At 73.8% G+C, this 102,039-nt stretch carries 113 protein-coding genes, 1 tRNA gene and 2 riboswitches (1 of these 116 running past the window's edge); of the genes, 50 read left to right on the forward strand and 64 right to left on the reverse strand.

Going from position 1 to position 102,039, the window contains the following annotated elements:
* The 7 genes from ACLQ2W_RS21700 to ACLQ2W_RS21730 form a co-directional block, all read left to right on the forward strand.
* Window positions 1-444 carry the 3' portion of a TetR/AcrR family transcriptional regulator gene (locus ACLQ2W_RS21700; RefSeq protein ID WP_425788086.1) on the forward strand. 207 nt of this gene lie to the left of the window's left edge, so 444 of the gene's 651 nt are visible here — the last part of the coding sequence; its start codon lies beyond the left edge, outside the window; its stop codon occupies window positions 442-444.
* 55 nt (window positions 445-499) lie between these two features.
* Entirely contained in the window at window positions 500-1,807 is a 1,308-nt protein-coding gene (locus ACLQ2W_RS21705) for a flavin-containing monooxygenase (protein ID WP_425788087.1), read from the forward strand.
* Window positions 1,804-2,628 (forward strand): SDR family NAD(P)-dependent oxidoreductase, encoded by an 825-nt coding sequence (locus ACLQ2W_RS21710; RefSeq protein ID WP_425788089.1) that lies wholly within the window; start codon window positions 1,804-1,806, stop codon window positions 2,626-2,628. The genes ACLQ2W_RS21705 and ACLQ2W_RS21710 overlap by 4 nt, the downstream gene beginning before the upstream one ends.
* 10 nt (window positions 2,629-2,638) lie before the next feature.
* On the forward strand, window positions 2,639-3,148 hold the full coding sequence (locus ACLQ2W_RS21715) for an NUDIX hydrolase (protein WP_425788091.1): 510 nt from the start codon (window positions 2,639-2,641) through the stop codon (window positions 3,146-3,148).
* A 103-nt stretch (window positions 3,149-3,251) separates the two neighbouring features.
* The gene (locus ACLQ2W_RS21720) at window positions 3,252-4,493 is read left to right on the forward strand and encodes a histidine kinase (protein ID WP_425788093.1); all 1,242 of its coding nucleotides are present in this window, start codon (window positions 3,252-3,254) and stop codon (window positions 4,491-4,493) included.
* Between the two features lie 41 nt (window positions 4,494-4,534).
* On the forward strand, window positions 4,535-5,131 hold the full coding sequence (locus ACLQ2W_RS21725; RefSeq protein WP_425788488.1) for a LuxR C-terminal-related transcriptional regulator: 597 nt from the start codon (window positions 4,535-4,537) through the stop codon (window positions 5,129-5,131).
* A gap of 9 nt (window positions 5,132-5,140) precedes the next feature.
* On the forward strand, window positions 5,141-5,830 hold the full coding sequence (locus ACLQ2W_RS21730) for a hypothetical protein (protein WP_425788095.1): 690 nt from the start codon (window positions 5,141-5,143) through the stop codon (window positions 5,828-5,830).
* Window positions 5,831-5,841: 11 nt separating this feature from the next.
* Here the strand turns inward: ACLQ2W_RS21730 and ACLQ2W_RS21735 are convergent, their stop codons facing one another.
* The 4 genes from ACLQ2W_RS21735 to ACLQ2W_RS21750 all read right to left on the reverse strand — a co-directional run bounded on the left by ACLQ2W_RS21735 (window position 5,842) and on the right by ACLQ2W_RS21750 (window position 13,173).
* A complete protein-coding gene (locus ACLQ2W_RS21735; protein WP_281941190.1) occupies window positions 5,842-6,855 on the reverse strand; it encodes a LacI family DNA-binding transcriptional regulator in 1,014 nt (337 codons plus the stop codon).
* Window positions 6,852-9,272 (reverse strand): beta-glucosidase, encoded by a 2,421-nt coding sequence (locus ACLQ2W_RS21740; RefSeq protein WP_425788097.1) that lies wholly within the window; start codon window positions 9,270-9,272, stop codon window positions 6,852-6,854. The genes ACLQ2W_RS21735 and ACLQ2W_RS21740 overlap by 4 nt, the downstream gene beginning before the upstream one ends.
* Before the next feature lie 239 nt (window positions 9,273-9,511).
* Window positions 9,512-10,759 carry an ROK family transcriptional regulator gene (locus ACLQ2W_RS21745; protein ID WP_425788099.1) on the reverse strand — a complete coding sequence of 416 codons (1,248 nt, stop codon included), beginning with the start codon at window positions 10,757-10,759 and terminating at the stop codon, window positions 9,512-9,514.
* Between the two features lie 80 nt (window positions 10,760-10,839).
* On the reverse strand, window positions 10,840-13,173 hold the full coding sequence (locus tag ACLQ2W_RS21750; protein WP_425788101.1) for a TIM-barrel domain-containing protein: 2,334 nt from the start codon (window positions 13,171-13,173) through the stop codon (window positions 10,840-10,842).
* 114 nt (window positions 13,174-13,287) lie between these two features.
* On the opposite strand from ACLQ2W_RS21750, the gene ACLQ2W_RS21755 reads away from it, so the two are divergent.
* Both ACLQ2W_RS21755 and ACLQ2W_RS21760 read left to right on the forward strand, forming a co-directional pair.
* The gene (locus ACLQ2W_RS21755; protein ID WP_425788103.1) at window positions 13,288-15,294 is read left to right on the forward strand and encodes a beta-galactosidase; all 2,007 of its coding nucleotides are present in this window, start codon (window positions 13,288-13,290) and stop codon (window positions 15,292-15,294) included.
* Between the two features lie 49 nt (window positions 15,295-15,343).
* Window positions 15,344-15,892: a GNAT family N-acetyltransferase gene (locus tag ACLQ2W_RS21760; RefSeq protein ID WP_405089428.1), complete on the forward strand. Its 549-nt coding sequence runs from the start codon at window positions 15,344-15,346 to the stop codon at window positions 15,890-15,892.
* 4 nt (window positions 15,893-15,896) lie between these two features.
* On the opposite strand, the gene ACLQ2W_RS21765 is transcribed toward ACLQ2W_RS21760, so the two are convergent.
* Window positions 15,897-16,292, reverse strand: a complete 396-nt coding sequence (locus ACLQ2W_RS21765; RefSeq protein ID WP_405089429.1) for a YkvA family protein — start codon at window positions 16,290-16,292, stop codon at window positions 15,897-15,899.
* A gap of 113 nt (window positions 16,293-16,405) precedes the next feature.
* On the opposite strand from ACLQ2W_RS21765, the gene ACLQ2W_RS21770 reads away from it, so the two are divergent.
* From ACLQ2W_RS21770 to ACLQ2W_RS21785, 4 genes are read left to right on the forward strand one after another with little or no spacing between them, the layout of a single operon-like run.
* Window positions 16,406-16,882, forward strand: coding sequence for a DUF1992 domain-containing protein (locus ACLQ2W_RS21770; protein ID WP_425788106.1), 477 nt, complete (start codon window positions 16,406-16,408; stop codon window positions 16,880-16,882).
* Window positions 16,883-16,918: 36 nt separating this feature from the next.
* Complete coding sequence (locus ACLQ2W_RS21775; protein ID WP_425788108.1) at window positions 16,919-17,275, forward strand: hypothetical protein; 357 nt, start codon at window positions 16,919-16,921, stop codon at window positions 17,273-17,275.
* Complete coding sequence (locus tag ACLQ2W_RS21780; RefSeq protein WP_425788110.1) at window positions 17,275-17,757, forward strand: nucleotidyl transferase AbiEii/AbiGii toxin family protein; 483 nt, start codon at window positions 17,275-17,277, stop codon at window positions 17,755-17,757. The genes ACLQ2W_RS21775 and ACLQ2W_RS21780 overlap by 1 nt, the downstream gene beginning before the upstream one ends.
* Entirely contained in the window at window positions 17,696-17,935 is a 240-nt protein-coding gene (locus ACLQ2W_RS21785) for a hypothetical protein (RefSeq protein WP_425788112.1), read from the forward strand. The genes ACLQ2W_RS21780 and ACLQ2W_RS21785 overlap by 62 nt, the downstream gene beginning before the upstream one ends.
* A 114-nt stretch (window positions 17,936-18,049) precedes the next feature.
* Here ACLQ2W_RS21785 and ACLQ2W_RS21790 read toward each other — a convergent pair whose 3' ends face one another.
* Window positions 18,050-18,667, reverse strand: coding sequence for a TetR/AcrR family transcriptional regulator (locus ACLQ2W_RS21790; protein ID WP_425788114.1), 618 nt, complete (start codon window positions 18,665-18,667; stop codon window positions 18,050-18,052).
* Window positions 18,668-18,730: 63 nt separating this feature from the next.
* On the opposite strand from ACLQ2W_RS21790, the gene ACLQ2W_RS21795 reads away from it, so the two are divergent.
* Complete coding sequence (locus tag ACLQ2W_RS21795) at window positions 18,731-19,612, forward strand: NAD(P)H-binding protein (RefSeq protein WP_425788116.1); 882 nt, start codon at window positions 18,731-18,733, stop codon at window positions 19,610-19,612.
* A 13-nt stretch (window positions 19,613-19,625) separates the two neighbouring features.
* Here ACLQ2W_RS21795 and ACLQ2W_RS21800 read toward each other — a convergent pair whose 3' ends face one another.
* Genes ACLQ2W_RS21800 through ACLQ2W_RS21810 form a run of 3 tightly spaced genes read right to left on the reverse strand, consistent with a single transcriptional unit; the run spans window position 19,626 to window position 21,547 of the window.
* Window positions 19,626-20,192: a hypothetical protein gene (locus tag ACLQ2W_RS21800; RefSeq protein WP_425788118.1), complete on the reverse strand. Its 567-nt coding sequence runs from the start codon at window positions 20,190-20,192 to the stop codon at window positions 19,626-19,628.
* Window positions 20,193-20,224: 32 nt separating this feature from the next.
* Window positions 20,225-21,004, reverse strand: coding sequence for a class I SAM-dependent methyltransferase (locus ACLQ2W_RS21805; protein WP_425788120.1), 780 nt, complete (start codon window positions 21,002-21,004; stop codon window positions 20,225-20,227).
* Between the two features lie 21 nt (window positions 21,005-21,025).
* Entirely contained in the window at window positions 21,026-21,547 is a 522-nt protein-coding gene (locus ACLQ2W_RS21810) for a nuclear transport factor 2 family protein (protein WP_425788122.1), read from the reverse strand.
* Between the two features lie 169 nt (window positions 21,548-21,716).
* Between ACLQ2W_RS21810 and ACLQ2W_RS21815 the strand changes: the two genes are divergently transcribed.
* Together ACLQ2W_RS21815 and ACLQ2W_RS21820 are read left to right on the forward strand one after the other, a co-directional pair.
* Window positions 21,717-22,823 carry a trypsin-like serine peptidase gene (locus ACLQ2W_RS21815; RefSeq protein WP_425788124.1) on the forward strand — a complete coding sequence of 369 codons (1,107 nt, stop codon included), beginning with the start codon at window positions 21,717-21,719 and terminating at the stop codon, window positions 22,821-22,823.
* A 264-nt stretch (window positions 22,824-23,087) separates the two neighbouring features.
* Complete coding sequence (locus ACLQ2W_RS21820; RefSeq protein WP_425788126.1) at window positions 23,088-23,486, forward strand: NUDIX hydrolase; 399 nt, start codon at window positions 23,088-23,090, stop codon at window positions 23,484-23,486.
* Between the two features lie 15 nt (window positions 23,487-23,501).
* Here the strand turns inward: ACLQ2W_RS21820 and ACLQ2W_RS21825 are convergent, their stop codons facing one another.
* The 4 genes from ACLQ2W_RS21825 to ACLQ2W_RS21840 all read right to left on the reverse strand — a co-directional run bounded on the left by ACLQ2W_RS21825 (window position 23,502) and on the right by ACLQ2W_RS21840 (window position 26,737).
* Window positions 23,502-23,960 carry an HNH endonuclease gene (locus tag ACLQ2W_RS21825; protein ID WP_425788128.1) on the reverse strand — a complete coding sequence of 153 codons (459 nt, stop codon included), beginning with the start codon at window positions 23,958-23,960 and terminating at the stop codon, window positions 23,502-23,504.
* Between the two features lie 75 nt (window positions 23,961-24,035).
* Window positions 24,036-24,344, reverse strand: coding sequence for a hypothetical protein (locus tag ACLQ2W_RS21830; RefSeq protein ID WP_405089440.1), 309 nt, complete (start codon window positions 24,342-24,344; stop codon window positions 24,036-24,038).
* Between the two features lie 40 nt (window positions 24,345-24,384).
* On the reverse strand, window positions 24,385-25,845 hold the full coding sequence (locus tag ACLQ2W_RS21835; RefSeq protein ID WP_425788130.1) for a hypothetical protein: 1,461 nt from the start codon (window positions 25,843-25,845) through the stop codon (window positions 24,385-24,387).
* A 73-nt stretch (window positions 25,846-25,918) separates the two neighbouring features.
* Window positions 25,919-26,737: a TIGR04222 domain-containing membrane protein gene (locus tag ACLQ2W_RS21840; protein WP_357301876.1), complete on the reverse strand. Its 819-nt coding sequence runs from the start codon at window positions 26,735-26,737 to the stop codon at window positions 25,919-25,921.
* 88 nt (window positions 26,738-26,825) lie between these two features.
* Between ACLQ2W_RS21840 and ACLQ2W_RS21845 the strand changes: the two genes are divergently transcribed.
* The 4 genes from ACLQ2W_RS21845 (at window position 26,826) to ACLQ2W_RS21860 (ending at window position 29,172) form a co-directional block, all read left to right on the forward strand.
* Entirely contained in the window at window positions 26,826-27,314 is a 489-nt protein-coding gene (locus tag ACLQ2W_RS21845) for a GNAT family N-acetyltransferase (RefSeq protein WP_425788132.1), read from the forward strand.
* Window positions 27,315-27,392: 78 nt separating this feature from the next.
* On the forward strand, window positions 27,393-27,959 hold the full coding sequence (locus ACLQ2W_RS21850; RefSeq protein WP_425788134.1) for a cysteine hydrolase family protein: 567 nt from the start codon (window positions 27,393-27,395) through the stop codon (window positions 27,957-27,959).
* 116 nt (window positions 27,960-28,075) lie between these two features.
* Window positions 28,076-28,600 carry a DUF2087 domain-containing protein gene (locus tag ACLQ2W_RS21855; protein ID WP_425788136.1) on the forward strand — a complete coding sequence of 175 codons (525 nt, stop codon included), beginning with the start codon at window positions 28,076-28,078 and terminating at the stop codon, window positions 28,598-28,600.
* A 137-nt stretch (window positions 28,601-28,737) separates the two neighbouring features.
* Window positions 28,738-29,172 carry an Hsp20/alpha crystallin family protein gene (locus tag ACLQ2W_RS21860; RefSeq protein WP_405089445.1) on the forward strand — a complete coding sequence of 145 codons (435 nt, stop codon included), beginning with the start codon at window positions 28,738-28,740 and terminating at the stop codon, window positions 29,170-29,172.
* A gap of 7 nt (window positions 29,173-29,179) precedes the next feature.
* Here the strand turns inward: ACLQ2W_RS21860 and ACLQ2W_RS21865 are convergent, their stop codons facing one another.
* Window positions 29,180-30,202: a helix-turn-helix transcriptional regulator gene (locus ACLQ2W_RS21865; RefSeq protein WP_425788139.1), complete on the reverse strand. Its 1,023-nt coding sequence runs from the start codon at window positions 30,200-30,202 to the stop codon at window positions 29,180-29,182.
* Window positions 30,203-30,284: 82 nt separating this feature from the next.
* Here ACLQ2W_RS21865 and ACLQ2W_RS21870 point away from each other — a divergent pair, with 82 nt between their 5' ends.
* Window positions 30,285-31,271: a tyrosine-type recombinase/integrase gene (locus ACLQ2W_RS21870; protein WP_405089447.1), complete on the forward strand. Its 987-nt coding sequence runs from the start codon at window positions 30,285-30,287 to the stop codon at window positions 31,269-31,271.
* Between the two features lie 29 nt (window positions 31,272-31,300).
* Complete coding sequence (locus tag ACLQ2W_RS21875) at window positions 31,301-31,549, forward strand: LLM class flavin-dependent oxidoreductase (RefSeq protein WP_425788141.1); 249 nt, start codon at window positions 31,301-31,303, stop codon at window positions 31,547-31,549.
* Between the two features lie 7 nt (window positions 31,550-31,556).
* On the opposite strand, the gene ACLQ2W_RS21880 is transcribed toward ACLQ2W_RS21875, so the two are convergent.
* Complete coding sequence (locus ACLQ2W_RS21880) at window positions 31,557-31,931, reverse strand: VOC family protein (RefSeq protein ID WP_425788143.1); 375 nt, start codon at window positions 31,929-31,931, stop codon at window positions 31,557-31,559.
* 166 nt (window positions 31,932-32,097) lie between these two features.
* Between ACLQ2W_RS21880 and ACLQ2W_RS21885 the strand changes: the two genes are divergently transcribed.
* Window positions 32,098-32,556 carry a hypothetical protein gene (locus ACLQ2W_RS21885; protein WP_425788145.1) on the forward strand — a complete coding sequence of 153 codons (459 nt, stop codon included), beginning with the start codon at window positions 32,098-32,100 and terminating at the stop codon, window positions 32,554-32,556.
* A 3-nt stretch (window positions 32,557-32,559) separates the two neighbouring features.
* Here ACLQ2W_RS21885 and ACLQ2W_RS21890 read toward each other — a convergent pair whose 3' ends face one another.
* From ACLQ2W_RS21890 to ACLQ2W_RS21900, 3 genes are all read right to left on the reverse strand, one after another.
* Complete coding sequence (locus tag ACLQ2W_RS21890) at window positions 32,560-33,279, reverse strand: thymidine kinase (protein WP_374709241.1); 720 nt, start codon at window positions 33,277-33,279, stop codon at window positions 32,560-32,562.
* Window positions 33,280-33,341: 62 nt separating this feature from the next.
* Entirely contained in the window at window positions 33,342-34,733 is a 1,392-nt protein-coding gene (locus ACLQ2W_RS21895) for an MFS transporter (RefSeq protein ID WP_405089451.1), read from the reverse strand.
* Between the two features lie 19 nt (window positions 34,734-34,752).
* The gene (locus ACLQ2W_RS21900) at window positions 34,753-35,520 is read right to left on the reverse strand and encodes a glycerophosphodiester phosphodiesterase (RefSeq protein WP_425788147.1); all 768 of its coding nucleotides are present in this window, start codon (window positions 35,518-35,520) and stop codon (window positions 34,753-34,755) included.
* A gap of 88 nt (window positions 35,521-35,608) precedes the next feature.
* On the opposite strand from ACLQ2W_RS21900, the gene ACLQ2W_RS21905 reads away from it, so the two are divergent.
* Both ACLQ2W_RS21905 and ACLQ2W_RS21910 read left to right on the forward strand, forming a co-directional pair.
* Window positions 35,609-36,058, forward strand: coding sequence for a helix-turn-helix domain-containing protein (locus tag ACLQ2W_RS21905; protein ID WP_281941244.1), 450 nt, complete (start codon window positions 35,609-35,611; stop codon window positions 36,056-36,058).
* Window positions 36,051-36,419: a DUF4180 domain-containing protein gene (locus ACLQ2W_RS21910; RefSeq protein WP_425788150.1), complete on the forward strand. Its 369-nt coding sequence runs from the start codon at window positions 36,051-36,053 to the stop codon at window positions 36,417-36,419. Before ACLQ2W_RS21905 ends, ACLQ2W_RS21910 begins: the two co-directional genes overlap by 8 nt.
* A gap of 115 nt (window positions 36,420-36,534) precedes the next feature.
* On the opposite strand, the gene ACLQ2W_RS21915 is transcribed toward ACLQ2W_RS21910, so the two are convergent.
* Both ACLQ2W_RS21915 and ACLQ2W_RS21920 read right to left on the reverse strand, forming a co-directional pair.
* On the reverse strand, window positions 36,535-37,386 hold the full coding sequence (locus ACLQ2W_RS21915; protein ID WP_425788152.1) for an SDR family NAD(P)-dependent oxidoreductase: 852 nt from the start codon (window positions 37,384-37,386) through the stop codon (window positions 36,535-36,537).
* A gap of 33 nt (window positions 37,387-37,419) precedes the next feature.
* Complete coding sequence (locus tag ACLQ2W_RS21920) at window positions 37,420-38,190, reverse strand: lysophospholipid acyltransferase family protein (protein WP_425788154.1); 771 nt, start codon at window positions 38,188-38,190, stop codon at window positions 37,420-37,422.
* A 148-nt stretch (window positions 38,191-38,338) separates the two neighbouring features.
* Between ACLQ2W_RS21920 and ACLQ2W_RS21925 the strand changes: the two genes are divergently transcribed.
* A complete protein-coding gene (locus tag ACLQ2W_RS21925) occupies window positions 38,339-39,751 on the forward strand; it encodes a cytochrome ubiquinol oxidase subunit I (RefSeq protein WP_425788156.1) in 1,413 nt (470 codons plus the stop codon).
* 15 nt (window positions 39,752-39,766) lie between these two features.
* Window positions 39,767-40,765 (forward strand): cytochrome d ubiquinol oxidase subunit II, encoded by a 999-nt coding sequence (gene cydB, locus ACLQ2W_RS21930; RefSeq protein WP_425788158.1) that lies wholly within the window; start codon window positions 39,767-39,769, stop codon window positions 40,763-40,765.
* A 78-nt stretch (window positions 40,766-40,843) separates the two neighbouring features.
* Here cydB and ACLQ2W_RS21935 read toward each other — a convergent pair whose 3' ends face one another.
* The 3 genes from ACLQ2W_RS21935 to ACLQ2W_RS21945 form a co-directional block, all read right to left on the reverse strand.
* Window positions 40,844-41,530 (reverse strand): hypothetical protein, encoded by a 687-nt coding sequence (locus ACLQ2W_RS21935; RefSeq protein WP_425788490.1) that lies wholly within the window; start codon window positions 41,528-41,530, stop codon window positions 40,844-40,846.
* Between the two features lie 67 nt (window positions 41,531-41,597).
* Window positions 41,598-42,056 carry a peroxiredoxin gene (locus ACLQ2W_RS21940; RefSeq protein ID WP_425788160.1) on the reverse strand — a complete coding sequence of 153 codons (459 nt, stop codon included), beginning with the start codon at window positions 42,054-42,056 and terminating at the stop codon, window positions 41,598-41,600.
* Window positions 42,057-42,093: 37 nt separating this feature from the next.
* A complete protein-coding gene (locus ACLQ2W_RS21945) occupies window positions 42,094-42,930 on the reverse strand; it encodes a patatin-like phospholipase family protein (RefSeq protein ID WP_425788162.1) in 837 nt (278 codons plus the stop codon).
* A 75-nt stretch (window positions 42,931-43,005) separates the two neighbouring features.
* Here ACLQ2W_RS21945 and ACLQ2W_RS21950 point away from each other — a divergent pair, with 75 nt between their 5' ends.
* The gene (locus ACLQ2W_RS21950) at window positions 43,006-43,734 is read left to right on the forward strand and encodes an SDR family oxidoreductase (protein ID WP_425788164.1); all 729 of its coding nucleotides are present in this window, start codon (window positions 43,006-43,008) and stop codon (window positions 43,732-43,734) included.
* A gap of 43 nt (window positions 43,735-43,777) precedes the next feature.
* Here ACLQ2W_RS21950 and ACLQ2W_RS21955 read toward each other — a convergent pair whose 3' ends face one another.
* Together ACLQ2W_RS21955 and ACLQ2W_RS21960 are read right to left on the reverse strand one after the other, a co-directional pair.
* Window positions 43,778-43,903: an MFS transporter small subunit gene (locus ACLQ2W_RS21955; RefSeq protein ID WP_425788166.1), complete on the reverse strand. Its 126-nt coding sequence runs from the start codon at window positions 43,901-43,903 to the stop codon at window positions 43,778-43,780.
* Window positions 43,900-45,318, reverse strand: coding sequence for an OFA family MFS transporter (locus ACLQ2W_RS21960; protein ID WP_425788168.1), 1,419 nt, complete (start codon window positions 45,316-45,318; stop codon window positions 43,900-43,902). The genes ACLQ2W_RS21955 and ACLQ2W_RS21960 overlap by 4 nt, the downstream gene beginning before the upstream one ends.
* A 139-nt stretch (window positions 45,319-45,457) precedes the next feature.
* Between ACLQ2W_RS21960 and pdxY the strand changes: the two genes are divergently transcribed.
* From pdxY to ACLQ2W_RS21980, 4 genes are all read left to right on the forward strand, one after another.
* Complete coding sequence (pdxY, locus tag ACLQ2W_RS21965) at window positions 45,458-46,309, forward strand: pyridoxal kinase PdxY (protein WP_405089463.1); 852 nt, start codon at window positions 45,458-45,460, stop codon at window positions 46,307-46,309.
* Window positions 46,310-46,350: 41 nt separating this feature from the next.
* A complete protein-coding gene (locus ACLQ2W_RS21970) occupies window positions 46,351-46,803 on the forward strand; it encodes a helix-turn-helix transcriptional regulator (RefSeq protein ID WP_425788171.1) in 453 nt (150 codons plus the stop codon).
* 19 nt (window positions 46,804-46,822) lie between these two features.
* Entirely contained in the window at window positions 46,823-47,236 is a 414-nt protein-coding gene (locus ACLQ2W_RS21975; RefSeq protein WP_405089465.1) for a VOC family protein, read from the forward strand.
* A gap of 83 nt (window positions 47,237-47,319) precedes the next feature.
* Window positions 47,320-49,680, forward strand: coding sequence for an excinuclease ABC subunit UvrA (locus ACLQ2W_RS21980; protein WP_425788173.1), 2,361 nt, complete (start codon window positions 47,320-47,322; stop codon window positions 49,678-49,680).
* Window positions 49,681-49,782: 102 nt separating this feature from the next.
* Here ACLQ2W_RS21980 and ACLQ2W_RS21985 read toward each other — a convergent pair whose 3' ends face one another.
* Window positions 49,783-50,643 (reverse strand): aminoglycoside phosphotransferase family protein, encoded by an 861-nt coding sequence (locus ACLQ2W_RS21985; RefSeq protein WP_425788175.1) that lies wholly within the window; start codon window positions 50,641-50,643, stop codon window positions 49,783-49,785.
* Between the two features lie 98 nt (window positions 50,644-50,741).
* Here ACLQ2W_RS21985 and ACLQ2W_RS21990 point away from each other — a divergent pair, with 98 nt between their 5' ends.
* Window positions 50,742-51,734, forward strand: a complete 993-nt coding sequence (locus tag ACLQ2W_RS21990; protein WP_425788177.1) for a tyrosine-type recombinase/integrase — start codon at window positions 50,742-50,744, stop codon at window positions 51,732-51,734.
* Here ACLQ2W_RS21990 and ACLQ2W_RS21995 read toward each other — a convergent pair.
* Window positions 51,731-52,756: a beta family protein gene (locus ACLQ2W_RS21995; RefSeq protein WP_425788179.1), complete on the reverse strand. Its 1,026-nt coding sequence runs from the start codon at window positions 52,754-52,756 to the stop codon at window positions 51,731-51,733. The genes ACLQ2W_RS21990 and ACLQ2W_RS21995 overlap by 4 nt on opposite strands.
* Before the next feature lie 118 nt (window positions 52,757-52,874).
* Here ACLQ2W_RS21995 and ACLQ2W_RS22000 point away from each other — a divergent pair, with 118 nt between their 5' ends.
* The gene (locus ACLQ2W_RS22000; RefSeq protein ID WP_425788181.1) at window positions 52,875-53,900 is read left to right on the forward strand and encodes a hypothetical protein; all 1,026 of its coding nucleotides are present in this window, start codon (window positions 52,875-52,877) and stop codon (window positions 53,898-53,900) included.
* A riboswitch (ZMP/ZTP riboswitch) is annotated at window positions 53,898-53,979 on the forward strand. Its footprint overlaps the gene before it by 3 nt.
* Before the next feature lie 13 nt (window positions 53,980-53,992).
* Window positions 53,993-54,883, forward strand: a complete 891-nt coding sequence (locus ACLQ2W_RS22005) for a bifunctional 5,10-methylenetetrahydrofolate dehydrogenase/5,10-methenyltetrahydrofolate cyclohydrolase (protein ID WP_425788183.1) — start codon at window positions 53,993-53,995, stop codon at window positions 54,881-54,883.
* A gap of 3 nt (window positions 54,884-54,886) precedes the next feature.
* Here ACLQ2W_RS22005 and ACLQ2W_RS22010 read toward each other — a convergent pair whose 3' ends face one another.
* Window positions 54,887-55,666 (reverse strand): endonuclease/exonuclease/phosphatase family protein, encoded by a 780-nt coding sequence (locus ACLQ2W_RS22010; protein WP_425788185.1) that lies wholly within the window; start codon window positions 55,664-55,666, stop codon window positions 54,887-54,889.
* A 174-nt stretch (window positions 55,667-55,840) separates the two neighbouring features.
* On the opposite strand from ACLQ2W_RS22010, the gene ACLQ2W_RS22015 reads away from it, so the two are divergent.
* A complete protein-coding gene (locus ACLQ2W_RS22015) occupies window positions 55,841-56,617 on the forward strand; it encodes a sulfite exporter TauE/SafE family protein (RefSeq protein ID WP_425788187.1) in 777 nt (258 codons plus the stop codon).
* The gene (locus ACLQ2W_RS22020) at window positions 56,617-57,393 is read left to right on the forward strand and encodes a GNAT family N-acetyltransferase (RefSeq protein WP_425788189.1); all 777 of its coding nucleotides are present in this window, start codon (window positions 56,617-56,619) and stop codon (window positions 57,391-57,393) included. Before ACLQ2W_RS22015 ends, ACLQ2W_RS22020 begins: the two co-directional genes overlap by 1 nt.
* Window positions 57,394-57,412: 19 nt before the next feature.
* Here the strand turns inward: ACLQ2W_RS22020 and def are convergent, their stop codons facing one another.
* Window positions 57,413-57,922, reverse strand: coding sequence for a peptide deformylase (gene def, locus ACLQ2W_RS22025; RefSeq protein ID WP_425788191.1), 510 nt, complete (start codon window positions 57,920-57,922; stop codon window positions 57,413-57,415).
* 10 nt (window positions 57,923-57,932) lie between these two features.
* Window positions 57,933-58,442: a MarR family winged helix-turn-helix transcriptional regulator gene (locus ACLQ2W_RS22030; protein WP_405089478.1), complete on the reverse strand. Its 510-nt coding sequence runs from the start codon at window positions 58,440-58,442 to the stop codon at window positions 57,933-57,935.
* Between the two features lie 51 nt (window positions 58,443-58,493).
* Here ACLQ2W_RS22030 and pip point away from each other — a divergent pair, with 51 nt between their 5' ends.
* On the forward strand, window positions 58,494-59,441 hold the full coding sequence (gene pip, locus ACLQ2W_RS22035) for a prolyl aminopeptidase (RefSeq protein WP_425788193.1): 948 nt from the start codon (window positions 58,494-58,496) through the stop codon (window positions 59,439-59,441).
* 12 nt (window positions 59,442-59,453) lie between these two features.
* Here pip and ACLQ2W_RS22040 read toward each other — a convergent pair whose 3' ends face one another.
* Complete coding sequence (locus ACLQ2W_RS22040) at window positions 59,454-60,641, reverse strand: chorismate-binding protein (protein ID WP_425788195.1); 1,188 nt, start codon at window positions 60,639-60,641, stop codon at window positions 59,454-59,456.
* Between the two features lie 123 nt (window positions 60,642-60,764).
* On the opposite strand from ACLQ2W_RS22040, the gene ACLQ2W_RS22045 reads away from it, so the two are divergent.
* Window positions 60,765-60,965, forward strand: a complete 201-nt coding sequence (locus ACLQ2W_RS22045) for a DUF5999 family protein (protein ID WP_107157847.1) — start codon at window positions 60,765-60,767, stop codon at window positions 60,963-60,965.
* Window positions 60,966-61,059: 94 nt separating this feature from the next.
* Here ACLQ2W_RS22045 and gcvP read toward each other — a convergent pair whose 3' ends face one another.
* Both gcvP and ACLQ2W_RS22055 read right to left on the reverse strand, forming a co-directional pair.
* A complete protein-coding gene (gene gcvP, locus ACLQ2W_RS22050) occupies window positions 61,060-63,882 on the reverse strand; it encodes an aminomethyl-transferring glycine dehydrogenase (protein ID WP_425788198.1) in 2,823 nt (940 codons plus the stop codon).
* A 73-nt stretch (window positions 63,883-63,955) separates the two neighbouring features.
* Window positions 63,956-64,046, reverse strand: a riboswitch (glycine riboswitch).
* A gap of 57 nt (window positions 64,047-64,103) precedes the next feature.
* On the reverse strand, window positions 64,104-64,943 hold the full coding sequence (locus ACLQ2W_RS22055) for an NAD-dependent protein deacetylase (protein ID WP_425788200.1): 840 nt from the start codon (window positions 64,941-64,943) through the stop codon (window positions 64,104-64,106).
* Window positions 64,944-65,109: 166 nt separating this feature from the next.
* Between ACLQ2W_RS22055 and ACLQ2W_RS22060 the strand changes: the two genes are divergently transcribed.
* Window positions 65,110-65,766 (forward strand): NAD(P)H-binding protein, encoded by a 657-nt coding sequence (locus tag ACLQ2W_RS22060; protein ID WP_425788202.1) that lies wholly within the window; start codon window positions 65,110-65,112, stop codon window positions 65,764-65,766.
* Window positions 65,767-65,834: 68 nt separating this feature from the next.
* Here the strand turns inward: ACLQ2W_RS22060 and ACLQ2W_RS22065 are convergent, their stop codons facing one another.
* The 15 genes from ACLQ2W_RS22065 to ACLQ2W_RS22135 all read right to left on the reverse strand — a co-directional run bounded on the left by ACLQ2W_RS22065 (window position 65,835) and on the right by ACLQ2W_RS22135 (window position 77,536).
* Window positions 65,835-66,494: a DivIVA domain-containing protein gene (locus ACLQ2W_RS22065; protein WP_425788204.1), complete on the reverse strand. Its 660-nt coding sequence runs from the start codon at window positions 66,492-66,494 to the stop codon at window positions 65,835-65,837.
* A 55-nt stretch (window positions 66,495-66,549) separates the two neighbouring features.
* Window positions 66,550-67,719, reverse strand: coding sequence for a globin domain-containing protein (locus ACLQ2W_RS22070; protein WP_425788206.1), 1,170 nt, complete (start codon window positions 67,717-67,719; stop codon window positions 66,550-66,552).
* Window positions 67,720-67,721: 2 nt separating this feature from the next.
* Entirely contained in the window at window positions 67,722-68,111 is a 390-nt protein-coding gene (locus ACLQ2W_RS22075) for a group I truncated hemoglobin (protein WP_425788208.1), read from the reverse strand.
* A gap of 378 nt (window positions 68,112-68,489) precedes the next feature.
* Complete coding sequence (locus ACLQ2W_RS22080; RefSeq protein WP_425788210.1) at window positions 68,490-69,080, reverse strand: MerR family transcriptional regulator; 591 nt, start codon at window positions 69,078-69,080, stop codon at window positions 68,490-68,492.
* 210 nt (window positions 69,081-69,290) lie between these two features.
* Window positions 69,291-69,755 carry a bifunctional nuclease family protein gene (locus ACLQ2W_RS22085; RefSeq protein WP_088647333.1) on the reverse strand — a complete coding sequence of 155 codons (465 nt, stop codon included), beginning with the start codon at window positions 69,753-69,755 and terminating at the stop codon, window positions 69,291-69,293.
* Window positions 69,756-69,970: 215 nt separating this feature from the next.
* Window positions 69,971-70,675 (reverse strand): MerR family transcriptional regulator, encoded by a 705-nt coding sequence (locus tag ACLQ2W_RS22090; protein ID WP_425788212.1) that lies wholly within the window; start codon window positions 70,673-70,675, stop codon window positions 69,971-69,973.
* Between the two features lie 50 nt (window positions 70,676-70,725).
* Window positions 70,726-71,178, reverse strand: coding sequence for an oxoglutarate dehydrogenase inhibitor Odhl (gene odhI, locus ACLQ2W_RS22095; RefSeq protein WP_007071101.1), 453 nt, complete (start codon window positions 71,176-71,178; stop codon window positions 70,726-70,728).
* Between the two features lie 218 nt (window positions 71,179-71,396).
* Window positions 71,397-71,777: a glycine cleavage system protein GcvH gene (gene gcvH, locus ACLQ2W_RS22100; RefSeq protein WP_107157839.1), complete on the reverse strand. Its 381-nt coding sequence runs from the start codon at window positions 71,775-71,777 to the stop codon at window positions 71,397-71,399.
* 55 nt (window positions 71,778-71,832) lie between these two features.
* Complete coding sequence (locus tag ACLQ2W_RS22105) at window positions 71,833-72,771, reverse strand: DUF881 domain-containing protein (RefSeq protein ID WP_425788215.1); 939 nt, start codon at window positions 72,769-72,771, stop codon at window positions 71,833-71,835.
* Window positions 72,772-72,781: 10 nt separating this feature from the next.
* Entirely contained in the window at window positions 72,782-73,114 is a 333-nt protein-coding gene (locus ACLQ2W_RS22110; protein ID WP_007071104.1) for a small basic family protein, read from the reverse strand.
* Window positions 73,111-74,064 carry a DUF881 domain-containing protein gene (locus ACLQ2W_RS22115; RefSeq protein ID WP_425788217.1) on the reverse strand — a complete coding sequence of 318 codons (954 nt, stop codon included), beginning with the start codon at window positions 74,062-74,064 and terminating at the stop codon, window positions 73,111-73,113. The genes ACLQ2W_RS22110 and ACLQ2W_RS22115 overlap by 4 nt, the downstream gene beginning before the upstream one ends.
* A complete protein-coding gene (locus ACLQ2W_RS22120) occupies window positions 74,061-74,696 on the reverse strand; it encodes a CDP-alcohol phosphatidyltransferase family protein (RefSeq protein ID WP_425788219.1) in 636 nt (211 codons plus the stop codon). Before ACLQ2W_RS22120 ends, ACLQ2W_RS22115 begins: the two co-directional genes overlap by 4 nt.
* A 299-nt stretch (window positions 74,697-74,995) precedes the next feature.
* A complete protein-coding gene (locus ACLQ2W_RS22125) occupies window positions 74,996-75,466 on the reverse strand; it encodes a MarR family transcriptional regulator (RefSeq protein ID WP_425788221.1) in 471 nt (156 codons plus the stop codon).
* Window positions 75,467-75,514: 48 nt separating this feature from the next.
* Window positions 75,515-76,702 carry a PP2C family protein-serine/threonine phosphatase gene (locus ACLQ2W_RS22130; protein ID WP_281941329.1) on the reverse strand — a complete coding sequence of 396 codons (1,188 nt, stop codon included), beginning with the start codon at window positions 76,700-76,702 and terminating at the stop codon, window positions 75,515-75,517.
* Between the two features lie 87 nt (window positions 76,703-76,789).
* Complete coding sequence (locus ACLQ2W_RS22135; protein WP_425788223.1) at window positions 76,790-77,536, reverse strand: SAM-dependent methyltransferase; 747 nt, start codon at window positions 77,534-77,536, stop codon at window positions 76,790-76,792.
* A gap of 137 nt (window positions 77,537-77,673) precedes the next feature.
* Between ACLQ2W_RS22135 and ACLQ2W_RS22140 the strand changes: the two genes are divergently transcribed.
* The 3 genes from ACLQ2W_RS22140 (at window position 77,674) to ACLQ2W_RS22150 (ending at window position 79,328) form a co-directional block, all read left to right on the forward strand.
* Window positions 77,674-78,555 (forward strand): universal stress protein, encoded by an 882-nt coding sequence (locus tag ACLQ2W_RS22140; protein ID WP_425788225.1) that lies wholly within the window; start codon window positions 77,674-77,676, stop codon window positions 78,553-78,555.
* 93 nt (window positions 78,556-78,648) lie between these two features.
* Window positions 78,649-78,858: a phosphatidylethanolamine-binding protein gene (locus ACLQ2W_RS22145; protein ID WP_091056824.1), complete on the forward strand. Its 210-nt coding sequence runs from the start codon at window positions 78,649-78,651 to the stop codon at window positions 78,856-78,858.
* Entirely contained in the window at window positions 78,855-79,328 is a 474-nt protein-coding gene (locus tag ACLQ2W_RS22150; RefSeq protein WP_425788228.1) for a hypothetical protein, read from the forward strand. Before ACLQ2W_RS22145 ends, ACLQ2W_RS22150 begins: the two co-directional genes overlap by 4 nt.
* Here the strand turns inward: ACLQ2W_RS22150 and ACLQ2W_RS22155 are convergent.
* A complete protein-coding gene (locus ACLQ2W_RS22155) occupies window positions 79,325-79,531 on the reverse strand; it encodes a hypothetical protein (protein ID WP_107157832.1) in 207 nt (68 codons plus the stop codon). The two genes, ACLQ2W_RS22150 and ACLQ2W_RS22155, sit on opposite strands and share 4 nt — an antisense overlap.
* A 129-nt stretch (window positions 79,532-79,660) precedes the next feature.
* Between ACLQ2W_RS22155 and ACLQ2W_RS22160 the strand changes: the two genes are divergently transcribed.
* On the forward strand, window positions 79,661-80,317 hold the full coding sequence (locus tag ACLQ2W_RS22160; RefSeq protein ID WP_405089496.1) for a hypothetical protein: 657 nt from the start codon (window positions 79,661-79,663) through the stop codon (window positions 80,315-80,317).
* A gap of 9 nt (window positions 80,318-80,326) precedes the next feature.
* Here ACLQ2W_RS22160 and ACLQ2W_RS22165 read toward each other — a convergent pair whose 3' ends face one another.
* The 9 genes from ACLQ2W_RS22165 to fdh form a co-directional block, all read right to left on the reverse strand.
* Complete coding sequence (locus ACLQ2W_RS22165) at window positions 80,327-80,512, reverse strand: hypothetical protein (protein WP_107157906.1); 186 nt, start codon at window positions 80,510-80,512, stop codon at window positions 80,327-80,329.
* A gap of 66 nt (window positions 80,513-80,578) precedes the next feature.
* Complete coding sequence (locus ACLQ2W_RS22170) at window positions 80,579-80,776, reverse strand: hypothetical protein (RefSeq protein ID WP_107157830.1); 198 nt, start codon at window positions 80,774-80,776, stop codon at window positions 80,579-80,581.
* A gap of 45 nt (window positions 80,777-80,821) precedes the next feature.
* The gene (locus tag ACLQ2W_RS22175; RefSeq protein ID WP_425788231.1) at window positions 80,822-81,631 is read right to left on the reverse strand and encodes a hypothetical protein; all 810 of its coding nucleotides are present in this window, start codon (window positions 81,629-81,631) and stop codon (window positions 80,822-80,824) included.
* A gap of 29 nt (window positions 81,632-81,660) precedes the next feature.
* The gene (gene selB, locus ACLQ2W_RS22180) at window positions 81,661-83,424 is read right to left on the reverse strand and encodes a selenocysteine-specific translation elongation factor (protein ID WP_425788233.1); all 1,764 of its coding nucleotides are present in this window, start codon (window positions 83,422-83,424) and stop codon (window positions 81,661-81,663) included.
* Window positions 83,425-83,428: 4 nt separating this feature from the next.
* Window positions 83,429-84,721: an L-seryl-tRNA(Sec) selenium transferase gene (selA, locus tag ACLQ2W_RS22185; protein ID WP_425788235.1), complete on the reverse strand. Its 1,293-nt coding sequence runs from the start codon at window positions 84,719-84,721 to the stop codon at window positions 83,429-83,431.
* 23 nt (window positions 84,722-84,744) lie between these two features.
* Window positions 84,745-84,840: transfer RNA gene (locus ACLQ2W_RS22190), tRNA-Sec, on the reverse strand.
* Window positions 84,841-84,885: 45 nt separating this feature from the next.
* Window positions 84,886-86,007 carry an NrfD/PsrC family molybdoenzyme membrane anchor subunit gene (gene nrfD, locus ACLQ2W_RS22195; RefSeq protein WP_425788237.1) on the reverse strand — a complete coding sequence of 374 codons (1,122 nt, stop codon included), beginning with the start codon at window positions 86,005-86,007 and terminating at the stop codon, window positions 84,886-84,888.
* Entirely contained in the window at window positions 86,004-87,050 is a 1,047-nt protein-coding gene (locus ACLQ2W_RS22200) for a 4Fe-4S dicluster domain-containing protein (protein WP_405089502.1), read from the reverse strand. The genes nrfD and ACLQ2W_RS22200 overlap by 4 nt, the downstream gene beginning before the upstream one ends.
* Complete coding sequence (gene fdh, locus ACLQ2W_RS22205; protein ID WP_425788239.1) at window positions 87,043-90,369, reverse strand: formate dehydrogenase; 3,327 nt, start codon at window positions 90,367-90,369, stop codon at window positions 87,043-87,045. Before fdh ends, ACLQ2W_RS22200 begins: the two co-directional genes overlap by 8 nt.
* A 333-nt stretch (window positions 90,370-90,702) precedes the next feature.
* Here fdh and ACLQ2W_RS22210 point away from each other — a divergent pair, with 333 nt between their 5' ends.
* From ACLQ2W_RS22210 to ACLQ2W_RS22220, 3 genes are all read left to right on the forward strand, one after another.
* Window positions 90,703-91,029 (forward strand): hypothetical protein, encoded by a 327-nt coding sequence (locus ACLQ2W_RS22210; protein ID WP_425788241.1) that lies wholly within the window; start codon window positions 90,703-90,705, stop codon window positions 91,027-91,029.
* The gene (locus ACLQ2W_RS22215) at window positions 91,026-91,676 is read left to right on the forward strand and encodes a nucleotidyl transferase AbiEii/AbiGii toxin family protein (protein ID WP_425788243.1); all 651 of its coding nucleotides are present in this window, start codon (window positions 91,026-91,028) and stop codon (window positions 91,674-91,676) included. The genes ACLQ2W_RS22210 and ACLQ2W_RS22215 overlap by 4 nt, the downstream gene beginning before the upstream one ends.
* Window positions 91,677-91,811: 135 nt before the next feature.
* Window positions 91,812-93,602, forward strand: a complete 1,791-nt coding sequence (locus tag ACLQ2W_RS22220; protein WP_425788245.1) for a bifunctional metallophosphatase/5'-nucleotidase — start codon at window positions 91,812-91,814, stop codon at window positions 93,600-93,602.
* A gap of 26 nt (window positions 93,603-93,628) precedes the next feature.
* On the opposite strand, the gene ACLQ2W_RS22225 is transcribed toward ACLQ2W_RS22220, so the two are convergent.
* On the reverse strand, window positions 93,629-93,814 hold the full coding sequence (locus ACLQ2W_RS22225; protein ID WP_425788246.1) for a hypothetical protein: 186 nt from the start codon (window positions 93,812-93,814) through the stop codon (window positions 93,629-93,631).
* 97 nt (window positions 93,815-93,911) lie between these two features.
* On the opposite strand from ACLQ2W_RS22225, the gene ACLQ2W_RS22230 reads away from it, so the two are divergent.
* Window positions 93,912-94,946 carry an NAD(P)-dependent alcohol dehydrogenase gene (locus tag ACLQ2W_RS22230; RefSeq protein ID WP_425788248.1) on the forward strand — a complete coding sequence of 345 codons (1,035 nt, stop codon included), beginning with the start codon at window positions 93,912-93,914 and terminating at the stop codon, window positions 94,944-94,946.
* Here ACLQ2W_RS22230 and ACLQ2W_RS22235 read toward each other — a convergent pair.
* On the reverse strand, window positions 94,933-96,069 hold the full coding sequence (locus ACLQ2W_RS22235; RefSeq protein ID WP_425788250.1) for a geranylgeranyl reductase family protein: 1,137 nt from the start codon (window positions 96,067-96,069) through the stop codon (window positions 94,933-94,935). The two genes, ACLQ2W_RS22230 and ACLQ2W_RS22235, sit on opposite strands and share 14 nt — an antisense overlap.
* A gap of 137 nt (window positions 96,070-96,206) precedes the next feature.
* Between ACLQ2W_RS22235 and ACLQ2W_RS22240 the strand changes: the two genes are divergently transcribed.
* The gene (locus ACLQ2W_RS22240) at window positions 96,207-96,443 is read left to right on the forward strand and encodes a hypothetical protein (protein WP_425788252.1); all 237 of its coding nucleotides are present in this window, start codon (window positions 96,207-96,209) and stop codon (window positions 96,441-96,443) included.
* A gap of 71 nt (window positions 96,444-96,514) precedes the next feature.
* A complete protein-coding gene (locus ACLQ2W_RS22245; RefSeq protein ID WP_425788253.1) occupies window positions 96,515-97,966 on the forward strand; it encodes an MFS transporter in 1,452 nt (483 codons plus the stop codon).
* A 91-nt stretch (window positions 97,967-98,057) separates the two neighbouring features.
* Here ACLQ2W_RS22245 and ACLQ2W_RS22250 read toward each other — a convergent pair whose 3' ends face one another.
* The 4 genes from ACLQ2W_RS22250 to rho form a co-directional block, all read right to left on the reverse strand.
* Window positions 98,058-98,612: a hypothetical protein gene (locus ACLQ2W_RS22250; RefSeq protein ID WP_425788255.1), complete on the reverse strand. Its 555-nt coding sequence runs from the start codon at window positions 98,610-98,612 to the stop codon at window positions 98,058-98,060.
* A 389-nt stretch (window positions 98,613-99,001) separates the two neighbouring features.
* Window positions 99,002-99,727: a hypothetical protein gene (locus ACLQ2W_RS22255; RefSeq protein ID WP_425788257.1), complete on the reverse strand. Its 726-nt coding sequence runs from the start codon at window positions 99,725-99,727 to the stop codon at window positions 99,002-99,004.
* 184 nt (window positions 99,728-99,911) lie between these two features.
* Window positions 99,912-100,997 (reverse strand): DUF3626 domain-containing protein, encoded by a 1,086-nt coding sequence (locus ACLQ2W_RS22260; RefSeq protein ID WP_425788259.1) that lies wholly within the window; start codon window positions 100,995-100,997, stop codon window positions 99,912-99,914.
* A gap of 75 nt (window positions 100,998-101,072) precedes the next feature.
* Window positions 101,073-102,039: transcription termination factor Rho (gene rho, locus ACLQ2W_RS22265; protein ID WP_425788261.1), on the reverse strand; the 967-nt coding region annotated here is incomplete at its 5' end.

Raw genomic sequence — 102,039 nt, forward strand, 5'->3', positions numbered from 1 at the left:
TTCGCGCGGGTGTTCAGCGCCGAACGGGAGGCGGTGGAGGCGGCCGGGGACCGCGCCCGCGCCGCGCTGGCGGCCGGGCCCGCCGACGCGGTACGCGCGCTGCACGACCTGGTCGACGTGTTCGTCGATTTCCTGGAGGACCGGCCGGAGACCACCGCGCTGTGGTTGCGCCGCTGGCTGGAGCCGCGACGGCACACCGAGCTGGACCGGCGCTACGCCGCCCCGCTGTACGCGCAGGTCGAGCAGTTGCTCGCCGCCGCGTCGGCGGCCGGGGCGCTGGTCGAGCCGGCCCCGCACGTGACGGTGCGCAGCCTGGTCTGGGCGGTGCACGGGCACGTGGTGGCGCTGGCCGCGGGCGCCGGCTCCGAGGCGCGGGAGCGGCGGGAGTTCCGCGCGTTCGTGCACCGCCTCCTCGACGGGCTCTATCCGCCGGCGGCCCCTTGACCGGGGCACCACCGCCGGGGATTATCCAGCAGTCGTTGGATTAATGGAGGCGGGCATGGCAGCACCCAGGGTGGCGGTCGTCGGCGCCGGCGCGGCCGGACTGGCCACGCTCAAGGCACTGGCCGACGTCGGCGTGCCGGCGGTCGCGTTCGAGGCCGCCGACACCGTCGGCGGCCTCTGGGTCTACGGCGCGCCCGGCTCCCCGGCCTACCGGACGCTGCACCTCAACACCAGCAAGGCACGCACCGAGTTCGCCGACCACCCGATGCCGGCGCACTGGCCCGACTACCCCGACCACACCCGCATCGCCGGCTACCTCGGCGACTACGCCGACCGGTTCGGCCTGCGCGCGGCGGTGCGGCTGCGACACACCGTCGACCGGGTCACCCGCGCCGGCGACGGCTGGCGGGTGCACGCCACCGGCCCGGACGGCCCGGTGCAGGTCGACGTCGAGGCCGTGGTGGTGGCCAACGGGCACAACCGGGCGCCGCACCGACCCGACCCCTATCCCGGCGAGTGCGCCGCCGACCAACTGCACAGCCACGACTACCGCGGGCCGGAACAGCTCGCCGGCCGCCGGGTCCTCGTGGTCGGCGGCGGCAACTCGGCCATGGACATCGCCGTCGACGCCTCGTACGCCGCCACCCGCACGCTGCTGTCGCTGCGCCGCGGCGTCTGGGTGGTGCCCAAGTACCTGCTCGGCCGCCCCGCCGACACGCTCAACGGGGCGCTGGCCCGCCGGCTGCCCTGGCGGCTGCGGCAACGGATCAGCCAGCGCATGCTCACCACCGTCGTCGGCCCGCCCACCCGCTACGGACTGCCCGCCCCGACGCACGGTTTCCTCCAGGACCACCCGACGCTCTCCGACGCGCTGCTGTCCCGGCTCACCCACGGCGACATCCACGCCCGGCCCGGCATCGCCCGCTTCACCGGCGACCGCGTCGAGTTCACCGACGGGCGCGTCGACGCCGTCGACCTGGTGGTGTGGTGCACCGGCTACCGGGTGACGGTGCCGTTCCTCGACGCCGACCTGCTCGGCGACGGCGCCGACCGGCTGCCGCTGTATCGGCACGTGTTCCACCTCGACGCCCCCGGGCTGGCGTTCGTCGGGCTCATGCAGTCCACCGGCGCGGCGTTTCCGCTGCTGGAGGCGCAGGCCCGGCTGGTCGCCGCCCGCCTGGCCGGCACCTGGACACCACCGGCGCCGGCGCGGCAGGTCGCCGCCTGCCGCGCCGAACTGCACGCCGCCACCGCCCGCTGGGGACACCGCCGGCCGCACATGCGCGTCGACTTCGACGCCTACCTGGCCGAACTGCGCCGGGAACTGGCCGCCGGACGGCGCCGGGCCGGAGCGGCCCGGTGAACGCGCTGGCCGGCCGGCGGGTGCTGGTCACCGGCGCCCGCGGCACGTTCGGTCGACACCTCGGCGCCGCGCTGACCGCCGCCGGCGCGCACGTGGTCGGGCTGGACCTGCACGCCGACGTCGACGCCACGCCACCGGTGCTCGGCGTCGACCTGACCGACCCGGCGGCCACCCCCGGCGCGGTGGCCGCCGCCGTCACCCGGCTCGGCGGGCTCGACCTGCTGATCAACAACGCCGGCGTCGGCGGGCCCGCCCCCGCCGAACTGCCCCCCGACGAGGTGGTACGCCGGCAGATCGAGGTGAACCTGCTCGCCGCGTGGCGGACCACCGCCGCAGCGCTGCCCGCCCTGGAGGCCGCCCACGGTCGGGTGATCTTCGTGGCCAGCCGGATGGCCGTGCTGCCGTTGCCCCTCGCGGCCGCGTACGGGGTGAGCAAACGCGCGCTCGTCGCGTACGCCGACGCGTTGCGCCACGAGGTCGGCACCCACGTCGGGGTCACCGTCGTCTACCCCAGCATGGTCGACTCCCCGATCCACGACAGCACCGTCGCGGCCGGCCTGTCGCTGCGCGGCGTGTCCCGACCCGAGCCGGTCGAGGGCGTGGTCGCGGCGATCCTGCGCGCCGCCGCCGCCCGCCGCGCGCCCCGGGACGTGGCCACCACCCGACGCGGCCGGCTGGAACTGGCGGTGGCCCGGCACGCGCCGGGCCTGGCCGACCGGCTGGTGCGGCGTACCGTCGCCGGGCGCGTCGCCGCCGGTGACCTGGACGACGCGGCGTTGGCCGCCGGGATGGTCCGCCGGCACCGGCAGGGCGGCCGGTAGCCTGCCCACCATGCCCGTGTCGCCGTACGTCGCCCGGCTGCGCCAGCACGTCGGCCACGACCTGCTCATGCTCTACGGGATCAGCGCCGTGGTGACCGACGACGCGGGACGCGTGCTGCTGGCCCGACGTGGCGACAACGGCCGCTGGTCGGTGCCCGCCGGCACCGTCGACCCGGGTGAGCAGCCCGCCGACGCGCTGGTGCGCGAGGTCCGCGAGGAGACCGGCGTCGAGGTGACGATCGTGCGGCTGGCCGGCGTGGCCACCCACCCCGTGCGGTACCCCAACGGCGACGTCTGCGAGTACCTCAACGTCTGGTTCCGCTGCCGGGCCGTCGGCGGGACACCCACCGCCGACGGCGACGAGTCCCTCGCGGTGGCCTGGTTCGCCCCCGACGCGCTGCCCGACCTGGACGACTGGGCCCGGCTGCGGATCGGCACCGCGCTGACCGACGACGCCGCGCCCTGGTACGCGGCGCCGGGCGACCGGCACCCGGCGCTGTGCCGCCCGGACAACCTCTGACCGGCACGCCCCGGGCCTGGAACGCCGCCGGTAGTGCCAGGTCTACCCGGAGGGTCGCCCCAGCGCGCTGTCGGCGGCGATGACCGCCCCCTAGCCTGGTCACATGACAGACACGCTGCTCAGGGCGGTGACCAGGCGACGGTTCCTGGTCTCGGCCTGGCCGTGGCGTGGGTTCGCCTACTCGGCCACGACGGCGCTCGCCGCCGGCCTGCTGTGGCTCGTGCTGGCGGTGCCGCTGACACCGCTGGTCTCGGCCGCCGTGCTCCTGCACACCGGGCGGAGCAGCGGCTACCTGATCGTGGCGGCCTGCCTCGGGCTGATCGGGGTGGGCCTGCTCGCGCTGCTGGGGCCGCAGTTGGCGCTCTCCCTGGCCCGGGCCGAGCGGTGGCGGCTGCGGCTCGCCGGGGACACCCCGCCCCCGCCCGGGCGCCGCGGCGCGCTCTACACCGACCCGGCCACCTGGCGGGCCGTGGCCTACATGGTCCTGCTCGGCGTCGTCGGGCCGCTCTGGCTCGGCGTGCTCGGGATCGTCGGGCTGCTCGTCGTGTCGACGCCGGTGTCGGTGGAACACCGGATCTCGGTCGCCGACCCGCTGCTCGGCATCGTCGCGCGCGCCGGCGGCGGCCTGCTGCTGATCCCGGCCCTGCTCTACCTGATCGCGCTGTTCGGCGGCGCGCACGCCGCGCTGGCCCGGATGCTGCTGTATCCGGAGCGGTCCGAGGAACTGGTCGAGGTGGCCCGGTCCCGGACCCGGCTGGTGCACGCGTTCGACGCCGAACGGCTGCGCATCGAGCGAGACCTGCACGACATCGCCCAACAGCGCCTGGTCGCCCTGACCATGCAGATCGGGATGGCCCGGCTCGATCTGCCGCCGTCGTCGCCGGCCGCCGCCGCGATGGACGCCGCGCACGAGCAGGCCAAGACGCTGATGGCCGAGCTGCGCAACCTGATCCGCGGCATCAGCCCGCGTACCCTGCGGGAGTTGGGCCTGCGCGCCGCGGTGGAGGAACTGGCCGCGGCGAGTTGCCTGGAGGTACGCGTCGACGTCGCCTCGGCCCGCCTGCCGGCGGAGGTGGAGGCGGTCGCGTACGCGGCGATCTCCGAGGCCCTGGCCAACGCGGTGAAGCACGCCGCCGCCAGCGAGGTCACCGTCACCGTCCGGCGCGCGGCCGGGCGGCTGGTGGTCGAGGTCCGCGACGAGGGCGGCGGCGGCGCCGACCCCGGGCGCGGGTCCGGGCTGACCGGGCTCGCCGACCGGGCCGCCGCGGCCGGCGGCCGGCTGCTGATGTCGAGCCCGCCCGGCGGCCCGACGATCCTGCGGGTGGAGCTGCCGTGCGCGTCGTGATCGCGGAGGACTCGGTGCTGTTGCGGGAGGGGCTGACCGCGATGCTGCCCCGGTTCGGCATCGAGGTCGCCGCCGCGGTCGGGGACGCCCCCGCGCTGCTGGCCGCCGTCCACGAGCACCGCCCGGACCTCGTCGTCACCGACGTCCGGATGCCGCCGAACCACACCGACGAGGGGTTACGGGCCGCCGTCTCGCTGCGCGCCGAGGACCCCCGGCTCCCGGTGGTCGCCCTCAGCCAGTACGTGCAGCACAGCTACGCCGGGGAGCTGCTCGCCTCGGGTTCCGGCCGGTCCATCGGCTACCTGCTCAAGGACCGCATCGGCGACGTGGCCGAGTTCGCCGGGCACCTGCGCCGGGTGGCCGGCGGCGCCACCGTGATCGACCCCGAGGTCGTCCGGCAACTGATGCAACGCCGCCGCGACCCGCTCAGACAGCTCACGGCCCGCGAACGCGAGGTCCTCAGCCTGATCGCGCAGGGTCACTCGAACGCGGCCACCGCCCGGATCCTGTCCCTGACCGAGGCCGGTGTCGCCAAGCACATCGGCAACCTCCTCACCAAGCTGAACCTGCCGCTGAGCGACGACACCAACCGGCGGGTCCTCGCCGTGCTCGCCTACCTGCGCAGCCGATCCGACTAGGAGTTCCCCTTGACCACCCCCACCGCCCGGCGTCGCGACGTCGGGCTCCGCGCCATGGCCGTCGTCCTGGCCGCCGCGTTCTTCCTCGCCCCGCTCGCGCTGGGTCCCGACCGGCTCGACGACTTCCCGCGCGCCTTCCTCGCCTACTGGTCCGCGGGCGGCACGGACTTCCCGCCCGACCTCCAACACGCCGTCGACCACCAGTTCCGGTACCACCTGATCCGGGTGCTGATCGCGGTGCCGCTGCTCGCGGTGCTGGTGACGCTGACCTACCGGGCCCGACGGTTCCGGCTGCCGCTCGGGGCGCTCGCGCTCACCGCGGCGGTGCTGCTGATCGCCAACGTCCAGGGGGCCGTGTCGCCGTTCGGCACGCTCCTGCCGCATCTGACGGCCGGCCCCGCCGACACCCGACTGGTCGTGCTGACCCAGGTCCGCGACCAGCTCGACCACGGCCCGGTGTCGCCCGCGCTGGGCGTGATGCTCGACGAGTACGTGCGCTGGCACGTGGTGAAGGGCACGCTGGTCGGCCTCCTGGCCGCCGCCCTGACCGGCCTCGCGGTGCGGTCGTGGCGGCCACGCCGGTGGCTCGGCCTGCTGCTGGCCGTGCTGGCCGTGGCCGCGCTGGTGGTCGTGGCGGCCAACGTGAGCGTCATCGCGAACCCCCGTCCGGGGTTCCTGCTCCTGCTGCAAGGCGGCTGACCAGGGCCGGCTCACCGGCTGGTGTCGCGTACGGTCAGCGTCGGTTCCAGCAGCGTCACCTCCGGCACCGGCTCGTCACCCAGCCGCCGCATCAGCAACGTCACCGCCTGCCGGCCGACCTCCTCGGCCGGCACCGGCACACAGGTCAACCCGGACGGTTCGGCCAGCTCGTCGGGGCAGATCGCGACCACCGCGACGTCCTGCGGCACCCGCCGGCCCAGCGTCGGCAGCGCGGCCAGCACCGGCCCGACCGCCGACTCGTTCTGCACCACCAGGCCGGTGACGTCGGGGTGGTCGGCGAGCAACGCCGCCAGGTCCCGGCGTACCGCCGCCGGTCCCTCCTCGCAGGGCCGGGTCACCGCGTCGACGCCGAGCCGCTCGGCGGCGGCCGTCACGCCGGCCCGGGTCCGGTGGGCGAAGCCGGTGCCCCGGTCGTAGACGGCGGCCGGGGCGCCGAGCAGCGCGACGCGCCGGTGCCCGGCGGCGGCCAGGTGCTCCACGCACAGCTCCCCGGCCCGCCGGAAGTCCAGGTCCACGCAGGCCAGGCCGGTGCTGTCGGCCGGGTGCCCGATCAGCACGCCGGGCAACGCCAGCTCCCGCAGCAGCGGCACCCGGGAGTCCTCCAGCTCCACGTCCATCAGCAGCACGCCGTCGACGAGCGCGCTGCCGGCGATGCGGTGCAGCCCGGCCGGCCCCTCGTCGGCGGTGACCAGCAACACGTCGTGGTCGTGGCGGCGGGCGGTGGTGACCACGGCGGTGGCGAACCGCATCACCACCGGCACCTGCATGCCGGTACGCAGCGGCAGCACCAACGCGATCACGTTGGCCTTGCGGCTGGCCAGGGCACGCGCCCCGGCGTTCGGGTGGTAGCCCAGCGCGCGGACGCTGGCCAGCACCCGCCCCCGGGTGGCCGCCGAGATGGTCCGCTTGCCGCTGAGCACGTACGACACGGTGCTCGCCGCCACCCCGGCGTGGCGGGCCACGTCGGCGATGGTGACCTGCTCGCCGGCGGCGCGGCCGCTCACCGGGCCGTCCCGGAGCGCTCCGCCGCCGAGGTGGCCGCCCCGTCGCCGCCGCGCACGGCGAGCGCGCCCACCAGCCGGATGTCCCGGGCGGAGCGGCCCACCAGCAGCGAGTGGGTGGCGTCCTCCACCACCAGGGCCCCGCGGGTGGCGTCCCACCAGGCCAACTCGGCGGTACGCAGCCGCAGCGTCACCCGGGCCGTGCACCCCGGCTCCAGGGTGACCCGGGCGAAGTCGCGGAGCTGTCGCAGCGGCTGCTTGACCCGGGAGCGCCGCTGCCGGGTGTAGAGCTGCACCACCTCGGTGCCCGGGCGGCGGCCCGTGTTGGTGACCTCGACGCTCACCTCCACCTCCTCGTCGGTGTGCGCCGTGGCGGTGCTCAACCGGAGGTCAGCGTAGTCGAACTCGGCGTAGCTGAGCCCGTGGCCGAACGGGTACAGCGGTTCGCCCCGGTGGTAGAGGTAGGTGGCGTCGGCGCCGATCACGTCGTAGTCGAGCAGGTCGGGCAGCTCGGCGGTGTCGGCGTACCAGGTCTGGGTCAGCCGTCCGCCCGGATCGGCGTCGCCGAGCAGCACGTCGGCCAGCCCGTGGCCGTGCTCCTGGCCGCCGTGGGCGCTCCACAGCACCGCCGGCAGGTGCTCCCGGGCCCAGCCCACCGCGTACGGGTAGCTGCTGGTCAGCACCAGCACGGTGTGCGGGTTCGCGGCGTGCACGGCGCGCAGCAGGTCGAGCTGGCCGGTCGGCAGGTCCAGGTCGACCCGGTCCTCGGTCTCCCGGCCGTTGACCATCGGGTGGTTGCCGAGCACCACCACCGCCACGTCGGCGGCGGCGGCCAACGCGGCGGCCTCGGCCGCGCCGTCGACGCGCAGCTCCACCGTGAACGCGGCGGGTTCGCCGACCGCGACGCTCAGCCGGCCGGCCGGGTCGACGCCGACGTCCCGGCCGGTGGCGAGGTGGTGCAGCAGCACCGTGCCGTCGGGGCGGTGCCGCAGGCGGAACGTCTCCCGGACCACCCAGCCGCCGGGGCCGGGACGGTCGTCGACGAGCGCCCCGGTGTCGTCCGCGCCCACGTACCGGCCGTGGTGGGCCGCGCGCAGCGCCACCACGCCCTGTCCCCAGTCGACCACGTCGAACTCGGTGGGCGCCGCGTCGGCGAGCGTCAGCGGCCCGCCGTCGACGCACCGGACGGCCCGGTCGCCGACCCGCAGCGTGATCCGGTCGACGCCCGGGTGGGTGGTGACCTCCGGCAGCCGTCCGAGCAGCCCCTCGAACGCGCTGACCGCGTACGGCAGGGTGCCGCTGTACCAGTCGGTGAGTACCGTGTCGGCGAGCGGGCCGAGCACCGCGACCCGCCGGTCGGGCGCGAGCGGGAGCAGCCCGTCGTTGGACAGCAGCACGACCGACTGGCGGGCCGACTCGCGGGCCAGTTCCCGGTGGGCCGGGCAGTTCACCACGTCGGCCGGCACGTCGCCGTACGGGTCGTGGCCGGGCGGGTCCAGGTCGCCCAGGCGCAGCCGGACCGACAGGATCCGCCGGACCGCGCGGTCCACGTCGGACTCGGCGACCAGCCCGCGCGCCAGCGCCTCGGTGAGCCGGTCCACGGTGGGGCGGGGGTCGTCGTCGTCCTCGGTGAAGCTGTCCACGCCGGCGCGCAGCGCGGCGGCGAAGCCGGTCACGTGGTCGGGCAGGTACTCCTGCATGCCGGCGATGTTGCCGACCGCGCCGGCGTCACCGACCACCATCACCTCGTCGTCGGCCCAGCCGCGCAGCTCGCCGTCGATGAGCGGGCTCAGGTGCGCCGGCACGCCGTCGACCAGGTTGTACGACGCCATCACGGCGACCGCCGCGCCGGCGGCCAGCGGCGCGCGGAAGGCCGGCAGCTCGTACTCGTGCAGCACGCGTGGCGGCAGGTCGGTGGAGGTGAGCGCCCGGTCGGTCTCGTTGTTGTAGCCGAGGAAGTGCTTGAGCGTCGGCGCGGTCCGCAGCCGGGTGGGGTGCGCGCCGCGCAGCCCGGACGCATAGGCGGTGGCGAGCCGGCCGGTGAGCCAGGGGTCCTCGGACCAGCCTTCCTCGTTGCGTCCCCACCGTGGGTCGCGCAGCGGGTTGACCACCGGCGCCCACACGTTGAGGCCGACCCGGTCGGGGTCGGCGCGGTGCTTGGCCCGGACCTCGTCGCCGACGGCGGCGCCGACGGCGGCGATCAGGTCCGGGTTCCAGCTCGCGGCCAGGCCGAGCGCCTGCGGGAAGACGGTGGCCTCGCCGAGCCAGGCGACGCCGTGCAGCGCCTCCGTGCCGGTGCGGAACCCCGGCAGGCCGAGCCGGGGAACGGGCGCCTGCCACTGGTGCAGCAGGCCGAGCTTCTCTCCGACGGTGAGGCGGGCGAGCAGGTCGTCGACGCGGTGGGGGATGGGGTCGGTCATGGCGGGCGCCTCCGGTGGGCGTGCGGGTCACACTCCCGGCCATCGAAGCGCTTCGATGGCCGGGCGGTGAGGACGGTGGCACGCACGCGAAAAAAAGGGGGTGGGGTGGTCGGCCGGCGGGTCGGCCCGGAGCTGCGGTGAAGCGCTTCGACAACCGCCGGAAAACAGGCCGCCCACGGATTGCCCGGTCCGGAAGCGGCGCTACCGAGGTTGGCATCCGGGGCCGGCGCGGTCAAGGGTCAGACGGCGGGTAGTTGCCCGGCCTCCACGGTGGCCAGGGCGGTGGTGGCGCCGCCCAACGCGCTGGCGGCGGAGCCGAGCGTGCTGGCCTCCAGCCGGACCCCGGCCGGCGGCGCGAGCGTGCGGGCGGCGAGTTCGGCGTGGGCGGCCGGCAGCAGCCACGGCGCGAGCGTCGCCAGGTGGCCGCCCACCACGACCACCTCCGGGTCGAGCAGGTCGACCAGGACGGACACCGCACGGCCGAGGTGCCGGCCGATCTCGGTGAGCCCGGTGCGCACCGGCTCGTCGCCGGCGCGGGCGAGCGCCTGGATCCGGTCGATCTCCGGGAGGTAGTCGGTGACCGGCGCGTCCGGTACGGCGTCGGGCAGCAGGCGGCGCACCACGGCGTCCACGCCGGCCAGCGACGCGAGGCAGCCACGGCGCCCGCACCGGCACGCCGGGTCGGTGCGCCCCGCGGTCGCGGCCGGGGAAGCACCGGCCAGGACCGGCAGGTGGCCGATCTCGCCGGCGAAGCCCCGGCCACCGCGTAGCAGCCGGCCGCCGCTGACCAGGCCGGCGCCGACCGCCAGCCCGCCGGTGAGGTGGATCAGGTCGGCGGTGCCGGCGTACGGGCCGTGCCGCAGCTCCGCCGAGGCGGCGAGGTTGGCGTCGGTGTCCACGCCGATCGGGAAACCCGGGTCGCGCAGCGCGCGGCGCAGCTCGGCGGCGAGCGGCACGCCGCGCCAGCCCAGCGCGGGGGCCAGCGGGACAGCGCCCTCGGCGTCCACCAGGCCGGGCACGCCCACGGTGAGGCCGAGCACCGTGCGCCCGGCGCCGGTGACCCGGGTGAGCGCCCGGCGGGTGAGCGCGGCGAGCGCGCGTACCGTCTCCTCGGGGTCGGCGAGCGCGGCGGCGAAGGCGCGTCGCCAGGTGAGCAGCCGCTCGCCGCTCAGGTCGGCGGCGACCACGACCAACTCGTCGGCGCCGATCTGCAGGCCGAGCCCGACGTGGCGGGCGCCGTCGAGCACGAGCATGGTGGCCGGGCGGCCCACCCGGTTCTCGGTCAGCCCGGTCTCGCGCAGCAGCCCGTGCTCGATCAGCTCGCTGACCAGGCTGGAGACGGTCGCCTTGTTGAGGCCGGTGCGGGCGGCGACGTCGGCGCGGGAGCAGGGCGCGTGCTGCCGCACGTGCCGCAGCACCACGGCCCGGTTGGCGACCCGCACGTCGCCGAGGTCGGCCGTCTGGACCGACCGGTCGATGCTGATCACGTGCTGTCCGCCTCCTGCGCCGCCGTCCGTCGGGTTCGGCCAAAGCTTAAACTAAATCGGCACGGTGCCTGCCGGGCGGCTCAGCCGCCGAACCACGGCGCGAACGGGGTCACCGGGATCGGCTCGCCGTCGAGCACGACCCGGCGCGTCGCGTCCGCGCCGACCACGCTGACGCGGCGCACGTCCAGCGGCCCGTCCACGCGTACCCGCAGTGTGTCGCCGTCGCGGACGGCGGTGACCGTGCTGTCGCCGTCGTCGTCGCGGACCACCGACACGCCGTCGGTCCCGCCCCACGACACCAGCGTGACGTCGCGGAACGGGCCCTCGGCCACGGTGGGCGCGGCCGGCACCGTCGGGATCAGCGCGCCGCGCCGCACGTACAGCGGCAGCCGGTCGAGCGGCGCCCGCACCCGCAGGTGCCGGCCGCCGGGGTGGCGCTGGCCGGTCGCCGCGTCCAGCCAGTCGTCGCCGGCGGGCAGGTAGACGGCGCGTTCCCCGCCCGGGTCGAGCACCGGCGCCACCAGCAGGTCGACGCCGAGGCGGTACTGCAGGTCGGTGGCCCAGGCGGTCGGGTCGTCCGGGGTGTCGACGAGCAACGCCCGCAGCATCGGGCTGCCGGTGCGGGCCGCGTCCAGCGCCGCCGACCACAGGTACGGCAGCAGCCGGTAGCGCAGCCGCAGCGCCGCCACCGCGTGCCGTTCCGCCTCCGGCGGGAAGTCCCACGGCAGCCGGCTGGTGGTGCCGTGCAGCCGGACCAGCGGCGACAGCGCGCCGAACTGCGTCCAGCGCACGTACAGGTCGGGCTCCGGCGTGCCGTGGAAGCCGCCGGTGTCGTGGCTCCAGAACGGCACCCCGGACAGCCCGTGGGACAGCCCGCCGCGCAGCGTGCTGGCCATGCCCGGCCAGGTCGCGTTGACGTCGCCGCTCCACTGCGCGCTGTGCCGCTGCCCGCCCAGGTACGACGAGCGCGCCCACACCGTGCGGTGCCCGGCGACCTCCTCGGTGACGTCGGCGACCACGTCGTTGAACAGCAGCGCGTACACGTTGTGCAGCTCGACGCCGGTCATGCCGTTGTGCGCCACCGCGTCGGCGGGCACCCCCTCGGCGAAGTCGGTCTTGAACACCGCGACGCCCTGGGCCAGCAGCGGTCGCAGCAGGCCCTGGAACCAGCGCACCGCCGCCGGGTTGGTCAGGTCCACGATGGCGCAGACCGGGTAGCTGCCGTGCCAGGTGTCCGCGACGTACGTGTCGCCGTCGGGGCGGCGCAGGAAGTAGCCGGCGGCCTCGGCCTCGGCGTACAGCGGGCTGTCGGTCATCAGGTAGGGGTTCATCCACAGGCACACCCGGAAGCCCGCCTCGGCGAGGTCCTTGAGCAGGCCGGCCGGGTCGGGGAACGCCTGCTCGTCCCAGCGCAGGTCGGACCAGCGGCCGGCGACCTGCCAGTAGCAGTCCAGGTGCAGCACGTCGCACGGGACGTCCCGCTCCCGGATGAGCCGGGCCCGCTCGCGCACCCGCTGCTCGCTGTCGGGGAAGAACCCGGAGGAGATCCAGGCCCCGAACGCCCAGCGCGGCGGCAGGTACGGCCGGCCGGTCAGCGCGTCGAGGCGGTCCAGGATCCGCGCCGGGGTCGGGCCGGCCAGCACGTAGTAGTCGAGCAGGTCGTCCGGGACGAGGAGCTGCACGCTGCTGTGGGTGCTGGCGCAGACGTCGAACTGCACCGGCAGGCCGCTGTCGACAAGCACGCCGTAGCCGCGGTCGGACAGGTAGAACGGCACGTTCTTGTGCGACCGGTCGGACTCGCCGCCGAACGCGTCGAAGTTCCACATCAACGGTCGCTGGCCGCGCTTGTCCAGCGGGGTGAACTTCTCGCCGAAGCCGACGAACCGTTCGTCGCCGGGGGCGACGAAGCTCTCGTGCCAGGCGACCGGGTCGCCGTCGAGGGTGGACCGACCCAGCGGCAGCGTGCGCCGCCGGCCGCTGATGTCCCGGGTGCCGCCGTCGGCGGCCACCAGCAGCCGACCGTCGGCGTCGAGGAAGCGCAGCCCCCACGGGTCGAGGCGGATCTCGGCGCGCACGCCGCCGGCGTCCACCCGGGCGTACGCGTCGTCGACGGTGACCTCGGCCGGGTGCGGTACGGGCCGGGTCAGCGTCAGCGCCCGGGCGGAGCGGCTGCGCACCGACAGGTCGTCGGTGAGCCGTACCCGGATGATCCCGGCCCCGGCGGCCTCGACGCGCGCGACGAGCGTGCGGCCGGAGGAGCAGGTGGCGGTGAGCGTGACCCCGTGCGGGTCGACCGCGGCCACCTCGGCCCGCAGCACGTCGTCGGCGCCCTCCTCGCCGGGCGCGCGCACCGGCAGGTCGGGTGGGTCGGCCACGAACGTCTCGTACGGGACCAGGGGCGGGCGGTACGGCATGGGCGTCTCCTCGCGGCGACACGGGCGGCCCCGCAAGTTTCTTGGGAACCACAACTAACTGTCAATGATCTGTCGCATTGACTTTCATCCTCACCTGTTCCTACTTTGACGGGGATGACAACTAAAGCGTTGTGGAGCGACGGTCGGCTGAGCTACGGCGGAGACTGGAACCCGGAGCAGTGGCCACCGGCGGTGTGGTCGGAGGACGTCGCCCTGATGCGCGCGGCCGGGGTCAACCTGGTCACCGTGGGCGTGTTCGCCTGGTCCCGCCTGGAACCCGCCCCCGGCCGGTACACCCTCGACTGGCTGGACGAGGTGCTGGACCTGCTGCACGCCGCCGGCATCCGGGCCGCCCTGGCCACCCCCACCGCCTCCCCGCCGCCCTGGTTCACGCGGCGCCACCCGGACGCCATGCCGGTCACCGCCGACGGCGTCCGCCTGCACCACGGCAGCCGGGACACCTACTGCGCCGCCGCGCCCGCCTACCGCACCGCGGCCCGGACCATCGCCGAGGTGCTGGCCACCCGGTACGCCCACCACCCGGCGCTGGCCCTGTGGCACGTGCACAACGAGTACGGCACCACCTGCCACTGCGACCACGCCGAGACGGCGTTCCGCCGCTGGCTCACCGGCCGGTACGCCGACCTCGACGCGCTCAACGACGCCTGGGTGACCAGCTTCTGGGGGCAGCACTACACCGACTGGGCGCAGGTCGGCGTGCCCCGCGCCACCCAGTACCTGGCCAACCCCGGCCAACTGCTCGACTTCCGCCGCTTCTGGTCGGACACGCTGCTGTCCGCGTACACCGAGCAGCGGGACGTGCTGCGGGCGGCGAACCCGGCGGTGCCGGTCACCACCAACTACGTGCTCGGCGACTGGGTGCCGGTCGACCACGCCCGCTGGGCGCGCGAGGTGGACCTGGTGGCCGTCGACCACTACCCGGACCGCATCGACGGCGGCGCGGAGGAGCAGACCGCGCTCGCCGCCGACCTGGCCCGCGGCTGGGCCCGCCACGGCGCCGGCCGTCCCGCGCCGTGGCTGCTGATGGAGAGCGCGCCCAACCAGATCCACGTCACCGGGCGGATGCACACCAAGGAACCGGGCCGGATGACCCGGCACAGCCTCGCGCACGTCGCCCGCGGCTCGGCCGGGGCGATGTTCTTCCAGTGGCGCGCCCCGGCCGGCGGCGCCGAACGGTTCCACTCCGCGGTGGTGTCGCACGCCGGCGCGGACACCCGGGTCTTCCGGGAGGCCACCGACCTCGGCGCCGCGCTCGGCCGGCTCGCCGGCACCGCGACGGGGCAGGTGGAGGCGCGCGTCGCGATCGCCCACGACGCCGCCAGCGGCTGGGCGCTGCGCCACCCGGGGATGCCCCGCGACGGCCTCGACCACCCGGGCGAGGTGGCCGCCGCGCACCGGGTGCTGTGGCACGCCGGCCTCACCGCCGACCTGGTGACGCCCGGCGACCCGCTCGACGGCCACCGGCTGCTCGTGCTGCCCGCGCTCTACCTGGCCTCCGACGCCACCGTCGACTGGGTACGCCGACACGTCCACGCCGGCGGGCACCTGCTGGTCACCTGGCTCAGCGGCGTCGCCGACGAACACGCCCGCGTCCGCCTCGGCGGCTATCCGGGCGCCTACCGCGACCTGCTCGGCGTGCGGGTGGAGGAGTTCCACCCGCTCGCCGACGACGAACGGGTGCCCCTGACCAGCGGCGGGTACGGCCGGATCTGGTCGGAGACCGTGCACCTGGCCGGGGCGGAGCAGGTCACCGCGTACATCGGTGGGGTCCTGGACGGCCGCCCGGCGGTCACCCGGCACCGGGTCGGCGCGGCCCGCACCTGGTACGTCTCCACCCGGCCCGACGACGACACGTACCGCCGGCTGCTCGTCGAGGCGGCCCGGCTCGCCGGCGTCACCCCGACCTGCCCGGCCCCGCCCGGCGTCGAGGCGGTCCGCCGCCGCGACGGCGACCAGAGCTGGCTGTTCCTGCTCAACCACACCGACCGCCCGCAGCGGGTGCCCGCGGCCGGGCACGAGCTGCTCACCGGCGAGCCGGTCGACGAGCACGTGACCGTCGGGCCCGGCGGCGTGGCGGTGCTGCGCGAGGCGCCGCGCTGACCGCGTGCCGGCCTCGCGTTCACCCCCGGTGACGCGCGACACTCGGACGATGTCCGTCGTGTTGTCCGCCGCCGCCACCCCGACCGCGCCCGGCCTGCTGCTGCGACCGTGGCGCGACGGCGACGCCGACGCGCTGCTGGAGGCCTACCGGGACCCGGTGCTGCGCGCCTGGACCCGCTTCCCGGTGACCACCCGCGCCGAGGCGCGCGCGTTCCTGCGCCGCGCCCGGCAGGGCTGGGCCGCCGGGCGCCGGTTCAGCTTCGCGGTGCTGGAGGACACCCCGTCGGGGGAGCGGCTGGTGGCCTGCGTGGTGCTCAAGGAGGTCCAGCCCGGGCGGCCGGCCGCCGAGGTCGGCTACTGGACCGCGGCCCCGGCCCGTGGCCGGGGCGTCGCGCCGCGGGCCGTCGACGCGGTCACCGGCTGGGCGTTCGCCCGCTTCGCCGCCGGCGGCCTGACCCGCCTGGAACTGCTGCACCAGGTCGACAACCCGGCCTCCTGCCGGGTCGCGCAGAAGAGCGGGTACGCCTTCGTCGAGGTGCTGCCGGCCCGCCCGCCGTTTCCCCGCGACGGCCACCGGCACGTACGCCGGCTGCCCTGAGCCGTCACCGCCCGGCCGGGCCGAGCAGGCGCAGCAACAGGCGCGGCTCGCCCGGCCACGCGTCGAGCAGCACCTGCCGGGGCACCTGCCGCCCGGCGTAACGCAACGCGAGCGCCACCACGACGATGTCGTCCAGCGGGCCGATCACCGGCAGGAACTCCGGGATCAGGTCGATCGGGCTGGCCAGCCACACCCCGGCGACGACGATCGCGATCCGGGCCCGGCGCGGCACGCGCGGGTCCCGGCGCAGCCGCCGCACCGTGGTCAGACAGTCGGGCACGAACGCGGCCAGGTCACGCAACAGGCCGGGTGGCAGCCGCCGGGCCGCCAGCACCAGCACCGCCCAGCTCGCGACCAGGCACCCGGTCGCCACGCCGAGGCCGATCAGCCAGTCACGCACGTCGCCGCTCCTTTCGTCGGCGGAACACTACGCGCCGGGAACACGCCCGCGCGCTGCGACGCTGACCATGGTCGGCAACCGACGGATACGGTGGGAGCGGGGAGGTGACGGCGGTGACGACAGGCTGGGAGGCCGCGGTCGAGGCGCAGATCCGCTCGGCGCAGGAACGCGGCGAGTTCGACAACCTGCCGGGCGCCGGCAAACCGATCCCGGGCCGCGACCAGCCCTACGACGAGGGCTGGTGGATCCGCAGCTTCATGGAGCGGGAGCAGATCCCGTCCGACCTGATGCTGCCCACCCCGCTGCAACTGCGCCGGCGCGTCGAACACCTTCCCGCCGAGCTGCGTGACCTGCCCACCGAGGACGCGGTCCGGTCGTACGTGGCGGCGCTCAACGCCGAGGTGGTGGCCTGGCTGCGTGCCCCGACCGGCCCTCGGGTGGTGGTCCGCCCGGTCAACGTCGACGAGGCGGTACGGCGGTGGCGGGCCGACCGGCAGCAGCGTGTCGTGACCGCGACGCCGGTCGAGCCGGCGCCGTCCGCCCCGCCCGCGGCCCGCGCCCGCCGCCGGTGGCGTTGGTGGCGTCGCTGAGCCCGACCGCACGTCAAAGCGACTATTCTGCATGGCATGGACCCGATCGGCTCCGTTCGCAGTTCGCGAAGACCCTATGAGGCCCGCCCGGGACGCCGGGCGATCGTGGCGGCTGATCTGAGTGAACTGAACGGACCGACCACCGGGATCGTTGAGCTTCCGCACCGCCTGTTCTGGCAGCCCGACCGGCACGTCGACCTCGACAAGCCCGGCTTGTTGGCTTGGATGTACGAGACGGTACTGGCGGAGGCCGTCCGTCCCGAGGAGCTGCGGAGCTGGCTGCACGGGCCGACCCTCACGCGCATCTGGCCCACGCTGCACCTGCCTCGCGGCGTCCGCCGCGCCTGGGAGGAACGCCATCATGTGCTTCGCGTCCGGGGCATCGCCGCCTGATGCCGCACGTCCCCGATCCCTTCCAGCACGAGGTCACCCGCATCGCGCTCGCCACGGCCGCTCGCCACGGCTTCGCTCTCGCCGGCGGTCAAGCCCTGATCGCCCACGGCCTGGCCACCCGGCCCACCGAGGACATCGACCTTTTCACTGATACCGAGGGCGGCGTCACCGCCGCCTCGGAACTGGTTCGTGCTGCTTTGTGCGATGCGGGTCTCCAGGTCGAGACCATGACTGATTCCAGCGAACTCGACGAGGTCTTCTACGGATTCGATCAGGACATGGTCGAGTTCGAGGTACACGGCAACACTCAAGCCGTCCGCGTGCAACTCGTCCGCTTCGCCCGGTTCAGCACCCCAGTGGTGCTCGACATCGGACCCGTCCTCCACCTCGACGATGTCGTCGGTACCAAAGATGGCTGCCATGATCACACGAGCGCAGCCACGCGATTACATCGACGTCGCGGCAGTTCTCGACCGTTATGACCGTCGTAATCTGATCGCGCTCGCCCGCAAAGCAGACCCTGACATCACGGACGACGAAATTCACGACGCTATACGGCGGCTCGACGGCCTACCCGATACCGTCTTCGCGCTCTACCGCCTCACGCCCGCGCAGATCAACGAGGTTCGCGCGGCCTTCACCGACTGGCCCCGAGGATAGCTGCGCTGCCAGCGATCGGCAGTGGGCCGACCCTGGCGCTCAGTCGCCGCGTCCGCACCGGGATGACGCTGGTGGCGTCGCTGAGCCCGGCCGCGGGTCGCGCCGCAGAGCGCGTCAGGAGTCGCCGCCCGTCGCCCGGCCCAGTCGGGCGAAGGCGCCGTCGGCGTCCACGACCGCCTCCGGGTGGACCTCGTGCGCGGTCCGCCCGTCGGCGATCTTCTGCCAGTTGTTGCGGGCCAGCACGCGGTGCACGGCGATCACCTGGGCGGCCAGCAGTCGGGGCCCGAGGCCCGGGCCGAGGGCCGCCGCCAACGCCTCCTCGTCGTCGAGCAGGTACTGCATGAGCCGTCCGGCCAGGCTCGGCGTGCTGAACACCAGTCGGTGGAACGCCACCACCTGGGGATGATCGTTGAGGCCGGTCACCGGCTCGAAGCGGTCGAGGCCGGCCCGGAAGTGCCGGTGCAGCGCCGTCATCGGCGCGACGTCGGGCCGGCGGTCGCGTACCACGCGGGCGGCCTCACCGTTGTGGTCGGCGAACCGGTGCAGGATCAGGTCCTCCTTGGTCGCGAAGTAGCGGAACAGGGTCGGTTTCGACACCTCGGCCGTCGCCGCGATGTCGGACACCGACACCTGCTCGAACCCGCGCGCCAGGAACAGCGCGATCGCGGCGTCGGCGATCGCGCCCCGGGTCTGCGCCTTCTTGCGGGCCCGCAGCCCGCCCGGCTCACTCACCGCGTCAGGGTAACAAGTGTTACCTGGTTGTGTTTTTAACCGGGTAACGGTTCGATGGTGGGCATGGAACGTACAGACGCGGTGCTCGTCACCGGGGCGACCGGCCGGATCGGGCGCGCCGTGATCGATCAACTGGTCGACGCGGGCGTGCCGGTCCGCGCCCTCGTCCGCCGCCCCGAGTCGGCGGCCACCCTGCCCACCGCCGTCGAGGTCGTCACCGGTGACCTCACCGTGCCCGCGTCGCTCGACGCGGCCCTGACCGCCGTCCGCGCCGTCTTCCTGGTCTGGACCGCCCCGCCGCACACCGCGCCGGCGGTCGTCGACCGGCTGGCCGCCCACCCGCGATGGGTCGTCTACCTGTCCGCGCCCCACCGCACCCCGCACCCGTTCTTCCAGCAGCCGAACCCGATGGCGACGCTGCACGCCCGCATCGAGCAGCTCATCGCGGCGACCGGTCTCGACGCGACGATCGTCCGGCCGGGGATGTTCGCCTCCAACGCGCTGCACTGGTGGGCCCCGGCGATCCGTCGCGACGCGGTGGTCCGGTGGCCGTACGGCGCGGCCGAGACCGCCCCCGTCGACGACCGGGACGTCGCCGCGGTCGTCGCGCGGGTCCTGTCCGGGAACGGGCACGGCGGCGGCGACCACGTCCTGACCGGCCCCGAGTCGCTCAGCCAGGCCGAACAGGTCAGCCTCATCGGCGCCGCCCTGGGCCGGCCGATCGCGTTCGAAGACCTGCCGCCCGACGAGTTCCGTCGCCAGGCCCCGGAGGCCGCGCGTCCCGCCGTGGACATGCTGCTGGCCGCGTGGCGCGCCACCCTGGGGCATCCGGCGCACGTCACCACCACGGTGTCGCACCTGCTCGGCAGGCCGGCGCGCACGTTCCGTCAGTGGTCCGCCGACCACGTCACGGCGTTCACCGCAGCGGCCGACCCGGCGACCTGAACCGGCGTGCTCCTCAGTCGAGCGCGGCCCGCCACGTCCACGACGTCCGGCGCGGCCGGTCGCCCAGCGGGGCCCGGCCGGTGAGCCAGAGCAGCGCCGGCGCCGGCGCACCGGCGGGCGCGTCGGGGAACAGCCGTCGCACCACCCCGGCGCACAGGCCGGCCGGCGGTGACCAGGGCAGTCCGAGACCGCGGGTCACGTCATGGGTGTGCAGCAGGATCTCGGCCACCCCCATCGCGGCGAAGCCGCCCGGGTCGCAGGGCCCCCAGTGCCAGCCCCGGTCGTCCGGGTCGGCGGTGTCCACCAGCGCGGCGAGCATCCCGGTGGCGGCGGTCGCCACGGTCAGCACCCGCGCCGGTGGCGCGTCGGGGTGGACCTGCAGGTCGAACGGCAGGTAGCCGTCGGTGGGGCGGCCGGCCACCTGACCGGCGTACCCGGCCAGGTCGTGCGCGACGTGCGCGGTCGTGGTCCAGCAGGACCAGTCCAGGTCGCCCGCGCGTACCGTCCAGTCCCGGCCGACGGCCGGCAGCAGCACGGCGGTCATCGCGGCGGCGGCGGCGCGGACGTCCGCGCCGGTCATCCCGGTCCCGTGGGAGGGTCCCTCGGGCGGCGTCACCGTCGCCGGACGCGCAGCACGCAGGTGCGCATCGGGAGCGTGAACTCGCCGTGCGCGGTTTCCGGCCGGCTGGCCAGGAACGCCCGGATGCGGTCGAGCGTGGCCTGCCGCTGCGGCGCCGGCATCACCAGCAGGCCCGCCCGGGTGGCGAGCGTCGCGGTCAGGGAGTCGGCGGTGCGCTGCTGCCCGTGCCGGAACGTGGCCTGCTCGGGCGCGTCGAAGCGGGCCGGCGCGCCGTTCCTCGGCAGGTGCGTCCGCGCCGTCTCGACCCGCCAGCTCGCGGGCGTGTCGCGGGGGCCGACGACGGCGCTGCCGCTGACCTCGGCCAGGCCGGCGACCCAGTCGACCTCGTCGTCCAGCACGTTCCACAGGCCGGCCAGGACACCACCGGGGGCGAGGACCCGGGCGATCTCCGGGCCCGCCACCGCCATGTCGAACCAGTGCATGGCGTTGCCGGCCAGCACGGCGTCGACGGACGCGTCAGGCAGCGGGATCACCTCGGCGCTTCCGGACAGCGCGCGGACATCCGGCAGCGCGCGGCGCAGCTCGGCCAGCATCGCCGGGTCCGGCTCGACGGCCGTGACGTCGGCGCCGACGGCCCGGAGCGTGGCGGTCAGCCTGCCGGTGCCGGCCCCGAGGTCGAGCACCCGGGGGCCGGGGGCGGCCTCCAGCGCCCACCGGACCGCGTCCTGCGCGTAGTCCGGACGGTGCTCGGCGTACGCGGCCGCCGCCGCGCCGAACGACGACGAGTGCCGGCGCTGTTCGTCCTGCTCCACGGGGTGCTCCTGTCGTCCGTGTCAGCGCCCGTCCGGGACGCCGGCCAGCGCCGCCATCAGGGGCAGCGGGTTGATGTAGTCGCGGTAGGACTCGATCCGGCCATCCCGCACCCGGAAGACCGCGATCACGGTCTGCGTGAACGGCGCGCCGGTCGCGACCACGGTGCCGTGGGCCTCGTACTCGACGACGACCACCTCGGGATCGGTGCTCTCGTGCAGCACCATGTCGCGGTGCTCGTCGAACGTGATCAGGGACCCGGCCGTCTCGGTCAGGTGCTGGCGGATCGCCGCACGCCCCTGCACCCGGCCGGGCACGCCCGGTGGCCGGAACGGCCATTCGAGGTATCCGTCCGGGGCCATCAGGCCCACGAACGTCTCGACGTCCTGCTCGCGGCCGGCGCGCAGGACCCGCTCGACGACCTCGCGTGACAACGGTGCCATGCCGACCTCCTGTGGAGAACCATCGGGATGGCACCACCGTAGGGAATCGGCGGCGTTCCCGTTGGCCCGCTGCGGCCGGGATCCCGTCCGCGCTCCGACCACGGGGTTGAGCAGGAGCGGCGTGGCGTTCAGCGCTGAGCGTTGCTGTCCAACCGTGTCCGATCCTGTCCAGCCGTGTCCACGATCGACCCTCCCGGACGTGCGCAGGGCTCAGGGTTTCGGTACGCAGGGCGCTGCGACAGGTGGCGTCCGCAACGGGAGGACCGCACAGATGAAGGTTTGGTCGACCGGATCACGACGGGCCCTTCGGGCCCTGGCGATCGCCGCAATCGTCGTGCCCGTGCTGGTCGTCGGGCCGGGGGCCGACGCGGCCGAACGCGACGCGGTGGTCAACGCGCCCGGTGCCGCCGCCGCCGGGATCACCGGCTTCACCCCGACGGTCACCGCGGACGCGACCCGGGCCGCCGAGGCGACGGCGGGACACCGGCTGTCGCGCGACGCGGTGCTGGCCGCGTACTGGACGCCGGCGCGGATGCGCGCCGCGCGGCCGGTCGAGGAATCCGAGCAGTACCGGCGGGCCCTGGCGGTGCCGCAGGCCGGCCTCAAGTCCGCGCCCGCGCCGCGCAACAGCGGCCAGGAGCTGATCGTCCCGCCCGCCCGCGGCGCCACCACCACCGGAGGGATGGGAACCCAGGCGACCGACCCCAACCTGCCGAGCAGCCACCCGACCGCGTTCACGGCCGGCAAGGTCTTCTTCACCATGGACGGCAAGAACTACGTCTGCTCGGGCACGATCGTGAACACGGCCGCCGGCAACGAGGTCTGGACCGCCGGTCACTGCATCCACGGCGGCCGGGGCGGCACCCTGGCCTCGAACTGGACCTTCGTCCCGGCGTACAACGGCGATGCGGCCAACCCGCGTCCGCTCGGCACCTGGACCGCAACGGGGCTGTGGACCATGACGGCGTGGATCAACGACTCGAACTTCGCCGAGGACATGGCCGTGGCCGTCATGGGCACGCAGGGCGGCCAGCACATCAACCGGTACGGCTCGCAGGGTCTGTGGGTCAACGCCGGCGTGAACCAGTTCATGAACGCGTTCGGCTACCCGGCGGAGGCGCCGTTCAACGGTCGCCGGCTCAAGCAGTGCGCCGCGAACTCCGTGCAGGAGAACCCGGCGGTGTGGACGCAGACCATCAAGATCACCCCGTGCAACTTCACCGGCGGGGCGAGCGGCGGCTCGTGGCTGATCAACTACGACGGGCAGTGGGGTCTGGTCAACGGCATCAACAGCCGGGCCGACCGGGCGACCTGGGTGGCGTCACCGTATTTCGACGACACCGCGCTGGTGCTCTACAACTTCACGACGAACTTCTGACCGACCGGCCGGAACGCGAGTCCGGCTGACCGGAGCACCGGGGCGGCGCACAGCCCCCCGGTGCTCCAGTCGTGCGGAGACGACCCTGAGCCACCTGCCGGCCATTTATTGGATTACCGGTTACGACATTACGAAAATCAGGCGACCCAAAAGGGGCATATCGCCGCTACATCATAATGACAGTTCTTGTGCGTAAGGCTTCAAGCTGGTGTCATCGCCCCGCGTACCGTCCCATGCGGACCGAGAACAGCGGGGGAGGCCACGGTGACCGTCATCGACAAGATCGCCTGGATCCGGGTCGCGCACGGCGCGATCCTCAGTTCGCGCTCACGCGGCAAGGACGTCCACTACCTGCCCGGCGGCAAGCGGGAGGCCGGCGAGAGCGACCTCGACACGCTCGTCCGGGAGATCCGCGAGGAGCTCAGCGTGACCATCGACCCGGACAGCGCCGCGTTCGTCGGCGCGTTCGAGGCCCAGGCGCACGGGCATCCGGACGGCACCGTCGTACGGATGCGCTGCTACACCGCCGACTACCGGGGCGTCCTGCGGCCGGCCCACGAGATCGAGGAGATCACCTGGCTGGCCTACGCCGACCGGCACCGCGTCTCCCCGGTCGACCAGATCATCTTCGATCACCTGCACCGCGCCGACCAGCTTCGCTGACGACCGGATCGTGGCTCAGGGTCGGTAACCGGCCCGGGCGGCGGCCACCTCGGCGGCGCGGCGCTCGCGCCACCGCCGCTGGGCGTCGCTGTTGCAGTGCCGGCACACCTTCCGGAGCCGACCGGTGCCGGGGTCGACCTCCCGCTCGTGCCCGTTGCGGCAGGTCGGCTGCTGCCGCCGCGCGCGGCGGTTGTCGCTGCGGCTGAGCTGACGCAGGTGCGTCGGCTCGATGCAGTCGAGCACGCCGCAGTCGTGCCGCACCTCCAGACCCGGCCGGTAGCCACCGACGAAGACCGCGTACGCGGCGACGTGCGCCCACGCCCGGCCGGCCACCTTCTGGTGCACCCCGCGTCGGCTGCCGTAACCGCGCACGACCAGGCAGCCGCCGGGCGTGCGGGTCGACCGGGCCAGCAGGTGGGCCCGCAGGGACTCCTCGGTGAAGTGTCGGGACAGTCCGGTCACCTCAGACAGCATCCGGCGAGCATAGGCCGGCGGGACGTGACGTGCGGGCCGCCGCCGCTCCGGCGGCGGCCCGCCAGCGGTACGTGGTCAGCGCTGCGTTCGGTCGTCGATCTCGGTGCCGGACTCACCGGGTCGGGCGCCGATCGCCTCCTCGGCGGCCCGGCCGCCGGTGCTCTCGTCGCCCTGCCGCAGCGAGCTGCGGGGCAGGCCGGCCAGGTGTGCCGGGTCCTCGATCGGCTGGTCCGGCCAGTCGTCCGAGGTGCCGTCGGCCAGGCCGGCCCGGCGCAACACCTCGACCAGGTCGTCGTGCGACAGGCGCTCGGCCTCCGGGATCCCGGCCCCGCGCGCCATGGACCGCAGCGTCTTCAGGTCTTCGCTCGCGAATGTCTCGGCCATGCACGGAGCCTTCCCGCCGCTGCGGACAAGGAAACCCGCCTCAGGCCCGGGCCCCGCCGAGACCGAGGAGCACGGCCAGGCCGAGCGCGCTGCGCGGCGCGTACGGGATCCGCCACAGCCCGCCGTGTGCCGCCGCGTACGCTTCGTCCCGCCACGGGTGCTCCTGCGTCGGACCGCCGCCGGTGCGTAGATCGTGCACGAGCAGCGCCGCCATCAGCGTGTTGCTGGTGGCCGGCTCGAACACCTCGACGCCGAAGCGGTGCGCGCCGGCGTACGCGGCGGCGAGCGCGCGGTTGCGCAGCACGGACCGGGTGCGGGTGGGCGGCGCGACCGTGAACGACACTGTGGTGCCGGCGTCGCGGGCCACCGCCGCGCGCCAGCGTTGCAGCCGTTTGGCCAGCGCGTAGTTCGGCCCCTGCTGGGGGACCAGGCTGTCGTTGACGCCGGGGTCGGCGCCGGGCGGGTAGTTGCGGCGCAGCAGCCGGCCGCCGGAGATCAGCCGCAGGGACCGGCGGGCCGGGCCGCGGGCGGCGTACCCGCGGTCGGCGTGGTCGACCGCGTCGCCGGGCACCGCGTACACGTCGGTGGGGGTGGCCAGGAACGCCAGCGCCGCGTCCGGGCGGTGCCGGGTCAGCTCGACGGTGAGCGCGTCGACGGCGGTGGCCACCCGCACGTTGGTGGCGCCGTCGGCGTAGACGTAGTTGCCGAGCACCAGCCGGCCGTCGATGCCGGCCAGCCAGCGGGTTGCCTGCGGCAGCCGGTGCAGCAGGTCCGCGCCGGCGGCGGCGGCCAGCGCGGCGTCGTCGCCGCCGGTGCCGGCCGGCACCGGCAGGTGCAGGCGGCCGCCGTGACGGCGTGCGGTGCGCAGCACCCGGCGCCAGATCTCCGGGCGGGGCAGGTCGAGCGCGACCACGTCGCCGCCCCAGCGCAGCACCGACGGCAGCGGGCCCATCTCGGCGCCCGCGCCGAGCACCACGACCCGCTGGTCGCGCAGGTCCAGCCAGTCGGGGTTGGCGAGCACCGCGCCGACCGCCTCGGCGCAGCTCGGTTCGATCACGCCCGCGTCCACCCAGGCGTCGAGGCGGCGGCGCAGGTCGTCGCCGCGCAGGCGTTGCCCCCGGTACGGCACGGACAGTTCCCGTTCCACCGGCCCGGCGCCGGTGACCGTGGCGGTGTGCAGCGGCGGTTCCGGGCCGGTCGAGGTGAGCGCCGCGTCGAGTGCGACGTCGGGGCCGCCGCCGGGCGGCGCGTACCGCATGCGGGTGTGCAGCGCGGTGAGGCCGTCGCGGGCGACGGTGAGCGCGGCGGCGCGGGAGAGCAGGCCGGCCTCGACCAGGCGGCGGAAATGGGTGAGGTAGCCGCGCCGCCAGTCGGTCTCGTGCTCGGCAGAGCGGGCGCCGACCGGGTCGACGGCGCGTAGCGCGTCGGCGACCACGGCGCGGCCCAGCGCGGTCGTGCTGCGCCGGCCGTCGCCGGTCGCGGGGAACACCACTCCGTCCACGGCTCACCTCCCTGCCCTGCGGTCGTGGGGTCACTCTGCCGCATCGGTGACGACGCCGCCCGTCGAGGGCCGCTCAGCGGCGGGCGGGGCGGCGTTCCGGTCGGGGGCGGCCCCGCTCCGGGTCGACGCCGACCTGGACGGCGAAGGCCGGGTCGACGGCGAGCAGCGGTCGCGGGCCGAACAGCGCCATGGCGGTGAGCAACGCGTCGGTGTCCCGGCCCTGCCAGGTGGGACGGCGTTCGGGGTCGAGGTCGGCGTGCTCGCGGCGCAGCCGGCGCAGGAGACGCCGTGCGGCGGCGCCGGTCTCCGGCACCTCGGTCAGCCACCAGCCGCCCAGCGCGGTGGCCAGGCAGCAGAGCAGCAGCCCGGCGACCGAGGCGGGTCCGCCGGCGGTGCGGCCCTCGACCGCGCTGTCCACCAGCCGGGTCACCCCGACGGCGGCGACCAGGAACAGCGGCAGCGTGCCCAGGGCGACCCGTCGGCGTTGGGCGCGGGTGAGCAGCCAGCCGTCGCGGACCAGCCGGCCGACCATCCGGCGCAGCGCCCGCGCGACGTCGGGGTCGGCCAGCACGGCGGCCCAGGTCTGCGGGCGGCGCAGCGCGGTGTGCAGGGCGCGGACCAGGGCCGGCGGGCGGGACGGCGGTGGACCGTCGGCGTGCAGGGTGGCGAGCTCCCCGACGGTCACCCCGCCGGCGCGGCGCAGCGCGGCCACGCCCACCTGGCAGGCCAGCAGCGCCCGGTCGGTGAGGTACGCCAACTCGACCCGGTCGGGTGTCGCGCCCCGGGCCCGGCGGCCGGTCAGCTCGCGTACCGCCACGGCGACCGCGACGGCCACGGCGACCGCGCCCAGGTAGTCGAGGAGGAAGATCGGTCCGCTGACACCCCAGAGCATGGCGACAAGTATGGCCGTACGGTGATCCGGGGCGGGGGCGGGTGGAAACGGGTGGCCGGGCGCGACGCCGCGGGCTAGCGTGCCGACGATGCGCATCCGGGAGCACGTCGACGCCGACTGGGGTCAGGTCTGGCCGATCCTTGCGGACGTCATCGCCGCCGGGGACACGTTCGCCTACGATCCGGCCTGGTCGGCCGGGGTGGCACGCGAGGTGTGGGTGGACCGCCCGCCGGGGCGTACCTCGGTGGCGGTGGACGACGACGGTGTCGTGCTCGGCAGCGCCAAGATGGGCGCCAACCGGCCGGGCCCGGGTGCGCACGTGGCGACCGCGAGTTTCCTGGTGGCCGCGGACGCGCGCGGTCGTGGCGTGGGCCGGGCGCTGTGCGAGGAGGCGTTGGACTGGGCCCGCCGGGCCGGTTTCGCCGCGATGCAGTTCAACGCCGTGGTGGAGACCAACACCGTGGCGGTGCGGCTCTACCGGCGGCTCGGCTTCACGGTGGTCGGCACCGTGCCGGAGACGTTCGCCCATCCCACCCTGGGCCGGGTGGGCCTGCACGTCATGCACCGTCTCCTGTGACCGCCGCGCGGTGCGGCGAAAGTGTCGGGGGCCGTCGTTAGGTTGGCGGGGATCGCCGCCGTCGAAGGAGCCCTCGTCATGACCACGCTCACCGACCGCCCCCGCACCGCGTTGCTCGTCGTCGACGTGCAGAACGGCGTGGTGCGCGGCGCCCACGACCGGGACCGGGTGGTCGCGAACATCGCCACCCTGGTCGAACGCGCCCGCGCGGCCGGCGTCCCGGTGGTCTGGGTGCAGCATCGCAGCGAGGAGCTGCCCACCGGCAGTGAGCAGTGGCGGATCGTGCCGGAGCTGGTGCGCCGCGACGACGAGCCGCTCGTGCACAAGGCCTACGGCGACTCGTTCGAGGCCACCGACCTGGAGCAGGTGCTCGCCGCCAGGGGTGTCGGGCGGCTCGTCGTGACCGGCGCGCAGACCGACGCCTGTGTCCGTTCCACCCTGCACGGCGCGTTCACCCGCGGCTACGACGTCACGCTGGTCGCCGACGCCCACACCACCGAGGACCTGTCGGCCTACGGCGCGCCCCCGCCGGCGCAGGTGATCGCGCACACCAACCTCTACTGGGGCTTCCAGCGCGCGCCGGGCCGCCACGCCGGCACGGTCGACACCGCCGACGTCGACTTCACCGCCGCCGTCCCGGCCTGACCGGCAGCCCAGCCGGCCTCCGAGCCGCCGTGGCGCGGCCGGTCCGGAGCCGCCCCCCGGTGCGGCCGGGGAAAACGCCTGGCCCGGGCCGGGTGGCTGCTGGCAGGCTGCCGGCCATGACCGCTCAAGCTCTCGCGGGGGCGCTCGCCGACGAACGTCGCCGGGCCGTGTTCGCCGCGATCGTGCTCGGCGCCCGGGACGTTCCGACCGTGGTGACGCGCACCGGCCTGCCGGCCCGCGACGTCGCCACCGCCGTGCGCCGGCTCACCGACGCCGGTGTGCTGACCGACGTCGACGGCCTGCGCGTCGACGGTGAGCGGCTGCGCGAGTTCGCCCGGGCCGGGGCGTCGTCGCCGGCGCTCCCGCCGGCCGACCGGCGCGAGACGATCCTGCGCACGTTCCTGCGCGACGGCGCGCTGATCCGGCTGCCGGCGCAGCGCGCTCGCCGTCGGGTGCTGCTGGAGCACATCACCGAGCGCACCTTCGAACCCGGGCGGCGCTACCCAGAGCGGATGGTGGACGAGGCGCTGCGCCCCTGGTGCGAGGGCGGTGCGGCGGACCACGTCACGCTGCGCCGCTATCTCGTCGACGACGTGCTGCTCACCCGTGAGCAGGGCGTCTACTGGCGGACCGGGCCGTGAGCACCTGAGCGCCGTTTCCGGGCAGCGGCCGACGGAGGTTGACGACGGCGTGCCGCCGCGCTAAAACAGAAACCGGAACTTGAGTCACTCAGACTCAAGTCGAGACCTTGGGCCAGGAGAACCGAGGAGGCAGGACCATGTTGATGCGTACCGACCCGTTCCGTGAGATCGACCGGATCGCCGAGCAGTTCTTCGGCACCACCGCCCGCCCGGCCGTGATGCACCTGGACGCCTACCGCGACGGCGACCACTTCTACGCCGCCTTCGACCTGCCCGGCGTGGACCCGGACAGCATCGACTGCACCGTCGAGCGCAACGTGCTGACCGTCCGCGCCGAGCGGCGCCGCCCCACCGGCGAGAACGTCGAGCTGGTCGCCGCCGAACGTCCGATGGGCACGTTCACCCGGCAGCTGTTCCTGGGCGACACGCTGGACACCGACCGGCTGGAGGCCGGCTACGACAACGGGGTGCTGACGCTGCGCATCCCGATCGCCGAGCGGGCCAAGCCGCGCCGGATCGCGGTCACCTCGACCGCGGAGGGCAACGGGCATCGACAGCTCACCACCGTCTGAACGCGCGTCACGCCGACGCGGGGGACACCGGCGCGTCGGACGCCCCCGCGTCGGCGTCCGACGGGTACAGCCGGGTCAGCGCGTGCGCCGTGGCGGTGAACCGGTCCCGCAACTCCGCCGGGGCCAGCACCTCCACCTCGGCGCCGAGCTTGAGCAACTCGGCGTGGGCGTGCCGCGTCGACTCGATCGGCACGGTGGTCTCCCGCCAGCCGTCCGGGCCGGGTTCGCCGGCCGCCGCCCGGGCCGCCCGCGCCATCTCCGGCGGGAAGACGTAGGGCAGGAACTCCAACGCGGCGGTGGTGAGCCGGATGCGCGCCTCGCCGCGGTAGACGTCACGCTCGTACCGGGCGGTCCACTCCCGCCAGTAGGCGGCCAGGTCGAAGCCGTCCGGGCGCTCGTGCCGCTCGTCGGTGACCACCGCGTCGAGCACCGCGCCGACCCGGTACGTGCGGACCTGCTCCTCGCACCGGGCCACCAGGTACCAACGGCCGGCCTTGAGCACCACGCCGAGCGGGGCGACCAGCCGGGTCACCTCCCGTGGGGCGCGCCAACGCCGGTAGCGCAGCCGGACCATCCGGTCCTCCCACACCGCGCCGGCCAGCGTGGCCAGGTGCGGGGTGGCTTCCGGGTGCCGGAACCAGCCGGGCGCGTCCAGGTGGAACCGGTGCCGCAGCCGGCCGCTGCGGTCGGCGAGTTCCTCCGGCAGCGCGGCGCGCACCTTCAGCTCGGCCGCGGCCACCGTGGTCGCCAGGCCCAGCTCCGCGGCGGGCCCGGGCAGGCCGGCGAGGAACAACGCCTCGGCCTCCGGCCCGGTCAGCCCGGTGAGCCGGGTGCGGTAGCCGGCCAGCAGCCGGTAACCGCCGGCCGGTCCGCGGTCGGCGTACACCGGGACACCGGCGGCGCCGAGCGACTCGACGTCGCGGTAGACGGTCCGCACCGACACCTCCAGGGCGTCGGCGAGTTCCTGGGCGGTCATCCGCCCCCGGGCCTGCAGGAGCAGCAGCAGGGAGACCAGCCGGCTGGCGCGCACCGCACGACGGTAACCCCTGCCCGCGATCCGGTCGCGGCGCGCCTCGTCGCGAAACCCGCCGCCGACTGAGAACCTTTCTCGCATGTTGCGTCCCGAGGTCCTGCCCCGCGCCCGTGTCGCCGTGTCCGGCGCTCCGGCCGACTTCACCGAGGCGTGGCTGCGCAACCGGCGGCTGTCCGAGCACACCCGCGACGCGTACCGGCGGGACGTGACCGGCTGGCTGCGCTGGTGCGCCGAGCGGGGTCTGGAGCCGCTGCGGGTCACCTTCCTCGACGTCAACGCGTACGGCCGGGACCTGGAGTCCACCCCGCGCGGACGCGACGGCCGCCCGCTGACCCCGGCCACCGTGGCGCGCCGGCTGTCCGCGCTGTCGAGCTGGTACGACTTCCTGGTCAAGCTGGGCGCGGTGCCGGCCAATCCGGTCGCCGCGGCCGACCGGCCCCGGGTCGACCGGGACCACTCCGCCACCGTCGGTCTCAGCCCGGACGAGGTCGACGCGCTGCTGGCCGCCGCCGAGGCGGACACCGGCCCGACCGCCGCCCGCAACCGCGCCGCCCTCGCGCTCCTGGCCGACCTGGGCCTGCGGGTCGGCGAGCTGGTCTCGCTGGACCTGGCCGACCTGGGCGCGGAACGCGGTCACCGCAGCGTCCGCTTCGTCGGCAAGGGCGGCAAGGTACGCCGTCGCGCGCTCACCCCCGGCACCGCGTACGCGCTGGACGCCTACCTGGCGGACCGGGCCGCCGCCCAGGGCGTCACGGTGCCGCAGCTGACCGGCCCGCTGCTGGTCACCGCCACCGGCGGCCGACTGGACCGGCACGCCGTGTTCCGGCTGGTGCGCCGGCTGGCGCAGACCGCCGGGATCGCCGCCTGGGCGCGGTTGTCGCCGCACTCGCTGCGGCACGCGTTCGCCACCACGGCCCGCTCGGAGGGCGTGCCGTTGGAGGACGTGCAGGACGCGATGGGTCACGCCGACCCGCGGACCACCCGTCGCTACGACCGGGACCGGCACAACCTGGACCGTGACCCGGCGTACGCGATCTGGGCCGCCCGCGCCCGCCGTCGCGGCTGAGCGTCGGACCCGGGCCGTAGGGTGCCGGGATGCGACACGGCCTGGAGATCTCCTGCGGCGGCGCCTCGGTGACGGTCGGTGGCCTGGTCGCGCTCGGCGAGTTGGCCGAGCGGTCCGGCTGGGACGGCGTCTTCCTGGAGGACTACCTCATCCACCACGCCGGTGACGACCCGCCGACCTGGGACCCGTGGCTGGTGCTGGCGGCGGTGGCCGGGCGCACCGAGCGGGTCCGGCTGGCCGCGATGCGGGCCGCGGTCGCCCGCGGCCCGCTGCGCTGAGCCGGTCTCACTCCGGGCGGCGCGGGCAGAGGCAGAACGGCTGCCCGATCGGGTCGAGCAGCACGGTCCAGCCTCCGCCGCCGGGCTGGTGCGCCGGCCGGTTCGCGCCGGCCGCCACCAGGTCCCGCTCCGCGGCCGACACGTCGTCGACGGTCAGGTCCAGGTGGTAGCGCTTGACGCCGGTCGGGTCCGGCCAGGCCGGCGGCGTGTAGCCGGGCACCAGACCGAACCCGATCGACGTGCCGCCGGAGGAGGTGATCATGGCGTACTCGGCCTCGCTGTGGGTGATCTCCCAGCCGAGGGCGTGGCCGTAGAACGCCGCGTGGGCGGCCGGGTCGGAACTGTCGAGGTTGACCATCGCGAGGTCGGCGTGCGTCGTCATGCCGGGCAGTCTGCCGCCGGTACCTGTCACCTCCTGTCAGGTACCGGCGGCCGATCGGCGCGCGTCGTCCACGGCCGCTCCGGGGCGTACGCCGACGGTGCCCGGTCCACCGCCGGGCGACGCAACCGGCTGCGCGCCGGCCGCCGGTTGCCTACCGTCGGTGGTGATGGGCACTCAGCAGGTGTGGCACCGACCGGCCCGGCGTCGCCGGCCGATGCGCGCGGGTGTGCTGGTCGCCGCGCTCGGGCTGGGTACCTGCCTGATCGGGGTGGCCGGGCTGGCGGTGTGGAACGCGCAGGTGGTGCTCCAGGCCGACGGGCCGGTGCGGGAGACCGCGGACGGGTTCTTCCGGGACGTCGCCGCCGGCGACACCGACCGGGCGTACGGGCGGTTGTGCGCCGAGGCGCGCAGCCGGTGGAGTCAGGCCGGGTTCGGCAGTTGGGTGCGGACCCCGCCGCTGGTCAGCGGCTACGAGATCGTCGACGTGTCGGTGTCGACCCGGGCGGGTCGGCCACGCGGCACGGTGCTGGTGCGGTTGAACCGTGACGGCGGCGGCAGCGAGGAGCGGGAGTTGCCGGTGGTGCCGGAGGACGGCGGGTGGCGGGTGTGCGGGGACCCGTTCTGAGCCTCAGGCGCGCGGGCCCAGGTCGCCGGAGCGGTAGTGCCGCCGGCACAGCACCTGGTAGCGGACGTCGGCGGTGTCCACGGTGTCGCCGATGACGACCTGCGCGCCCTCGCGGACCACCCGGCCGTCGACGACCCGGGCGTTGAGCAGCCCTTCCCGGCCGCACCAGCACAGCACCTCGACCTGGATGCGGGCCACCTCGTCGGCCAGTTCGAACAGTCGTTGCGCGGCCGGGAACAGGCAGGAGCGGAAGTCGGTGGCCAGGCCGAAGGCGTAGACGTCGACGTCGAACTTGTCGACCAGTTCGGCCATCTGCTCGACGTGGTCCAGGTCGTAGAAGGACGCCTCGTCGCAGATCAGGTAGTCGACGCGTACCCCCTCGGCCCACGCGTCGCGGACCAGGTCGCGCAGGTCGAGTCCGTCGGTGACCTCGATGGCCTCGTGGGCCAGGCCGATGCGGGTGGTGACCTGCGGGCCCAGCGAGCGGTCGATGCGGGTGGTGACCAGGCCGCGGCGGCCCTGCCGGGCGTGGTTGTAGTTCATCTGCAACGCCATGGTGGACTTGCCGCAGTCCATCGGCCCCCAGAAGAACTTCAGCGCGGCGGCGTGCAGCGGCCGGCCGTCGACGCCCCGGGCGGCGGCGCAGCCGCCGGCACGGTCGTCGCCGGGCCCCGGCAGGGGGCGGGCCAGGCAGGTCGGGGCGGCAGCGGCGTCGTCGGTCACGTCGGGGCAGCCTAGTCGATCGACGCCGCCGCATACCGGCCGCGATGATCGACCGGGTGCGCTCAGAGCACCCGGGGCGGGGTGTTGCCGGCGGCGATGATGGCCCGGCGCATCGGCACGGCGGCCAGCAGCGCGAAGCCGACCACGAAGAAGATCAGCAGCGAGACCAGCCCCACCCGGTAGGACGAGGTGAGCTGGAACACCAGGCCGAACGCGAGCGGGCCGAGCCAGCTGGTGCCCTTGTCGCTGATCTCGTAGAAGCCGTAGTACTCGCCTTCCTTGCCGGCGGGGATGAGCTGGCTGAACAGTGAGCGGCTCAGCGCCTGGCTGCCGCCGAGCACCAGCCCGATGCAGCCGCCGAGGATCATGAACGGCACCGGCGCCTCGGCGGGCAGCCGGAACGCGGCGATGATCACGCCGGTCCAGAGCACCAGCGACAGCAGCACCGTCTTCCAGGCGCCGATGCGTCGGGCGAGCGCGCCGAGCGCGAGCGCGCCGCCGAAGGCGAGGAACTGCACCAGCAGGATGGTCACGATCAGGGTGCTCTGCTCCAGCCGTAGCTCCTCGGTGCCGTACTGGCTGGCGAGGGTGATGACGGTCTGGATGCCGTCGTTGAACACCAGGAACGCGAGCAGGAAGAACAGCGTCAGCGGGTACGCCTTGACCTCGCGCAGTGTGCGGCCGAGTTGGCGGAAGCCGTCGGTGAGCACGTTGCCGCCGCCCAGCGGCACCGCGACCGGTGGGCGTTCGCGCAGCCAGCGCAGCGGCAACAGGGTGAACGCGGCCCACCACACGCCGGCCGAGACGATCGACCAGCGGGCCAGGTCGAGGGTGCGCTGGGCGTTGCCCTCCTCGCTGAGCGCGGTGACGGCGACCAGGTTGAGCGCGAGCAGCAGCCCGCCGCCGAGGTAGCCGATGGCCCAGCCGCGGCTGGAGATGGCGTCGCGGTCGTCCGGGCCGCCGAGCTGCGGCAGGAACGAGTTGTAGACGACCACGGCGGCGCCGAAGGAGATGTTCGCGATGAGGAACAGCACGCCGCCGAGCAGGTACCGCTCGCCGGTGACGAACGCGAACGCGACGGTCGCGCCGGCGCCGGTGAACGCGGCGGCGGCCAGCAGCCGCTTCTTGTGCGCGGACCGGTCGGCGATCGCGCCGATGACGGGCAGCACGAACACGGTGAGGAAGACCGACAGCGAGATCAGGTACGGGTAGTAGGAGCCGGCGGCGACGCGGATGCCGAGCGGGTGCACCACGCCGTCGCAGCGGTCGGCGCCCAGCTCGCAGCCGGCGGCCAGCTCGGTGACGGTGGTCAGGAACGGCCCGAGGAAGACCGTGATGACGGTGGTCTGGAACGCGGAGTTGGCCCAGTCGTAGAGGTACCAGCCGGTGCGTTCGCGGCGGGTGCTGCCCGGGGGCGCGGGCTCGGCGACGGCGGGGGTGACCGTTTCGGCCATCGGGGCGGTCCTCGGGGGGTCAGGCGGCCCAGTGGCCGCGGCTGCGGTAGACGTCGCGGAGCACGCCGACGTGATCGGTCATGATGCCATCCACTCCAAGATCAAGTAACTGGTGCATCCGGGCGGGTTCGTCGATCGTCCAGACGTGCACCTGCAGGCCGATCCGGTGGCAGTAGGCGAGGAACCGGCGGTCGACCACCGGGATTCCCCCGTAGGAGACCGGGACCTGGGCGGCGGCCACCGACGGCGGCAGTCGCAGCGGCCGGCCGTGCAGGGAGGCCATCCGCAGTCGGGCCACGCCGCGCATGCCGAGGCTGGTGGCGACCGTCGGGCCGGCCAGGGCGCGCAGCCGGGTCAGCCGGGCGTCGCTGAACGAGGCGAGCAGCACCCGGTCGGCGGCGCCGGCCCGCACCACCGCCTCGACGGTCGGCGCCACCCCGCCGTCGGCCTTGACGTCGACGTTGAACCGGACCTGCGGCCACGCGCCGAGCACGTCGTCGAGGCGGGGCACCAGGGCGGCGCCGCCGACGCGTACCGAGGCGAGATCGGCGAAGCGCAGGTCGGCGATGCGTCCGGCCTCGCCGGTGACGCGGCGCAGCGTCGGGTCGTGGAAGACCACCGGCACGCCGTCGGCGGTGGCGTGCACGTCGGTCTCCACGTACCGGTAGCCCAGCGCGACCGCGCGGGCGAACGCGGCGGCGGTGTTCTCGTCGCCGTCGGCCGCGCCGCCGCGGTGGGCGAAGGCCAGCGGCGCGGGCGCGTCGAGGTAGCCGTGACGGGGCTGCACGCCGGCAGTATGCCGGGCCGAAACGGCCGACGGATGTCCGGCCGGTGAAATTCCCTATCGTTACCCATGGCCGCTAACATAGGGTGCGATGGGTAACGACATGTATTCGGTGGAGCAGGTCGCGGCGCGGCTCGGGCTGCACGTGCGCACCGTGCGCGGCTACATCCGCGCCGGCCGGCTGCCCGCGACGCGGATCGGCAAGCAGTACCGGATCGCCCGCGCCGACCTCGACGCGTTCACCGGCCGGCCCGCGCGACCGGCCGGCCCGGCGGCGGAGGTGTCGAGCATCGTGGCGCTCGACGGCGTCGACCGGGCCGCCGCCGACCGGCTCGCCACGCTGGTGCTGGCCGGCGTCACCACCCACCCCGACCCGGACCGTCCACTGCGCGTGCAGACGGTCCACGACGAGGAACGGCACCATATGAAGATCATCGTCCTGGGCGACCTCGGCGCCACCGCCGAGCTGCTGCGCCTGCTCGACGCGGTGCTCGACGGCGACAACGGCCTGCTCGCCGGGAAGGAGGCCGACCGTGGCTGACGAGCTGAGCGAGCGCGCCGGCGTCACGGTGCTGGTCTGCGACCCGGCCGGCCCGCCGATCGTCACCGAGGCCGACGCGCTGGAGCTGATCGGCGCGGCGTTCGCCGGCGCCACGGTGGTGGCGGTGCCCGCCGCCCGGCTCGACCCGAGCTTCTTCACGCTGGGCACCCGCTTCGCCGGGGAGGTCATGCAGAAGTTCGTCAACTACCGGCTGCGCCTGGTGGTGGTCGGGGACATCTCCGCGTACCTGGCCGGCAGCGGCGCGCTGCGCGCGCTGGTGGCCGAGTCCAACCGGCACGACCAGGTGTGGTTCGTCCCGGACCTGGCCGCCCTCGACGCGCGCCTGGCCGCCGCCCCGTAACCCCCACGCGATCTTGCACTTCCGGCCCTCGTTCGAGGCGGTTCTGCCCGATACGCCCGGGCAGCAAGTGCAAGATCGCGGGGCGGGTGCGAGGGCGGGGCGGGGGCGGGGTCGGTCAGTGCAGCCAGTTGGCGGTCAGGGCGGTCACGGCCAGGCCGTCGGTGTCGGCGAGTTTGACGGCGACGAACTGGCGGGCGGCGGGGGAGGTCTGCACGCGGGGCGCGGGTTCCGGGTCGGTCAGTGTCGCCACCACCGCCGCGGCGGCCTCGGCCGGCGACTGGGCGGCGGCGAACGCGGCGGCGCTGCGACCGAGGTACGCCCGCAGCGCCGGCCCGTACGGCCCGGCGGCGGCCACCGCGGTGTCCGCGTCGATCCCGACGTTGGCGACGAACTCGCTGGCCACCGCGCCGGGCTCGACCACGCAGACGCTCACCCCGACGGTGGCCGCCACCGGCGCCAGGGACTCCATGAACCCCTCGACGGCGAACTTCGCCGCGCAGTATGCCTCGTTGAACGGCTGCCCGACCACCCCGCCGACGCTGGTCACCGTGATCAGCCGCCCGTTCGCGGCGCGCAGGTGCGGCAGCGCGGCACGGGTGACGTGCAGGACGCCGAAGAAGTTGACCTCCAGCACCGCCCGGACGTCGTCGACGGTCTCGCGTTCCAGCGTGCCGACGTGGCCGGCGCCGGCGTTGTTGACCACCGCGTCGAGCCGGCCGTGCCGGGCCACCACGTCGGCCACGCAGGCGGTCACCGAGGACTCGTCGACCACGTCGAGCCGGCGTACCTCCAGCAGGTCGCCGACCCCGGCGGCGTCGGCGGCGGCGCGCAGCGGGCCGGCCCGGTCGGGGTCGCGCAGCGTGGCGACGGTGCGCCAGCCGGCGCGGGCCGCGCCCACGGCGGTTTCCAGGCCGATGCCGGTGGACGTGCCGGTGATCAGCACGACGGGAGCGTTCACGTCTGCCACGGTCTCACCCTATGTCGGGGCCGCGCGGCCGATTCAGCCGGTTCGGTGCCGGCGGTGCGCGCGGCTCGGGTCGACCGGCCGGCCGGGGTCGACGTGGCGGGGCCCGTCGGGCTCGTGCGGGCGCAGCGGGGCCAGGTCGTCGGTGATCGCGTCGATGATCCGGTCGGTGGCGCGGCGGGCCGTGCCGGGCGCGCCCGCATCCAGGTCGGCCAGGGGCACCGGGGCGCCGAAGTGCACCCGGATGACCGGGCGGCGGGCGAGCGCCCGGGCCAGGCCGCGCAGCATGCCCTTCGGCGCCCGGTACGGCAGGACCTCGTGCGAGCCCCACTGGGCGACCGGGACGACGGCGGCGCCGCTGGCGAACGCGAGCCGGGCCGCGCCGGTCTTGCCGCGTTCGGGCCACATGCCGGGGGCCAGCCCGATGCGTCCCTCCGGGTAGACCAGCACCACCGACCCGCCGGCGACCGCCTCGGCGGCGATCTCCAGCGACCGGTGCACGGCGGTGGTGCCGCGGTCGACGCGGATGTGCCCGGCGTGGCGCATCAGCGGCCCGAGCACCGGGGCCCGGAACAGCCCGCCGGTGGCCATGATCCGGGGGGCGACGCGCCGGACCCGGCAGGCGGCGGCGAGCACCACCGGGTCGAACGGGCTGATGTGGTTGGCGGCCAGGATCAGCGGCCCGCGGCGCAGCGCCTCCGGCACGTCGCCGGTGACCTCCAGGCGGCCGATCAGCGCGACGGCGGCCCGGGCGAGCGTCTGCGCGCCGCGCCACAGCAGCGGCGCGCGCCAGGGGGAGGTGTCCATCAGTGCTGGATGGTCGCACGGCCGCGCCGGTGGAGGTGATCAGGGTCATTGGTCCCGGGTCGGTTCGGGCCCTGCGGCCCTGAAAATTTTTCTACGACACCGAGTAGTATTTACTACGTCTCGTAGTAAGAAGGCTGGGGGTTCTCAGGTGGACGCGTTGGACGTCGCCCGCTGGCAGTTCGGTGTCACCACCGTCTACCACTTCCTGTTCGTGCCGCTGACCATCGGCCTGTCCGTGCTGGTCGCCGTGCTCCAGACCATGTGGCACCGCACCGGCAACGAGCGGTACCTCAAACTCACCAAGTTCTACGGCAAGCTGTTCCTCATCAACTTCGCCATGGGCGTCGTCACCGGCATCGTGCAGGAGTTCCAGTTCGGCATGAACTGGAGCGACTACTCCCGCTTCGTCGGCGACATCTTCGGCGCGCCCCTCGCGATCGAGGCCCTCGTCGCGTTCTTCCTCGAATCCACGTTCATCGGCCTGTGGATCTTCGGTTGGGACCGGCTGCCCAAACGCCTGCACCTGGCCGCGATCTGGGCCGCCGCGATCGGCACCAACCTGTCCGCCTACTTCATCCTCGCCGCGAACTCGTTCATGCAGAACCCGGTCGGGTTCCGCATCAACCCCGACAGCGGACGCGCCGAACTGACCGACTTCGTCGCCGTGCTTACCAACAAGGTCGCGCTGGTCACCTTCCCACACACCCTCGCCGGGTCGTTCCTGGTCGCCGGGTCCCTCGTGGTCACCGTCGGGCTGTGGCACGTGATGCGCAACCGCGGCAGCGCCGACACCGGCGCCTACCGCTTCGCCACCAAGTTCGGCTCCTGGGTGGTCCTGGTCTCCGCCACCCTCGTCGTGCTCACCGGCGACATCCAAGGCAAGATCATGACCGAGGTGCAGCCGATGAAGATGGCCGCCGCCGAGGGCCTCTACACCACCGAGAGCCCCGCCTCGTTCTCCGTGCTCACCATCGGCAGCCTCGACGGCAGCCGCGAGGTCTTCGCCCTCAAGATCCCCTACCTGCTGTCGTTCCTCGGCACCGGCGACCCGAACGGCACCGTGCAGGGCATCAACGACCTCCAGGCCCAGTACGCCAGCCAGTACGGCCCCGGCAACTACGCCCCGATCATCCCGGTCACCTACTGGAGCTTCCGCTTCATGATCGGCTTCGGCCTGGCCGCCGCCGCCATCGCGCTGCTGGTGCTCTGGAGCCACCGCAAGGGCCGCACCCCCACCAGCCGCTGGCTGCTGCGCGCCGGCCTGGTCATGCCGGCACTGCCGCTGCTCGCCAACTCCTTCGGCTGGATCTTCACCGAGATGGGCCGCCAACCCTGGATCGTGTTCGGCGAGATGCTCACCCGCAACGGCGTGTCCCGCAGCGTCTCCCTCACCGAGGTGCTCACCTCCTTCACCGCCTTCACCCTCATCTACGCCACCCTCGCGGTGATCGAGTTCAAGCTGCTGGTCCGCTACGCCCGCGCCGGCGTCCCCGACGTCACCCCGCCCCCCGACGACGACGACACCGACGACGCGCAGCGCCCCCTCGCGTTCGCCTACTGACCGAAAGAGCCCACCGTGGAACTGACCACCGTCTGGTTTCTCCTCGTGGCCGTGCTGTTCACCGGCTACTTCATCCTCGAAGGCTTCGACTTCGGCGTCGGCATGCTGCTGCCCGTGCTCGGCCGCGACGACCGGCAACGCCGCGTCCTGATCAACACCATCGGCCCCGTCTGGGACGGCAACGAAGTCTGGCTGATCACCGCCGGCGGCGCCATGTTCGCCGCGTTCCCCGAGTGGTACGCCACCCTGTTCTCCGGCTTCTACCTGCCGCTACTGCTCATCCTGCTCGCCCTCATCGCCCGCGGCGTCGCCTTCGAATACCGACACAAGCGCCCCGAGGCGTCCTGGAAACGCCGCTGGGACCGGGCCATCTTCCTCGGCTCCGCGATCCCGGCCGTGCTGTGGGGCGTCGCGTTCGCCAACATCTTCCGCGGCGTACCCCTCGACGCCGACCACGAGTACGTCGGCGGCCTGCTCGACCTGCTGCACCCGTACGCGCTGCTCGGCGGCCTCACCACGCTCGGCCTGTTCGCCACCCACGGCGCGGTGTTCCTCGCGCTCAAGACCACCGGCGACATCCGGCAGCGCGCCGGCACGCTCGCGGTGACACTCGGCGCCGGCACCGCCGTGGCCGCCGTGGCGTTCCTCGGCTGGTCGCTGACCATCCGCGCCAACGCCACCGCCGTCGTGCTCGCCGTCGGCGCCGCCCTCGCCCTGCTCGGCGGCCTCGCCGCGGCGAGGGTACGCCGCGAGGGCTGGGCGTTCACCGGCACCGCGCTGGCCATCGCGCTGGCCGTGGCGACCCTGTTCGCCGCGCTGTTCCCGAACGTGCTGCCGTCCACGCTCGACCCGGCCGGCACGCTCACCGCCACCAACGCCGCGTCCACCCCGTACACCCTGAAAATCATGACGTGGGTGGCGGTGATCTTCACTCCGATCGTGCTCGCCTACCAAGGTTGGACCTACTGGGTGTTCCGCCGCCGAATCGGGGTACAGAACATTCCGCAACACTGATGGACCTGCGGGCGCAGGGGTGGCGCGGGGCCGGTGCGAGGGGGTCGCACCGGCCCCGCGGGGTGCCCGGGGCAGCGCTCAGCGGGCCTCGCGCAGCTCCGCCAACCGCGCCTCGATCTCCGCCAGCTCCGCGCGCAGCTTCTCCGCCTGCTGTTCCGCCTCGGCCCGCTCCGCGCCCAGGATCTGCTCCACCGCCTCCTGCACCCCCGGCACGTCCACCAACGCCACCATCCGCAGCGCCTCCGCCGGCTTCACCACGTACGGCCTGGCGAGCGCCTTCGCGCCCTGCTGCGCAGCCACCGTCCACTCGCCCTCGGCGTACGCCAGGGTCACCGTCAGCCCCGCCGGCGTCTTCGGCTTCGCCGCCTTCACCGCCCGCTTCGCCGGCCTCGGCTCCGCCTGCTGCTCCACCTTCGGCTCCTCCCGACGCGGCGCGGGCACCCGCGGCGTGTCCAACACGAACTCCGGCGCCGCCGGCGCGGCCACCTCCGGCTCGGGCTCCGGCTTCGGCTCCGCGGCCGGCCGCCGCCCGGCGCCCTTCGGCGCGACCGCCACGTCAGCGGGGGAGAAGGGCAACTCGTCGCGGCCGAACCGCACCACCACGAACTCCTCGGACTGCTCCGGATCGGTCAGCTCCACCACCTGCCCGAGCTGCCCAGCCACCTGCCCGGCCGCCTCGGTGAACACCACCCGCGGCTTCCGGCCCGCCGCCAACGACTCACGGATCTGCTGTACCTCGTCAGTGGACAACCCCTGGACCGCCATCACGCCCTCTTCCGTACACCTGTTTGATTGCCGCCCTTGATACCAGGCCGGCACGACACCCCGACGGTCAACCCCCGAGCGCCCGCAACGCCGCGTCGGCGTGCGCGTTCATGCTCACCTCGCTGTGCACCACCGCCAGCACCCGCCGGTCCGGGCCGATCACGAACGTCATCCGCCGGGTGCTCAACGCGCCCAGCGGCAACCGCCGCCGCACCCCGAACGCCGCCGCCACCGCCCCGTCGACGTCGGACAACAGCGGATAGTCGAAACCGTGCCGGCGGGCGAACTCCGCCTGCCGCTCCACCGGGTCCCGGCTGATCCCCACCCGCGACGCGCCCACCGCCGCGAACTCCGCCGCCAAATCCCGGAAATGGCAGCTCTCCGCCGTGCACCCCCGCGTCATCGCCGCCGGATAGAAGAACAGCACCACCGGCCCGGCGGCCAGGAACTCCGACAGCCGCCGCGGCGTCCCCGTCTGGTCCGGCAGCGTGAAATCCTCGACCAGGTCACCGACACCCACACCCACCACATACCTCCCGAGCCTCGCCGTCGATGCGGTGAGCCTAGGCGCGCCACACACCCGCCACCTCGCCGGCCACCGCCCCGGCCTGCGCGAACCCCGCCCGCGCCGACGCCGCCCGCCGCGTCGGATCCAGCACGTTCCGCCCGATCGCCGCCCGCGCCGCCCGGTCCGGCGCCACCACCGCCACCCGCGCCCCCGCCGCCCGCAACGCCGCCACCTGCGCCGACACCCGCGGCATCGGCCCCACCGCGGCGCTCGTCGGCGCCAACACCACCACCCGCCGCGCCCCGGCGGCCAGGTCCGCGTTCACCGGCGACCGCACCCCACCGTCGACGAACCGCCGACCCCCGACCGTCACCGGCGGCCACACCCCCGGCACCGCGCAACTGGCCCCCACCGCGTCGACCAGCGACACCCCACTGCCGGCGTCGAACACCACGAACTCACCCGACACCGCGTCGACGGCGGTCACCAGCAGCCGCCGCGCCGGCCACTGCCGCGCCGGCAACCGCGCCGCGATCACCGCCCGCCGCGACTCCTCCGACGGGGTACGCGCCGCCAACGCCACCGCGCCCACCCGCGCGCGGGCCCGCGCCGCGTCCCGCCCCCGACCGCCCGCCCACGCCCACCGGGCCAGCACCCCCAACCCGAGCCGCGCCGGCACCTCGTCACCCGGCGGCCGCAACTGCGCCGCGTACCGCTGCGCCGGCGGCACCCCGCAACACACCTGCGCCCCGACCACCGAACCCGCCGACGTGCCCACCACCAGATCCGCGTCCTCCAGCGACACACCCCGTTCGGCCAGCCCGGCCAGCAGCCCCAACTCCCAGGCCACCCCGGTCACCCCGCCGCCGCCCAACACCAACGCCCGCCCCATGTGACAGTCCTCTCCGTCGCCGCCGGTGCCGCCCACGGTAACGTCGCCCCCACCGGCAGGGCAGGGGAGAACGCATTGACCTCGATCACCATCGTCACCGGCGGTGGACGCGGCATCGGCGCGGCCACCGCCCGCCGGCTCGCCGCCGCCGGCCACGACCTGGTCATCGGCTACCGCGCCGACCACGACGCCGCCGCGACCGTCGCCGCCGACGTGCGCGCCGCCGGCCGACGCGCCGTCACCGTCGCCGCCGACACCACCGACCCCGACGCGGTACGCCGGCTCTTCGCCGCCGCCGACCAGCTCGGCCCGCTCACCGGCCTGGTCAACAACGCCGGCGTCACCAGCCCCATCGGCCCCTTCACCGACCTGCGCGCCGAGGACCTGCGCGACGTCGTCGACGTCAACCTGATCGGCTACGTCCTCTGCGCCCAGCAGGCCGCCCGCCGGATGAGCGCCGGCGGCGCCATCGTCAACGTGTCCTCCGCCGCCGCCACCCTCGGCAGCCCCGGCGAGTACATCCACTACGCCGCCGTCAAAGCCGCCACCGACACCCTCACCGTCGGCCTGGCCAAGGAACTCGCCCCACGCGGCATCCGCGTCAACGCGGTCGCCCCCGGCATCATCCGCACCGACATCCACGCCCGCTCCGGCGTACCGGACCGCCCCGAGCGCGCCGCCGGCCGCATCCCGCTGGGCCGCGCCGGCGAACCCGACGAGGTGGCCGGCGCGATCGTCCACCTGCTCGGCCCCGACGCCTCGTACACCACCGGCGCGGTCCTGCGCATCGCCGGCGGCCTCTGACCGGCGCGGCGGCCCGGAGCAGACCCCGGGCCGCCGCCACGCGTCACTGCGTGAACAACTTCGCCGCCGTGATCAGCGTCTGCACCACGCCGTAGCCCAAGAGCGCGGCCACCACCAGCCACGACACCACCAGACGGACCTGCTGCCCGCCACCGCTGCGCCCGTTCACGACCCGCTCCGCTCCGCCGTCACCGGCTGCCCGTCCACCATCTCGTCCCGGCCCGACGCCGGCTCGTGGAACCGCCGCGGCACCGGCCGGATCAGCAGGTTCGCCACCAGCCCCACCGCCAGCACCCCGACCATCGTGAACAACGCCGGCCGGTACGCCGACGCGGTCAACGAGCCCGGCTCGCCCTGCGCGTCCAGGAACGCGTTGACGATCAGCGGGCCGGCCACCCCCGCCGCCGACCACGCGGTCAACAGCCGACCGTGGATCGCGCCCACCTCGAACGTGCCGAACAGATCCCGCAGATACGCCGGCGCGGTCGCGAACCCGCCCCCGTAGAACGACAGGATCACGCAGGCCAACAGCACGAACAACGCCGTCGCGCTCTGCCCGACCAACGCCAGCACCAGGTACAGCACCAGGCCCACACCCAGATACACCACGTAGATCGGCTTACGGCCGATCACATCCGACGTCGACGACCAGACGAACCGGCCCGCCATGTTGAACAGCGACAGCAACCCGACGAACCCGCCGGCCGCCGCCACCGACACCGCCGACGTGCCGTTGTCCCGGAAGAAGTCCTGAATCATCGGGCTGGCCTGCTCCAGGATGCCGATGCCCGCCGTCACGTTGCAGAACAGCACCACCCACAGCAGCCAGAACGACCGCGTCCGCACCGCGTTCGCCGCCGACACGTTCGCGGTGGTCACCATCGGCTTCGCCGCCACCTTCGCCGGGTCGAACCCGGCCGGCCGCCAGTCCGCCGCCGGCACCCGCACGTTGAACACCCCGAACATCATGACCACGAAGTAGCCGACACCGAGCGTGACGAACAACCACACCAGCGCCGACCCCGACGCCGTCGACCCGCTGTTCGACGGGTCGTACCCCGGGTCGAACAACGACAACAACTGCCGGGACAGGGGAGAGGCCACCATCGCCCCACCACCGAACCCCATGATCGCCAACCCGGTGGCCAGCCCCGGCCGGTCCGGGAACCACTTGATCAACGTGGAGACGGGGGAGATGTACCCGATCCCCAACCCGATCCCACCCAGCACCCCGTACCCCAGATACAGCAGCCACAACTGCGACGACGCGATGCCCAGCGCGCCCACCAGGAAACCCGCCGCCCAGAAGCACGCCGAGACGAACATCGCCTTACGCGGCCCGTTCGCCTCCACCCACGTACCGGCCACCGCGGCCGACAACCCCAACATCACGATCGCGATGCTGAAGATCACGCCGATCGCCGTCTGCCCCGAGTCGAAATGCGCGATCAGGGAGTTCTTGTACACGCTCGTCGCGTACACCTGCCCGATGCAGAGATGGATCGCCAACGCCGCCGGCGGGATCAACCACCGGCTGTACCCCGGCGGCGCGACGGTGTGCCGACGATCGAGTGCGGAAAGCATCAGTGCTTCCTCCGTCCAGATGGCGAGAACCCCTCGCTTCATGCCCCCACCACACGCTGCGCCCAAACCCACCCCGCGCCCGACGGTCGAAACCCTGAGCCGAACGGTCACCAGCCGAACCGGATGCGACGATGAACACGTGAAGATCCTGTCCATCCAGTCCTCGGTCGCCTACGGCCACGTCGGCAACTCCGCCGCCGTGTTCCCCCTGCAACGCCTCCGCCACGAGGTCTGGCCGGTACTGACCGTGCACTTCTCCAACCACACCGGCTACGGCGCCTGGCGCGGCCCCCTGCTCGCCCCCACCGACGTCGCCGACGTCATCACCGGCATCGCCGAACGCGGCGTGCTCGGCACCGCCGACGCCGTACTCTCCGGCTACCAGGGCGACCCCGCCGTCGGCGCCGTCATCCTCGACGCCGTCGCCCAGGTCAAAGCCGCCAACCCGGCCGCCCTCTACTGCTGCGACCCGGTCATGGGCGACGTCGGCCGCGGCATGTTCGTGCGCCCCGGCATCCCCGAATACCTGCGCGACACCGTCGTGCCCCGCGCCGACATCGTCACCCCCAACCAGTTCGAGCTGGAGTTCCTCGCCGGCCGCCGCACCGACACCCTCGACGACCTGCTCACCGCCGTCGACGCCGTCCGCGCCACCGGCCCCGACCACGTCCTGGTCACCAGCGTCCTGCACGGCGACCTGCCCACCGACCACCTCGACGTCGTCGCCGTCTCCACCGACGGCGCCTGGGCCGTCACCACCCCGCTGCTGCCGATCAGCCCCAACGGCGGCGGCGACGTCACCGCCGCCCTCTACCTCGCCCACCTCGCCACCACCGGCTCACCCGCGACCGCGCTGGAACGCACCACCAACTCCATCTACGCGGTCCTCGACGCCACCCTCGCCGCCGGCACCCGCGAACTCCAACTCGTCGCCGCCCAGGACGCCATCGCCGACCCACCCACCCGCTTCACCGCCCGCCGACTGCGCTGAACACCTGGACGCCCCCGCCCCGACCAGCGAAAATGCCACACGTGCCAACCCACCACCCGGCCACCGACGACCCCGCCTTCGCCCACCGCCTACGCGACCTCGCCCGCCTGCGCCGCATCCGCGACCGCATCGACCGCGAACACGCCCAACCCCTCGACGTCGAAGCCCTCGCCCGCGGCGAACACATGTCCGCCGGCCACCTCAGCCGCCAGTTCCGCCAGACCTACGGCGAAACCCCGTACTCCTACCTCATGACCCGCCGCATCGAACGCGCCATGGCCCTGCTGCGCCGCGGCGACCTCAGCGTCACCGACGTCTGCTTCGCCGTCGGCTGCCAGTCCCTCGGCACCTTCAGCACCCGCTTCACCGAACTCGTCGGCGAACCCCCCAGCGCCTACCGCGCCCGCCACGCGCCCGGCACCCCCGAACCACCCCCGTGCCTCACCAAACACGCCACCCGACCGATCAGGAATCGAGAAGCCCCCGCCACCTGACCGAACTAGCGTGACCACCATGACCGTCACGATCCACTACGCCTTCCTGCCCCACACCGACGCCGACGCCGCCCTCGCCTTCTACCGCGACACCCTCGGCTTCGACCTGCGCAACGACGTCGGCCAGGGCAACACCATGCGCTGGCTCACCGTCGGCCCACCCGGACAGCCCGAGACCGGCATCGTCCTGCACCCCCCGGCCGTCGACCCCGGCATCACCGACGACGAACGCCGCACCGTCCTCGAACTCATCGCCAAGGGCACCTACGGCGCGCTCACCCTCGCCACCGACGACCTCGACACACTCTTCGACCGCCTCCAGGCCAGCGGCGCCGACGTCGTCCAGGAACCCACCGAACAGCCCTACGGCGTCCGCGACTGCGCCTTCCGCGACCCCACCGGCAACCTCATCCGCATCAACCAACGACGCTGACCGGCGGACGTACCGTACTATGTACGCCGGCCGGCGCGCCGCACGCCGGCCGGCCCGACACCGCACCAACCGGACGGAGACCCATGCCCCAGGCCCACGCCGACAGCCACGACGTCATCCGCGTCCACGGCGCCCGCGAGAACAACCTCCGCAACGTCGACGTCGACTTGCCCAAACGCCGCCTCACCGTCTTCACCGGCGTCTCCGGCTCCGGCAAGAGCAGCCTGGTCTTCGGCACCATCGCCGCCGAATCCCAACGCCTCATCAACGAGACCTACAGCGCCTTCGTCCAAGGCTTCATGCCCACCCTGTCCCGCCCCGACGTCGACATCCTCGAAGGCCTCACCACCGCCATCATCGTCGACCAGGAACGCATGGGCACCGACCCCCGCTCCACCGTCGGCACCGCCACCGACGCCAACGCCATGCTCCGCATCCTCTTCAGCCGCCTCGGCCAACCCCACATCGGCCCACCCAACGCCTACTCCTTCAACGTCCCCTCCGTCCGCGCCACCGGCGCCATCACCGTCGACCGCGGCCCCGACAAGACCCAGACCAAGAAGGGCACCTTCCACCGCCTCGGCGGCATGTGCCCCCGCTGCGAAGGCCGCGGCAGCGTCACCGACTTCGACCACACCGTCCTCTACGACGCCGACCGCACCCTCAACGAGGGCGCCATCACCATCCCCGGCTACAGCATGGACGGCTGGTACGGCCGCATCTTCCGCGCCAGCGGCATGTTCGACCCCGACAAACCCCTGCGCGACTACACCGACCGCGAACGCCACGACCTGCTCCACAAGGAACCCACCAAAATCAAGGTCGAAGGCATCAACGTCACCTACACCGGCCTCATCCCCGCCATTCAGAAGTCGATGCTCGCCAAGGACGTCGACGCCATGCAGCCCCACATCCGCGCCTTCGTCGAACGCGCCGTCACGTTCACCACCTGCCCCGACTGCGACGGCACCCGCCTGGCCCCCGAAGCCCGCTCCTCCAAGATCAACGGCATCTCCATCGCCGACGCCTGCGCCATGCAGATCAGCGACCTCGCCACCTGGGTCCGCGACCTGCACGAACCCTCCGTCGCCCCGCTGCTCACCGCACTGGGGGACACCCTCGACTCCTTCGTCGAGATCGGCCTCGGCTACCTCAGCCTCAACCGCCCCGCCGGCACCCTCTCCGGCGGCGAGGCCCAACGCACCAAAATGATCCGCCACCTCGGCTCGTCCCTCACCGACGTCACCTACGTCTTCGACGAACCCACCATCGGCCTGCACCCGCACGACATCGCCCGGATGAACAACCTCCTGCTCCGCCTGCGCGACAAGGGCAACACCGTCCTGGTCGTCGAACACAAACCGGAAACCATCGCCATCGCCGACCACGCCGTCGACCTCGGCCCCGGCGCCGGCACCGAAGGCGGCACCATCTGCTACGAAGGCACCGTCGCCGGCCTGCGCGCCAGCGACACCGTCACCGGCCGCCACCTCGACGACCGCGCCACCCTCAAGGACACCACCCGTACCCCCACCGGCACCCTGCCCATCCGCGGCGCCGCCACCCACAACCTGCGCGACGTCGACGTCGACATCCCGCTCGGCGTGCTGGTCGTCGTCACCGGCGTCGCCGGCTCCGGCAAGAGCAGCCTCATCCACGGCTCCCTGGCCGGACGCGACGACGTCGTCAGCATCGACCAGAGCGCCATCCGTGGCTCCCGCCGCAGCAACCCGGCCACCTACACCGGCCTGCTCGACCCCATCCGCAAGGCCTTCGCCAAGGCCAACGGCGTCAAACCCGCCCTGTTCAGCGCCAACTCCGAAGGCGCCTGCCCCACCTGCAACGGCGCCGGCGTCATCTACACCGACCTCGGCATGATGGCCGGCGTCGCCAGCACCTGCGAGGACTGCGAAGGCAAGCGCTTTCAGGCCGCCGTGCTCGACTACCACCTCGGCGGTCGCGACATTAGCGAGGTCCTCGCCATGCCGGTCAACGAGGCCGAGAAGTTCTTCGGCGCCGGCGACGCCCGCCTCCCGGCCGCCCACGCCATCCTCGACCGGCTCGCCGACGTCGGGCTCGGCTACCTCACGCTCGGTCAACCACTGACCACGCTGTCCGGAGGGGAGCGGCAGCGGATCAAGCTGGCCACCCGGATGGGGGACAGGGGCGGCGTCTACGTCCTCGACGAACCGACCACCGGCCTGCACCTGGCCGACGTCGCCCAACTGCTCGGCCTGCTCGACCGGCTGGTCGAATCCGGCAAGTCGGTCATCGTCATCGAACACCACCAGGCGGTCATGGCACACGCCGACTGGATCATCGACCTCGGCCCGGGCGCCGGCCACGACGGCGGTCGTATCGTCTTCGAGGGCACCCCGGCCGACCTGGTGACCACGCGGTCCACCCTCACCGGCGAACACCTCGCCGCCTACGTCGGGGCCTGACCCGCGAACCCGGGGCGGCGGTGTCCGGCACCGACACCGCCGCCCCGACCAACGGTTCGATAATCTACATTATGTCAAGTAAGGCGGAGTCGGGGTCCCCCGTCACTCCGCCACCGGGTCCGCCAACACCGCCGCCACCACCCGCAACGGCTCCGCGACCCCGGACCCGATCGTGACGAGCGCCTTCCACAACGCCCAACCCCGGGCCCGCCGCCACGCGTCGACCGGCAACCCGACCGCATCCCGGAACGCCGCGCGCTCGACGCCGACGCACCACGTCCAGGCCGGCACCAGATCGCAGGCCGGATCACCCACCCCGCACTGCCCGAAGTCGATCATCGCGGCGAGCCGGCCGCGCGCGACCAGCAGATTCCCGGCCGAGACGTCACCGTGGAACCACACCGGCGCCGTCGGCCAGGCGGACGTCACCGCGCCCGCCCACACCGTCCGCGCCGCGGCCGTGTCCACCCGACCGTCCAGCGCCGCCAGGGCCCGCTCCACCTCGTCGCCGTAGACGCTCGGGTGGCAGCCCCGGAACGCCGAGTGCCGGCCGGCGACCGGTCCGCCCGCCGTCGGCGCCTCGCGCAGCGCGGCCAGCAGGCCGCCGAGGTCCCGGGCCACGGCGACGCGGTCCAGGGCGTCGGCGGCCTCCAGCGTGTCGCCGGGCAGCCACCGCCGCACCGACCAGGGGTACGGGTAGCCGGCGCCGGGCGCCCCGGTGGCGACCGGTTCGGGCACGGGCAGCGGCAGGTGGCGGGCCAGGACGGGCAGCCAGCGGTCCTCCTTGGCGACGCCGGGCACGTAGCCCTCGGCGCTCGGCAGCCGGGCCAGCAGGTGCTCGCCGAGGCGGAACGTCCGGTTGTCCCACCCCTGGCGCGCGACGGCGGTGACCGGCAGGTGCGCCCACTGTGGGAACTGCGCGGCGACCAGGGCGCGGACGAGCGCGGCGTCGATCTGCACCATGCGGTCCAGTCTGCGGGGCGCGGCAATCGTTTTTCGTCGGTGCGCTCCCCCGGAGTGGCGACCTGGCGGGAACGCGAGAATCATGCATAATATCCCTTATGCATGACAAAGCGGACGAAACGGTAGGGGCGTTGATCGAGGAGTTCCTGACCGCCCGGGCCACCCGCAAGCCCTCCCCGCACACCCTGGCCGCGTACCGGCGGGACCTCACCGGCGTCGCCGCACTGGAGGTGGCGGACGGTGACGGCACTCCCCTCCCCCTGGGCCGACTGCCGGTCGGACGCCTGTCCCCCCGGCTGATGCGCGCGGCGTTCGCCCGGTTCGCCGCGCCCCGCGCCGCCGCGTCGGTCCACCGCGCCTGGTCCACCTGGAACAGTTTCTTCACGTTCCTGGTGGCCGACGGGGTGGTGGCCGGGAACCCGATGCCCGCGGTCGGGCGGCCCCGGACGCCGCTCCCCCGGCCCAAGCCGCTGCGGGGTGAGGACACCCCGGAGGAGCTGCTGGCGGCGGTGGCGCGGGCCGAGGGCCGGCAGCGCGACCCGTGGCCGGAGCGGGACGTGGCGGTGCTGGCGTTGGCGCTGTGTGCCGGGTTGCGGCTGTCGGAGCTGCTGGCGCTGCGGGTGTCGTCGCTTGCCGGTCGCGAGGGTGAGCGGCGCGTGGACGTGGCCGGCAAGGGCGGTCGGCCGCGGACGGTGCCGATCGAGGTGGGCGTGGACCGGGTGGTGGGTGGTTACCTGGACAGCCGGCGGCGGCGGTTCGGGGCGCGCAGTGTGCGTCCGGACGGGTCGTTGCTGGTGGACCGGCAGGGTGAGCCGTTGCGTCGGGGTGGCCTGCAGTATCTGGTGGAGTCGTGTTTCCGGCGGGCGGGCATCGGTGACCGGGTGCCGCGCGGGGCGCGGTTGCACGCGTTACGGCACACGTTCGCGACGCGGTTGGCCGAGGACGGGGCGAGCGCGGCGGAGATCATGCGGTTGCTGGGGCATGCGTCGTTGGCGTCGTCGCAGACGTACATCGAGGTGACGGCGGGTCAGCAGCGGGCGGCGGTGGCGGCCAACCGGACGAACCGGGCGTTGTCGGGGTTGGGTCTCTAGCGGGCGGGGGGCGCGCCGGGCAGGCCGAGGTGGTTCGCGACGTGGGCCAGGTGGTGGGAGGTGCCCCAGGCGAGCCAGTGTCGGGCGGTGCCGGGGGTGGCGTGGCGGGTGGCGCGCAGGGCGATCTGTTCGTCGCCCCAGGAGAAGTGTCGTCCGAGGGTGGGCCAGTGGTCGGCGGCGACGAGTGTTCGGCACAGGTCGTGGATGGCGCTGTTGCCGTTGTCGTCGCGGGCGGCGGCCCGGTAGGTCCACCAGACGTCGTGGTCGGTGTAGCGGAGGTTCGGGGGTGGTCCCCAGCCGCCGGTGGCGGGTCGGGGGTGGGCGATGCCGTAGTCGGCGAATCGGACGTGGTGGTCGTGGAGGCGTTGCCAGAGGTCGAGGTCGAAGCGGCGGAGCGGGGTGGGGGTGTTGGGGGGTAGGTGGGCGATGCTGCGGGGCATCGCTCCGGCGGCGACGACGACGGCTTTCCAGGGGTGCCGGTGGGTCCAGGAGAGGTGTTTGCGGACCAGTGGTTCGGCTCGGGTGAGGTCGTGTTCGGAGCGGAGGTGGGCGGCGTCGAGGAGCAGGACGGTGTGTTCGGCGTGCAGGTCGATGGCGGACAGGAGGTGGTGCGCCCGGGTTTCGGCGTCGTCGTCGGTCGGGTCGAGTCGCAGGACGGCGCCGTGGCCGTGCAGGGCGGCGGCGTCGCGGATGTCGGCCAGTCGTGCGGGGCTGTCGTGGGGGTGGGCGACGGGCAGCATCGGGTTGCCCCACTGGTGCAGGTCTTCGGCGATGTCGGGCAGCGGTCGTCGGAGTCCGGTGGCGGGGTCCGGTAGGTGGTGGGCGTCGACGGCGATGGTCATGTCGCGGGGAAGGGTGTCCTGTGCGCGCCGACTGAAGGTGCGGGCGTCGTGGATGGGCCCGTGTGTGGTGGCGGCGACGTCGAAGATGGGGAGGAGGTGGGGCGCCAGTTCGTCGGGGATCTGGTCGATGGCGTCGAACTCGCCGGCGCGGCCGTGGAGTATCGGGAAGTAGTCCGCCATTGCGCATCGCCCCACACGATCCGACCGACAGTTACTGTCATCGATGGTCCACGCTTCGTGTCCGATCGGCAACCGTGGGTGTGCGGATGCTGGCTGTGGTGGTGGCAGGATCGGTCGGATGCGGGTGGGTGCGGCGCGGGCGGTGGCGGTCGACTGGGTGCGGGAGCGGATGCGGGTTGATCCGTCGGTCGAGGGAGCGTTGTTCAGTGGCTCGACGGTGGGGTTGCCGGACGACGCGGTGTTGCCGGTGTGGTCGGACGTGGACGTGCTGCTGGTGCGGGACTCCCCCGGCGTGAAGGTGGGCAAGTTCGTCCATCGGGGGGTGTTGTTGGAGGTCAGTTCGGTCACCTGGGCGGAGGTGGGTGAGCCGCAGGACGTGCTGGGGTCGTGGGTGTTCGCGCCGATGTTCCGTACCGATGGGGTGATCGCGGATCCGTCGGGGCGGTTGGCGGCGGTGCGGCGGCGGGTGGCGACGGGGTTCGCGGATCCGGTGTGGGTGCGGCGGCGGTGCGCGGGGGTGCGGCGGCGGGTCGAGGACGGGTTGCGGGTGTTGGACGCGGGGGCGCCGCTCGCGGAGCAGGTGTTGACGTGGGTGTTCCCGACGTCGCTGCTGGCGGTGTGGCCGGCGGTGGCGGGGTTGGTGGATCCGACGGTGCGGCGGCGGTACGTGCGGGCGTCGGAGGTGTTGGCGGGGCACGGGTTCGGTGGGCGGTATCCGCAGTTGTTGGCGACGTTGGACGGCGGTGGGGTGGGCGCGGGGCGGGTGCGGGAGCATCTGGCCGGGTTGGCGGTGGTGTTCGACGAGGTGGCGCGGCTGCCGCGGGAGGGGTTTGCGTTCGGGGCGGATCTGGCGGTGGCGGGGCGGCCGGTGGTGTTCGACGGTGGGGCGGCGTTGGTGGCGGCGGGGCGGCACCGGGAGGCGATGTTCTGGGTGCTGGTGACGTACGCGCGGTGTCTGGTGGTGTTGGGGGCGGTGGCGCCGGAGCGGGAGCGGGCGTTGCGGCCGGGGTTGGTGGCGGTGTTGGCGGATCTTCAGGTGGTGTCGGCGGCGGATCGGCGGCGGCGGGCGGATGCGGTGTTGGCGTCGTTGCCGGGGTGGCAGTCGGTGGTGGATGCGATCGTGGCGCGCGCTGTGGGAGGGTGAGGGGGACGCGACTGGCGGCACGGGGATGGGTGAACCATCGGGGAGCTCGTCGTGGGGGTCGACCGCCTGGGCCTCCGCGGGCGAGGTGCCGCATGTCTTCTTCTTCGGTGGTTGCGGGTTCGTCGGCGCGGTTGTTGCCGGGTGCGCCGGTGGCCGAGCGGGTGTGGAGTGAGGTGGCCGCGTCGGTGGCGGAGCTGCGTGCGGTGGGGGTGACGCCGGCGTTGGCGACGGTGCTGGTGGGTGACGACGACGCGAGCGCCGGTTACATCCGGATCAAACAGCGGCAGGCGGCGGCGTTGGGGTTCGCGTCGCCGCACGTGCACCTGCCGGCGTCGGCGTCGCAGGCGGATCTGCACGCGGTGGTGGCGGATCTCAACGCGGACCCGGCGGTGCACGGGGTGCTGGTGCAGCATCCGATCCCGGGGGGTCTGGACTACGACCGGGCGTTGGCCGAGGTGGATCCGGACAAGGACGTGGACGGCATGCATCCGGTGAACATGGGTCGGTTGGCGTTGGGGTTGCCGGGGCCGTTGCCGTGTACGCCGGCGGGGATCGAGGCGTTGTTGGCGTTCCATCAGGTGCCGGTGTCGGGCCGGGAGGTGGTGGTGCTGGGTCGGGGTGCGACGTTGGGTCGGCCGTTGGCGATGTTGTTGGCGCAGAAGCGGCCGACGGCGAACGCGGCGGTGACGGTGGTGCACACGGGGGTGGCGGACTGGCCTCGGTACACGCGGCGGGCGGAGATTCTGGTGGCGGCGGCGGGGGTGCCGGGGATCGTGCGGCCGGAGCATGTGCGTCCGGGCGCGGTGGTGGTCGGTGGTGGGGTGCGCTACGAGGGGCGGCGGTTGTTGCCGGATGTGGACGAGTCGTGTGCGCGGGTGGCGGGTGCGATCACGCCGCGGGTGGGTGGGGTGGGTCCGACGACGGTGGCGATGTTGTTCCGTAACGCGGTGCGCGCGGCCCAGCGGCAGACCGGCGTGGGGTGAGGGTCAGCCGAGGTCGACGACGAGGGGGCGGTGGTCGGAGACGGTGGAGGTTGGGGTGTCGACGGCGGTGACGGGTGGGAGCCGGTCGAGGTGGTGGGGGTCGGCGAGGATGTGGTCGAGTTGGACGCGGGGTTGTCCGGCCGGGTAGGTGGGGCGTCGGCCCAGGGGGCGCCAGCGGGACAGCGCGGCGGCGGGGCCGGCGGGGAGGTTGAGGTCGCCGAGCAGGATGCGCGGGGCGGGCAGCGCGCGCAGGGCGCGCACGACGCGGCGTAGTTGCCACATGTTCCAGCCGGGGACGAAGGACAGGTGGGTGGCGGCGACGGTGAGTGGGCCGTGGGGGGTGTCGAGGACGGCGGCGAGGACGACGCGGGGTTCGTCGCGGAGCAGGACGAGTCCGCCGCGGGGGCCGGGGATGTAGATGGGTGAGCGGACGGGTGCGGCGGGTAGGCGGGTGACCTGCCAGGAGCGGACGGGGTGGCGGCTGATGAGGCCGACGCCGTAGAGGGGTTCGCCGTGGCCGTCGTCGTCGTGGGTGAGGGGGCGGAAGTGTTCGCCGGGGGTGCCGACGACGGCGGCGGCGAAGCGGTGGTGGTCGGCGTGCAGGGCGTGGGCGGCGAGGGCGGTGAGGTCGAGTTTGCCGCTGCGGGTCTGGTCGCGGTCGACTTCCTGGAGGGCGAGCACATCGGCGTCGAGGGCGGTGACGGCGGCGGCGAGTCGGTCGGGGTCGACGAGCCCGTCGGTGAGGGAGCGGCCGTGCAGCAGGTTGAAGGTGGCCAGGCGCACCTGCACACCCTACGTGGTGGTGGCAGGCTGGTCGGATGGTGAAGCTGTTGTGTTGTTCGGTGCTGGTGTTCGTGGCGGTGGCGTCGGTCGGGTTGTGGGTGCGGCGTCGTCGGGGGCGGTGAGGCTGGCCACAGGGGTGCTCGCGGGTGGTGGCGGGGTGGGCAGAATGCGGCCGTGGATGCCGGGTCGTTGGTGACGTTGCTGGCCGCTGCCGCGTTGGCCGGGTGGGTGGACGCGGTGGTGGGTGGCGGCGGGTTGCTGTTGTTGCCGGCGTTGTTGCTGGCGGCGCCGGGGGTGCCGGTGGCGACGGCGTTGGGGACGAACAAGTTGGCGGCGATCTTCGGTACGTCGACGGCGGCGGTGACGTATGCGCGGCGGACGAGGCTGGATTGGGCGGTGGCGGGTCCGGCGGCGGGGTTGGCGGTGGTGACGGCGGGGTTGGGTGCGGCGTTGGCGGGGGCGGTGCCGGCGGGGGCGTACCGGCCGGTGGTGTTGGTGGTGTTGGTGGCGGTGGCGGTGTTCGTGCTGACCCGGCCGCGGTTGGGGGTGGTGGCGTCGCCGTCGCGGCGGACCCGGCGGCGGGTGGTGGTGGCGGTGGCGGTGGCCGGGTTGGGGGTGGCGTTGTACGACGGGTTGATCGGTCCGGGTACGGGCACGTTCCTGGTGTTGGCGTTCACGGCGTTGGTGGGTGCGGATTTCGTGCAGGCGTCGGCGATGGCGAAGGTGGTGAACGCGGGCACGAATCTGGGGGCGCTGGTGGTGTTCGGGGTGACGGGGCACGTGTGGTGGTTGTTGGGGGCGGCGATGGCGGTGTGCAACGTGGCCGGGGCGGTGGTGGGCGCGCGGATGGCGTTGCGGCGGGGTGCGGGGTTCGTGCGGGTGGTGCTGTTGGTGGTGGTGTTGGCGTTGGTGGCGCGGTTGGGTTACGACCAGTGGGTGGCGGTGCGGTGATGGTGGTGCGGGCGGAGCACGACCGGGCGGTGCTGGCCGGGTTGTTGGGTCGGGATCCGGTGTTGCACGCCTACCAGTTGGGTGATCTGGACGATTTCTTCTGGCCGTACACGTCGTGGTTCCGGTCGGGTGACGAGGTGGTGTTGCTGTACCACGGGGTGGAGTTGCCGACGTTGTTGGCGTTCGCGGCGCCGGATCGGGTGGCGGCGTTGTCGGGGTTGTTGGTGGCGGCGGCGCCGGTGTTGCCGGCGCGGTTGTGGGCGCACCTGTCCCCCGGTCTGGAGGCGACGGTGGCGCGGTGGTACGCGGTGTCGGACGCGGCGGCGCATGTGCGGATGGCGTTGACGGATCCGGGGCGGTTGGCGGCGGTGCCGGCGGTGGGTGAGCCGTTGGGGCGGGCGGATCTGCCGTTGTTGCGGGAGTTGTACGCGGTGGCGTATCCGGGGAACTGGTTCGACGCGCGGATGGTGGACACCGGTCAGTACGTGGGGGTGCGTGCGGGTGGTCGGTTGGTGGCGGTGGCGGGGGTGCACGTGTTCTCGCCGCGGTGGGGGGTGGCGGCGGTGGGGAACGTGACGACGCATCCGGCGGTGCGGGGGCGTGGTCTGGGGGCGGGTGTGGTGGCGGCGTTGTGCGCGCGGCTGCGGGCGTCGGTGGATCATGTGACGTTGAACGTGCGGGTGGACAACGTCGCGGCGGTGCGGTTGTACGAGCGGTTGGGTTTCACTCGGGTGGCCGGGTTCACTGAGTGCGCGTTGACCCGGTTGCCCGGCTGACCGAGGGGGCTGTGGGGTGTCAGCGGCCTCGCCTGGGTGAGTCGAAGCGGCCGGCGCGGATCTCCCGTAGCGCGCGGCGGCGGGTGTCGCCGCGCAGGGTGTCGACGTAGAGGCGGCCGCGCAGGTGGTCGGTTTCGTGTTGCAGGGCGCGGGCGAGGAAGCCGCTGCCGGTGATGGTGAGGGGTTCGCCGTGCTGGTCGTAGCCGTGGGCGGTGGCGTGCAGCGCGCGGGGGGTCGGGAAGTAGAGGCCGGGGATGGACAGGCAGCCCTCGTCGTCGTCCTGGAGGTCTTCGGACAGTTCCAGGGTGGGGTTGATGAGGTGGCCGCGGTGGCCGTCGGCGTCGTAGACGAAGACCTGGGTGTTGACGCCGATCTGGGGGGCGGCGACGCCGGCGCGGCCGGGGGCGCCGAGCAGGGTGTCCATCAGGTCGGCGACGAGGGCGCGTAGTTCGGTGTCGAAGGTGGTGACGGGTTCGCTGGGGGTGCGCAGGACGGGGTCGCCGATGATCCGGATCGGGCGCATAGTCATGCCCGGAAGGCTATCCGTTGCTTACCGGTGCGGGGGTCCCACCCGCCGGCGGGAGCAGGCCGGTGTCGGCGATGCGGTCGCGTAGCGGGCGGTGGCGCAGGGCGGTGAGCACGGCGTACAGCTCGTCGGCGAGGGGTACGGGCAGTTCGGTGTCGAGGTGGCGCATGGCGGCGGTGGTGGCGGCCCATTCGGCTTCGACGGCGGGCAGCAGTGTGCGGGCGCGGTCGGTGAGGGTGACGATGCGGTGGCGGGCGTCGGCGCCGGGGGTGAGGGTGACCAGGCCGGCGCGGCGCATGCCGGCGACGGTCTGGCTGGCGGCGGAGTGGGTGACGCCGACGCGGGCGGCGAGGTCGCGGATGGGTAGTGGTCCGTCGGTGACCAGGGCGCGGACCAGGGGTGAGTAGCGGGGCCGGTAGTCGGTGAGGCCGAGTCGGTCGTGGACGGCGGCGACGTCGCCGTCGAGCAGTTCCAGGACGTGGCGGAGCAGGGTGCCGAGGGCGTCGCGGTGGGGGGCGGTCACATCCGTTAATGTAACAGCGCTGTCGTTTCCGGTGTGGGGAGGACCTGGGACATGTATCCACCGATCGAGCCGTACGCGTCGGGGCACCTGGACGTCGGCGACGGCCAGCGCGTCTACTGGGAGACCTGCGGCAACCCGGCCGGCCGGCCGGCGCTGGTGGTGCACGGCGGTCCCGGCTCGGGCGCCGACGCGTCGTGGCGGCGGTTGTTCGACCCGGCCGCCTACCGGGTCGTGCTGTTCGACCAGCGCGGCTGCGGGCGCAGCACCCCGTCGGCCGCCGACCCGGCGACCGACCTGTCGGTGAACACCACCGGGCACCTGGTGGCCGACATGGAGGCGCTGCGCGCGTATCTGGGCGTGCAGCGGTGGCTGCTGTGCGGCGCGTCGTGGGGTTCGGCGCTGTCGTTGGCGTACGCGCAGGCGCATCCGGGGCGGGTCACCGCGCTGGTGCTGTTCAGCGTGGTGGCCAACACCCGCCGCGAGATCGAGTGGGTGACCCGGGACATGGGTCGGGTGTTCCCGCAGGAGTGGGCACGGTTCCGCGACGGGGTGCCCGAGGCCGACCGCGACGGCGACCTGGCCGCCGCGTACGCCCGGCTGGTCAACGACCCCGACCCGGCGGTGCGGGAACGGGCGGCGCGCGACTGGTGCGACTGGGAGGACGTGCACGTCTCCCTCGCCGGCGGGTACGCGCCCAGCCTGCGCTACGCCGACCCGGTGTTCCGGTACGGGTTCACCCGGCTGGTCACCCACCACTTCGCGAACCTGGGGTTCGTGCCGGACGGCCAGTTGCTGCGCGACGCCGGCCGGCTCGCCGGCATCCCCGGGGTGCTCGTGCAGGGCCGGCTCGACGTCAGCGGCCCGCCGGACATCGCGTGGCGGTTGACCCGGGACTGGCCGGACGCCCGGATGGAGATCGTCGAGTCCGGCGGGCACGGCCGCGGCCACGGCGTCGGTGAGCGGGTGGTGGCCGCCCTGGACGCGTTCGCCGCCGCCTGAGGGGCCGGGCGGTCAGCCGGCGGCCAGCAGCGCGCGGATCGGGGCGGCCTTCGCGGCGGCCTCGGCGACCTCGGCGGCGGGGTCGCTGTCCCAGGTGATGCCGCCGCCGGCCCACAGGTGCAGCCGGTGGGCGTCGGCGGCGGCGGTGCGGATGGTCAGGCCCAGGTCGAGCCGGTCCGGTCCGACCCAGCCCAACGCGCCCATGCCGGCGCCGCGCCCGACCGGCTCCCGCGCGGCCACCTGGGCGAGCGCGGCGTGCTTCGGCGCGCCGGTGACCGATCCGCCGGGGCAGACCGCGCGCAGCAGGTCGGCCAGGCCCAGGCCGTCGGCGGGCGCCGCGGAGACGGTCGACTCGGCCTGCCACAGGTCGCACCAGCGGCGTACGGCGAACAGCTCGTCGACCCGGACGGAGCCGGTGCGGGCCACCCGGGCCAGGTCGTTGCGTTCCAGGTCGACGATCATGATGTGTTCGGCGCGTTCCTTGGCGGAGGCGAGCAGGTCGCGGCGGCCGGCGGCGGTGGCCGCGCGGGTGCCCTTGATCGGGCGGGTGACGAGCCGGCCGTGTTCGGTCGCGACGAGCGTCTCCGGGGAGGCGCAGCCCAGCGCCCAGCCGGGCCCGGTGAGGGCGCCGCCGTAGCGGGCGCCGGGCAGCGCGGCGAGGCGGCGCAGCGCGGGGCGCGGGTCGCCGGTGTAGTCGGCGGCGGCGTGCCCGACGAGGTTGACCTGGTAGACGTCGCCGCGGGCGATGGCGGCGCGGACCGACTCGACGGCGGCGGCGTGTGCGTCCGGGGTCCAGCTGTCGCGCCAGTCCCCCAGCCGCCAGCCGGCCGGCGACGGTGGCCGGTGCGGGCGGTCGCCGTGGTGGTAGACGACCGCGACCAGGTCGGGCAGCGCCGGCACGGGTGTGGGCGCGCCGGTCGGCGCGCCGACGGCGTACGCGCCGGCGGCGGCGGACAGGAACAGCGCCGCCCCGCACGGCCCGTCGGCGGTGTGCCGGCCGGGCCGTGACAGGTCGTCGACGTCGACGCCGTGCGCGGTGAGGAAGCGTTGCGCCAGGTCGGTGGGGTCGCCGTCGTCGCCGAGGCGCCACTGCAACCGGGCGGTCTCGACCAGCCGGGACCGGCAGGCGGGCGGCGCGCCGGGCACCGCGACCGGCACGTGTGGGAGCGCTTCCACGCCGTCTGGACCGTTCCGCCTCATCCGTTCAGCCCATTCTGGGTGAACAAGCCGCGACCTTGCTCGGTGTTGCGCGGTTGAGCTTGGTACTGTGCGTCACTGGTCATGTGAACCATGACACAGTGCCCCCACAGTCCGGAGAACCCGATGTGTCAGCACCAGCCCACCTGCCCCTCCGCCGACGCGACCGACCGCGAGGCCGCCCGCGTCCTCGCCTGCTTTCCTGAGCAGGGCTGGAGCCTGCTCTGCAACGGCGTCATCATCTTCGAGGACACCGGTGAGCTGCTCCCCGACGGGCGGACCATCGCCCCGCACCGGGGACCGGCCCGCCACGCCCTCGTCGCCTGAGCCATCACGCAGCGTCAGTGAGCGTACGCGCCGACGAAGCCCGTCGACGCGCCGGCCGGGGCGGCGATCCACCACCGCCCCGGCGTGCACGCCCTCACTCCTCGAACGCCTCCGGCGCGGGACACGAACAGACCAGGTTCCGGTCCCCGTACGCGCCGTCCACGCGCCGCACCGGCGGCCAGTACTTCCCCGCCCGGTCCACCGCCCCCGGATAGGCGCCCACCGACCGCGGGTACGGGTGCGGCCACTCGTCGCCGGACACCATCGCCGCGGTGTGCGGCGCGTTCGACAGCGGACTGTCGCCCGCCGGCCACCGCCCGGACCCCACCTGGTCGATCTCGGCGCGGATGGCGATCATCGCGTCGCAGAACCGGTCCAACTCGGCCAGGTCCTCACTCTCGGTCGGCTCCACCATCAGCGTGCCCGCCACCGGGAACGACATCGTCGGCGCGTGGAAACCGTAGTCGATCAGCCGCTTCGCGACGTCGTCGACGCTCACCCCGGTCGCCTTCGTCAACGGCCGCAGGTCCAGGATGCACTCGTGCGCCACCAGGCCCTTGTTGCCGGCGTACAACACCGGGAAGTGCTCCCGCAGCCGCACCGCCACGTAGTTCGCCGCGAGCACCGCCACCGCGGTGGCCCGCGCCAACCCGTCGGCGCCCATCATCCGCAGGTACGCCCACGGGATCGGCAGGATCCCCGCCGACCCGTACCGGGCCGCGGAGATCGCCGGCCGGCCGTCGACGGACGCGCCGACCGGATCACCGGGCAGAAACGGCGCCAGGTGCGCCCGCACCGCCACCGGACCCACCCCCGGCCCGCCGCCACCGTGCGGAATGCAGAACGTCTTGTGCAGGTTCAGGTGCGACACGTCCGCGCCGAAGCGCCCCGGCTTGGCGAACCCGACAAGCGCGTTGAGGTTCGCCCCGTCGACGTACACCTGACCGCCGGCGTCGTGGACCTTCGCGCACAACTGCGCGATGCCCGTCTCGTACACGCCGTGCGTCGACGGGTACGTCACCATGATCGCCGCCAGGGCGTCCCGATGCTTGTCGATCTTCGCGTCGAGGTCGACGAGGTCGACGTTGCCGTCGGCGTCGCAGCCCACCACGACCACCCGCATGCCGGCCATCACCGCCGACGCGGCGTTCGTGCCGTGCGCCGACGACGGGATCAGACACACGTCCCGGTGCCCCTCACCCCGGTCCCGGTGGTAGGCGCGGATCGCCAGCAGGCCGGCCAGCTCCCCCTGCGACCCGGCGTTGGGCTGCACGCTGACCGCGTCGTAGCCGGTCACCTCCGCCAGCCAACCCTCCAACTGGGCGATCAACTCCCGGTAGCCGACGGTCTGCGCGTCGGGCGCGAACGGGTGCAGGTGCGCGAACTCCGGCCAGGTGACCGGCTCCATCTCGGTGGTGGCGTTGAGCTTCATCGTGCACGACCCCAACGGGATCATGCCCCGGTCCAGGGCGTAGTCGAAATCAGCCAGCCGCCGCAGGTACCGCAGCATCGCCGTCTCCGAGTGGTGACTGCGGAACACCGGATGGGTGAGCACGTCACCGGAGCGGGCCAACCCGTCGGGCAACGCCACCTCCACGTCACCGTCGACACCGTCCACGCCGAACGCCGCCCACACCGCCCGCAGATGCGCGTCGGTGGTCGTCTCGTCGCAGGACACCCCGACCCGGTCGGCGTCCACCAGCCGCAGGTTCACGTTGCGCGCCGCCGCCTCGGCCACCACCTGCGCGGCCCGACCCGGCACCGTCGCGGTGACGGTGTCGAAGAACGCCACGTCCGCGACACCGACGCCGCCGGCACGCAGCCCGGCCGCCAACCGCGCCGCCGCCGCACGGGTACGCCGGGCGATCGCCCGCAACCCGTCCGGGCCGTGATAGACCGCGTACATGCCGGCCATCACCGCCAGCAGCACCTGCGCGGTGCAGATGTTGCTGGTCGCCTTCTCCCGCCGGATGTGCTGCTCACGGGTCTGCAACGCCAACCGGTAGGCGGCATTGCCGTCCGCGTCGCGCGACACCCCGACGAGACGGCCCGGCAACATCCGCTCCAGACCGGCACGCACCGCCAGGTAGCCGGCGTGCGGCCCACCGAACCCCATCGGCACCCCGAACCGCTGGGTGGTGCCGGCGGCGATGTCCACGCCGATCTCCCCCGGCGGGCGCAGCACCATCAACGCCAACAGGTCCGCCGCGACGGTCACCAACGCGCCCACCGCGTGCGCCGCCTCGACCAACGGAGCATGGTCCCGGACCGCCCCGGACGCGCCCGGATACTGCAGGTGCAGGCCGAAGAACTCCGCCGGCAACTCCTCGACGTCGACGTCGACGACCCGCACCTCGATACCGAGCGGCTCGGCGCGACTGGCGATCACCGCGACGGTCTGCGGCAACGCGTCGGCGTCCACCACGTACACCGGGCTCTTGCTCTTCGACGCGCGGCGCGCGAGCGTCATCGCCTCCGCCGCGGCGGTGCCCTCGTCGAGCATCGACGCGTTCGCGGTGGCCAGCCCGGTCAGATCGGTGACCATGGTCTGGAAGTTCAGCAACGCCTCCAGCCGACCCTGGCTGATCTCCGGCTGATACGGCGTGTACGCGGTGTACCAGGCCGGATTCTCCAGCACGTTACGGCGGATCACCGCCGGGGTGTGCGTGCCGTGGTAACCCAGGCCGATCATCGACACGGCCACCGTGTTACGGGCCGCGAGCGCCCGCAACTCGGCCAGCGCCTCCCGCTCCGAGGCCGGCGCCGGCAGGTCCAACGTGCCGTGCCAGCGGATCACCTCGGGGATCGCGGCGTCCATCAGCTCGTCCACGGAGCCGTAGCCGACGGCCTCCAACATGCGGCGCTCGTCGTCCGGGCCGGGGCCGATGTGCCGGTCGGCGAACTGCTCAGCGGTCATGCGCGGCGCTCCTTGTGGGGGCGAGGTCGACGGGTCGGCCTCCCCCTGAGTCACGCTGACGCGCTCCACAGCGCCTGCCCACGTGGTCCTTTTGCCTGAGAGGTTCCGGGGAGAATCTGCCCCTTCGGCGCCGTCGGGTCGACGGTCTCTCCCACGTGGGTGGTACCGGCACCCCCCACGCTACCAGCGGCCGTGTTTCCGGCTCATGTCCCAGGGTGTGATCACACCGGCGCCGGCTCGGCGAACCCGGCGGCCAACGCGGTCAACGTGGCACCCAACGGCGCGTCCAACCGCACCGCCGCGTACCCGTCGCCGCGGGTGACACCCTGGTTGACGATCGCCACCGGAATGCCCCGCTTCGCCGCCCGCAACACGAACCGCCGCCCCGACATCACCGTCAACGACGACCCCAGCACCAGCACCGCCCGGGCCCCCTCCACCAGCGCGAAACAGTCCGCCACCCGCGGTGCCGGCACCGTCTCGCCGAAGAACACCACATCCGGTTTCAGCATGCCCCCGCCGCACACCCCGCAGTCGACGACCCGGAACCCGGCCACCGCCTCGTCCGGCAGTTCCACGTCACCGTCGGGGTTCACGTGCGCCACCCGCGCGTCGAACCCCGGGTTCGCCTCGGTCAACCGCCGGTGCAGCTCGTCACGGCCGGTCAGGTTGCCGCAGTCCAGGCACGTCACCTCGTCGAGCCGGCCGTGCAACTCGATCACACCGGTCGCGCCGGCGGCGGTGTGCAACCCGTCGACGTTCTGCGTGATGATGCCGTCGAGCAGCCCCGCCTGCTGCAACCGGGCCACCGCCCGGTGCCCGTCGTTGGGCGCCGCCCGCGCGATGGTCCGCCACCCGAGGTGGCTACGCGCCCAGTAGCGTCGCCGCGCCTGCGGATCACGGGTGAACGCCTGGTAGGTCATCGGGGTGTGCCGCCGCGCCGCGCCGCTGGGCCCCCGATAGTCCGGAATGCCCGACTCGGTGGACAGGCCGGCGCCGCTGAGCACCACCACACCCCCGCCGGCCAGCAGCCGCGCCAACCCCTCGAACGCATCACTCACCCCACCATGCTGCCTCGCGCACCCCCACCCGCCCACCCCACGCCGCCCACCCCCGGCGTTGATCATGAAGTTGGCGGCGCGATCCGGTCGTTTCTTCGCCGCCAACTTCATGATCAACGATGCTGGTCGCCCGGCGCGGCGACCACCGGCGGGCTAGGTTGAGCACATGCGCGTCGTCATCGCCGGAGGCCACGGAAAGATCGCCAAGCTGCTCGAACGAGACCTCGCCGGACGCGGCGACACCCCCGTCGGGCTGATCCGCAACCCCGACCACGCCGCCGCGCTGCGCGCCGCCGGCGCCGAACCGGTCGTGTGCGACCTGGAACACACCGACGCCGACACACTCGCCCGGCACCTCGCCGACGCCGACGCCGTGGTGTTCGCCGCCGGCGCCGGCCCCGGCAGCGGCGCCGACCGCAAGGACACCGTCGACCGCGGCGCCGCCGTGCTGCTCGCCGACGCCGCCGTCCGCGCCGGCGTCCGCCGCTACCTGCTCGTCTCCTCCATGGGCGTCGACGACCCACCCGCCCCCGACACCGACGACGTGTGGGCCGCCTACCTGCGGGCCAAGAAAGCCGCCGAGGACGACGTCACCGGCCGCGACCTCGACGTCACCGTGCTACGGCCCGGCCGGCTCACCGACGACGAACCCGGCGGCCGGATCACCCTCGCCCGACACGTCCCACCCGGCGCGATCAGCCGCGCCGACGTCGCCCGCGTCCTCCTGGCGCTGCTGGAGACCCCCGGCACCGCCGGGCACACCGTCGAACTCGTCGCCGGCGACACCCCCGTCGCCGACGCCGTCGACGCGCTCACCCGCTGACCCACCACCGGCACACCACGGCCGGCCTCGCCGGTCCGGCCCACCCGCACGGCGGGCCGGACCGGCGCTCACCGCTGGTGACGCGGCAACGCCGGCTGCGGCGCCTCCCGCGTGAGACGCTCCATCGTCCGCGCCAACTGCTCACTGCCGTCGTCGAGATGCCGGGCCGCCGCCCGCATGTGCGACATCATCATCTCGCCGAAGATCCGCAACGCCTCCCGCGTCGCCACCGAATCGTCCACGTCACCACCGGCGGCCCGGCGGTACTCCACCACCGCCCGCTCGGCCTCCTGCTTCGCCTCCTCCGCCGCCGCCCGCAGGTAACTCTCATACTGCGCCCGGGCGTACTCGGCGACCCGACGGGCATAGTCGTGCGCCTGCGCGATGATCTGCTCCGCCTCCCGCTGCGCCGCCGACAGCAGATTCACCTCCTTCGCCGCCGGCCGCACCGGCGCGTCGGCGCTCGGAATCACCCCGTGCCGGTGCAACTCCAGATGGTCGTTGAGCCGCTCGTTCTCCGCCCGCAGATTCGCCACCTGGGCAGCCAGCAGATCCAACTCGTCGGCCACCTGCACCCGGAACCGGTCCACATCGGCCTGCTCATAGCCACGCCTGGTGAACGCCGCCGACCCGAACTCCCACCGCCGCACCCGGTCCGAGGTCAACCGCACCTGCACCGACCCGGACACCTGCTGCGCGTCGTAACCACTGATCGGGGTCGCACTCATCGGACCATCTCCGTTCGCGACTGCGGGGCTCGCAGGACCGGCTCACTCCTCGCGCTCACCGGACCATCTCCGTGGACTCGTCGGCGGCCGTGACGGCACGCCACACCGGCCCGTACCACTGCCTGCCGAAACCCTCGTGGTGCACCTGACCCGACCGGTAACCGGCCCCCGTCAACGCCGCCACCGACTGGCCCACCATCTCGTCGGACCCACACACGTACACGTGCCGCGACCGCCAGTCCCCGTCGGCCAACACCCGATCCACCACCCGCGCCGGCTCACCCGGCCGCACCGGATCCGACCCCGCCACGTACGACACCCGCAACCACGGACACGACGCGGCCACCTTGTCGATCGCCTCGCTGTCGTAGAACTCCAACCTCGACCGCGCCCCCACATACAGGTCCACCCGACGGCCCGACCCCTCCGCCGCGACCTGCTCCACCAACGCCTTCACCGGCGCCCAACCGGTCCCACCGGCCAACAGCAGCAGATCCGACGACCCGGCCAACCGCAACGTCAACCCGTCCCCCACCGGCGCCGCCAGATGGATCTGATCACCCACCGCGCACCCGTACACCAGCCGCGACGACACCGCGCCACCCGGCGCCGCCCGCACATGCAACTCCACCGTGCCGTCCGCACGCGGCGCGTTCGCCGGCGAGTAGTACCGCCACGACCGCACCGCCGGATGCGACACCCCGATCGACTGCCCCGGCACGAACGGCAACAGATACTGCGGCCGCACCGTCAACACCGCCACGTCGAACGTGCGCTGCTCATGGGTCAGCACCTCCGCCACCCACCACGGCGGCGAATGCGCCTCCGCCGCCTGCGCGGCCTCCGTCATCACCCGCGACACCAACCCGTACGCCGCCGCCCAGTCGGCCGCCAGCTCCTCGGACCACCCGTCACCGCAGAAATGCCGCAGCGTCTCCACCAGCGCCTCACCGACCGCCGGGTAATGCTCGGCACGCACCGCGAACTTACGGTGATCCGCGCCCAACTGCCGCAGGAAACCGACCAGCCGATCCACCTGGTCCACGTGCGACACGATGTGCCCCAACGCCGACACCAACCGGTCCCGCTGCCCCGCCATGTTCGTGCCGAACATCTGCCGGGTCTCCGGATGCGCCAGGAACAACGTCGAATAGAAGTAGAGCGGCACCTGGTCACCGTGCGCGGCGACCACCGACCAGCTCTGCCTGAGCCGATCCACGTCCACGCTCAGGCATTCCCCGCCGACACGATCTGATCCCGCACCTGCCCCAACACCACCTGCACGTCGGCGATCACCTCCGCCGGCACACCCAACTCCACCAACGTCGCGCTCAGGTGCTCACCGACCCTCGCGTAGTGCGCCCCCGGAATACCCAACGGCTGATGCGCCTCCGCCAACCCCCGACCCGCGTACTCGTCCGGCCCACCCAGCACCACCGTCAACATCAACGCCAGATGCCGCCGCTGCGCCACCATGTCCACGTCGGCGAAGTAGCCGACCAACTCCCGATCCGCCAACACCCGGTCGTAGAACAGCTCCACCGCCGCCTTCACCGCCGCCGCACCACCGATGCGGTCGTAGTGGGAGATCGGGGTGGCCTCATTCGTCACCGTCATGCTCGGTCCTTCCACCAAGGGGCCCGCGGCGACGCCGCGGCACGGACAACGCCAGTCGACGCGACAACACGCACCGTGACATCGACGCATCAACGACAGTGACGGACCATAGCGCGCCCGCCGCCACCGTTCACGCCTGCCCCAACCCCATCCCGACAACCCTCAACCACGGACAGTCAAAAAACGGCTCCAGGACCCCCATCCGGCCACCCACCGTCTCTTTCGGACACCGCACTGCTACCCATCGCGACCTGCGCACACCCCACCCACCACCGCACTTGTCCCACCCCACCCAGCAGACTCACCCACCGTCACCAAACGAAAGATCGCGCCGGGCCGAAAAGCCACGACGCGATCCCAAAACCGAAACGCCGAGAATCACCCGGCACGACGCCGCGCACGACGCGCCGCCAACTCGTCCCCCACCGAATCCGCCTCCGGCTCCGGCTCCACCGGAACCTCCCGACCCAACCCACCCGCCGGCTCCGCCGGCAGATGCGACAACGAACCCTGGATCTCCTTGAACGCCCCACCGATCGCGATGCCGAACACGCCCTGGCCACCCTGCAACAGGTCGACCACCTCCTCCGGCGACCGGCACTCGTACACCGTCGTCCCATCGGAGATCAACGTGATGCCCGCCAGATCATCCACCCCACGCGACCGCAACGCATCGATCGCCCGACGGATGTTCTGCAACGACACCCCCGCGTCCAACAACCGCTTCACGACCTTCAACACCACCAGGTCGCGGAACGAATACAACCGGGACGTCCCCGAACCCGACGCGTCCCGAACACTCGGCACCACCAGCGACGTCCGCGCCCAGTAGTCCAACTGCCGGTAACTGATCCCCACCGCCGAACACGCGGTCACACCCCGGTAACCCACCTCGCCGTCACCGAACGACTCGGGCCCCACACCCGCCTGCTGCCCCGAACTCGGACCAGGATCTCGCGGCTCGTGCATCCGGACCAACCTCCCCGCCCGTGCGGCGCCACGTCGACTTCCCCGTACGCGCACCCCTCGACACGGCAACCCTAACGCCGAACAGCCGACAACACCGGCAGGAGCACCCCGACACGCCGCGCCACCAACCCACGACAGCACACACGGCGGCCAGCCGCCACCACCGTGACAACCACCGCCGCGCACCCCGGCCAGCCGGCCGGCCACCAGTCAGCCCGCGAAATCCTCCGGCCGCACCTGCTCCAGGAACTCCCGGAACTTCTCCACCTCGTCCTCCTGCTCGTCCGGAATCACGATCCCCGCCTCACTCAGGACCTGCTCCGCACAACGAATCGGCGCACCCACCCGCAACGCCAACGCGATGGAGTCACTCGGCCGCGCCGACACCCGCACCCCGTCACCCAGCAGCAGATCCGCGTAGAAGACGTTCTCCTTCAACTCGGTGATCTCCACCGCCCGCAACGGCGCCTGCAACGCCGCCAACACATCCCGCAGAAGATCATGCGTCAACGGCCGCGCCGGCTTGACCCCCTGCTGCTCGTAAGCAATGGCCGTCGCCTCGACCGCACCGATCCAGATCGGCAGATAGCGGTCCCCCTCGACCTCCCGCAGCAGGACGATCGGCTGGTTGCTCGGCAACTCCACCCGAACTCCGACCACGCTCAGCTCGCGCACCGCCGCCTCCGTGTCGTCGTCACCTGCGCACCGCGCCCTTCCCTGCACGGTACACGGACCAGCACACGAGAGTCCCACGCGCTACGTGCACCACGCCTCGACAGACGGGCTTACCCCGGCAAGCCTACGACACGCCCATCCCGGCCGATCTTTCCGCGCCCACCCACGACGAAGGGGGCCGGGCACCCACCGGCACCCGACCCCCACCGACAACCTCACCGACCCAACGTCGACCGCAGCCCCACCCGCACCAACGCCGCGTGCAACTGCTGCGACAACGCCATCAACTCCCGCGCCGTCTCCGCCGCCCGCGCCCGCGCCGCCGGATCACTCTGCCGCGCCAACGGCGCCACCAACTGCGCGAACAGGCCGACCTCCCGATCCGCCGCCGACCGGTACGCCCGCAGATGCCGCGGCTGGAACCCGTACGCCGCCAACCCCGCCACCGCACTCGCGATGATCAACGCATCCCCGTCGTACCACCCCGGCGGATCCGACACCAGCACACCGAGCCGCTCCAACTCGACCAACGTCGACTCGTCGACCCCGCTACGGGCAACCAACTCCGCCCGACCCAGCCGCACCTCCGGCGACTCCACCGGCTCCGGCGGCTCCCGACCCGGCACCACACCACCCGGACCGACCGCCACCAGATTCGGCCGCGCCCGCCCCGACGGCGCCGCATCCGAGCCGTCCCACTGCGCCAACTGATCCCGGATCACCCGCAACGGCAGATACTGATCCCGCTGCGCGGACAACACGAACCGCAACCGCGCCACGTCATCCCAGCCGTACTTCCGGTAACCAGCCGGCGTCCGCTGCGGCTCCACCAGGCCCTCGGCCTCCAGGAACCGCAACTTCGAGATCGTCACGTCCGGAAACTCCGCCCGCAACTGCGCCAGCACCTCGCCGATACTCATCAGCGCAGGCGCCCGCCCCGCCCCGGACGGCGTCGAAGCCGCAGGCTCGTTCACCCCCGGCCGGCCTCCTCCTCCGGGCGCGGACCAGCGATGAACACGACCCGGAACTTGCCGATCTGCACCTCGTCACCGTTGCTCAACGTCGCCGCCTCGACCCGCTCACGGTTCACATACGTGCCGTTCAGGCTGCCCACATCCCGCACCGTGAACGTGCCGCCGTCCCGATGGAACTCCGCGTGCCGCCGCGACACCGTCACATCATCGAGGAAGATGTCACTGTCCGGGTGCCGACCACTCGTCGTCACATCGTGATCCAACAGGAACCGGGCACCCGCATTCGGGCCCCGCCGAACCACCAGCAACGCCATTCCCGGCGGCAACGAACCGGACATGCGGCTCGGCACCACATCGGTGTCCGGCCCTTCCAGCACTTCGTCGAGCGAACCGAGATTGAGCGTCGAAGTGACGTCGAGCGGGGGGAACTCGTCGTCGGGCCGCGTCATGGGACCACCTCACGGATCTGTTCGGTCGGCGTCGGGGAATGGCGGGTCTGGCCGCCGGGCGAACCCACACCCGGCGGCTGGCTCCCCATGCCCGGGAAGGCGCATTCCGCAACGCTCAAACAATTGGTTCTCGGTCGACTGGGCGAGCCTAGCCAGCGCCGAAATGCAGGGCAACCGGACGCGCGGAACCAACTCCGCCCGCCCGGCACGACACGAACTCAGCTCTCGGTGAGCTCGCGGTACGCGTCAGCGGTCAACAGACCCTCGACCGCCGCCGGATCATCCGGAGTGATCTCCACCAACCAACCCGCACCGTACGGATCCGTGTTGATCACCTCCGGCGTGTCGGTCAACGCCTCGTTGCGCGCCGACACCGTGCCACTCAACGGCGCGTAGATCTCCGACACGCTCTTCGTCGACTCGATCTCCCCCAGCGACTCACCGGCCGCCACCACCGCACCGGAGTCCGGCAGCTGCACGAACACGATGTCACCCAGGGCATCCTGCGCGAAGTGCGTGATACCGACGCGGACGACACCACCGTCACCACCGACCACCCACTCGTGCTCGGCGGTGTACCGCAGATCCTCAGGAATCACCAGCTGCGTCCTTCGTCATCGGTGCACCGGACGAACCGGCGCGGGCCGCGACCGGTCAGGAGACCGGCCGGGCGTGGTCCAGCTTGATCGGCGCGTGCAGCTGCGAAACCTCCACAACCTCACGATCCTCGGACGTCACGTTACCGGCGGCGTCCCGCACCGATGAGACCACCCCGCCCGGAATGTTCAACGCCGTACGCATCGTCGCCGGGTCACCGATCACCAGGATCGTGTACGGGCCACTCAACCGCCGCCCGTCCACCACCAGCCCCCCACCCGACGCGTCCACGAAATACGTCGACGCGATGATCCGCACCGCGGTGCCGTCCGCGCCCTGGATCTGCATCGCCTCCGCGCCCGCACCCCGCAACTCCTGCACCGCGTCCAGGATCCGCGTCGACGACATCGCCTTCTCCGGACCCGAGAACCGCACCTCAAGACCCGGCCCCACCGCCGGCAGCGTCCCCGCCAGGATGCCCAGCTCGTCCGCCCGCCGCGTCGCCTCCTCCAACGCCGCCTGCCGACCCAGCTCACCGGAGCGCAACTGACGCTGGCTATCCTCCAACGCCTCGATGTCCTGCCGCAGCCGCCGCTCCCGCGAATCCAGATCCGACGAGATCCGCACCAGGTCCTCCTCCCGCGTCGCCGCGAGCGTCGGATCCGTCGACGTCGTCTTCAACTGCACCACCAGCGTGAAGCCCAACAACGCCAGCAACACCGCGATCATCGCGCCCGCCGACGTCAACCGCCGCGACACCGGCGCACGACCCGGCGCCGCCGCGGCCCCCGGCTCCTCCGCCGGCGCCGGCACGTCCTCCCGCTCCACCGGCGCGGGCGACACCGGCTCCACGGGCTCCGCCGGCGCCAACGGGCTCAACTCATCCGGATCGGGCGCGTCCGGACGCGGATCCGGCTCACCCGCCGGACCCGACGGCCGCCCCGGCCCCACCGGCGACGGCCAGCCCGTACCCGTCTCCCTGTGTTCCTCGCTCATCCCCACCAACCTACGCCCGGAACAGGTGCCGGCGGATCGCCGCCACGTTCCCGAAGATGCGCACCCCGAGCACGACCACCACGCCGGTGGACAACTGACCGCCCACCCCCAACTGGTCACCCAGGTACACGATCAGGCCCGCCACCAGCACGTTCGAGATGAACGACACCACGAACTGCTTGTCGTCGAAGATCCGGTCCAGCTTCGCCCGCACCCCACCGAACACCGCGTCCAACGCGGCCACCACCGCGATCGGCAGATACGGCTGCAACGCCGCCGGCACCGTGGGATCCAGATACACCCCCAGCACCACCCCGGCGAGCAACGCCAGCACCGCGATCATCGGCCACCTCCGGAGGGACTGGGAGAAACACCCGAGCCGGACGGCCCGGGACTGGACGAGCCCCCGACACCCGAGCCCGACGGCACCGGGCTCGGACTCGCCGGCGACTCGGCGTAGCGTAGCCGTGGCTCAGGAGCCGCCGGCAGGGTGAGGTCGTCGACCTCCTTCACCCCGAACGACAACCCCGTCGTCTTCGCCACCTCACGCATCAACGCCGCCGCCCGACCGTCGTCGAACCGGTCCCGCATCGACCCCGGCCCGATCGCCTGCACCTCGTACGGACTCGTCACCGGCCGGTAGTCCACCAGGATCGCCTCCCCGGCCTGCCGGATCGTCGACGTCGCCGTCAGCCGCTGCCCGTTGATCGACACCGCCTCCGCGCCCGCCGCCCACAGACCGTTCGCCACCTTCTGCAGATCCGAGTACAACACCTGCGACGGACCCGCCTCGGCACCCGTCACCGCGTCCTTGTCACGCGGCGCGTCCACCAACCGCACCACCACACCGTCGCCACGCACCCGCCCCAGGCCCGTCCCCGCCTCAAGATTGCGCAACCGGGACGCCTGCGAGCCGCTCAACGCCGCGTCCCGCTGCCGACCGACCTCCACGCGCAACTGCTCCGCCCGCTGGGTCAACCGGTCGGTCTCCGCCTCCCGCTGCTTGATCTCCGCGATCAACCCGGCCCGCGCCGTCGCCCGGCTCGGCTCCTCCGCCATCGTCTCCCGGTACGCCACCGCGAACAGGAACCCGATCACCGCCAGGACCACCAGACTCACCGGCCGGGCCAGCACCTGCCGCATCCGCGACACCGGACCGACCGCACGCCGCGCCGCGGCGTCCCCGTACCCCGGATCCAACGGATTGCGGAACAACTCGGTCAGGAAGTCCGGCGCGTACACCCGCGCCGACGGGTCGCGTTCCCCGTCCCGCGGCGGCGGCGCCGCCGTCACGCCGACACCCCCGCGCGCCGGGCCCGCATCGCCCGGACCAGCCGACGCGCCTGCACCACGTACATCGCCCCGGCGGCCCAGTAGAGGACCAGCCCCCACCAGGCCAGCCCCCAGCCGATCGCCCCGGCGACGGTGGCGGCGCCCGGCGCGGCGTCAGCCAGCAGCAGGATCGGGAACGCCGCCAACAGCAGGAACGTCGCGGTCTTGCCCACGTAGTGCACCGGCGGCGGGCCGTAGCCGTAGCGGCGCAGCACCCCCAGTGAGCCGAGCAGCAGCAGCTCCCGGGCCAGCAGCGCCGCGGTGAACTGCCAGGGGACCACCTCGCGGGCGGTGAACGCGAGCAGCGTGGCGAGAATGTAGAGCCGGTCGGCAAGCGGGTCCAGCAACTCACCCAGCCGGCTCACCTGCTGCAGACGCCGGGCGATCCAGCCGTCCACCCAGTCGCTGGTGCCGCCCACCGCCAGCACCACGATGGCGACCACGTCGGCGCGGACCACGAGGAAGAGGTAGAGGAACAGCGGCACGCCCAGCAGCCGGACGAAGCTGATCAGATTCGGCAACGTGAGGACGCGGTCCGCCGCGACCGTCGTCGTGTCCCCCGGGTGCTCCGCTGGAGCCGGCCGACGCGACACCCCTCACCCTCCCTCCGCAGCACGGTCCGGCGGCCGTCGAACGGCCGCCGGAGGAACGTGCGCGTTGCCGGCCGGTCAGACGCCGGCACCCTCTGCGATCCCGGGCTGGGACCTCCCCGATGCGGCCCGTGGTCACAGCGACCCGGGCCGGCCAGTTGCGCTGCCACTATATCGGGCTTCCCGCGTTCTTCCGGTCGCCCTGCTGCGTGGCTGCTCAGCGTGGCGGCGGTGGGCAGCATCACATCGCGTAAGGCATCCTAGGACACTAGTGGAGCGGCTACGGCTTACACATCCCGAGGTCACGCCGAGCGGGCGGTGGAGTCGGAACCCGACTGCGGCGCGCTCATGGTGGCCGCCTGACCGAACGCCAGCAACGCCAGCAACAACTCGTGCTGCACCCGGTTGGGCATCCGGTCGAGCACCGCCTGCACCGCCCGGTGCCGCCGCTCCTGCAACTCGCGCAGCAGCGACTCCGCCGCGTTCGTGGGCAGCAGCCGCACCTCGCGCCGGTCCCTCGGGTCGGCCACCCGGCGCAGCAACCCGACCGCCTCCAGCCGGTCACAGAGCCGGCTCGCCGACGACGGCACCACGTCCAGCAGCTCGGCCAGCCGGTTCACGTTGGTGTCCGGGTGGGACATGATCAGCGACAGCACCCGCAACTGGGTGGGCGAGACGCTGAGGTTGTGCCGTGAGGTGGCCGAGTCGAGCACACCGATGAGCGCCTCGGCAGCCGCCTCGACGGCCGCGGCAAGATTCGGAGGTCGCTCCACTCGCTGTCCCCTGCGATCGTCCCGCTCGTGTTCGCCCCGCCGCCCCGGTCACCGCCGCGAGGCGTCGTCCGGCCGGCTGGAACCGCGCCAGTCCAGGCAGACGACGACCGCGTCGTCGCGGAGATCCGCGTCGGCATGGTACGCGTGCAGTTCGCGCATCACCGTACCAACTGCCTCAGTGGCCGGCTGCAGCCGAGTGGACCGCATCGCCCGCGCCATCGCCCGCGCGCCGTAGGGCTCCTGCTCGTCCGGCTCCGCCGCGTACACCCCGTCACTGACGACGAAGAGCCGGTCGCCCGGCTCCAGGCCGAACTCCTGCACGTCGTACCGGGTCTCGGCGAACATGCCCAGCGGCAACTGCTGGTCCAGTGTGACCGGGGTGACCCGGCCACCGCGCAGCCGCAGCACGTGCGGGGAACCCGCGTCCACCGCCCGGACCACGCCCCGCCGGCCGTCCAGCTCCAGCAGCAGCGTGGCCACGTGCCGGCTCCCCCGGTGCTGGTAGAAGATCGTGTCCGAGGCCAGCTCCGCCTGCTCCACCAGGCTGCCGCCGGAGCGGCGCGCGTTCCGCATCGCGTTGACGGTCACGGCGGTGAGCAGCGACGCGGACAACCCGTTGCCGGCGCCGTTGAGCACCGTGACGGTGAGCCGGTCCCCGTCGACGGACCAGTCGAAGTGGTCACCACCCACCGTGTACGCCGGCTCGAGTTGCCCGGCCAGCAGCACGTCGCCGTGCCGGACGCTGCGCCCGGGCAGCAGGTCCCACTGCATCTCGGCGGCCATGCTGAGCCGCTCCCGGCGACGCGCCCGGCGGTAGCGGTCGGTCTCCCGGTCGGCCGCGCGGATCGCCACCGCCAGGTCGCCGGCGGCGTCCCGGGCCGCCGCCACCGTCGCCGCGTCCGGAACGGCCGGCAGCTCGACCATCAGCACCCCGAGCCGTTCGCCCCACACCGACAGCGGCAGGTAGGCGCGGCACCGGCCGTCGTCGGCGGTGTCCAGCACCGGCTCCTGGCTGCTGAAGCAGCGCTGGGCCACCCCGTGGGAGCGGAGCGGGCCGCCGTCGGGGCGCTCCGGGTCCAGCACCGGCCACAGGCCGCTGGACCGGTAGTCGGCGACGAACACCTCCGCACGCGCGGCGCCGAGCGTGTGGCGCAACACCGCGTCCGCGGTCTCCGCCAACTGGTCGGGGGGCGCCGTGCGCAGGGCACGCGACACCGATCCGGACGCCTCCGGCATGCTTCATCCTCCGATGACGACTATTGCTACAGAGCAAACATCATACGGAGGAGGACCGACACCGGACGCGCCACCTCGACCGGCGGCTCAGTCGGCCGGTCGCCACGCCAGCGCGCCGTGAAACGCGTCCGGCACCGGCTCCGGTTCGCCCACCGGCCGCCACCGCGCGACCGGCACCACGCCCTCGGCCGTCGGACGCCACCGGCCGAGCAGCGGCGGGAACCGCTCGGGTTCGCGCATCCGGAACGCCGGCCCCATCATGGCCAGCGCCTCCGGGTACGCGGCGAGTTCCGTGCCGTCGAAGTCGATCGCCAGCCAACTACCCGGCGCCGCCGCCTGGTACAGCTCGTCGAGCGTCCGGGCGAGCGTGTCGTCGTCCAGGAACGCGGCCAGGCCCAGGAAGACCACCCCGACCGGTCCGCTCCCCCAGCCCGGCACGAAGCGACGCAGCTGGGCCGGATCGAGCGTACCGATGTCGGTGGCGTCACCGTGGCCGTAGCCGGCCCGGTCGCTGCCGGCCAGCAGGCGCTGGCCGAGCCGGACCGTCTCCGGGTCGGCGTCGGTGTAGAGCACGCTCGCCCCCGGCGCCACCTCGTGCACGTTTCCGCAGGTCGGCACGCCCGCGCCGAAGACGAGGAACTCGTCCACCCCGGCGGCGGCGACGGCCCGCACGGTGCGGCCGAGAAAGGCCCGCAACGAGCGGAAGATCGCCGCGCACGGCCCGTACGCCGCCTCGAACGCGGTCGCCGCGGCCACGTCCACCGGGCGGTGGTCCCGGCCGCCGAGCCAGTGGTCGATCATGCGGGCGGTGCTGGGCAGGTCCGGCTCGACCATCGACGGGGCTCCCTCCCGTGCGTGCTGGCGTCAGCGTACCGAGCGGCCGACTCACCCGGTATCGCCCCGGCGGGACCGCGTCGGCCGCGATACTGGCGGCGCGGGCCGGCGGGGCGGCCGGCGGCGAGGAGGCACCGGTGAACTCGGCGAACGGCGCGGCGGTGGTGGTCGGCGTGGACGGCTCCGAGTCGGCGACGCGGGCCGTGCGGCTGGCCGCCCGGGAGGCCGCTCGCCGCAACCGTCCGCTGCGCGTGGTGCACGGCTTCATCTGGCCGCTGCTGCGGGTGCCGGTGTCGGCGCCCGCGCAGGCGCCACCCGGGGCCGGGCTGCGCCACCAGGCCGAACAACTGGTCGGCGACGCGGTCGCGACGGCCGAGGCGGAGTGTCCCGGGCTGCGGATCACCGGCGAGATCATCGACGGGGAGGCGGCCGCCGTGCTGCTCGGCGAGTCCCCCAGCGCCGCCCTGGTGGTGCTCGGCGACCGGGGCCTCGGCGGTTTCGCCGCGCTGGTGCTCGGCTCCGTCGCGGTGCAGGTCGCCTCGTACGCCGACTGCCCGGTGCTGGTCGCCCGCGGCACGGCCCGCGACGCCGGCCCGGTGGTGGTCGGCGTGGACGGCTCCCCGCTGTCGCGCGCCGCCGTCGAGTTCGCCGCCGGCACCGCGTCCTCGCGCGGGGCCCGCCTGCACGCGGTGCACGCCTACACCCACCCGGCCTCGACCGGGCCCGGCGACATGCAGCCCCTGGTGCACGACGAGGACCAGCTCCGCGGCGAGGAGGACCAGGTGCTGGCCGAGTCGCTGGCCGGCATCGCGGAACGCTGGCCGGACGTGCCGGTGACCCGCGAGGTGACGCACGCCCGGCCGGTCGCGGCGCTGGTCGCGGCCGCACGCGAGGCCCAACTGGTCGTGGTGGGCCGGCGGGGTCGCGGCGAGCTGACCGGGCTGCTGCTCGGCTCGGTGAGCCAGGCCCTGCTGCACCGCGCCGACTGCCCGGTGGCGGTGGTCCGCGCCCCCGAGTGAGCGCCGGGCCAGGCGGCGCTGTCCGGCCCACGGTTGGCGCCGGCCGGGGCGGGTAGACGGGGCCGACAGCGACAGCGACCGGAGGAGGCAGCGATGCCAGGACCACGGCCGGGCAGCAACGCGTACGACAAGCAGCGGGCGCGGTTGCGCGACCGCGTCGAGCAGTCCGGGCGGGCCGCCGACCAGGAGGCGAACCAGGTGGCCAACCGGATCCTGCAGGACGACCGGGGTCAGCGCGGTGTCGTCCGGGGCGAACGGACCTACGGGCCCAAGGGCGAACGCGAACCGGGCGACCCGAAGTGAGAGCGGCGCCCCTGGTCGACGGCGCCATCGCGGGCGCCGTCGGCAGCGCCGTGCTCAACGTGGTCAGCTACCTCGACATGACGCTGCGGGCCCGTCCGGCCAGCACCACGCCGGAGACCACCGCCGGCCGCCTCGCCGACGTGGCGCACGTCGACCTCGGGCCCGCCGAGGAGGCGGCGAACCGCCGCGCCGGCCTCGGGCCGGTGCTCGGGTACGCCACCGGCATCGCCGCCGGTGCCGTGTTCGGCCTGCTCGCCGCGCGCCGGCGGGTGCCGCTGCCGGTGGCCGTGACGCTGCTCGGCGGCGGCGTGATGGCCACCTCCGACAGCTCGATGACGCTGCTCGGCGTGACCGACCCGCGCACCTGGCGACGCGTCGACTGGGCGTCCGACCTGGTGCCGCACCTGGCGTACGGGCTGGCGGCCGCAGCCACCTGGCGGAGGCTGCGGCCGTCGTCGCCGCGCGGTTAGCGGTCGCTGGCGTCCTCGGCCACCGGCTCGCCGGCCGGGCCGTACGGCGACACCTGTCCCTTCGGCACCCGTCGACCGGCGTCGGCGTTGGACGTGCCCCCGCCCCGCGAGCGGTCACCGCCCGTGACGGCGGACTTCCGGCTGTCCTGGCTGGTCGCGCCGAGATCGTTCCGGCGCAGCTCCTCCTGCTGGGGCTTGACCACAGGTCTCTCCCTTCCCGGTGGGAGCGCGCGGCCGTCGACCACGCACGTCGTCCGGGTACCCGCCGCTGACCGGCGCATTCCGATGCCGCCGACGGGTCTGGGCCGGCCCCGGGCGGGTAACCCGGTCGAATGCCTGACGATCGGAACGTGGCGCGGGCCCTGCTGGACCGGCAGTCCCGCACGTACGCGGAAGAGGCCGGGATCACGCTCGCGGACCGGCCCGGTCCGCTCTACCAGTTGCTGGTGCTCACCACGCTGCTGAGCACCCGGATCCGGGCGAGCGTGGCGGTCGCCGCGGCCCGGGAGTTGTTCTCCGCCGGCTGGCGGACCCCGCAGGCGATGGAGGCGGCGAGCTGGCAGGACCGCGTCGACGCGTTGGGCCGGGGCCACTACCGGCGCTACGACGAGCGGACCGCCACCATGCTCGGCACCGGGGCCCGGCTGTGCCTGGACCGGTGGCACGGCGACCTGCGGCGGCTGCACCGGGAGGCCGGCGCGGACCGCGCGGTGCTGCGCCGGTTCCTCACCGAGTTTCCCGGCATCGGCCCGACCGGGGCGGACATCTTCCTGCGGGAGGCGCAGGCGGTCTGGCCCGACGTGCGCCCGTACGCGGACCGCCGCACCCTGGCCGGGGCGCGGCGGCTGGGTCTGCCGGCGAATCCGGGCAGCCTGGTCGGGTTGGTCGGGGAGGCCGACTTCGGGCGGCTGGCGTCGGCGCTGGTCCGGGTGGCGCTCGGCGAGGAGTCGGCCGGTGAGGTGAGCCGCTCCGCCGCGGCGGCCCGCTGAGCCGGCGGGCTACTTGGCCGGGCCGGGCCGGGTCAGGTGCCAGGCCAGCAGCGAGGCGAGCAGGGCGAGCAGCACCACGCCGCCGGAGATGCCACCGCCCTCCCCGCCGCTCGCGCGGTGCCCGGTGGCGCCGAAGTAGATCACGGCCAGCCCGGCGAGGACGGTGACGAACGTCCGCATGCCTCGGTCCTTCACGCCCCGGACGGTACGACCACCGACCGGCACGGAGTGCCGGTTCGCCCCGGTTGTCCCCCGTCCGGGTCAGTCCGTCTCCAGGTCGTCGAGGGAGACGGCGTGGGTCATCAGCCAGCGGGCCAACGCGGCCATCCCGAACAGCCACAGCGGCGCCGACTCGGTGGTGCCGTTCGTGGCGAAGATGGCGAACCGCAGGTCCGGGGCCCGGTACGCCTCGATCCGCCACCTGTGGTTCTTGTCCCGCCAGACCGCGGAAGGGTCCATGGCGTCACGGTAGGTGACCGGGCCGGGCCGTCGTCGCCGGTTGGCTCACCCGCCCGGCACCACGTATCCGCCGAGCAGCATGCGCAGCGCCGCCACCGCGATCGACACCGCGATGCCGCCGACCAGCCACCAGCCCAGCCCGGCCCAGCCGGTGCGGCGGGCCCGGGCGGCCGGCACGTCCGCGCGCCAGCGTTCCCGGTAGGCCCAGGCGAGCACGCCGAGGCCGAACGGCAGCAACCCGATCCAGAACCAGTAACAGCGCGTCCCGAGCACCGGTGGCGGGCCGGCGACCAGCGTGAGCAGCCAGCCGACGCCGATCGCCAGGGCGAACAGCGCGGCCGTGTTCGCGATCGTGTCGGCGCGGGTGTCGCCGCCGTGGGTGGTGGCGTCCCGGGCCCGAGGATCGGCCAGCGGGTCGGGGTCCGGGTCGGGCCACCGGGCGTCGTCGTCGCCGGTCGGGTCGCCGGTCGCCGGGGTGGCGTCTCCGGTCGCCGGGTCGGCGTCGCCGGTGGCCGGGTCATCCTCGACAAGGCTGCCGTCCGGGACCGACGCGGGCGCGTAGGTGTAGCGGAACTGGCCGTCGGGACGGGCCCAGACCACCGTCGACCCGCCCTGGGCGTACCGGGGCTCCGGGCGGCGGGCCCACGGGCCGGAGTCGTCCCACCCGTCGGCACGGGCGATCGTCAGCACCCGGCCGGCGGCGAGGTCACGTTCCAGCTCGGCGGCGTCGACCGAGCGCGGGGCCGACCACCAGGCGAGCGCCGCCCAGACCAGCCAGCAGACCAGCACCGCGAGCGGAACCACCCGGTTCGGCCACGCCCGGTCGGCCCGCACGGCGCGACGCACGTCGATCATTCGGCCAGCCTGCCACCGACGCGCAACGCTCAGCCCGGCGGGCGGACCACCTCGCGGGCGTCGTCGGGCAGCCGGCGGGTGAGACCGCGCCGATCCAGCAGCTCCAGCAGCGGCACCGCCACCCGACGGGTGGTGCCCAGCGCCTGCCGGGCCGCGCTGAGCGTGAACGGCTGCGGCAGGCCGGCCAGGACCCGCGCCGCGTCGTCCGGCGCGCCGGGCAGCAGCACCACGTTCTCGGCCAGCCGCACCAGCGCCCCGGCCCGCACCGCCGCGCCGATCTCCTTCGGGCCCAGGCCGAGGCCGGCGAGGTGGTGCGCCTCGGGCGCCTGGAACGGCCGGTCGCCGTACTCGGCGCGCACCGTCGCCACCGCGCGGGCGACCGGGTCGGGCAGCGTCCCGGCCGGGGCGGCGGTGACCAGGCCGGCGTGCAGCCGCAGCGGCGGGCGCAACAGCGCGGTCACCAGTGCCCGGTCGGGCAGGCCGAGGCGGTGGCGCAGCGCGTCGAGCGGCACGCCGGCGGCGAGCGGGTGCGCGGCGGCGTACCGGGCGACCTCCTCGGTGAGCCGGCGGCCCAGGTCGCGCCAGTGGTCGGGGTCGGCCAGCCAGTCGCCGGCCACCGGCGTGGCGGCCGGCGGCACGCCCATCCGGGTGAGCTGCCCGGCCCGGACCAGCCGCCGCCGGCGCAGCTCACCGACCGGGTCGGGCCGCCCGTCCAGCCCGGCCAGCACGGCGGCGCGGGCCGCCGCCGCGCCCCGGCGACGCAGCGGCGGCGGATCCACGTCCAGCACCGTCATGCCGCCGGCCACGTGGTGCCGGCCCGGGTCGCGCAGCAGCGCCCGGTCACCGATCAGCAGCGGCAGCGGGCGGGCCAGGCGCAGCCGGACCGTGTCCGGGCCCAGCGGCCGGACCCGCGCCGGCACCGCCGCGGAACCGACGTGCAGCGTGAGGGTGGCCGGCAGGTCGGCGGCCGGGTCGCCGTCCAGCCGCACGTCGAGCAGGTCGGTGCGGCCGAACCGGCCGGGACGCAGCAGCGCGTCGCCGCGCCCCACCCGGTCCCGGGGCAGGCCGCGCAGATTCACCGCCACCCGGGCCACCGCGTCGACGTCCGAGCGCGCGACGCCCAGCGAGTGCAGGCCGCGTACCCGCACCGGCTCGCCGGTGGCGGCGAGTTCGAGTTCGTCGCCGACGCGCAGCCGACCGCCGCCGAGCGTGCCGGTGACCACCGTGCCGCTGCCGCGCACCGTGAAGGACCGGTCCACCCAGAGCCGGACCGGGGCGTCGTGGGCCGGGTCGGGCAGTCGGGCGACCAGCCGGTCCAGCGCGGCGCGCAGCTCGGGCAGGCCCGCGCCGGTGACCGCCGAGACGGCCACCGCCTCCACCTCGCCGAGCGAGGTGGCGGCGATCTCCGCCCGGGCCCGCGCCGTCGCCGGCCCCGGATCGGCCAGGTCCGCGCGGGTCACCGCCAGCAGCCCGTACGACACTCCCAGCGCGTCCAGCGCGGCCAGGTGCTCGGCGGACTGCGGCATCCAGCCCTCGTCGGCGGCGACCACGATCAGCGCGGCCGGCACCGGGCCGACGCCGGCCAGCATGTTCGGCACGAACCGTTCGTGCCCGGGCACGTCGACGAACGCCAGCGTGCCGCCGGAGGGCAACGTGGTCCAGGCGAAGCCGAGGTCGATGGTCATGCCCCGGCGGCGTTCCTCCGCCCAACGGTCCGGTTCCATCCCGGTCAGCGCCCGCACCAGCGTGGACTTGCCGTGGTCGACGTGCCCGGCGGTGGCCACCACCCACATGTGCTCAGCCCGCCACGCGCAGGATCGCGGCGTGCACGCGGTCGTCGTCGCCGACCGGCACGGCGCGCAGGTCCAGCAGGAGCCGGCCGTGCAGCACCCGGCCGAGGACCGCCGGGTCGCCGGTGCGCAGCGGCACGGCGTAGCGCTCGGGCAGGCTCAGCGCCCACGAGTCCAGCTCCACCCCGGGCGCGCCGCCACCGCCGACGACCGCGGCGACCGGCACCACCTCCGCCTTGCACCCGTCGGCGCCGAGCCGGTCACGCAGCCGTTCGGTGCGGGCACGCAGCCGGCCCGCGTCGGCGTGCAGCGCCTCCCCGGTGGGGGTGGCCGGCGCGTGCAGCGTGGCGGCGAGCGCGGCGAGGGTGAGCTTGTCCACCCGCAACGCCCGGGCGAGGGGGTGCCGGCGCAGCCGCTCCACCAGGTCCGCGACGCCGAGCAGCAGGCCGGCCTGCGGCCCACCGAGCAGCTTGTCGCCGCTGGCGGTGACCAGGTGGGCGCCGGCGCGCAGCGTGGTCGCGGCGTCCGGCTCGTCGGGCAGCAGCGGGTCCGGCCGGAGCAGGCCGGAGCCGATGTCGGCAACCACCGGCACGCCGAGCGTGGCCAGCTCCCGCACCGGCACCGCCGAGGTGAAGCCGGTGACCACGAAGTTCGACGGGTGGACCTTGAGCACGAAGCCGGTGCGCGGGCCGATCGCGGCGGCGTAGTCGGCCCGGCTGGTGCGGTTGGTGGTGCCCACCTCGCGCAGCCGGGCCCCGGTGCTGGCCAGCAGGTCGGGCAGGCGGAACCCGTCGCCGATCTCGACCAGCTCACCGCGGCTGACCACGATCTCCCGGTCGGCGGCGAGCGCGGTGGCGGCCAGCACCAGCGCGGCGGCGCCGTTGTTGACCACGTGCACGGCGGCGGCGTCGGGCACGGCGGCGGCGAGCGCGTCCAGCGCCTCCCGGCCGCGCCGGGCCCGCCGGCCGGTGGCCAGGTCGAGTTCCACGTCGGTGTGCCCGGCGGCAGCGACCAGCGCGTCCACGGCGGTCGGGGCGAGCGCGGCCCGACCCAGGTTGGTGTGCAGCACCACGCCGGTGGCGTTCAGCACCGGCCGGGGCGTCCGCCCGGGCAGGTCGGCCAGCGCGGCGTCGCGTACCTGATCAGGGGTGATCTCGCCGCGGCGGGCGCGGTGCTGGGCGGCGACGATCGCGGCCTTGACCCGGTCCCGGCCGACCGTGCCGGCGGCGGCGGTCAGCGCCGGGTCGGCGAGCAACGCGTCGGTGCGCGGCACCCGCCGACGCGGGTCCACCTCACGCATCGCACGCTCCCCCTCAGACGGTGTGGCGGAGACGGACGGGAATCGAACCCGCCTGGCCCGGATCCCGGACCACACCGGTTTTGAAGACCGGGAGGGGCACCAGCCGCCTGAACGCCTCCACGCAGCAGTCAACCACAGCGGCCCGCCGGCCGCCCGGGGAGGCGTCAGGCCCGCCGGTCGGCGCGCTCGCGCTGCGGGACCACCGTGTACTTCGGGTCCCGCGCCGAGGCGACGCCGCCGTGGAAGATGCCGAAGCGGGTGCAGACGGCGGCGGCGAGCAGCGCGCCGCCGGAGGCGGCGGAGAGCAGCCGGCTGCGGCGGCCGACCAGCGCGCCGGCCACCCCGGCGGCGGTGAGCGCCCGGCCGGCGCGTAGCAGCTTCCCGGGCGTGCCGTCGGCGTAGGGCTCGCTGAGCAGGCCGAGCCGGTTCTCCACCCGGTGCGCGCCCCACAGCTCCAGCGCCGCGCCGGCGACCGCCATCCGCCGCGCCGGGCCGGCCTGCCCGGGCGGCGCGGCCAGCAGCCCGACACCGGCGCCGCTGGCCAGCGCGCTGCCCGCGAAGATGACCGGCAGTTCCGGGTACGCCTCGTGCCACGACGGCACCGCCGTGTCGGCCAGCAGCACCCCGGTGTACGTGGCCAGCGCCGGCGCGGTGACGGCGGCGACGAGGCCGGCCGCGTGCCCGGTCGGGGGCAGCAGCCGACGACCCAGCCCGAGCAGCCCGCGCTCCGGCAGGCGGGGCGCGACCTCGGCGATCGCGGCCAGCCCGGCGGCCGGGCCGAACGCGCTGAGGATCCAGGTGCCCACCGACATCGGCGAGGTCACCTTCGCCACCCGCAGCATGTGGTGGAAGCGGCTGGGCCGGCCCAGGTCGTTGATGAGGAAGTACGCGCTGGCGCTCACCGCCGCCAGCGACGTGACCCGGCCGGCGCGACGCAGCGCCGGCCGGCCGGTGAGCTGCCCGCCGGCGGCCAGCATCGAGGAGCCGGCGGCGAGCCCACCGGTGAAGAGGTACGCGGCGATGTCCCACCGCCACACCGGCGGCTTGAGCACCGGCCGGCCGTAGTAGGAGGTGAACTCCGCCGGGGGCACGGTGAGCTGCTCGCCGCCTCGGCCGCCCGTGCCGCCGCGTCGGCGACGGGCGGTGGGCGCGGTGTCGCGGGGCGGGTGCGGGGTCAGCCCCGCGTCACGGGCGCCGGCGTCGGTGCGGCCCACGGCGGCCCGGTCGGCGGCCAGGCGGTCGCGGAAGCGGCGGAACAGGGCACCCACCGGGCGGTCCGGGTTCACGACGATCCTCCGACGAACGCGGCGACGGTGGCCGCCGCCATGGCCAACGCGGCCAGGCCGGCACGCTTCCACATCTTCGGCAGGTCCCGGGTGGTGACCACCGGGTCCGGCGGCAGCCCGTACACCTCGGGCTCGTCGAGCAGCAGGAAGAACGCGCCGTCGCCGCCCACCCCGTCGGTCGGGTCGTGGCCGTAGAGCCGGGCCTCCGGCACGCCGCGCTCGTGCAGCGTGGCGACCCGCTGGGCGGCCCGGTCCCGCAGCTCGTCGAGCGGGCCGTACTGGATGGACTCGGTGGGGCACGCCTGCGCGCAGGCCGGCGTCATGCCGGCGCCCAGCCGGTCGTAGCAGAGCGTGCACTTCCACGCCCGGCCGTCGTCCTTGCGCTGGTCGATCACGCCGTACGGGCAGGCGGAGATGCAGTACCCGCAGCCGTTGCAGATGTCCTCCTGCACCACGACGGTGCCGAACTCGGTGCGGAACAACGAACCGGTCGGGCAGACGTCCAGGCAGGCCGCGTGCGTGCAGTGCTTGCAGACGTCGGACATCATCAGCCAGCGGAAGTCGGTGCGGCTCTCCGCGCCGGTGCCCCGCCCCGGTGGCTGCGCGCCGGGCATGCCGAGGAACTCCGGGCCGGCCGCCATCCGCGCCGCCGGCTCGCCACGACCCGCCGGCAGGCCCGGGTTCGTGCCGGTGTCGGTGGCCGTGCCGGCGCCCACCGCCGCCGATGCCGGGCTGCTGGCCGTCGGGCCGGTCGGGTCGCCCGCGAACGGCGGCGTCCGGTGCCCGGCCGGGCGGGGCTGCTCGATGAACGCCACGTGCCGCCACGAGTTCGCGGTCAACGCGCCGGTGTTGTCGTACGACATGCCGAGCAGGTCGAAGCCCCCGTCCGGGACGCCGTTCCATTCCTTGCAGGCGACCTCGCACGCCTTGCAGCCGATGCAGACGCTGGTGTCGGTGAAGAAGCCCATCCGGGGCGGCGCGGCGACCCAGCCCGCGTCCGGGGCCGGGTCGAGCGGTCCGTACAGGCTGTTGGCGTCAGGCATGGTCTTCTCCGTCGCGCGCCGCGGCCTCGGGCGTCTGCTCGTCGGTGCTGCCGGCCGCGTTCTCGCCGCCCAACACGTCGGTGGTCACGATCGGCACCTTCCGGTCCGCGGTCATCCCGGCCCGCCGCTGGTAGTCGCCGACCAGGTCGAGCAACGCCGGCCCGGTGGGCCGCCGGCCCGGCCGGATGTCGCACGTGCCGATCTTGCTCTCCTGGATGAGCACGTTCGGGTCCAGCGTGATGCCGAACAGGTCGTTCGCCGAGTCGCCGGTGACCAGGCCCTCGCTGCCGAAGTGGTAGGGCAGCCACACCTGGTGGATGATCCGCCCGTCCACCCGCAGCGGGGTGAGCCGGTCGGTGACCAGCACCCGCGCCTCGATGGCGGCCCGACCGCTGATCAGGTGGGCCCAGCCGAGATGCGCCAGCCCGACCTCGGCGGCCAGCTCCGGGGACACCTCCACGAACATCTCCGGTTGCAGCTCGGCCAGGCGCGGCACCGTCCGGCTCATCCCGCCGGCCGTGTGGTGCTCGGTGAGCCGGCTGACCGTGAACACGTACGGGAAGACCTCGCTGTGCGGCTCCGGCGGGCTCGGGTTGATCCGGTTCACCGGGTGCTCGTAGATCTTGCGGGTCGGGTTGGCCTGCTGCCCGTAGAGCGGGTTGCGCATCGGCGACTCGGCCGGCTCGTAGTGCGTCGGCAGCGGGCCGTCGAGCACGCCGCTCGGCGCGTACAGCCAGGCCTTGCCGTCGCCCTGCATGACGAACGGGTCGTCACCGGCGAGCGCCTCCGGGCCGGCGGCGTCGTCCGGCGGCCGGTACGACGGCGGCTTGGTCTTCTCGAAGTCCGGCACGTCGTAGCCGGTCCACTCGCCGGCGTCCGGATCCCACCAGACGTACTTCTTGCGGTCGCTCCACGGCCGGCCCTCCGGGTCGGCGGACGCGCGGTTGTAGAGCGTGCGCCGGTTCGCCGGCCAGGCCCAGCCCCACTCGGCTGCCACCCAGTCCTGCTCGTGCCGGGACCTGCGGCGGGCCGCCTGGTTCACCCCGTCGGCGTAGACGCCGGTGTAGATCCAGCAGCCGATCGCGGTGGAGCCGTCGTCCTTCGCCTCGGCGAACGCGTTCAGCGGGCGGCCGGTCGCGACGTCGTAGCCGTTGATCTCCTTGAGCACCGCCTCGGCGCTCGGCTCGGCGTGCGGGCCGTGCGTCGGATAGTCCCAGGTCAGATCCAGCAGCGCCCGGTCCCGGGGCGTGGTGGAGCCGGCCAGCTTCGCCCGCAGCACCCGCCCGAGGTGGTAGAAGAACCACAGCTCGGAGCGGGCGTCGCCGGGCGGGTTGACGGCCTTCTCCCGCCACTGCAACAGCCGCTGGGTCTGGGTGAAGGTGCCCTCCTTCTCCACGTGCGAGGCCGCCGGCAGGAAGAACACCTCGGTGCGGCACTCCTCCGGCACGATCTCCCCGGTGGCGATCTCCGGGCTGTTCTTCCAGAACGTGGCGCTCTCGATCAGGAACAGGTCGCGGACCACCAGCCAGTCCAGGTTGGCCATGCCGAGGCGCTGGGCCCGGCCGTGCGCGGAGCCGACCGCCGGGTTCTGGCCGAGCAGGAAGTATCCCTTCACGTGCCCGTCGATCATGTTGAGGACCTGCTGGTACGTGCCGTGGTCGCCGGTCATCCGGGGCAGGTAGCCGTAGCAGAAGTCGTTCTCCGGCGTGGCCGCGTCACCCCAGTACGCCTTGAGCAGGCTGGCCGCGAACGCGCCCGAGTTGCCCCAGAAACCCTTCTGGCCGGGGTGCCGGATGCTGTCCACCCACTTGTCGAACGTCGGGTGGTCGGCGTGGTGCGGCATCGGCAGGTAGCCGGGCAGCAGGTTGAACAACGTCGGGATGTCGGTGGAGCCCTGGATGCTGGCGTGCCCGCGCAGCGCCAGGATGCCGCCGCCCGGCCGGCCCATGTTGCCCAGCAGCGTCTGGATGATCGCCCCGGTGCGGATGTACTGCACGCCGACGCTGTGCTGCGTCCAGCCGACCGAGTAGACCAGGGCGCCGGTGCGCTCCCGGCCGGAGTTCTCCGTCCAGGCGCGGGCCAGCTCCAGGAACTTCTCCTCCGGAATGCCGCAGACCCGGGCCACCATCTCCGGCGTGTAGCGGGCGAAGTGCCGCTTGAGGATCTGGTAGACGCAGCGCGGGTGCCGCAACGTCTCGTCCCGCTGGGTCTGCGCCGGCACCGGCTCGCCGTGCGACTCGTGCTCCATCCCGGAGGCCGAGTCACGTTCCTTGCCGGTGCCCCGGGCCGGGGTGTTGCCCTCCTGGCCCTCGTACTGCCAGCTCGCGTGGTCGTAGGAGCCGGTCTCCGGGTTGTAGCCGGAGAAGAGCCCGTCCAGGTCCTCGGTGTCGGCGAACCGCTCGCTGACGATGGTCGCCGCGTTGGTGTACGCCAGGACGTACTCCCGGAAGTCCAGCTCGTTGTCCAGGATGTACCGCACCACGCCGCCGAGCAGCGCGATGTCGGTGCCCGCCCGGATCGGCAGGTACGTGTCGGCGAGCGCGCTGGTGCGGGTGAACCGCGGGTCCACGTGGAAGACCTTCGCGCCGCGCTTCTTCGCCTCCATCACCCACTGGAAGCCCACCGGGTGGGCCTCGGCCATGTTCGAGCCCTGGATGACGATGACGTCAGCGTTGGCGAGGTCCTGCTGGAAGTCCGTCGCGCCGCCGCGACCGAAGCTGGTCCCCAGACCGGGGACGGTGGCGGAGTGTCAAATCCGCGCCTGGTTCTCGATCTGGAGCGCCCCCATCGCCGTGAACAGCTTCTTGATGAGGTAGTTCTCCTCGTTGTCCAGCGTCGCGCCGCCCAGGCTGGAGATGCCGAGCGTCCGGTTCAGCGGGCGCCCCTCGTCGTCCACGTCCTCCCAGGTCTCCGCGCGGGCGGCGAGGATCCGGTCGGCGATCATGTCGAGCGCGACGTCGAGGTCCAGGTCCTCCCAGTCGGTCGCGTACGGCCGGCGGTAGCGGACCTTGGTCTGGCGCAGCGGGCTGGTCACCAGGCTCTTGCTGGCGGAACCCTTCGGGCAGAGCCGGCCACGGGAGATCGGGCTGTCCGGGTCGCCCTCGATCTGGGTGACCCGGCCCTGGGAGTGGAAGACGCGCTGCCCGCAGCCGACCGCGCAGTAGGGGCAGACCGAGCGGGCCACGCCGTCGGCGGTCTCGGTGCGGGCGGTCAGCCCGGCGGAGCGCGCCGACTGGGCGGCGGCGCCGCGCCCCAGCGGGTCGGTGCCGGTGAGTTGCCGGTAGACCGGCCAGCCCTGGAGGAACGTCTTCAGACCCACCCCGGGCACCCCCTCCCCGTCGAGAACGGCTGACGCTTAAGCACATTAGGCCAGCCGCACGACGCCCGCGAGTCGTGCGGGAAACAGCGCCGCCCCGGCCGAGTCGGCCGGGGCGGCGCTGGGCGTCGGTGTGCAGGTCGCCTCTCGGCGAGTGGCGCGACGCGGCTCCAGCCGAACGGTATTCCGCGAAGGCAATTTAGGTGAGGCCCGGGGACACTGGTCACACCGACGCTCTGCACAACGGTACCGGGGCGGCCGTTCTTCCGCCGGTCGTCGTGACCCCGGTCACCGACCTTGGCACTCGACACGCCGGTCAGGGGTTACCCTCATGGCATGTCGGCCACCGCCAGCGCGTACCTCGCCCGGCCCGGGCGTCCCGCCGTGGTCCCGCGCACGCTCGACGAGCTGGCCGGCCCCACCGGGGGCATCGTCGAGCTGCCGGTGCGCCTGATGTGGAACAGCGAACGCGCCTTCGACCTCGCCGACCCCGACGAACTGCTCTGGATGTACGAGAACGTGCTGCGCGAGACCACCCGGGTGACGGACCTGCGGGAGCTGATCCACGCTCCGACGCTGCGCCGGGTGTGGCCGCTGCTCAACCTGCCCCGTGGGGTACGCCTGGCCTGGGAGGGCCGGCACCGGAGCCTGTGCACCGCGTGACACATCCGCACGACTTCTACCGGGAGGTGGCCCGGGTGGCGCTCGCCGCCGCCGGCCCGCACCGGTTCGTGCTCGGCGGCGGGGTGGCCTGGGCCGCGCACGGCCTGGTCACCCGCCCGACCGAGGACGTGGACCTGTTCGCCGACGTGGAGGGCGCCGCCGCCGCGGCGGCGGCCGACGTGCGCGCCGCGCTGGAACGGGCCGGCTACCGGGTGCACGAGGCGGACCCGGACGGCCTGGGCGAGGTGTTCGACGGCTTCGACCGGGACCTGCGGGACTTCGTGGTGAGCCGCGGCGACCGGCAGATCCGGCTCAGCCTGGCCCGGCTGGACCGGCACCGCAGCCCGGTGGTGATGGACTTCGGCCCGGTGATGGACGTGCGGGACCTGCTGGCCAACAAGACCGCCGCGCTGGTCAACCGCCGGGAGGTACGCGACTACATCGACGTCGCCGCCGCGCTGGACCGCTACCCGGTGGCCGAGCTGCTGGAGTTGGCCCACCAGGTGGACCCGGCGCTGGAGGACGTGGACGTCCGGGCGGCCGGCCGCTACCTCGACGGGCTGGCCGACCGCCGGTTCCGCCGCTACGGCCTGGACGCGGCCCGGGTCGCCGAGGTACGCCGCCGGATGTCCGTCTGGCCCCGCTGACTCGGCGGGTCCCCGGAAAACAGCGGTGGGTGACGGGATCGGAAACATTTGGGGGTGTGGTGGCGTACGTGACAGCCGGTGGTTATGGTGCGCAGCGGCGCCCACGAGGCGCCTACCCCCATGGAAAGGCACCTCATGACCTCCTCCTCCGGCGCCTCGCGCCGCCAGGTGCTGGCCGTCGCCGCCGCCGCGGCGACCGCTCCGCTGCTCGCCGGCGCGCCCGCCGAGGCGAAGCCGAAGCAGCCGAAGACCTGGGACCTGACCGTCCTCGGCACCTCGGACACCCACGGCAACGTCTACAACTGGGACTACTACAAGGACGCCGAGTTCGACGACAGCAAGCACAACGACGTCGGCGTCGCGAAGCTGGCCACCCTGGTCAACCAGATCCGGGCGGAGCGCACGGGCAGGGCGACGCTGGTCCTGGACGCCGGCGACACCATCCAGGGCACGCCGCTGGCCACCTACTACGCCAAGCAGGAGCCGATCACCAGCACCGGTGAGACGCACCCGATGGCAGGCGCGATGAACGTGCTGCGGTACGACGCCGTCACGCTCGGCAACCACGAGTTCAACTACGGCCTGCCGCTGCTGGCCACCTGGATCAAGCAGCTCGGCTTCCCGGCGCTCGCCGCGAACGCGATCAATGAGAAGACCGGCAAGCCGGCCTTCCTGCCGTACGTGATCAAGGAGGTCCGGCTCGGCGGGCACGGCGCGCCGAAGCTGCGCGTCGGCATCCTCGGCCTGACCAACCCGGGCGTGGCCATCTGGGACAAGGCCAACGTCGAGGGCCGCCTGGTCTTCGCCGACATGGTCGCCACCGCCGCGAAGTGGGTGCCGGTGATGCGCCGGCGCGGCGCCGACGTGGTCATCATCTCCGCGCACGGCGGGGACAGCGGCACCTCCAGCTACGGCCCCGAGCTGCCGAACGAGAACCCGACCGCGCTGATCGCCGAGCAGGTGCCCGGCATCGACGCGATCCTGTTCGGTCACGCCCACAACGAGGTGCCGGAGAAGTTCGTCACCAACCTGAAGACCGGCAAGGCGGTGCTCACCTCCGAGCCGTCGAAGTGGGGCCAGCGGCTGACCCGGATGGACTTCACGCTGACCCGGGAGAAGGGCTGCTGGAAGGTCGTCGACTCGTCGGCCACCACGCTGAACACCAACACCGTCGTCGAAGACCCGGCGGTGCTCGCGGCCGTGCGCGGCCAGCACGCCAAGACGGTCGAGTACGTCAACCGGGTGGTCGCGCAGTCGAGCGTGGAGCTGTCCGCCGCCGAGTCGCGCTACAAGGACACCCCGATCCTGGACTTCATCAACCACGTCCAGACCGAGGTGGTCACCGAGGCGCTGGCCGGCGGCGCGTACGCGGGCCTGCCGGTGCTGTCGATCGCCGCGCCGTTCAGCCGCACCGCGGTGTTCCCGCAGGGCGACGTGCGGATCCGCGACGTGGCCGGCCTCTACGTGTTCGACAACACGCTCGAGGCGGTCGTGCTGACCGGCGCCGAGGTGAAGGCGTACCTGGAGTACTCGGCGAAGTACTTCGTCACGGTGCCGGTCGGTGCCACGGTCGACCCGGAGACGATCAGCGACCCGGCCGTGCCGGACTACAACTACGACGTGTTCTCCGGCGTCGACTACGACATCGACATCTCGAAGCCGGTCGGCCAGCGGATCACCCGCCTGGTGCTGGCCGGCACCGACACGCCGGTCGCGGCGGACGCGCAGTTCGTGGTGGCAGTGAACAACTACCGGCGCAGCGGCGGCGGCAACTTCCCCGGCATCGTGAAGACGCAGGTCTACAACGCGCAGCAGGAGATCCGCCAGCTGCTGATCGACTGGGCGCAGGCCAAGGGCACCATCGACCCGGCCGACTTCTTCGTGCCGAACTGGAAGCTGGTCCGCGAGGGCGTGCCGGTCTTCTGAGTCGCCCCGGCGGCTGGCGGTCTCCGTCAGCCGCCGGCTCTCAGGTGCCACTCCGACTCGCCGCCGGCCGGGTCGGGCCGGCCCGGAGGGACCTCGGTCTCGGCGGACTCCATCCGCTCCTCCGGACGCACCAGGGCGGGCAGCTCGCCGAAGCGGACATGCCGCAGGAACGCGTACTCGTCGTCGGTGAACGACGTGACCGGCTCGCTCATGCCCGCATTGTGCCCCCGCCCGACCGGCGGCGGTATCAACCGAGACGGTGGGGGTATGCCCCCGCGACGGTCGTCGGCGACGAGGCGGGAGGGCGACATGCGCGCGGTACGGATGACCGCTCCGGGGGTGCTGGAGCTGACCGAGGTGCCCACCCCGGAGCCCGGCCCCGGTGAGGTGCTGCTGCGCGTCGGCGCGGTCGGCGCCTGCCACTCCGACCTGCACATCCTCGACGCCGAGGCGGGGATGTTCCCCACCCCGATGACGTTGGGCCACGAGATCGCCGGCACGGTGGAGGCCGCCGGTCCCGGCGTGGACGGCTGGACACCCGGGGACCGGGCCGCGGTCTACGGGATCATCGGCTGCGGCCGGTGCCGGGCCTGCCTGCGCGGCGAGGAGAACCGCTGCCGGGTCACCCCGGTCGGCGGCATCGGGCTCAGCCGCGACGGCGGGCTGGCCGAGCACGTCGTGGTGCCGGCGTCCCGGCTGCTGCACGTGGGCGAGATGGACCTGACCCAGGCCGCGCCGCTGACCGACGCCGGGCTGACGCCGTACCACGCGGTGGAGCTGGCCCGGCCCCGGCTGCGTCCCGGCACCACCTGCGTGGTGATCGGCATCGGCGGGCTGGGGCACATGGCGCTCCAGATCCTGGTCGCCACCACCGCGGTGCGGATCGTCGCGGTGGACACCAACGTCGCCGCGCTGGACCTCGCCGACCGGCTCGGCGCCCACCACGTGGTGCGGGCCGACGCGGACGCGGTGGAGAAGATCCGCGAACTGGTCGGACCGCCGCCGGACGGCGCGGACGTGGTGCTCGACTTCGTCGGCGCGCAGCCCACCCTGGACACCGCCCGGCAGGTCGTCGCCACCGGCGGTCAACTGCTGCTGGTCGGCCTCGCCGGGGGCACGTTGCCGGTCCGGCCGGTCGCCGACGCGCCGCCCCCGGTGCCGCTGGAGACCGGTGTGGTGGTGCCGTTCTGGGGCACCCGCGCCGAACTCCAGGAGGTCATCGCGCTGGCCCGGGACGGCCGGCTGCACGCCGACGTGCGGACGTTCCCGCTGGACGAGGCGCCCGAGGCGTACGAGGCGCTGCGCCGGGGGGACATCCACGGGCGGGCGGTCATCGTCCCCTGACCGGGGGCAGGCGGTCGATCAGCGCCAACCCGGCCCGCACCGGCCGCCGGTCGAGCGCCTCGGCGAAGCCGATCCGCCCCTGACAGAAGCGGACGAACATCCGCCAGCCGAGCGGGGTGGCCAGCATCGCGTGGAACACGTCCGGTCGCCGCTCGAACGCGTCCAGCAGCCGGTGCCCGGCCCGCATCTCCGGCGTCAGCAGCCGTGCCACCTCCCGGGGGTACGCGTCCAGGTCACCGTCGGCGACCGCCGCGCCGGCCAGCCGGCCGGACCGCAACGCGTAGCTGATGCCCTCCCGGCTCCACGGCTCCAGCAGGCCGGCCGCGTCGCCGACGACGAGCACCCGGCCGTGGCGCAGCGGGGAGTCGTCGGCGCGGCAGCGGGTCAGGTGACCGGAGTCGTGGTCGGGCGCGATCCCGGACAGCCCCAGCCGGGCCACGAAGTCGCGCAGGTAGGCGCGGGTCCGCTCGCCGTCGCCGCGGGCGGAGATGACGCCCACGGTGAGCCGGTCGCCCTTCGGGAAGACCCAGGCGTACGAGCCGGGGACCCGGCCCCAGTCGAGCAGCACCCGGCCCCGCCAGCGGTCCCGCTCGACGGTGGGCACCGGCAGCTCCAGCTCGAGCCCCAGATCGACCTGGCGGAAGCGCACCCCGACGTGTCGGGCGGTCACCCCGGAGGAGCCGTCCGCGCCGACCACCGCCCGGGCGCGCACCACCTCGCCGTCGGCCAGCCGCAGGCGTACCTCGTCGGGGTCCTGCTCCACGGCGCGGACCGCGACGCCCTCGCGGACCTCGGCGCCGGCGGACACCGCGGCGGCGCGCAGCCGGTCGTCGAACTCCTCGCGGCGGATCATCGTGATCACCGGCGCGGCGTGGCGGCGGGTGAACGCGCGTCGCCCGTCCCGGGTGAACGTGACCCGGTCGACCCGGTCCTGCGCGGGCACCTCGATCACGTCGCCGGCCTCGGCCAGCGAGGTGCCGATCAGGCCGCCGCCGCACGTCTTGTACCGGGGGTGGGTGGCCCGCTCGACCACCAACGTCCGCACGCCGGCCCGGGCCGCGGCACGCGCGGCGGAGAAGCCGGCGGGCCCGCCACCGACCACGACGAGATCCCAGATGATCACTGGTGCAGCCTAGGGCACCGGCGGGCCGGGTGGCCCGACACGACCCTCGATCGGGTGGGCATCATCGCCGGTCGCCCGGGTAAGCGCCGGTCGCCGACCGTCCGGCGGTCGGACGGTCCACGCCGAGGAGGGAAGCGATGCCTCAGGTCCAGTTGTCCGCGGTCGAGGAACGGGTGTACCAGGCGGTGTCCGCGCTGGAGGTGCGGGGACACGTCCCCTACCCGGACCTGATCGCCGAGGAGACCCAGATGACCGAGGAGGAGCTGCGCGAGCCGCTGCACGCGCTCACCGAGCGGGGACTGCTGCACCGCGAGGACTCGCCGATGACGGGCCTGGACTTCGGGCCCCGCTGGTGCGCGCGCCAGATGGCCTGACCGCCTCGTTTGCCCCACCGGGGTCCGGGTAGCGATCGGGGATGCGTGATCGACGGTCTGTGGGGGGCACGATGAGTGGGGACCGGCCGTCGGCGACGGAGACCGGGTACGACGAGCGACGTCGCTGGCGGGCACTGAGCGTCGGCCTGGTCGCGGCGTTCATGACGCTGCTGGACGTCAGCATCGTCAACGTCGCCGTCCCGTCGATCGACCGGGCGCTGCACGCCACCCCGAGCGACCTGCAGTGGGTGCTGTCCGGGTACGCGTTGACGTTCGGCCTGGTGCTGGTGCCGGCCGGCCGGTTCGGCGACGCGCGCGGCCGGCGGACCGCGTTCGTGGTCGGGGTGGGACTGTTCACGCTGACCAGCGCGCTCGCCGGGCTGGCCACGTCGGCGACCTGGCTGATCGTCGCCCGGCTCGTCCAGGGCGCCGCCGCCGGCATCGTCAACCCACAGGTCAGTGGCATGATCCAGCAGCTCTTCCGGGGCGCCGACCGGGGGCGCGCGTTCGGGCTGCTCGGCGCCACCATCGGCATCTCCACCGCGGTCGGGCCGCTGCTGGGCGGGCTGCTCATCCAGCTCGGCGGCGCCGAGCATGGCTGGCGGTGGGTGTTCTTCGTCAACATCCCGGTCGGCATCGTCGCGATGGTGCTCGGCTGGCGGCTGATGCCCGCCCGGCCCGCCGGGCAGCCCGACCGGCACCGGCTCGACCCGGTCGGCGTGCTGCTGCTCGGCGCCGGGGTCACCGTGATCCTGCTGCCGCTGGTGCAGCGGGAGCAGTGGCAGGGGTCGACCAAATGGCTGCTCATCCCGCTCGGCCTGCTGCTGCTCGCCGGCTTCGCGTTCTGGGAACGCCGGTACGCCCGGCACACCACACCCCTGTTCGACCTGCGGCTGTTCGGGCTGCGCTCGTACACGCTGGGTTCGCTGATCGGGCTGATCTACTTCGCCGGCTTCACCGCGATCTTCTTCATCTTCACGCTGTACCTCCAGATCGGGTTGGGCTACAGCGCGCTCGTCGCCGGCCTGGCGATCACCCCGTTCGCGCTCGGCTCGGCGGTCGCCTCCGCGCTGGGCGGGCGGGTGGTCACCCGGTACGGCCGGCCGCTGGTCGCGATCGGGCTGCTCGCCGTGGTGGTCGGGCTGGTCGCCACCGACCTGGTGCTGACCGGCGGACCGCACCAGCACGTGCCGCTGCGTACCGCGCTGCCGCTGCTCGTCGCCGGGCTGGGCAGCGGCCTGGTGATCGCGCCCAACCAGACGCTCACGCTGTCGGAGGTGCCGGTGCCGATGGCCGGCAGTGGCGCCGGCATGCTCCAGACCGGACAGCGGATCGGCTCGGCCGCCGGCATCGCGGCGGTGGGCGCGCTGTTCTTCTCCACGCTGGCCGACAACCGGGGCGACTGGTCGGTGGCGTTCCGGCACTCGCTGCTGCTCGCCGCCGGCATCATCGTGCTGGCGCTGGTCGCCGCCGTGGTCGACATCGTCGCCGGCCACCGGATGAAAGGCCGGGCCCCCCGTTAACGCCTCCGGTAGAGGAAGGGGCCCCGCTTAACACCCACGGCGCACACGAAGGCCGGCACCCTCGGCGGGGTGCCGGCCTTCGTGCGCTGTCTCAGCTGTTCCAGTGCTGGTTGACGAGGTCGGTGGCCTGCTTCTCCCACTGCGCGTACGCGTCCGGGTAGGCCGACACCTGCACGGTCTGGGCGGCCTTGGTCAGCGGCATGTCCTGCCAGCCGTCGACCTGCTTCAGCCCCTTCAGGAAGGCGAGGGTCGAGTACTCGGGGTCGGTGATCTGCTCGGGGGTGCCCCAGCCGGAGGAGGGACGCTGCTGGAACAGACCCAGCGAGTCGTGGTCGTTGCGGTCGCCGAGGTGGCCCAGGTTCTCCAGCTTCGACTCCTGCAACGCGGTGGCGATCGAGATGACCGCGGCCCGCTCCGGCAGCCCGGCCTTCTTCGTCGCCGCGATGATCGCCTTGACGTTGGCCGTCTGCTCGTCGTTGAGGTTGATCGTGGACTGCTCACCCTGCACGCTCGCGACCGCGACCGGCTTGGTGGCGGTGGCGGCGTGCGCGGACTCGACGTGACCGGCGATCGGACCGGCGAACACACCACCGGTGAAAGCCAGACCAGCAATACCCAGAACGCTCTTACGCAGCATCGTGTTCATGAGGGGGCTCCATTCGGGGGTCAACGCACCAGGGGAGGTGCGGGCACCGTCAGGCGCTCAAGAAGAATGGCTGCTCGCGGGGCGGGGGCCTCGACGCGGGCGCCGGAAGACTGTGCAACGACCGGGGCCCCACCGTCATTCCCAGGGGACTGGCGGGGCGCTTGCCTTCCTCAGCCGTGCACCGGGATACAACGCCGCGACCCCCCGACCCATTCCACCGCCAGGGTGCCGCCCACCACCACCCAACCGGACAAACCGCGCACCGAGTCCGTTCGGGAGCACACCACGGGCGGCTGAGCGCTGTCCAGGCTCCCGGCGGGCGTCGACCGGCCGCCGGACAGACGGACCGGCCGGCCCCGAATCGGGGCCGGCCGGTCACGGGTGACGTCTCACCAGAGCTGCTGGACGATGTCCGCCGCCTGCTCCTCCCACTGCGCGTACGCGTACGGGTAGGCGGACACCTGGACGGTCTGCGCCGCGCTGGTCAGCGGCAGGTTCTGCCAGCCGCCGACGTTCTTCAGCGCGCCGAAGAACGCCTTGCTGGCGTACTCCGGGTCGGTGATCTGCTCGGACGTGCCCCAACCGGACGACGGACGCTGCTGGAACAGGCCCTCCGAGTCGTGGTCGTTGTACGCGCCGAGGTGACCCAGGTTGTACAGCTTGGACTCCTGCAGGGACGTGGCGACACCGATCACGGCGCCCCGCTCCCCCACGCCGGTCTCCTTGGCCGCCTGGACGATGGCCTTGGCGTTGTCGAGCTGCGCGTCGTCGAGCGGGATACGCGATTGCGCGCCCTCGACGCCGTGCGGCATGAGCTTCTCCCGCGCGGGCCGGTCGGCCTTGGTGGGCACCTTGTCGCTGCCGTTGGTCAGGCCGGACGTGACCGCCTCGGTGGCGGTCTTCTTGCCGGTGGCCAGGTCGATGGCGGCCTTGGCGCCGGCGTGGGGTCCGCTGGTCACCGGCGCGGCGACGGCGGTGGGCGCGAAGGCCAGTCCGCCCAGGGCGGCCACGCCCGCGACGGTGAGTGCGGCGCGACGGTTCTGGGCGACGGCGGTGGTCCTCGCGACGGCGGTCTTCGCGATGGCGGGGAGCCATCGAGTGAGGTGCTGCTGCACGATGGTTGCCCTTTCGATCGTTACGACGCGCTCCGGGGTGAGCGCCCCTCGGGGGGTGCCGGCACCGGTCTGGTGCCGGCATACCGGGGCACAACCAGGCCAGCCTGTCGGTCATTCCGGAGATGTCGGATAGGCGCGGAGGCTGCGGTCCAGGTCACGCCACGAACCCGGGGAAACGGGACGATCAGGCCGGCCCGCCGAAACGGACCAGGACGTGCCAGAGCTGCTTGAGGTGCTGCCAGGTCAGCTCCGCCGGTCCGCGGTCGGCCCAGCGGTGCGGCTCGCGTACCAGCGACGCGGCGGCCCGGCCGACCAGGGCGGCGTGCAGCGGCTCCCCCGGCCGGCCGAACTCGGCGTGCACGCGGACGGCAAGCGGCGGGATGTCCGGGCCGCGGAAGTCGGCGTCGACGCCGTCGGCGGGCAGCTGGAAGCCGCCATGCCAGCGCAGCGGAAAACCGTGCCGGCGGGCGAGCCCGGCGAGGCGGCGACCGGTTCCGGTGTCGCGGAACGACGGGTCGACCACCAGAGCCTCGACGTCACGGGCCAGGCTCAGCTCGCCGTGCACCTGGGCCTCGATGTAGTCGTCAAGCGCGCGACCGGCCCGCTCGGCGGCGCGCTCCCGGCGGGACAGCAGCGTCCGCAGCAGCGTGCCGGTGTCCATCCCGGACACGCCGAGGCTGACGCCGGTGCCGGCGGTGGCGACCAGCAGCGCGGCGAGGACCGGCTCGAAGACGGTGGCGGTGCCGACCTCGGTCGGCCCGAGATGACTGTCCCCGAAGGTGAACGTGGTCCGGGCCACCACCTCCGGACGCAGCCGCAGGTGGCAGGAGCCGAACCGGGGGCAGGCGCCGTCGGGATGGTCGAGCAGGTTGAGGCCGCCGTACTTCGGGCGCTCCGCGGCGGACACGCCCGGACGCTGGTACGCGCCGCCGAACATCGCCTCCTCCCATCGGTCCCGGTCGCCGCCGGGGAACGCGGTGAGCCCGCCGTTGCCGACGCCGGTCTCGAACTGGCTGCGGTACACGCCCTCGTCGTCGAGCGCCTCGACCACCGTACGGCCGTCGCGCAGCAGCCGGTCGGGGTGGAAGTTGACGGTCAACCGGCCGTACCCGGTGACCACCGCACCGACCTCGTCGCAGCGGAGGTCGGCCCCGGAGCCGGTGAGGTGTTCCGCGATCACGGCGAGCGCGGCCGGGCGGTCCCGCAGCGCGACGCCGCGCACGTGTCGCAGGGCGGCGGACTGCGCGGCGGTCAGGGTCGGTCCGGGCATGCCGGCGAGTATCGCCGGGCCCGGTCCGGCGGGCCAGGGGAATTCCGCGAGGAAAGGGCTGGACCTGGGGTACGGCTACCGACCGGTCGCGCCGAGGCGGGCGAGCAGGTGCGCGTTGCCGCCGGTGGCGCCGAGCTGGCGCAGCAGGTGCTCCAGGGCGGCCTGCCGGTCCAGCGTGGACAGCGCGGACCGCAACGCGCGAAGGCGTTGCCGTTCGAGGTCGGACAGCAGCGCCTCCTCCCGCCGGGTGCCGGAGGCGCGCACGTCGACCGCCGGGAACGTACGCCGGTCGGCGAGCCCCCGGTCCAGTTTCAGCTCCGCGTTGCCGGTGCTCTTGAACTCCTCGAAGATGAGCGTGTCGGCGGCCGAGCCGTTCTCCACCAGCGCGGAGGCCAGGATGGTCAGCGAGCCGCCCTCCTCGACCGCGCGAGCCGCCGCGAGCAGTTGTTTGGGCGGGGTGAGCGCGGCCACGTCGATGCCGCCGGAGAGCGTACGCCCGGCGGAGCGCACGGTGAGGTTGTAGGCGCGGCCGAGCCGGGTCAGCGAGTCGAGCAGCACGACCACGTCCTGCCCCAGCTCGACCAGGCGCTTCGCCCGCTCGATCGCCAGTTCCGCCACGGCGGTGTGGTCCCGGGGCGGGCGGTCGAACGTGGCGGCGACGACCTCGCCCTTGATCGACCGGGACATGTCGGTGACCTCCTCGGGTCGCTCGTCCACCAGCACCACCATCAGGTGGCAGTCGGGATGGTTGGTGGTGATCGCGTTCGCGATGGCCTGCAACACCATCGTCTTGCCGGCTTTCGGCGGTGACACGACCAACGCCCGCTGGCCCTTGCCGATCGGCATGACCAGGTCGATGACCCGGGTGGTCAGCACGTGCGGCTCGGTCTCCAGCCGTAGCCGCTCACGCGGGTGCACCGGGGTGAGCTGGTGGAAGTCGCGGCGCCGCCGGGCCGGCCCGGCGGCGCCCCCGGTGGCGGGGGCCACCCGCGGCCCCCGGGCCGGCGGGGCCCGGGGGGGCACGCCGCGGCCCCGGCCCCGG

Origin of the sequence: Micromonospora sp. DT227 (genome assembly GCF_049841835.1) — a bacterium.
Lineage (GTDB): Bacteria > Actinomycetota > Actinomycetes > Mycobacteriales > Micromonosporaceae > Micromonospora.

Coding starts and splice junctions, on each gene's coding strand:
- ACLQ2W_RS21795 (WP_425788116.1), top strand. CDS start 18,731: ATGGAACGTACAGACGCGGTGCTCGTCACCGGGGCGACCGGCCGGATC.
- ACLQ2W_RS22005 (WP_425788183.1), top strand. CDS start 53,993: ATGTCTTCTTCTTCGGTGGTTGCGGGTTCGTCGGCGCGGTTGTTGCCG.
- ACLQ2W_RS21975 (WP_405089465.1), top strand. CDS start 46,823: ATGACCGTCACGATCCACTACGCCTTCCTGCCCCACACCGACGCCGAC.
- gcvP (WP_425788198.1), bottom strand. CDS start 63,882: ATGACCGCTGAGCAGTTCGCCGACCGGCACATCGGCCCCGGCCCGGAC.
- ACLQ2W_RS22200 (WP_405089502.1), bottom strand. CDS start 87,050: ATGCCTGACGCCAACAGCCTGTACGGACCGCTCGACCCGGCCCCGGAC.
- ACLQ2W_RS21755 (WP_425788103.1), top strand. CDS start 13,288: ATGACAACTAAAGCGTTGTGGAGCGACGGTCGGCTGAGCTACGGCGGA.
- ACLQ2W_RS21800 (WP_425788118.1), bottom strand. CDS start 20,192: ATGACCGGCGCGGACGTCCGCGCCGCCGCCGCCGCGATGACCGCCGTG.
- ACLQ2W_RS22110 (WP_007071104.1), bottom strand. CDS start 73,114: ATGATCGCGGTGCTGGCGTTGCTCGCCGGGGTGGTGCTGGGGGTGTAT.
- ACLQ2W_RS22230 (WP_425788248.1), top strand. CDS start 93,912: ATGCGCGCGGTACGGATGACCGCTCCGGGGGTGCTGGAGCTGACCGAG.
- ACLQ2W_RS21760 (WP_405089428.1), top strand. CDS start 15,344: ATGTCCGTCGTGTTGTCCGCCGCCGCCACCCCGACCGCGCCCGGCCTG.
- ACLQ2W_RS22135 (WP_425788223.1), bottom strand. CDS start 77,536: ATGGTCGAGCCGGACCTGCCCAGCACCGCCCGCATGATCGACCACTGG.
- ACLQ2W_RS22020 (WP_425788189.1), top strand. CDS start 56,617: ATGGTGGTGCGGGCGGAGCACGACCGGGCGGTGCTGGCCGGGTTGTTG.
- selB (WP_425788233.1), bottom strand. CDS start 83,424: ATGTGGGTGGTGGCCACCGCCGGGCACGTCGACCACGGCAAGTCCACG.
- ACLQ2W_RS21870 (WP_405089447.1), top strand. CDS start 30,285: ATGTTGCGTCCCGAGGTCCTGCCCCGCGCCCGTGTCGCCGTGTCCGGC.
- ACLQ2W_RS21825 (WP_425788128.1), bottom strand. CDS start 23,960: ATGCTGTCTGAGGTGACCGGACTGTCCCGACACTTCACCGAGGAGTCC.
- ACLQ2W_RS21840 (WP_357301876.1), bottom strand. CDS start 26,737: ATGCTCTGGGGTGTCAGCGGACCGATCTTCCTCCTCGACTACCTGGGC.
- ACLQ2W_RS21830 (WP_405089440.1), bottom strand. CDS start 24,344: ATGGCCGAGACATTCGCGAGCGAAGACCTGAAGACGCTGCGGTCCATG.
- ACLQ2W_RS21945 (WP_425788162.1), bottom strand. CDS start 42,930: ATGGGGCGGGCGTTGGTGTTGGGCGGCGGCGGGGTGACCGGGGTGGCC.
- ACLQ2W_RS21960 (WP_425788168.1), bottom strand. CDS start 45,318: ATGCTTTCCGCACTCGATCGTCGGCACACCGTCGCGCCGCCGGGGTAC.
- ACLQ2W_RS22245 (WP_425788253.1), top strand. CDS start 96,515: ATGAGTGGGGACCGGCCGTCGGCGACGGAGACCGGGTACGACGAGCGA.
- ACLQ2W_RS22060 (WP_425788202.1), top strand. CDS start 65,110: ATGCGCGTCGTCATCGCCGGAGGCCACGGAAAGATCGCCAAGCTGCTC.
- ACLQ2W_RS22170 (WP_107157830.1), bottom strand. CDS start 80,776: ATGGACCCTTCCGCGGTCTGGCGGGACAAGAACCACAGGTGGCGGATC.
- pip (WP_425788193.1), top strand. CDS start 58,494: ATGTATCCACCGATCGAGCCGTACGCGTCGGGGCACCTGGACGTCGGC.
- ACLQ2W_RS22065 (WP_425788204.1), bottom strand. CDS start 66,494: ATGAGTGCGACCCCGATCAGTGGTTACGACGCGCAGCAGGTGTCCGGG.
- ACLQ2W_RS22220 (WP_425788245.1), top strand. CDS start 91,812: ATGACCTCCTCCTCCGGCGCCTCGCGCCGCCAGGTGCTGGCCGTCGCC.
- ACLQ2W_RS22175 (WP_425788231.1), bottom strand. CDS start 81,631: ATGATCGACGTGCGTCGCGCCGTGCGGGCCGACCGGGCGTGGCCGAAC.
- ACLQ2W_RS21855 (WP_425788136.1), top strand. CDS start 28,076: ATGACCGCTCAAGCTCTCGCGGGGGCGCTCGCCGACGAACGTCGCCGG.
- ACLQ2W_RS22130 (WP_281941329.1), bottom strand. CDS start 76,702: ATGCCGGAGGCGTCCGGATCGGTGTCGCGTGCCCTGCGCACGGCGCCC.
- ACLQ2W_RS21880 (WP_425788143.1), bottom strand. CDS start 31,931: ATGACGACGCACGCCGACCTCGCGATGGTCAACCTCGACAGTTCCGAC.
- odhI (WP_007071101.1), bottom strand. CDS start 71,178: ATGACGCGGCCCGACGACGAGTTCCCCCCGCTCGACGTCACTTCGACG.
- ACLQ2W_RS21740 (WP_425788097.1), bottom strand. CDS start 9,272: ATGACCGACCCCATCCCCCACCGCGTCGACGACCTGCTCGCCCGCCTC.
- selA (WP_425788235.1), bottom strand. CDS start 84,721: ATGCGTGAGGTGGACCCGCGTCGGCGGGTGCCGCGCACCGACGCGTTG.
- ACLQ2W_RS21935 (WP_425788490.1), bottom strand. CDS start 41,530: ATGGCGGTCCAGGGGTTGTCCACTGACGAGGTACAGCAGATCCGTGAG.
- ACLQ2W_RS22250 (WP_425788255.1), bottom strand. CDS start 98,612: ATGAACACGATGCTGCGTAAGAGCGTTCTGGGTATTGCTGGTCTGGCT.
- ACLQ2W_RS22090 (WP_425788212.1), bottom strand. CDS start 70,675: ATGAGTATCGGCGAGGTGCTGGCGCAGTTGCGGGCGGAGTTTCCGGAC.
- ACLQ2W_RS21725 (WP_425788488.1), top strand. CDS start 4,535: ATGCTGCCCCGGTTCGGCATCGAGGTCGCCGCCGCGGTCGGGGACGCC.
- ACLQ2W_RS21785 (WP_425788112.1), top strand. CDS start 17,696: ATGATCACACGAGCGCAGCCACGCGATTACATCGACGTCGCGGCAGTT.
- ACLQ2W_RS21860 (WP_405089445.1), top strand. CDS start 28,738: ATGTTGATGCGTACCGACCCGTTCCGTGAGATCGACCGGATCGCCGAG.
- ACLQ2W_RS21815 (WP_425788124.1), top strand. CDS start 21,717: ATGAAGGTTTGGTCGACCGGATCACGACGGGCCCTTCGGGCCCTGGCG.
- ACLQ2W_RS21995 (WP_425788179.1), bottom strand. CDS start 52,756: ATGGCGGACTACTTCCCGATACTCCACGGCCGCGCCGGCGAGTTCGAC.
- ACLQ2W_RS21850 (WP_425788134.1), top strand. CDS start 27,393: ATGACCACGCTCACCGACCGCCCCCGCACCGCGTTGCTCGTCGTCGAC.
- ACLQ2W_RS22210 (WP_425788241.1), top strand. CDS start 90,703: ATGTCGGCCACCGCCAGCGCGTACCTCGCCCGGCCCGGGCGTCCCGCC.
- ACLQ2W_RS21720 (WP_425788093.1), top strand. CDS start 3,252: ATGACAGACACGCTGCTCAGGGCGGTGACCAGGCGACGGTTCCTGGTC.
- ACLQ2W_RS22000 (WP_425788181.1), top strand. CDS start 52,875: ATGCGGGTGGGTGCGGCGCGGGCGGTGGCGGTCGACTGGGTGCGGGAG.
- ACLQ2W_RS21780 (WP_425788110.1), top strand. CDS start 17,275: ATGCCGCACGTCCCCGATCCCTTCCAGCACGAGGTCACCCGCATCGCG.
- ACLQ2W_RS21885 (WP_425788145.1), top strand. CDS start 32,098: ATGGGCACTCAGCAGGTGTGGCACCGACCGGCCCGGCGTCGCCGGCCG.
- ACLQ2W_RS22075 (WP_425788208.1), bottom strand. CDS start 68,111: ATGACGGTGACGAATGAGGCCACCCCGATCTCCCACTACGACCGCATC.
- ACLQ2W_RS22045 (WP_107157847.1), top strand. CDS start 60,765: ATGTGTCAGCACCAGCCCACCTGCCCCTCCGCCGACGCGACCGACCGC.
- ACLQ2W_RS21750 (WP_425788101.1), bottom strand. CDS start 13,173: ATGCCGTACCGCCCGCCCCTGGTCCCGTACGAGACGTTCGTGGCCGAC.
- ACLQ2W_RS22240 (WP_425788252.1), top strand. CDS start 96,207: ATGCCTCAGGTCCAGTTGTCCGCGGTCGAGGAACGGGTGTACCAGGCG.
- ACLQ2W_RS21775 (WP_425788108.1), top strand. CDS start 16,919: ATGGACCCGATCGGCTCCGTTCGCAGTTCGCGAAGACCCTATGAGGCC.
- ACLQ2W_RS21905 (WP_281941244.1), top strand. CDS start 35,609: ATGGGTAACGACATGTATTCGGTGGAGCAGGTCGCGGCGCGGCTCGGG.
- ACLQ2W_RS21990 (WP_425788177.1), top strand. CDS start 50,742: ATGCATGACAAAGCGGACGAAACGGTAGGGGCGTTGATCGAGGAGTTC.
- ACLQ2W_RS22040 (WP_425788195.1), bottom strand. CDS start 60,641: ATGAGGCGGAACGGTCCAGACGGCGTGGAAGCGCTCCCACACGTGCCG.
- ACLQ2W_RS22080 (WP_425788210.1), bottom strand. CDS start 69,080: ATGCACGAGCCGCGAGATCCTGGTCCGAGTTCGGGGCAGCAGGCGGGT.
- ACLQ2W_RS21845 (WP_425788132.1), top strand. CDS start 26,826: ATGCGCATCCGGGAGCACGTCGACGCCGACTGGGGTCAGGTCTGGCCG.
- ACLQ2W_RS22160 (WP_405089496.1), top strand. CDS start 79,661: ATGCCTGACGATCGGAACGTGGCGCGGGCCCTGCTGGACCGGCAGTCC.
- ACLQ2W_RS21980 (WP_425788173.1), top strand. CDS start 47,320: ATGCCCCAGGCCCACGCCGACAGCCACGACGTCATCCGCGTCCACGGC.
- ACLQ2W_RS21715 (WP_425788091.1), top strand. CDS start 2,639: ATGCCCGTGTCGCCGTACGTCGCCCGGCTGCGCCAGCACGTCGGCCAC.
- ACLQ2W_RS21875 (WP_425788141.1), top strand. CDS start 31,301: ATGCGACACGGCCTGGAGATCTCCTGCGGCGGCGCCTCGGTGACGGTC.
- ACLQ2W_RS22105 (WP_425788215.1), bottom strand. CDS start 72,771: ATGAGCGAGGAACACAGGGAGACGGGTACGGGCTGGCCGTCGCCGGTG.
- ACLQ2W_RS21705 (WP_425788087.1), top strand. CDS start 500: ATGGCAGCACCCAGGGTGGCGGTCGTCGGCGCCGGCGCGGCCGGACTG.
- ACLQ2W_RS21985 (WP_425788175.1), bottom strand. CDS start 50,643: ATGGTGCAGATCGACGCCGCGCTCGTCCGCGCCCTGGTCGCCGCGCAG.
- def (WP_425788191.1), bottom strand. CDS start 57,922: ATGACTATGCGCCCGATCCGGATCATCGGCGACCCCGTCCTGCGCACC.
- ACLQ2W_RS21895 (WP_405089451.1), bottom strand. CDS start 34,733: ATGGCCGAAACGGTCACCCCCGCCGTCGCCGAGCCCGCGCCCCCGGGC.
- ACLQ2W_RS22260 (WP_425788259.1), bottom strand. CDS start 100,997: ATGCCCGGACCGACCCTGACCGCCGCGCAGTCCGCCGCCCTGCGACAC.
- ACLQ2W_RS21920 (WP_425788154.1), bottom strand. CDS start 38,190: ATGGACACCTCCCCCTGGCGCGCGCCGCTGCTGTGGCGCGGCGCGCAG.
- ACLQ2W_RS22225 (WP_425788246.1), bottom strand. CDS start 93,814: ATGAGCGAGCCGGTCACGTCGTTCACCGACGACGAGTACGCGTTCCTG.
- ACLQ2W_RS22145 (WP_091056824.1), top strand. CDS start 78,649: ATGCCAGGACCACGGCCGGGCAGCAACGCGTACGACAAGCAGCGGGCG.